We start from the raw sequence: 83783 nt of genomic DNA, 5'->3' as shown, positions 1-83783 counted from the left end.
CCTCGCGCTACCCATGCATTTCATTCGCCATTCGAGGTCTTCGAACGTATGCTTGCAACCGCGTCGATAACCTCAGCTTCCATTCATTAGCCCCCTGTTGCGCTTCACTCTTGAAACCGCCCAGTCAATCCTCACCCCGGCCATTGATCCCGGTGTTGCGCTTCGCTCTTGAAACCGCCGTGCCTAAACGTTGTTCTCCTGATTTGAAGATGCGCTGCTCAAGGACGTATCCAGCAATTGAGTGGCAGGGCCGTAAATTACACCGGCCGTCCCTGAGGCGACCAGGCACCTGCGCTGAGCCTTACCGCAAAAAATGTCCGGCGCCCGCATTTATCGCAGCAGCTTGGCAGCTGCACGGGCTCGGGACTTGCGCTTTGCTTCCAGCGCCTCAAGGGCGTGGTTTAAATCAGTCCTCTTTTGGAACAAGTGTGGGTTGGCGCTCAGCAATACCTCACTGGCAACGACATCGTTCAGTGCGCCGAATCGCTTCTGAATTTTCTTCAATTCCTTCGCCGATTGCAGTTGCTTTCCCGTAAGCAATGGCTCGAAAAAATCGAGCAGGTATCGGACTTTTTTCCCGGCCTTGCGGACCTCGTGATACGCCCCATAGTCGGACCGCTTGCTGCGCGATGCGCGGCGCATGCGTTTATGCAATGACCTTTCTGCGGACTTCAGACGCCGGCGCGCAAACTTCTTCAGCGCCGTGTTGCTGTGCGTCGCGCGCAAGGCCTCGCTTGCGCTCGTAAGCGCCTCCTGTAGCTCGGACCTGATATTGGCATTAGACAGCGTTTCACGGCTCATCTTCAGGGCCGCAGAGCGTGCGGTTCTAAGACTATCGGTGGGAGCCTGCGCAACGCCGAGCGCCTGGTCAAGCAACTCGATGAGAATGTCCCAGTCGCGGGTTTCGCCAGCGGCTCCCGCGAGCTGTTTGAAAAGGATTCGTTGCTTGTCGTCAAGGCTACTATCAAGCAAAGGTCGATACGCCCAGAGAAGCGACCTCAGTCGTCGCAACGCAACCCGGAGCTTGTGGAGGACTTCTGCGTCAGGGTCAGCGTTCAGTGCAGCGGCGTGCGAAATAGCTTCCTCGACCAAAGGCTCAGCGAACGAGGAAAAATGCGATTCGGCGGAATCTGGTTCGGATAGGTTCGCTTCGTTTTCGGTGCTCATGCGACCTCCTTGAAGTACTGCTCAATCGAGCAAGAGCAATTCCACCACGCAGGGAGCCTCCAGTGCATTCGGCCGCGGCCCCCGACACAAAGATGACATATTTGGTAACCAGCATCGTCGAACGCGCATAAGTATGGATGGCGGGCCGTAATCGTGGCCGGCCACTGCTGGGTCAAGTATAGGTGAGCGGAAACTTCTTCCTGGTCACCTTCTTGGCAAACTGGTTCACGCACAAAGACGTCAAGATGCGATGTGCGGAAAACAGTATCTATCGTTTCTCCACGCTGGCCTGGCCGCAATATTGGCGGCGCGGAGCTCGGTGTGAACGTCCCGGTCGCCGGAGCGACATTGCCGGCCGAGGAAGCACGTCGCTGCTTAGTAATTGTCCCCGTGCAAAACGCAAAGGCCGCCGACCTTAGGGTTGCACCATATGAGTGCACATCGTCACATAAATTTCACTGAAGTCTTCGGACGTATGGCCGTAATCAAGACGCATATGCGCTAATGGCTATCCACCTGGCAATGTCGGCACTGCTGCAGGCATGCTGGAGCCTCTCGTACTACGCAGTACCTCCGCAGTCGCAACCTTCATGAAAAATCTCACCGTAAAGCGCCGCCTTCTAATTGTGACGGGCTGTGTTGCAGCTGTCCTCGTCGCCATCGGAAGCGCAGGACTCTTTGGCATGTCGCAAGGCACAGCCGCTCTTAAGGACGTGTTCGAGGGCGGTACAAAGGCTCTTCAGACGATATCGACAATCGACGAACTGGTGGCCGAGACGCATTTTTCCGTAAGTGACGCCGTCTTGGACCCCTCCGCCGGCAAGACGCAGGCAGTGACCGAAGCGACAGCGCGACGCGTCGAGAGAATCGACCAGCTCATCAACAATTTTCTCAGTTATCCGTTGACGGGCGACCAGAAAACGCTGGCCACACAATTTGCCTCGAACTGGCGTACGCTCCGCGACAAGGGATTCAGGCCCGTCGCGCAGTTACTGCAGGCAAACAACCTGTCTGAGGCACAATGGGTCGTCACTCAGACCATCGAACCTACCGCTATGGCAGTCAAGTCAGAAGGGGCACAACTGCGTGAACTTCAACTTGCTGCGGCACAGGCAGAATACGACCGCGCATTGAGCACCAGCCGGATAGTGCAATGGGTCGTTGCCGGGTCCATCGCCATAGGCGTCGGCTTAGTAGCACTGCTCTGCGCGTCTATGGCACGGATGCTTTTCCATCAGCTCGGCGGCGAACCGGCGCTAGCGGCCAGCATTGCTCATCGGGTCTCCGAGGGAGATTTGTCGGTCGTCGTTCCCGTAAAAAATGGCGACACCCACAGCATGATGTACGCGATGAGTCTGATGCGTTCAAGACTGTCATCGATGATTGGAGGCATCCAGTCGTCTGCCGACACCATCGCCAATACAACCACCGACATCAACGCAGGCAACACTGCACTGGCGGGCCGAACGGAAGAGCAGGCTGCGAGCATCGAGCAGACGTCTGCAAGCATGGAGCAACTGGCATCAACCGTTAAGGCTAACGCTGACCACGCTGTACAGGCGCGCGAGCTTGCGAGCGTCGCGTCGGCCAAGGCACGCGAGGGGGACCGCGCAGCAGCAGATGCAGTGCTAAGAATGCAAAGCCTCGCGGAACGCTCGGCCCAGATTCGGGAAATCACATCGGTTATCGAAGGTATCTCGTTTCAGACCAATCTGCTCGCACTCAACGCGGCGGTGGAAGCGGCCCGCGCGGGAACCCAAGGTCGCGGATTCGCCGTTGTCGCGCAGGAAGTAAGAGGCCTTGCTGAGCGTAGTTCGACGGCGGCAAAAGAGATTGCAGCGTTGATTCGAGACGTCACGACGGAGGTGGATTCGAGCGGCACCGCCGTCAAGGTCGCAGGCGAAACCATCGTCGAGCTTCTCGGCTCAGTAACCGGCGTCACCGAGCTCGTCGACGCCATTGCAAGCGCCTCTCGCGAGCAAAGCGCAGGCATCGACCAAATCAGCGCTGCCGTTTCACTAATGGACCGCATGACCCAGCAAAACTCGGCTCTGGTTCAGGATAGCGTGAGCGCAGCAAATGCGCTGGAAACACAAGCTCAACAATTGAGAGAGTCTGTTCAGACATTCCGCGTGTGACGCACCGTTGATTCGGCGCTTTGGAGCGAACCCGGCTTCGCAGAAAAGCCCGTCTCTGCAGGCATACTGCCCCTGCGTGCGTGGACCAACATGAGCGCCCTGCGCTGTTGGTCGCGATGACCCTGTCATACAAATGTCACGCCAAAAAATCAATATCTTCATCTTCCGGCGTTAGGCGTCAGTGCTTTGCGCCTGCCTGATTCCGGGCGGCGGCTAAGCGTCACGAAGGCGAACGGCATGCAAGCAAGGCGAAGAAAGTTAGTCGCGTTGCGTAGAGACTATTTGCCCCGCTCAGTTCCGGTGCGGGACATGACAGGAACGAGGCTTCATGAAACAGCGCGCAACCGTAGTTTGCCAACAGGGAATCCGCGTTCTCCTCGTGGGAAGGGAGCGAGGCAGGTGGTCACTTCCCGGTGGCAAGCCGGAGAGTGACGAGACACTCGAGGAAGCGGCCGTGCGCGAGCTGTTCGAAGAAACGCTCCTTCGCACTGCGGCTATCAGGTACATGTTTGAATTTGCCGGTATGCGAACCCGCCACCACGTGTTCGTAGGGCAGCTTGAGCACGGCCAGTCGCCAGTGCCAAGCAATGAAATCGCGCGCTGCTGCTGGGCAAAGGTGTCGGACATTCCAGGCCTTGCAACCAGCGTATCTACTAAAGCAATCGTTGAGCTGCTGGCGAGCAATCGTGGCTTAGGGGCAAGCTCGCCAAGCCGCCGACAGCTTGCCCGGTCGTTCGTCCACAACATGACAGCGATGTTTCAGGACACTAGCCAAAGCGGCCACTCAGCACTGATAGTACCCAGACCCTGACGCATTGGGCTGTCAAAGCGTGCGCTGCAACTTGCGTCAACCAGATTTCGAGGTGGCGCACCGAAATACAGGGTGCTCTGACAGGCGCCCTATGACAAGGCCCTCTGTCCGCAAATTCCGAGAAGCGACGCGGCGCATGGCGTATAGCATCGCCTCCAGTTCAAACGGCAACAAAGCTTTAGTGCCCGGCGCACCGACCGGTATGGTGTCGCCTAGCCGCTTACTAACCCGATGCGTAATCCGGCAACACGGTCCGGCAATTACTCCTTTGCTGGCCGCCCAGTCTTCACTGCTTCTACCGCGGATACTGCGGCCAGAAGTCGTTTGGGTGCAGCAGCTTCAAGCATTAGTAACCCGGCACGCAGAAGCTCACTCTTCTTGACGGAAACTCCCGCGTCGAGACATTTCTTCTTTAGCGCATCAATCTTCTCGTAGTCCGATTTTGGCATCGTAAAGCTGTCGCGCACGACCTTCTCTTTTTTTGCGCGCTTGGCCTTCACTTCAACAGGAGCAGCGACTTTTTCTGCCTTCGGGACCGAAGCGCGCGGTGCTTTGGCGCTCTTCTTGACAGGGCTAGACTCTGCCGCAACCTGCGGTTCAGCAACCGGTAGCTCAACTGCCGCTTCCTTGCCTTTCGAGTTCTTCGGGAAGTGAAATGCTTTTTTCGTCGGCTTCTGCACGGTCGGCACACTCATCATTATCTCCACGGTTGTAACGGTATAAATAGTATATACGGTTTATTGTGTAGTAAACATTGAGCCAGGAACCTGCGGCGCAGCTTCGGAAGGCGCTCAGCGACCACCACGTTGCTGGAGCCAGCTGTTGATGCAGCGCAAACGCACGTTTCCAAATCGTGTCAACATCAATCGACGACGGTATGCCGCCTAGCGCTGTTACCAGCGAGGCAGTTTGCCCCCTAAGGGTCGGCGAGGTAAATGACGCCCGCGCACCAGAGCACCGAGCTCCTCGCGCGACAGGTCGCCCCGGCGATAGCCTGATTCAATTTGTCCAATGCTCTTCCGTGTCGTCTACTAAGCTCGCAAGGCGCGGTTCCCTTCACTAAATGTATGGAGAACACGATGACACAACCCAATTCTGAAGATATCGTAAGGTCGATTGCGACCGACACGAATACGCCTGCGGAGACGGTTTCGAGGATGTACGCAGACACGTGGGCTGAGTACAGTGATGGCGCGCGGATTCTCGATTATCTTGGCGTTCTGGTGGCACGCCGGGTACGCGAAAACATCAAGTCGATAGCGGACGCGAAACATTGAACGAACGCAACGCCTCATGTTCCGTCATAACGCCTCAAATTGCCGCAATGCTCGCAGGCTTAACGAGACCCGGTGCCGAAAACTTCAGTTCGGCATCACATTGACCCAATCAATCTGTCCCTGTAAGTTGCAATATTGCAATACGATGAGAACAGGTGTTGATGGACGCAAGTTACGAAACGACGAAAGAAATTGCCGTCGAAATGAACGAGACTCGTTACGTTGGCCGATATCGAGTCATGGACGGGACAGTAATTGTTTACTTCGAAAGTGAAATCAAGTTTGCTCAACACAATATGACGGGTCCGGAAGTCGTTGCAAGGTGGCTCTTGACAGACCTTGTACGCCGTATCGAGGCAAGGAAACGAAAGTCTCGGAAGTCCTGAAGCGTTACTCTCGCTTGATAGCGAGCATCCGGTCGACCGCGTGCAGCAGTTGATATGCACTTTGCATGCGATGGATTTTTTGCTCGCCGACGTAGCAAATTGCGGTCTTAGCTTGTCGGGGGTCCCGGAACTGTGCTTCATGCTTGAGGAGCAACGCTTCGCTGGCGGCGAGGTCGTTGACCCTGCCCAATTCGTCTTGCAAGCTGGAAAGAACTTTGATGTTAGCTGGGTCGAAATCGTCCAGCACAGGTAGAAAGAACTCCAGTAGATATCGAAGTTTCTTCCCTGCGATACGAAGCTCATGGAGCTCGGAATATTCGGGCGCTTGGTGTGCGACGGCACGCTGAAATTTCCTGTCCAACGACTTTCCTGCATCATCAATCCGCCGGCGGGCAAAAGCAGGAAGCAGTTCTTCGAACCTTTGCGCTCGGAGTTGCCCGACAGTGCTACCAATGCGTTTTCGAAGCAGCTGGGTAGCATCGGCACGCTCTAAAGATTCGCGGCTACGTATAAAAACATCCTTGCGACGCGAGTCAACATCTTCAAGCAGCGTTTTAAACGAATACTTCGTCGATTCGTCGCAAGCGACCACCTGCCTCAGGATATCCCAGTCGCGCGTCTGTCCAGCGGCATCGGCCAAAGCCTTGAACTCGCGGCGATGCGCGCGGGCTTCCTTTTTATTGAGATATGGCTGATATGCCCACCACAGCGAGCGCAGACGACGCAACGCGACTCGAATTTTGTGGAGGTTCTCGCCGTCGGGACCGGAACTCAACGCACGCACGCGTAGGTCGAACTGCTCGGCCGGGGGCGCCGCGAGTATCTCAAAGCCATCCGCAATCGAATGTGCAACGGCCAGAGCGCCATCCTGACGGTCGCCAGCTCCGGTCACGGGTTCATGCATAAGACCGGAGACCGTCATTTGGAGTGCGGTAGTCATCTGGGCGAACTCACAGGAAGTCGAAGTGAAGAACAGACTGGCATCGCAATCCATCGGAACCGCAGTGTAAAACTCGTTGCATCGTACAACGCACAACGCGGCAATCCAAGCTTGCGGCCGGGCCCATCTTGCTTCAGCTCAACGTTTAACAAAGGTCATTTTGTCTGACTTGAAAAAACTTACACTAAATAAGTCAGTTCGATTTTTGATTCGCTAAATTGAGAGACGTCCACCGCACCACCGACTCCATGCCCTCTCAACATCAACAGGCCGTCCAACGCAGCGCAGCGGAACTCCGGCTAGCGTTTAAAACTATGACGGCGCATCATCTGCCGCGCGTGGTTGCTCTCGAAAAATTCGACTCCCTTTGGGACGAAGTAAATCGCGCAGCAACATCCGCGTCGGCAACGGTGGGCATCGCAGAATACATAGCTTTGCTGAAAGAAATGCAGCACTGGTATTCCGAGGACTTGAAAGGCCCGCACTAACATCGGCGGAGCCACGACCGGAGAGCTCGCGGGATTGCAGGGCCGACAGCCAGGTTGTCACAAAACACTGGTAGCCTAGGGATGAGGACTTGAAAGCCGCGCTACGCTTGGCTTGCGATGCCGTGCAATTGACAAGCTGCACAGCAAATTCGAGGTAAATATGCAGAATCTTCTTAGTCCACACGAACTGGCGATGCTATATGTCGTCCAGAATGCGCCTCAGCAGGCAGCGCTCTCAGACCCCGAGACAATTCAACTGCAACGTAGAGAGCTGATAACGCTGATACCCACGGGCAGAGGGGGTGCGAGACTAACAACAACATTGAGAGGTAAGGAACTGTTGAGGCGATTCGCCCTATCCACAAAACGTAACATCTTGTTTGACGACGAGGCAGGCGTATCCTCCGAATCCTGCTGAAGGAGACTTGCGGATGCCCATCAGAACCGCATCACGCCCTTCAAGCGTCCCAGCTCAGCCGGTCTTGTGTATGCCCGATAAAGTTCGCCAACGGTACCGAAGGCTAGAGCTGGTTTGAGGGTCGCGCCAGGAAGTGCGCCTGCAATCCAGTCGAAGGCATTCATCTCGCGTTGAGCGGCATGTATCGCTGCGGTGAGTGCGGTGAGCGCACGCTCAGCAGAGTGCCCACCAAGATTAACGAAGCAACTCTCAAACGGATGCTTCGCTGCGGTTTCGACGCGCAACGCTGACTTTCGCATATTCAAAACATTCTCCAACCTAGATTACACCTCCTGTATATCAACTGAATGTGACAACGAAACGCGTCCCAGCGTCGAGGCTATGGCTCCGCTTGCACCCGAGACCGGCTTGCGACGTTTCCCTGGCATCAAGGTGCGACATAGCGATAAGCGCCGCTGCGAATCCAGGCGCGAGTAATCCCCGTATATGAGCTCAAGACCGCGCAATCACGCGTGGTAACTCAGGGGGAGCACATGATGAATTACAAGACTATGTTCGTAGCTGTCACATTGTCTGCAGCTGTATCCGGCGCCTTCGCCGCCGGCGACACAGTCATGGTCGGTGGCCAAGCCATGTATCCAAGCAAGGACATCGTGGACAACGCGGTCAACTCGGCGGACCACACAACGCTCGTCGCTGCGGTCAAAGCCGCAGGCCTCGTCGATACGTTGAAGAGCCCAGGGCCATTCACGGTGTTCGCACCAACAAACGAAGCGTTTGCTGCATTGCCGGCAGGCACAGTCGACACGCTCGTCAAGCCTGAAAACAAGGCGATGCTGACAAGCATCCTGACCTACCACGTCATTCCTGGGCGCTACGACTTCCGTAAGCTCGACGCGGCTATCAAGGCCGGCGGCGGCAAGGCGGAACTGAAAACGGTCAATGGGGAGCCGCTGACGTTCACCGAGAATGGTCCGCACAACATCGTAGTCATGGATGCCGGCGGCCATACCGCCGACATATCAACTTACGACGTGACGCAGAGCAACGGCGTCATCATGGTGGTCGATAAGGTTCTGATGCCGAAGTAAAAGGCAGGCGCGCACCGTCACGGGTTTGAATTCAGCGCGGCCCTGTCATTTTTGGTGTCGAGCCACGACTTACCCACACACCTCGCATCTGGACACAGGGCATGTTTGCCCCGTTCAGATGGGAGTGGCTGCTTGCGCTCGCCGCTACGCAAGCACTCAGTGTTTAGCGGTATTTGAGACTTCGGCGCGGCTAACGCATGAGCCGATATCACGGGAGAAACACCATGGAAAAGTTGACGATGAAAACTCTGGTCGCGCGTGTCATTATCGCGTCACTCTGCGTGTGTGCCGCTACGCTTGCGCAGGCTGGCGGAAACGGCAACGGTGGCAATGGCAGCGGCGGCGCTCACGGTGCAGCAACCGCCGGGATGACGTACCACAGCGAGCCGGTATCGAGCCCGTGGAACAGGGTTCCTGGCGACATGAGCAAAACGGGAGACAGCGCGCGTATGGATATGCCGACCATGCAGCCCAATGACAGCAACGTGCCGGCGAAGATGGTTCAGTAGCTGTCAGGTAGTTTCAACTTTTTCTGGCCCCGCGGAGCGCAATGCAAGCGTCTTCAATAGCCCAGAGAAACGGTTAGCGTTGAACACTCTTTAGTTGCAACAGGCAAATTGAAGGCACAGTCGTCCCGTGCCTTCGGCAACTTCCGAACGGTCTCGCCGGCTATGGAATGCCGGCGCGTTTGGGTACATGGACATCTTGTTCGCAGGTGCAAACTGCTACCACTGCCCACGCGCCATCATCGTCGGCCGCCTCCGCACCACCGGCCGCCCCCGCCGTATCGATAATGATGTCCCGAACGATTCATCGGTATGCCGGGTCCTTGCAATTGTTCGCAGCCGAAAACTCGCTCGTCGTCCGCTCCTTTCGCCAGATTGCTTTGCCCGCGCGTTTCGGATGTTCCTTGAAGTGCTGATTGCGCTCTGCGAAATAGCGGTCAATTGCCGCCTTCGCAGCATCCGCGGACGCGTAGTCACTATTGTGGATGATGGCTCGCGCCATGCCGCTGAAGACTGACTCGATGACATTCAGGAATTGCGCACTTGCAGGCAGGGGCGCCAGTTCCAGAATCGGCTGATGACGCGATTGCGCTGACTCATTATGGTCAGAAATGAACGCCGACAGTCTCCTCGAAAGATGCCAGGAGGCTGCGTCCCACGAGAGATACAGCTTCCGCATCAAACCGTACTCGTCGAGCAGGGCAGTTGCCATGCGAATCATCTCATCGGTGTTCTTGGCCGTGGAATAGAAATGCGTCACCTGGTTGGACGACAACTCCAGTGCGGCGGTGCAAATCAGACACCCCTTCGATTTCTGCCATTGTGGAACATTCGGCTGAACATCGGGGGCCGCCAGCACGCGGCCGGGTTTCATAGTGACGGAGAAGGGCCCAAACTCGTCGATAGAGAAGAACCGTTCGTCAGACTGAAGGTTGGCTAGAACCGACCGGATGTGGTCAAGTTTTTCCCGGTAATTGGGGTCGGTGCTTGTGAGGACAATTTTGGCCGATTTCCAGCGATAGCCGGCGTGCCGCATTATCGACCGGATAGTATCCGTGCCCGCATGATGCCCATGCACCGCCAGCACTCGCCGCAGGTCGACCATTTTCCATGTCGTCCTGTTAATGCCGGATGCAGACGGTGGCTCGTGCAACAGCGTGAAAACCGCGCTCTTCAGCGCTTCGTCGTCCTCCCTGCGGGAGCGGCTCGCTTTTGCGAACAGTGATTCCAATCCACCCGCCGTGTAGTCGCCGATGTACGTGCGAACGGATGCGCGGCTAATGGCGAGATGCGTCGCGATTTCCCGTAAGGAAAAACCTGCTTCATGTGCCAGCACGGTAAGCGACTTATGGCGCTGGTTCCTTGATACCGGCAACAGCATTCGCATCAGGCTGTCCTGTTGCCTGCCATCCTCACCTGCTGGCACAGAAATGAGTCCCTGTTCGACTTGATACATCCAGTTCTGCCATCGCTGTCGGCTCCGCTCAGCAGAGCCTGTCTTCGGAGATTCGAGAACACCCCACCTGCGCAATCGACGCCCGGCTGCCTCTTCGAGTTCCTCCGTGTCGTCCTCGCTAAACAAGCGGGCCAGGAACTGCGCTGCCCCGCGCTCCGGGAGTGCACGTACGATGCGTTGGACCGCTGACCATGGCACTGCCAGTTTTCGGCAGCGGGTGGCATCTCTCGTATTGTCGGTGACCCGGCAGTAGCCTGGGGGCAACTCGAAGTGGACCATTTTCCGGACAGTGTTCCGGCTCATGGCCTCGACTTTTGCGACATACCGGATGGATTCGCCCTTTTTGAGAACCCGCGCTCGGATACGCGTCCACTCTTTGATATCTGAGTACATGAGCAGCCTCCTCATCTGGGCCGCATCGAAATAGCATGACCCTATCGGTGGCCACAAGACGGCAAGGGCGACCGCAGAACTATTGAAACGCAGCCAGCGTCTTGATGAAATTTCGCTTGGCACGATAAGCCTTCCGGATTTCATCGAGTTCTATGGTGAACAGCGCGTGCTCGCTCAGTTCTGCTCTCAACCGGCCGATGGCCCGTACGATTCCAGCAGCCTCGTCATATCGCGCGTTCCGTGTGCCATTTTCCGCCGATATTGGCAGTAAGCGGTGGTACAGCGAAATGGCGTCGTGCGGATGGGTCTTCGCGCGAACCGCCGCCACCGTTGCCCACATGCTTACCGCTACTGGACCTCCGCAGAACGCCTCCCATGCGGCCTCACGTTCGTGCTCGGCGAGAAAAACCTTGACCAGTTCGGTACGGCTCGGCGTTTGCCAGTGGCTGCGCTTCGCTTTCGACGGAGCCTCTTCCGTGCGGACAAGCTCCCACATATGCTTGAGTGCGCGCTCGCGCGTTAAATCGTACCGACCGGTAGTCTTGGCGACATCCATCAGCGCTGTGAACGCTTCGGCGACGGGACGCGACTCGAAGCGCCGCCAGGCGAACGAATCGACCCTCTCAAAATCCTTCCGCCGCAAGTACTCGGCTATACAGAAATCAAGCAGACGCACATCAGTATTGTTTCCTGACTCCCTAAGCCCGCGCTCCGCCCAGGTCAGCCCTTCATCGAGACGCCCATGCTTCGCGCAAAGCTCTGCGACCAGCAAAAAACGGTACGGACTCGACAGGTCCTTCGAACGAATGCGAATCAGTGCGTCGACGTCACCATCGAGTTCCGCGAGCCTCTCCATCGCCCGCTCAAGTCGCATCCGTAGCGGCTCGAAAGACCTCCGAAATTCATTGCTCGGCGCGAGTGACGGTAGCGCGCCCCATCCATTTACAACAAGCTCGCGGTACCTGCGCAGTCCGGTGTCGCCCAACGGTTCGGTGTAAGCTGGCAACACATCGTAGAACGTGTCCCATACTCCTTCCGTCTGGTAGCGAAACAGGCGCTCGGCGAGTTTCACCGCATCCGGTCGTGTCTGCTGGCAGGCTGCTAGATGAACAGATGCAAGCTCCATTATTGCCGGCATGACGTCACCGCCAGAGTCATCAATCTGTTCGAGACTCTTTTCCGCACCGGCAATCGCCAGTTCCGCGAGCTCGACTACCTGCGCCGCATTCGGCCCTGCGAGATGTTGGCGCAGCATATCTGCGAGCGACATCAGGCCGTCCCCATACGCTCCGGATTCCCGCCAGTCAAGCGGTCGCGAAATTCGCGTTGCCTGACGCACCGCTGCCTTCATGCCCGGCAAGTCGTTAGCGGTTGCCGCACGCGCAGCGAAGAGCAGCTTGTCGCGAAGCGTCATGTCACGCGCCACGGCTTCGAGCAACAACTCCTGCAGACTTTCCTTGTTCAGTGCCGCCACGTATTCGCGGATTTGCTCTTCGTATGTCTTTCGCTTCTTGCGCGGCTTTGCCGGCTCGGTTTCGTCGACATGAAACACTTCCTCACCCGAATTTTCGAGCCATGAAAGCGCGACCGCAACAGTATGCTTGCAAAAAATGCCGTCGCCGCCCACTGGACAGTCGCACTCGTATGTCAGCTCTCCATCATCGCCAACGCCAAGTTCGACGCTGTATCGATGCGTGCCGCGCACACTGGCACGAAGCACACCGTCATGCTCCTCAAGGCGCGATACCACGCCGTCGTGGAAATAGGCTTTGCCCCGAGCGAACGTTTTCAGGTCAGCGAGCGATTGGACCTCGGCGAGGGTAATGATGTCTGTAAACGGCGACTGGCGAGACGCGGCACACATCGGTATTTTCTCTACGTGAGTCAACGCACAATTCTATCTCGCTGGCAGCGCGGCGCGTGGCTAGGCGGTGCCGTTTTCGCCACATCGGACCACTGCGTACACTGGCAATCGACGCCCCGGATTGGGGGGCGCCAGATTTCGCACCGGGCGCACGCGAACTACAACCTATCGATGTCGACCTTGACCGAAATTCCAACCGTCTTCAGCCGTTCCTCAAGATGCCGGCGTTCCGCGTCTTGGACTAGCCCGTCGACGCTCAGGTCCTCATATCTGGTCCCAATGCAAACTCGCGCCCGATGCGGAGATGCGGACCGCTCTTCGTTGCTCAGGCGTGGCCGCCAGCAGTTTCGGAAATCATCGCAAAGGAACGCGCAGCTTGCCGCCGCCCCTCCAAGCGGGCAAGGAAACTGTCTTCATGCACGGTTACTTGGATTACAACCGGTCGGATGCGATTTACCATCTCTTCGTCCTTCAAGCCGCTTCCCGGACGTTCGTCGCAGCAGCATCCAGTTACGGAACTCGTGCATCGGCGACGCAACTTGTATTGTTGAGACCCACGTCGTCTCGACCAGGTTTTTCTAGAGCCCAGGCGGTTCGTCGTCTTCCGTCTGAGAGTCGAGATATCGCCTAGCCCTTTCGTCCAGCTTTTTCCCGTACGTCCGGACGGACCCGTCATCGACGATGTACTCGCCGTTATCCCCCCGGGCGCCGAGCAAGACTCCGTTTTCGAGCAGTTGCCTAACGTGCGACCGGCTCACAAACAGAAATGTCGCGACTTCATTGATGGTCATGTTTGGCTCCGCTAGGGGTGGGCAACTGAACGAGCAGTCCCCAGTCACTTTTGTTTGTTGTAGATGTCGGCGCTTTCCGAGACGCGCGCAAGGTTTTCGAGCGCCCTGCGGCCGCGCCGTTTTGCTCTCAAGCGGTAAGCCTCCGCTTCTTTGCGTGCGAGCGTGTACCTGCCGTCCGGATTTCTCCTGGCGCGCAGTTTGCCGTCGGCGATTAGCTTGACGACATAAGCGGGTGTGACATTTAGCATCACCGCAACTTCTGCGACGGTCATGGTTTGGCTCATATTCATGCCCTTGGAACAAGGGGCTACCCGGCGCCGTCAACGGCCTTCAAATCTCACGCAATCCCCGCGTGAAATCGGTTTACATTCGAGCCTGCTTTTCGCCACCCGTTACCACCCAAGCAGGACCCGCAGCCGTTCCATAAGCCAATCCGTCTCAACAACGCTTGTCCATCGCTTGCCTTCAATGGCTCGTCGCATTCGTCGGAGTGTCGTATCGTGCAAGTGCTCGGGAAACTTTGCAGCGTCCTTGAGCGTTTTGGAAACCAGCTGCCGCGCTAGGTTCTCGCAAATTTCCCATCGCTGATATCTTTCTGGTGCCGTCAGGCCGACGACAATCCTCCCGGCAATCCTTCGCGCGGCGAGTTTTGGTTGCGACCCGGATAGTGACGCTGGCGTCGTGTCTGAGGGAAAGTCGTCAGGTATCTGCGAGCTCAACTTTTCCTCAATCAAGAGCTGCTCGACGTCGAGCATGAGCGCGCCAACGCAGATATCTTCGTCCAATTGATTCCAACGCAGCTGCGCGCCGGCCGCGCAAACGTGGACTTCATGTCGCTGCTCGGGCGTCGCCGCTAGCAATCGAGGGAACCATCGTAACGGGACTCGAAATTCTCGACCGTCTTTGAGCAGGAGGGTGATGTCACGTTCATTCACGTCTACCGAGATTGCTGTTGGTTCATCGGGGCTTGTCATTCGTTCTCCCTGCTCATTTGGCGACTAAATGCGCTTGCAAAGATGAGTGATGGTACGTTTAGCGATTTCGACGAAGCTCTCGTGCTTATCGCGGAGCACCGTCTCTGGATGCAGCGCAGTGCCCGGGGCAGCGACGACGCGGACACGGATGTATTCACCGTCCGCAATGATTTGCACGCAAGCTTCGGTCGTCGGCGTAGCATCTCCAGCAGTTTGTCGCTCGACAAAGAGGGTAAACTTCCGAACGTCCGGATACGGTCCCAGCGGCCATTCGTATCCGTGCGCATGGAGAGCCTCGGATGCACGTTCCCATAGTGCTCGGCGCGGGTCAATTTCTGTGCTCGCCGTATACAACGGCGTGACGCCGGCGGGTTCGGTTTCGTGCGTGCCTTCGTACATTTTGACGGCAGTGCGTGACCACTCTGCTGCCCACGCCGCAGCCGCTTGTTGCAACGATTTGAAATCACTGTTGTTGCTGAGCATTTGTAGAGGGCTGCGGTCACCGAGGCTTCCACGCCGCGACGTAAGAAAATCAAGCCGGGAGTCTGGCGGCGCCGGAACGATGATTCTGCAAACTGCCTGCAACCTGTTGTGGTCAATGCCCGGTTCTGCGAGCAGTGTTGGGTAGTACACGGTTTCGTCGACCTCCAGCGTGAACACGCTGCCTTCTGTCAGCATTTTGCTGAGACGCCGCGGGGTGACGCCGAGGCGATGGCGGAAATCGGCTTCTGAAATCAGCTCGCCAGTTGCAATCATGGCGTGGCGGGCATCGAGGGCTTGCTGCCAAAGATGCTCGCGTAGAGCGTTGCCGCCGACGTCTTCACCAGCCTCGATGTACGCGTCGCGGACAATCTTTTCTATGCGGACAATCACTTCGTCCGGCAAATTATGGAACTTGCTACGGTCCGTCGCTGGCAGCCGGAACTTGTTTGCAGCGATTTTGCAGACAAGCGATGACGCTACAAACTGAGGGAGGTCGTAGATGGCGTCGATTCGACACATGGCAATATCCCAACCGCTGTTAGCCACGTGCGACTCCATGCATAGATGACAATGTGACTACGCGCCCCGGCATTTACAACTGCTGCTAGCGACGGCGCTTGGTGGTTTTTGCCGGCGTCGCAATCGCGAGTCAACTCGCCGGGACCGCTACACTTCGACGACCAGCTCCGCACTGAATGTTGGATTCTCCCATTCCAGTTTGTCCGGCGATTCTGCATATTGTCGATTGCGCGCATACCCTCGCGGATTTGCGACCACGCGGCACTTACCGACCTTGTAATCGAAAGAGTCGTGGACGTGGCCGTGGACCCACAGGTCAGCTTGCTCGACAAGCGGCGTCAGGTTACTGACAAAGGCTGCATTTAGTAGGTCGCCGGTATAGCGAGGATGCACTGATTGTGGATGCGGCCCATGATGCGTCACAACGATGGTTTTCCCGTCGAAGGGCAATGCAAGCTGCTGCTGTAGCCAAGACCGTGATTTCATGTGTTCAGCACGAGCAATGGCTGGCGTGAAATATCCGCCGTCTCCAACGCGAACGGCGATATGGTCGCTAAGGCAACGCTCCGCCTCGCGCATCGCTGAGGGGGCGTTGCCATTGAGTTCATAGTCTGTCCACAGGCATGCGCCCAGAATCCGGAGACCACCCAAGGCAACCGCATTGCGCTCAAGGTAGTGGATGTTTGACCCGGCTGCTACCCTAGCGATTTCCGCCGTGACACCGTAGTAGTGTGCCGCATACCCTTCGTGGTTTCCATGTACGTAGTAGACGGGCACGGGCCAGTCCGCGAACGCTTTGATTGCGTGCGTGTGTGAGTGAATATCGCCGGCTAGAATCAATGCGTCGGCATTCGGCACTGGCTCGATGACGCGGTAACCCGCGAACCGATAGAGCATTTCGAGGTGAAGGTCGGAGGCAATCTGAAAGCGCATCATCGTTCTCCGGCCGGGTCGCCTGTAGCGCGTCGCTGCGCGAAAATTGCAAGCGTGTCAGCGTTGACGCGGGCGGCCAGACGACATGCTTCGTCTAGCGGTATCTGCGGCAGGAACGGTGATGAATCGGCTGCCCATTCCATCAATCGTTCCACTGTTAGGCGGTCGTGCGACGAGGTAATCAATGCAGACATACCCACGCCTAATATTTCGGCGTTAGGGTGCACCATGCCCTCGACGTCAATGCCGCGCGTCCCGGCGATTTCGCACAAACAGAAGTACATCGCGTCAAACGCGCATTTGAGGCGGGTATGCGGCGACAGCGATGAGTCATGCGCGTCACGCAGGTACGCCGCACTTGTGTCCAGCCGCCAGCGCCTACGCTCAACCGTCGATGGCTTGCCGCAGATAGCCTGCCCCAGCAGCAATCCGACCGCTGCGCATCCGGCTGGAATGCCGAGCAGCAGCAGGAGCCGAGAGATGTCGCCGCGACTCATTGCACTCGTCCGCAATCACGGCTCGCACGCGGTTTCGAGCCATTCTCCTAGCTGCCTGCGCGCTGTGGACGCCCCTAGCGCTGTGTCCGACTCCGTGTGCAAGAAATGCTGTTCGAACCCGGAAGGCACACCCCATGCATCGTCATCAATCGCCAGCCACCTGGTCAGAAAGTACTTTGCTGCGTGGCGTATAACGGACATGGTCTTAGCTGTCCCTTCTCTGAACTCGCATATGCGAGGCGGTGTGCCAAGCGTTGTTCCGACTACTCTATGACGCAGCTCGTCTGGTAGCAGCGCAATGGTCTTTCCGGCGCCAAGACTGTGCAGCCAAGAAGTCGTTAGGACAATTTGTACCTTCGGGTACGGTGTGAGGACGTCAACAAGATACGGCGCGTACTCGAGCAGCGGCCGGCACGTATCGAGGGTGATGTCGCCAATCTCGTCCAGTAGGCCGTGACCGCGGTTCAGTACGCCCCCGTAGTTGAGATAAATCGTAGGCGCAAAGGCGAGCGAGGTTAGAGGTCGCGCCGTGAGTTCCATCATCTTCCTCTCCGCTTACGTTGCCGATTGAGTGCGCTCGGAATGCCGCCGACTCGGAGGGCTCAAGGCAAATCTGCCGCAGCCAGCGCGAACATCAATGCCTTTCTCTGTCGCGCCGCGTCCGTCGCGTCACCGTCGCGCGGATTGAGCAGTGCCTTGGAAAATACGCGACAGAGAAGGCGAAAGACGTCGCGTTTGGGAATCCCCGTATCGCCTCGTCGAGTCAGCATGGGTCGTCGCCGTTCAAGATGCCGCTTTAGTAGTCGCGCCAGTTGCTTTGTAACCCCGCTTAACGCGTACCCCGCAACGCGCAATGTTTCGGGACCGACGAAACTTGGCCATTTCTGCCGCTTCGGCTTCACGTCGGCTCATCCGTGGTAGATGGACTTGATAGCGAGCATGAATCATGCGGACCAAATATGATTTCCAAACGACGTGCGAGCACTTGCTGCACATCTTTGTCGCCAAGGCCGACACCCACTTGGCAATGAACGAGGCGCACCTCGTAGCCATCGAATCCCGAGCGCCTGTCATCGATAGCAAGCCATCGCTGGAGCCCGTGACGCTGAACGAAACGAAGGACCTGAGTTCCTCGCGGCAAGGCGGCCCAACCTTCATCAACTGCGTCTTCTTTTTCGAAAGTGGCGCCGCGCACTCGTGCTCGCAATGAATCGCTCGGCAACTGCGCCACCGTAAGGTCGTATCCAAGAACTTCGACCCAGGAGCTGCTGAGGATGATTGCGAGAGCCGGGTAGGGCTCGAGTAGCTGCTCGAGAATAGGAGCGAATTCGAAAAGCTTGCTGGTGTGTGACTCTGGGATTACCTTGCCTTCAAAAAGGAAAGCGTTCGAAGCGTGCAGGGTGTTATCAATGTCCAGGAATACGACGCCTGCGCGTTCTTCCAGCTTCGCTGTTGGTGCCGCGCTCGCCGTGGCGGCGCGGCGTCTATCGGCGGACGCGGTCATAATTTGCTTATCCCAAGGTGGCCCCCAGACATCAGGCAAAGCCTGGCCAGAGCGACTAAGGTCCGCGTCCAGAGGGTAGTGGCGGAGCAATTGGCCGGCCATTGTTCGTACTAGGTCCCACAAGATTTCATCCTCGGCCCCGCGGACTGTCTCAAGGAACTGGCGAGTCTCCCTGACGGCCTTGGTCCTTTGTTCAGGTGTCGTCACGGCGACCTCCACACAGATACTCCCTCGTAACGGCGACGTCCCACGAGACACGACGAACTAGGCACCACTGCTGCGACGTCTCAGAAGTACACCGGTCGGACATCTTGACGGTCTGATTTTCAGCGAAGGGAGTTGCATTCCAGACTGGCATTGCTAGTCTCCCGTATCGACCTGGGAATCAGACCGCGAGCCCAACATTCCGAACGGCGGATAAAAATACTTGTATGTCACGTCGGAGCAAGTGCGCACATCGTTCTTCAGACACCATGCTATCCACAGAAACATGGTGTCGTGCGTCCATCCGGGCTCACTAACAAGCCGGTACCGGCGGCCAGAGCCGGTGATGGCGACCAACGAAAACGCGTCGAGCTCGCGTAGTGCGGAGGTCACGCGCGCCACACCCGTATCGGTTCGCATGCCGACAAGGTGGCGCTCATCGCGCTCTGTCTGCATGACGCGCCAGTGCTGCAGCGTGAGCTCGGGCTCGATGTCTACGGAAGGAGGGAACCAGACTGGCATGGTCTGTCTCCATGAGGAGGCATTCCGCGAAGTCAGCGAGGCATGCCTGAGGCATGAGTTGCATGCTGCTTCAACGGTGGGGGCGCTCGCGTAGTTCGACTTTATGCGCGTCAAGTGCGATTTTTTTCGCACTTATCCAGTGTAGGCCGGCATCCTGAAAACGCAAGGTCGTTTCGGCTTTAGCCAACGCTAGTGGCTCTCGTCTAGCGATGTAGCTTTGGCGGCTTCAAGAAGGTCCTCGTAGTCCACATACCGTTCGAGCGAGTCCGAACCGAGGACAAGAAGCAACTGTAGGAACACGGAGAGCGGCATGCCTCCGGAAGCGATGCTCGCTTCCAAGGTCTTCGCGGGCAGGGTTGCACCGAGACGGCCGAGGCGCCGCGAGAGTTCCGAAACGTCGTTGGCAGGCTGGCGTGCAAGCTCGCTAGCGATGACATCTCGGGCTTTTTGCTCCCAGTTGCCTTCACGGCAAAGCGCCTGAGTCCACCGTTCTGGCGGAGTCGCGGCAGTGATGGAGATAATCTGAAGCAGCAAGCTAAGCTTCAGCGTTCCCCTAGAGATACGGGAGACCAGTGCGCGTTCACCGTCCGCGCTTCCATCTGCGGCGAGCGCGTCCGCGAGCGCCGCGTAAGTTACGTCCTTCCGCGCCAGGACGACTCGTGCGACGCGGGATGCCAGTCGGGACCAAGGGGTATCGGCTTCGCTCATAAAATCCTTGCGTTCGCCAAGTTATGGACTACGCTTAAGTGCGAAAAACATCGCACTGAGTTGTCGGCTCGATAGAAGCAAAAGAGCATTTTTCAGCAACGAGTCCCCGTTTGCCGGCATCGCTGCGCGGCACTAGTTCGAGTATATCGTCAGCCTCCGGCATGGTCACATGTTCGCGCTGAAATGGTTGCGACGATGGCCTCTCATTCGATACTTTACCTTGCGGTCGAGGGCGTTCTTTTGCGTAGAACGTTTGCCCCTCCGCGATTAGGCCGCGGCGCAATCTATCTAGCAATTGATAGTGCACATGTGACCCAACTGAGCGCCTTGCTTGTGGAGGAGCAGCATGTCGATGTCGTTCTGACGTCGAGTTGGGTAAACACAGCGGGCTTTCACTGCGTGCTTGACCTATTACCCGAATCGCTAGGGGCTCATGTTGTGGGCGCGACCATACCTGGTAATAGGTTGTTGCGCCACAGGTTGAGCCAGAACACCAGCAAAAGCGAATGGCTTGCTGAAGATGTTCGGCGGCGACAGCCGCAGGTCGTGACTGTTCTCGAAAGCGATGCCCGCCATGTGCCGGTTCCGTTGCGCGATGAGGCAGTTATTGTTCCCAACGGGCTTTGGGCGGCGGACCATGACGACTGGCGGCGGCTGCGAGGGATGCTTGCCCGCAAGCGCTGTATGGCTTGAGCGCTTCCATCTAAAGCGTAGGCGACATTTTTTAGCTGAGCGGTTGCCCTTGCGTCCCGCATGAGCTCGTGCGTAACCAAACTCCGACAGGACCGCCCCTAAAGGGTTTCGGCGTCGCGACGGAAGTCGAAAGACTCTTATTTCTGAAATTTTGGCGTTAGCTTGCCGCCGCTTTAGACGTCAGCTTGCCGCCATTTTAGGAGTCAGCTTGCCCATGCATTTTAGAAGAGGCGCTCGGCGCGGGGTCGCTCCGCTGGCGGTTTGTGGAGCGCCAAATCGAATAAATGTTGAGGGCCGGCAAGAAAGTTTGAAGCGAGTGCCGCCCGCAAAGATAGGCGGAGCAAGGCTTGTACGGAATGCGTGAGGAAAATTGCGAAGAAACACTTGACGAACGCCAACCGCCGAGTATGATAACCGGCTAGTTTGCATCTAGTAATTACAGAGCTAATCGCAGATATTATCTCCTAAATTTTAGATTGTGACAAGGCAGAAGGGGCTTTTTTCTAAAATTTGCCCTCAGCAGGGGAGGCTGAGAGCGAGCGAAGCAAACGATGCCAATTGACGATTTGTGACTTGCGGCGCGCCGCTCAGTTGCGTTGGTGCATCACCCGAGAAGGCCGTTCCCGTCAGCGGCTAGGGCTTTCTCGGAGGGTGCTTCGAAAAATCTAAGTCGCACGTATCTTTAACGCATGCGGCGAAAGAGGTTTCTATGAGAACTTTCACTTTCACATCTCGCCGTAGTCTCTCCAGCGGCACCAGATATGGCTTCCTTCGGCGCGATATCCAGAGCAAGTCAATGTTGAGGGACCCATATGTAGATTGCCACGTGGTTCTCTCAACGAATACGAAAAAATGGTGGGCCGCGGAGAACGCAACATCCAGTTTGCTGCTGGACCAACTCAATAGCCTTTCAATCAAGGCGTTGACGACATTCACTGCTCGTCCGTCCACCGACTTGGGGGGTGCCAGCCGCCAGTTGAATCAATCATCAGGAAGAAGAAAATTCGAGTCCCCTTCCCAATTCGCCGCGCGAGCCAGCGAACTGATGCCTCTTGTACACCAACCAATGCAGCGCAGCGAAATTGGCCTACTGGCCGCTCGTCGTGTTGTGTTGAATAAGCAGGCGCCCCTTGGTCTGGCAATGACGTACTCGCGCACTCGGCGCATCGACGGTCTTTCACCAATACTTCTTACTGGCTGGGGCGAATTGGACACGGTATGGCTGCACCTGGAGGTCCGACAGCAGCATTCCGATGCAGGCAAAAGCACCTCTAAATCGAGTGCGAGGTAAGGATGACAATTCACATTGTTCTTGGTAACGCCATCGTCGAGCGAATCCATTGTCGTGTCCAAGGATTGCTTGGAAGCATTGAAAGCCCCATCGACGCTATGGACGAAAATCGTCGCGCTGTGACCCGCGAAACCGAAGTGGCCTCGACCCCATCCGAATACGCTCGCCCGAGGGAACGCAATGAATGAGCTTGCAGAGCGCGTATGCACGCAGGTCGTATCTTCGGGGACTCAGTACCAAACAATGGAACTCACAGATGAAGTCGAGTCGGAATCCCTTGAGGCGCGTCAGCGAAGGAGCCTTCGACTCCCTCCACGTTCATGCGTCACGCCGGCGAACGAAACGAATCCATTGACCTGTTTGTTGCCCGACGTCAAAACAATAGAGCATGCCACCGAAGCGCTACGGTGGCGCGGCGTAGGGCGACCCGCGGACCCGAACAGTATCGACATAGGATATTCAATCGAGGCCTACGCGGCGTTCCCAACAGCATATCTGGCGACTACTGAGGCAGCCGAACTGTACATGAAGATACTTTCCGCAGTTCGCTTCTCTCTTCGATTACGCAATCCCTGCGAAATCCGGTATGCGCGCTTCTACTGGGACCAAGGCGATGTAATGGAGGGAAGCCAGACTCCAGCCTTTCCAGATTTCCTCGAAAGTCTTGTCGGCTTGAGCATAAAGTTGATTGGAGTCTCCGGCGCTGGACGCACCGCATTCCTGCAGCGACTTCGAGTAGCCATGGGTCGCCCACGATACATGAAGAGAATAGCTGGCAAAGGTCCCGTCGAGATGCGTTTCGTTCCAATGCTCGTCGTGACTTGGCCCGATTGCTCCACGCTGAGCGGCTTCATTGAGAATTTCGGCGAAGCGCTAATGGGCGAGCTTTCTTCATCGAAGACGCGAAAGGACAACTTCGCCTATTTTCGTGGAAAGAACGGCCCCTCAGCAGTAATTGCCGCCTGCATCTTTCTGAACTTGGGTCTTCTTGTGATTGACGGCGGGAACAGGTATGCGCTCCGCAGCGAGGCCAACGAAATTCTGGACTTCATTTCGAATTTCCAGCGTCGCTCCGGAATTCCTGTGGTCGTATCGGGAACCTACATATTCGAGATGGCTGTCATGAAGCGTGGAAGCAAGGGGGCGAATTTTTCAACTGCCCATGCGGCATATTTTGACGCGATGCCGCGCCCGAGTCCCGACGACTGTAAGAGTAAGCGTCGTACCATTTGGGGGCGGGCAATCGAATGGCATTGGAAGCTCGGCCATCGGGAAATGAGCGTTCCGTGCCCACCCTTTCTTTCCCTAGTGGTATGGGATTACGCATTTGGGAGGGCCCAGCAATTATGTGAAGCGCTCAACCATCTGCATCACAAAATTTTGCTGTATCCCGAGTTGTTAGCCGATGGAAAGCTCAACGAAGAATATGTTCGTTGCGAAGTGGCCAACCGTCTCAGAGGTTTCTCCGAGACGGCGCGGGTCTTGACGACTTTTCGGGAAACGAAACATTTGGACAGAGACGACTTTATGGTACATGCAGACCATCTCCCGTATGAAGCGCTATATGTAGCTTCGACCAGTAAGTATCTGCGTGGTCTGACACAGACGTGACGGCGGCCGAATGAAACCTGAGGCGGTGGTAACCGCAGACTTCCCGCGGGAGGAAACGCTGAACAGTTTCCTCGAGAGAAGCGGCAAATATCACTTTGGACAGTCGTTCGAAAAGATGTGTCGGCAAATGCTCGACCGCGGGCCTTCTCTCGGTGGATTGCCTGGGTCCATCAAAGCGTTCTGCACGGCTACTGAAAACGTGTTCGGTGACGAAGACGCAATCCTCTCAGAACATGTACTGTATGACTTTTGCTGCTGCGGCTTGCGTAGTGAGCATAGGTTGCTGTTTCGCGAACGGCTCCTCGAAGGGCCGGCCGGAGGGCCATTATGGCCTGCACGACTTCCCGTCCTCTTTCCTCCAAGTCGTTATCAGTGTCTTCGGTGCGAGCAGTGCGATGAAGTGGCTCGCGACACCTACGGGTTCACCTTCGTAGACCGGCGGACCACGGCACCTTTCGTAACGATGTGCCCAATACATCATGAACGATTAAGACAACGGCGAACGCAGCATTTCGACGATGGATGCCGAGCCTTGGCGAGCGAGTCGCAGGTACGGCGCGCTCTGGAATTCGCCGACCGGGTATATGCATGCGTGGACACGTTATACCAAGATTCGGGCTACGACCGGTCGGTGGTTAAAGATTGCTTAACCGATTCCGGGTGGATAACCGGAACGGGTCGGTTGCGAGTGTCCTCGTTAGTTCAAACTTTCTCCGATTTTTTCGCTGGTGGTTTGGGAGATATTCGACTCGACCAGTTGTGTAGCACCCAATCTCTCGTTGAAGCGGCGGTAAGACGACTGATGGAAGGAGACCGGCCGCTCCATACCGTATGGTGTGTGCTCCTAAAATGGTTTGGCGAAAACTGTCAAAGGACGCATTTCGTCGGGTCTCGGTCAAAAGCCTCTCCAAAGCGGCCTAAACTGGACATTGAGGAGACTCGCCAAATCGTCGCTATGGAGCCTACGCTAACGTCGGCGGCTGAGCGGCTCCATGTGTCAACAACTTTCCTCTCGGTCGTCTGCAGCCGGGAAGCAATCCCGTTTCACTCGACGCCACGCAAGGTGACGGACGCCCGACGAGCTTCGGTTATTGCACTTCTCAAGCTTGGTCTGTCCGTTGCCGACATAGCGATAAGAACTCAACTATCGCAGATTTCAATCTACCGCATTCGCGCATCTATTGACGTACTAAAGGAGGCGCATAAATTGGCGTCGCTTAAAGTGCGAATAACTCGTATCAGGCAGGGTTGGCTGGAGATATGGAGGCAGCATCCAAACGTCAGCGCATCGGAGCTACGGCGCCTGGCTCCCCACATGTTCGCGCCGCTGTACCGCTACGATAGGGCTTGGCTGAAGGTGAATTCGCCACCACCGCAACAACCGTCATGGCGCCACAGTTCCGCTCGCCTTGACGAGGAGCTTAAGCGGCTTCTGCTTAAGTCTATCGACATGGTCACATGCGATAACGGTGGAGAACATTGCCGACCCAGACGGTCAGCCCGCTATCAAATTGCTAGAGAAATAGGGGCGTCAGAATACGCGGTACGCGAAGCAAGCAGAGTGGCCGCCAGCCCACATCGCGCACCGGGTGATTGAGCCGCGGTGTACTTTCCGCTTTCTAAACAGTAACAAGACAACATGAGGCGACTCGATTGAAACCCCTTGATTTCGGGCACACATTCCTTGCTACACCAGATATCTATGAAGACGAGTCTATTCGTTCCTATTTGCAAAGGGCGATGAAATCTAGTACCAGCTCTGGCCGGCAGCGGCTTCGGGAACTGGTCGAGACATCTTCTCGGCTACCGTGGATTTTTCCATCGCAGATTGAAAGAATCACCGAATTCTACAACGGTGTCTTTGAAGATACGGAGCACGCCCTTTACGGACACACATGCTTTCCGACTTGGAAACTTTTTTTGGGAGAAAACGACGAAGAAAAGCTTTATCGCGGCCTCATTTCAGTCGGCGAGCCTGGGCTGGCAGCGGTGACTGGTTATGCGTACCTCGGCCGCTCGCATCGTGCGATACCGACCGTTTGCCTTTCATGTGTAAAAGAGCAGATAGGGAGTCCCAGCAGGGAAACGTATTGGCGCCGGTTTGATTTTTTGCCCGGAATAACCGTCTGTGGGAAGCATGCTGAACCACTTCACACTTATTGTAAGTGGTGCGTCGCAAAGCGGGGAAAATCGACCGGACTCCCTGCTCCGGCAGTAGTCTGCGAGTGCGGCGACGAGTTGCGGCAGCTTCGACTGTTCAAAAGCGAAGCAGATGTGGAGGCTGAGGCGGACATATCACGAATTATGGTTGCGCTCACGCGGAGTGATGTTTCTCGCGAGCACAGCAACGGTGATTACCGCAAGCTCCTTTCAAGCGCGACGAGCCGGATGGGGCTAGAGGGGAAGGCAGGAAAGGCGGCCTTTGAAGCGTGGATTTGCGAACGGGTCGGGGTCGAACAGGTCGCTGCTTGGCGGGTAAGTTTTCGCACGCAAAGTGCATTCATTAGGGGGGCAAGAGGAAAAGAAAGTTGTCGTAACCCGGGTTATAACGCGATTCTGATAAAGGCTCTGTTCGGCGATTTCCACGGTTTTAAAATGGCATTGAGAGAAACCAGAATCGATACTCTGGAACGCAAATCTACGACTGGGCTAGCCCCGAGCGAGAGTTCCGCAAGGGCCGCATCTTCACAACAAATTGGCTCCAGTGCAACTAGGAAAAAACGCATCGCTTATTGGGGGACGCTCTCGCGCGCTGATTTCAGGGTGAAGAGGCAGGCGATGCGGAGAAGGGTTATCGAGTTGAAAGAACATGACCCCGAAGCTGGGAGAACGCGGCTTGAAAACTGGACGAGAGTATTCCTCGCTCATTTCGACGGGAAATGGTATGACCGAAATCTCCCGCCGAGAGATACGCAGCCACGGCTTGCACCCGAAAGACTTACGCAGCTTGGCGTAGTGCAGACTGCGGAAGATAAAGCGACTGAGATTCGGGAGACTAGGCGTCAACTCGACGACCTCTGTCCACCGCGTCGAATTAGTGTCACTATGCTTTTCGGCCCGATTTCGATGTACGGAAACCTAACTAAGCTGAAGAAGCATCCCGTCGTATTACGCGCACTGAACGAGTGTGAAGAAACCGGTGCGCAGTGGGCAGCACGGAGAGAGGCGATATGGTGCCGGAAGGCCGCGGAATCGTTCCCAGACTCGCCCTACGCTGACCTCGACGCATTCGCTGGCCTTTCTGCAAGGAAAGGGTCACCAGGCTTAGAAATTTGCAGGCGTGGCTATGGCGCAACGTAGAAAAATAGGCGATTGTTCCGAACTTCCGTTTTCGAGGGAGCGTGCGGGTGCGATTCGGGCTGGATTGCCTTCGGACAGGCTCGTAAAACAGCCTTTCGACCCGAGTAAGCCAGATGAGCTCCGGTTGCGTGAACTCGCCGGAGGAGCAATTCTCACATGGCCTATTAGCGTTCCGCCTCGAGATGCAAGAGGGGTTAAATCAGGAAGTGAATTTGAGTGCTGGAAGAAGCCACAGGATAGCAAAGTGGGCGTTGCCAGCTACCAGTTTAGTTTGAAACGACAGGGCGTTTTGAATTGCCACTCAGGACTTGAAGCAAGATTGCTTGCTTTCTTCGACTTCTGCCCATTTGTCCTGGAGGTCCGAACGCAGTACCCGTCTTGGTGCCGCGACGAGTACAGCCGATATAGAGCCGAAGGGCGACGTATCCCGAAGAATAAGGTCATGTCGATTGATTTTCTGCTGACGCTTCAGATACCGGGAGTAGCTTATCCGGTGTATCACGGAGTGTCTGCAAAGCCTTTTTCCATGCTTGACTTGAAGAACGTCAAGAAACGTCACGCAAAAGAGGCATCGCGGCTTTCCGGGTGGTCGGCGTCTCATGAGGTAATGCATGAAGCAACGGTTCCAGATGGTGAGTATAGAAACTACCTGTTCCTCAATTCATTGATGGTCCATGTGGACATTCAGGGATGCTGGTTGGACGCATATCGCCTTGCAACCGACATTATGAAAAGTTCTGCGGTCGGAAGTATGGAAAAAATTCTAGGAATGTTGGGCAAGCGTCGCGGATACAGCGTGGACGACTCCTACCGTTTGTTTGCCGTCGCGGTCTTTCTTGGGTATCTGGTGGTTGACCACACATCCCCCCTTGATGTTGACGAATCACTAAATCTGCTTGGGAGAGATGTAGCCCGTAAGGCGCTTCCTTCCTATCTGCTCGTAGACGAGTCATCCGCGTTCTAAATGAACGAGTCTCTGTTACAGGTGGGTCGCGGTGTCGGGGGGCTGGCACGCTACTCGAGGAGCCGACGAAGTTCATCTATAAACCGTATGATGCCGATTGAATAGGAATGCATATGTTTGTTGGGTTGAAAAAGTTTTTCGGTATATCACCTTTCCCAAGAATGTCCCTCTTGGTGCGGCGGGTGCGAGGCGGTCACGAGGAATTTTGGCGATTTCTTTGTGTGGATAAGGAGCTGGCCTATGTCTTTGAGATGAGCGATAAGCCTCCAAAAAATTCAAGGATGCCCGAAACTTGGCCCGTCGCCGAAGTTATGCGGATGAAGAAGGACGGTGTTCTGCGCCAAGTCGCTGAACGCTTTGTTCCAGCATGGATGACGGAACCCATGACGGATGCCAAGAGGCTCGATTTCGCTTACAAGAAGGACCTGTTGAACGAAATTATTGCGGAAGCGGGCGATGGGCTTATCACCGATAAAAGCGTTCGCAGCCGTGTACTGCGCGAAGCGTCTGCGGGCGGAACTCCGGTTTCGCAGATGATGACGTGGCTCACGCGTCTCTGGTACTACGGGGAGCATGAGAATGCACTGGCCACGAACAATGCGGGAAAGGGAGGAAAGGATGTCCCCAAGACGGTAACAGGTGCCAAGAAGGGGCGCCCGAATTCCAATGTTATCTTAAATCCCAATACTCCTTACAAAGGAGTGAACTTCAAGCGCAAGTGGAAGAAGATTTTTGCGGACATACTTTACAAGCAGTTCTGCGATAGAAACCTTGATATGCCACAGGCTATGGACATTCTGTTCCTTCGTGCCGTGGGCTTCTACAAGCTAGGCAATCAGACAGTCTCGCGCCCCATACATCCCCGGAAGCTGCCCGAACGTAGTTACCTGTTGCGTTGGGGGCATCGGGTTTTCAAGACGATTGCTGCGACGCAGGCAAAGCTCGGGGAGAAAGAGTGGGAGCAAAAGAAGCAGGCAAGGAGAGGTAACGCTGAGGACGTTACGCAACGCATTATCGACATCTATGACATCGACGGGATGGAGTTCAACGGGTTTATCCGCTTTGGAAAGCACAGGATTGATGTGGGCAAACCGGTGGTGATGCTGGCTGTCGACCGTCGAAGCCGTGCAGTGGTCGGATTTTATGTGTATCTCGGCAAGGAGAATGGCACTGCATACAGAAAATGCCTATTCAGCGCGTTTACTCCGAAGGAGGAAGTCCTTGTTAAATACGGTATGGGACATCTGAAGGGGTTCGTCTATGGCGTTGCTCAAGCCGTGTTTCTGGACCGTGGCCCCGGCATAGGCAACGGTCAGAAAGAAGCTATTTGCAAACGTCTTCGGCTTGCGATATTGATGGCGCAGCCGGGGCGAGGCGACGCAAAAGGGGTTGTTGAAAGTGTGAATGGCCGGTTTGAGCGTCGGCTTGCAGACATGCTTGGCTTCTACAAACGCGGTGGGTCCGAGAGAGACGAATGGAAGCGGCAATTGGCCTCATCGACCTCCACAATCGAATTCCAGCCGTTCATGCAGCTTTTGCTTGCTGCGATTAGCGAGCATAACCTTGGCGCCAATGTTTCACATTTGGTTACCGCCAAGCTGCTGAGCGAGAAGGTAAAGCCCAGTCCCTACGCGATTTTCATGGCTAACAAGGCGAGGAAGCGCGGTGATGGGGCTCGCGACTGGCCGCAGGAACTAATTTACACCCATCTTCTCGACAACTTCCACCGGTCAGCGCCTCGCGGAAGGGTCAAGGTTAAAAGCGCGTACTACACCTCGCAGGCCCTGAGGGAGTACGCCGACGAGTGGGAGGCGGCCCGGCGCCCGGGAGAGGAGTCGGCGCCAGTAGAGGTATTTGCGTTCTCTGAAACCAAGCGATATCTACTTTGGAAACATCCGGACGGAAATCTTCGATTGCTGGAAGCAACGCAGCAAACCGCCGCAAGCGTCGGCGATGCTACAGACTGGCTCCATTCGTTCATCAACCAACTTAAGCAAGCAGAACTCCGGGTTCAGCGAATCAGAAATACCGCAGCCGGTGTTTTGACAAGGCAAAAGGAATTAGTGATGGCGGACGCGGATAACGTGCCTCCCTCGACGAATTCCGCCGGTAGACGAGCGAACCGGAAGGCGGCTCATGAGGAGATGCAGAACGAGGAGTTTGCGGAGGGGGCTTTGAGAGCAGGGGTGCCCGCGAATGTCGTCGCTGCTGCTGTTGAAGGCATTCAACGACAGCAAGGGCCTTTGAATTCTAACCCCGTGCCCCCTAACGAGGGCGGCGTCGACCTAGTTCAGGTTTTGGATATCGACTTCGATTGATTTGATGACGAGAGGCGGGGTGGTGGGCAGCTCTTCTCGCCGCCCAGCAAGGAGTTCAGCTGTTGTTGTGGTAACACCTTCAAAAAACACGACTCTGGCCGTAAGGTGAGGTATCCGGCGAGTGCTAATTGGACCTTAAATGTCGTGTTCGATTCGCCTCTAACCATTACTGGGCAAGTATTTCTCGGGAATGGATATGCCGTCGTTCAGCTCGAAGTTCAGCCAATATATTTTCGTCTTACATCTATGCACTCCTTTCGCCGACACTCGACTGCACCCTGATCGGCGATCGCATGCGAATCGCGCAAGTCGTCAACAACCTGTTGAGCAACGCGTTCAAATTCACGTCCTCCGGCAAGATTACGCTGTACGCGGAAGTGAAGGACGACTCGCTGGGCCGCCCGACGCTACGCTACCGGGTTTCGGACACCGGCGCCGGCATGAGCGAGGCGCTTCTGGCGCGACTGTTCAAGCCATTCGTGCAAGGGGAGCTGGGTACGTCGCGCGGCACTGGCGGCACCGGTCTGGGGCTCGTGATCTGCGCGCGCCTGTGCGAATTGATGGGCGGTCGAATCTCCGCCGAAAGCGTGCCTGGCGCGGGCAGCGTATTTCACGTATCGATCCCGCTCGTGGCTGTGCCCGACGAGCAGCGCGCGTCGGCGGGTCTCCCGGCGCCACGCGGGACGGCGCTCGTGTTGTGCACCGAGCAGCAAGCCGGCGAGTTTCTGGACGGCTGGCTTCAGCGAGCGGGCTGGTCGAGCCACGCAGTGGCGTCGCTCGCCGACGCGCAGGCATGGTTGAAAGCGAATCGGCCGGTAGTGTTGATCGTGTCCGGTGAATACGATCTCGAAGCGATTACCACGTTGCGCGCGTTGCAGGCGGTCGGCGCGGTGTGGATGACGAGCGGCGGCCCGACCCGGCCGGAGGCGCGCGGTCAGGGTGTGCTCGAAGTGAGCGAGTTCAGCCGGACCGCGTGTTTGACCGCAGTCGAGCTGGCCGTCGAAGGCACGGCCGCCGCGCTGGACGAAGGGACCGCGCGCGTCTGCGCTGTGCCTGCTGCTGAGATCGATCCCGCGTTGTTGGGTCTTGCAGTCCTCGTCGCCGAAGACAATCCTCTGATTCAGAACCTGATCGCCGAGCAACTGGCGGCGCTCGGCTGCGTGCCCACGATCGCCGCGGATGGGCAGCAGGCGCTGACGTTATTCGAACAGGCGCCCTTCGAGGTGGTGCTGACCGACATCCATATGCCGGTCATGGATGGCCACCAGCTGCTGGCGGCATTGCGCGAGCGGCACGCGGAACTGCCGGTGCTGGCCTTCAGTGCCGTCGCCGAAGAGCAGCAGGCCCAAAGCTGGCATGAGAGCGGCTTTAGCGGGTATGTCTCCAAGCCGGCGTCGTTGAGCGAACTGCAAGCGGCTTTGCTGGCGGTGGTGCCCGCGCAGGCTGAGGTGGCTTCGGCTTCGGCATCGGCATCGGCATCGGCATCGGCTTCGGCTTCGGCTTCGGCTTCTGCTCCCGCGGACTCCACGCCTCCCGTCGCCAACGCAACGAGCACGCTCAGCGCGGACGACAAGGCGCGTTACACGGCCATGCTCAGGGACCACTTGCAGAAAGATCTGCCGAGGCTGCTCGCGATTGTCGAAGAAGAGGACGTGCAAGCGTTGGCCGGCTGGGCGCACAGCGCGAGCGGTGCATTCGTGGTCGTGCAGGAACCGCGGTTTTTCGAAGAATGCCGGCAGTTGCAAAGGCTATGCGCCGACTCCAGCCATTGGACAACCGAGATGGACGAACGGGCCATCTCGCTGCACGAAGCCTTATCAGATCACTACGGAGTCGACGAGCAACCCGCGCGTTGAGTTGCCGTTCAACCCTGCGAAATCAACCCGGCCGTTTGACGACGAAGTCGATTTCGACCAGCGCATCGCGCGCCAGCGCGGTCACGCCGATACAGGTTCGCGCGGGTAGCGCATCCGCCGGAAAGTAGGCGCGGTAGATTTCGTTCATCGGCGCGTAGTCGCGCTTGAACTCGGTCAGGAAGATACGTGTGGCAACCACGTTATGCAGGCCGAGGCCCAGCCCCTGAAGAACCAGCACGAGATTGTCCATCACGCGCTTGGTCTGGGCGACGACACCCTCGGGCAGCGGTGCAGCGTCGTCGGTGGGGGAGGTCGGCATCTGGCCGGTCAGGAAGACCCAGCCGTCGGCCTCGGCAGCATGCGAGAACGGGCCGACCGGCGTGGGTGCTGAGGGAATCATCCAGAAGGAGGGGTTTGAGCTCATGGGCGGGTGCGCTGGGTTGGATCGAATGTCGGGATGACAAGGTAACCGATCAAAACTCAGGATGCCGGCGCGGTGCGCGGCATCTGCTGGCAACGGCCTAGTTTAAGTTTGCACGCAACCAGAATTTGATTGTTTGCACAGGAAAAACCTGCCTACTCTGCGGGTTTACCTATCAATCTCAACGTGGAAGTTTGACTGGTTGTACCTTTCTCGGTGAAGTTTGATCGTTGTACAAGAGTCAAACTTCGCAAACCATTGCCCAGCAAGGCTCGGGTTGATACAAGACTCAGCAGCGTTACCGCCATAGCCACCCCTCAGGGCGCGCGACGCGATGAGATGACGGCGTCTGCTTCTTCCATCACCACGTGGAACGGTTGGTTCCAGTATCGAATGTCATAACGCTCCGGGTTAAGCAGCGGACGCTGTCGTTGCCTCAGGCACTGACAACGTGGGTTGTTGAGATTGCCGTTGCGGACGGAGCTGCGCATGCGCATGTGTACAGCACACTACCGAGACTCGACGTCGGTCCCATTTTCATTGGCCCGGGTGACGACGTTGTAGCCGTTGCAATCAAAGTGCTTGAGGCTGCTGATGCTCAAAATTGCGTTTTCCGATGGAGAGTATGACGGTAACCTGAGGACTAAGTTCTCAGTTGATGCTCGTCGCTACTTGCTCGGACCCGTGTCGGTCCGTCGTGCTGCGCTGGAATCAATCCCTTCCTGTCGGCAAGAACCAATCCTTTTATTGAAATTGCAAGGCGAGTCATCGGAATTTTCAAATGAGCACTCCCGTACCCGACGACTTTCCTCGAGACGTGACGCCCGCATCCCTCTCTGGCGCCCAACCAAAACTTGCGGCCAGGATAACTGACGGCAAGTTTGTCGCAGGTCTGACTGCAGAAGAGCGCCTTGAGCGATGGACGATGTGCGAAGACCTTGCGCATCAACTTGTTCCCAAAACCCTTAAAAATGCGGCCAAGAATCCGGACCATTCACGCGATGAGACGCTGCAGCGAGTGCGACGGGCAATTGACGCCAGGGAGTGGGTGAGCGTTATCGAAGCGGATTGGTTGATGGCAAGGCTGCGCGTTCTTCTTGGGTGGCGCGCGTAATCGAGTTAGCGCACCCGCCGCATGACATATCCTTAACCTCGAATTCCATCTTTGCCTCCAGTAGCCAATCAGAACCCTCAGCATGAACCTTCCCATGGCGGGAAGGTCAAGTGCCGCGATGCGCCTGCTCGCAAGTCGTCCTCGCCGTCGTCGCAGGTCAGAGGCGGTGCAGGAAAACAGAGAGTGAAATCGCCGGAGCGCAGTTACACACTGACACCGTCGCCGTCTTACAGCCTTCCTGACCTGCGTGCTAGACTTCTGGACCATGTCCTATTGGCGCAAACTCTTCGTCGTCGTGCTGCTGATACTGAGCCTTCCGGTTCAGTCGTTCGCGGCCGTCTCCATGAAATGCGGGTCGTCGCATTTCGGGAATGAAGTCGTGTCTGCGCACCATGAAGACGCTGATGAGTCGCTCCCGCACCATCACACGCATGAGGTGACAGTGGCTGGCAGCGACCATGACAGCCAACCCCATGGCGGCGATTTGCACCATGCTCATTCCTGCTCGACATGTGCATCCTGCTGTTTCGGCGGAGCTTTGCCGGGCGCCCCCACGATGGCGACATCCGTCGACGCTGTTCATTTTGCGCTTCCGATTCCCCGCTCCGACCGCATCGCGTCGTTCCTGACCGGCGGCATCGAACGTCCTCCCCGAATCTCCCTCGTCTAGTCCTTCTGTCGCGGCCGTAGCCGCGATGCGAAATTTCGACCTGATGGCCTGAGGGCTATCCAGGTGACTTACGACGAGAAAATCCATGCGAATGTTTATCGCGGCGCTGTCTGGCGCGGCGGCATTGTTGCCGGCGCTCGTGCACGCCACTACTGCACTGCCTGACCCGACGGATTCGGCCGCATCGGTTCCGACCGTCAGCGTGCCGTCCGTCTTTGCGGACTATCAGCCATACCGGGACCAGAAAGCGCCCAGCTGGCAGGAGCTCAACCGGGCAGTGACGACCTCGCCCGTAAAGCCGGCGATGAGCCACAGCCAGACGCCTTCCAGCGGCGCCGGTGCCAAGAGTAACGACCACACTTCTCACCAAGAGGAGTCGGCCAAATGATGCGGCACTTGTTTTCGTGCGGCCGCGTCGTTGCTGCCGCCACCGCACTAGCGGTTCTTGCCGGCTGTACCACCTTTTCAGAGGACGGCGGCTTTAACACCGTTTCGACGACCGCATCGGAGCGTCTTGGGAAGGACGCCGTGCTGGTGAAGACGGAAGAGGACCGCGAGGCGGTCGCAAAGCGGACGCAGGAACTGCTTTCAAAGCCGCTCGGCATGGACGACGCCGTGCAGATTGCATTGCTCAACAATCGGGGACTGCAGGCCTCATACGGGGAGCTCGGCATCTCCGAGGCCGACCTGGTACAGGCCGGACGCCTGCCTAATCCGGGATTCACGTTCAGTCGCGCGCATGGGAACGACTCCCTGAGCATCAATAGAACGTTCACGCTCAGCTTGCTGAATGTCCTGACGATGCCGCTCGCGACGCGCGTTGAGAGTCGCCGCTTTGAACAGACCAAGCTGCTGGCTGCAGACGCGATGCTCAAGGTCGCCGCCGACGCCCGCCGGGCCTACGTCAATGCCGTTGCAGCCCAGCAGTCGGCCGCGTACGCCGAGCAGGTAAAAGATTCCGCCGAGGCCGGTGCCGAACTGGCATTACGGATGCAGCAGGCGGGTAATTTCAGCAAGCTCGACTACGCGCGCGAGCAGGCTTTCTATGCGGATGCCGTGGCGCAACTGGCAAAGACACGCCAGCAGTCTGTCGCGGCCCGGGAGAAGCTGACCCGCACGATGGGCCTGTGGGGCGTGGGAACGCAATACAAGCTGCCCGACCGTCTGCCCGACCTACCCAAGGACCGTCCAGAGCTGAACGACCTTGAGACCTTCGCGATGCAGAACCGGCTGGACATCCAGGCGGCGAAGCTGCAGACGCAGAGTGTCGCATCGTCGTTGGGTCTCAGCAAAGCGACACGTTTCATCAACGCGCTGGATGTCGGCTACCAGAATAACTTCACGACGTCCGACGGCCACGAACAGGGCTACGAAATCAGCGTCGAGATTCCAATCTTTAACTGGGGCGGTTCGAAGGTTGCACGTGCCGAAGCGATTTACATGCAGTCGGTCAACCGCGTCGCCGAGACTGCGATTAACGCACGGTCCGAAGTTCGCGAATCGTACTCGGCCTACGTGACCGACTACGACGTCGCGAAGCACTACCGAGACGAGGTCGTACCAATCCGGAAAACCATTTCCGACGAACTGCTGCTTCGCTACAACGGCATGCTCGCGAGCGTGTTTGAACTGCTGTCGGATTCACGCGACCAGGTCGGCGCGGTGAACAGCTATATCGACGCGCTGAAGGACTACTGGCTCGCTGAGACCGACCTGCAGCAGGCAGTGGGTGGTCGTCTCCCACCGCTCGCGATGGCGGCCTCCGCGCCGTCAGCACCCGCGATGCCACCGGCATCCTCTACAGATTCAGAAGGTAAATGACATGGTGTCACGTCGAAAATTTCTCGGCAGCTCGGGGGCTGCGCTGCTCGGAGCAGCATTGGTGAGCAAGGCAGGTGCTGCGTCGCTGCCTGAGGCGCCCACGATGGCCAAGGCCACCATGCAACCGCCGCTCACGCCTCCTAATGGCCGTCCGTATACGCCTGTTGCCACGCTGAACGGCTGGTCGCTGCCGTGGCGCATGAAAAACGGCTGGAAGGAATTTCACCTGACTGCTGAGCCGGTTGTGCGCGAGATGGCACCGGGCATGAACGCAAATCTTTGGGGTTATAACGGACAGGCCCCAGGCCCAACCATCGAGGCGGTGGAAGGCGACAAGGTCCGCATCTTCGTGACCAACAAGCTGCCGGAGCACACCACCGTCCACTGGCACGGGATGCTGTTGCCTTCGGGCATGGATGGGGTCGGAGGGCTCACGCAACCGCATATCCCTCCGGGCAAAACGTTCGTCTACGAATTCCAGCTCGAGAAGCACGGGACGTTCATGTATCACCCGCATGCCGATGAGATGGTGCAGATGGCGATGGGGATGATGGGGACGTTCATCGTTCATCCAAAGGACCCTGGCGTCATGGAGGTCGACCGCGACTTCGTGTTCATTATGTCCGCGTACGACATCGACCCAGGTAGCTTCACGCCACGTGTGAACGAAATGACGAACTTCAACATGTGGACGTGGAATTCGCGGGTCTTTCCCGGTATTGACCCATTGCCGGTGCGCGCCGGCGACCGCGTGCGTATCCGGTTCGGCAATCTGACGATGACCAACCACCCCATCCACCTGCATGGCTATCACTTCGAGGTTGCGGGCACGGATGGCGGATGGATTCCGCCGGCCGCACGCTGGCCTGAGGTGACCGCCGATGTCGCGGTCGGCCAGATGCGTGCCATCGAATTCACGGCGAACCGGCCCGGGGACTGGGCGTTTCACTGCCACAAGTCTCACCACACGATGAATGCGATGGGACACTCCGTACCGAACCTGATTGGCGTGCCGCAGAAAGACCTCGCGAAGCGCATCAACAAGCTCGTGCCGGACTACATGGCGATGGGCAGCACAGGCGGTGCGATGGGCGAGATGGAGATGCCACTGCCCGACAACACACTGCCAATGATGACCGGTACTGGCCCGTTCGGCCCGCTCGAAATGGGCGGAATGTTCACCGTCGTGAAGGTGCGAGACGGATTGGGACGCAAAGACTATCGCGACCCAGGCTGGTTCAAGCATCCCAAGGGGACGGTTGCCTACGAATACACCGGCGAGTTGCCGGATAGCTGATTTTCTGTCTCGCCGGACTTTGCGGTCCGGCTCAACTTTTTATTTCAACGCAGGAGAAAGAGTGATGAAGAACGTATTTGCATCGATTGCAGTTAGCTGCGCGTTGGCAATTTCGGGCTCGGCCTATGCGGCTGGCGAAATGGGCAACATGGACATGGGCGGTAGCGGAGCAAAGCAGGCTGGCGAAGCAAAGGCTGGCATGTCGCATGGGGAAATCAAGAAAGTCGACGCTGCAGCCGGAAAGCTGACTATCAAGCACGGCCCGCTGGAAAATCTGGGCATGGATGCCATGACGATGGTGTTCAAGGTCAAAGACGCCGCCATGATTTCGCAGGTCAAGGTCGGCGACAAGATTGATTTTGTGGCCGAAGAGGTGGACGGAGCACTGACGGTAACGAAGCTGCAGAAGCAGTAATGAATTGCGGGTTGTTGCCATGAAATACCGGCAACAACCCGCCTGGACCATCGAGGATGCGCAAGCACATGAAGACTTTTACTCGCAAGCAACTCTCAGGACTTGCTACGGCTACCGCCATCGCTTTAGCACCGGCTGCAACGTTCGCACACGGGAGGCTCGAAGCTGCCGTCCCGGCCGCCGGCAGCACACTCGAAACCACGCCGGACTCGCTGCGATTGACCTTTAACGAAGACCTTGAGTCGACCTTTAGCATGGTTAAAGTGTCCGACTCAACCGGCCAGGCCGTAACAAAGGAAAAGGCAAAGGTCGACGCCGCCAACCCTCGCGTGCTGACCATTGCTCTTCCGAAGCTAGCGTCCGGCGCCTACTCAGTCCAGTGGGCCGTGATGACGCACGACGCCCACAAGACCAAGGGTACGTACGCCTTTCAGGTGAAGTGATGAACGACGGTCTCCTTGGCGTCTCGAGGCTTGCCTTCGTCGCCCTGCAAAACCTCGGCTTTGCAATTGTCGTCGGCGTGTTGATTAGCGACCGATGGCTCGCGCGCCAGACATCCTCGTGGCAGGTGAGTGTTAGACATAGGCTTGTCAGCGTCTTGCGTGTCGCATCTGTCAGCGCGCTGCTGTCGAGCACGTTCGCCTTCTGGATTCATTGTGCGTTGATGAGCGAGTCCGCACTTCCTGACGCGGGACCCGCTGTCCGCTCGATGCTAGTTGAGACCGGGTTTGGTCACGCCTGGCTGGTCGGAGCTGGACTGATGCTGTGCGTGGTCATTCTTTCATTTATCGGTACAGCGAAATCAATCCGGTTGTCTTCGGTCATCTGGTTGGCCCTGGCCGGTGTCGCGCTGGCGCGCAGCAATGGAGGACATCCAGTCGATGCTGGCCTATTCAGCCTGCCGGTATGGGTGGACTGGCTGCATTTGCTCGCAATCAGTGTCTGGGTAGGGCTCGTGCTGGTAACCACGTACGTTGTTACGCCGCACGTTTCCAATGCATTGAGTACCGAGCGTGTAAATAGCGCAGCATATATCCAGTCATTGTCGGACGCGGCGACGCTGGCGCTCGTAATTCTCTTCGTTACGGGCGCCTACAATGGCTGGCGTGGAGTCAGGTCGCCTGAAGACCTGCTGCAATCGGTCTATGGCCAGGTGCTGTTGATGAAACTCGCTCTGGTGTTCGTCGCTGCAGCGCTCGGTGGGCATAACCGCTTTTTCGAGATGCCCAGACTGCTTGAATCGCTGCGGAGCGCTTCGCCAGCGTCAGCGGTAGGACCTCTCAAACGTTTTGCCGTCGTCTTGCACATTGAATCGGTAGTACTGACGGGGGCACTCGTCACTGCTGCGGTGCTTGTTTCCAGCCCACTGCCGGGTACGACGTAGCTCGTGGCAGTGCACTGTTCCCTGCGTCCACGCAGATGGTCATCGCCTTAGCTCAAAAAAGGCTGCATAACGCCCCGATTGACTTCGGCTAACGGCCATCTTTTACAGGGCCCGGCAACGCGTCCGGGTCTTCCTTTTATGTTCTCGCGCTATCCGTTCCTCGTCCGATAACTCTTGCGCACCGCATGCGGCGCTTGCTCGAACGAAGTTGTTCAGACGAGAGTCCCGTCCCTACGCTTCGCGGCTGCATGCCTAGGCTATGTCCGGGCGCCCCGCAAACGGAGCGCATTTCCAATCACGGATACCGAGCTCAATGCCATCGCCGCGCTTGCGATAATGGGGCTTAGGAGGATGCCCAGCCACGGATACAGGACACCCGCTGCGACGGGAATTCCAATCACGTTATACGCGAACGCAAAGAAGAGGTTCTGCCGGATATTCTTCATGGTGGCGATGCTCAAGGTCCTGGCCCGCGCGATGCCCCGGAGGTCGCCCTTGACGAGTACCACGCGTGCGCTGTTCATTGCCACGTCGGTACCAGTGCCCATTGCAATTCCGACATTAGCCTGAGCGAGAGCGGGCGCATCATTCACACCGTCGCCCGCCATGGCGACAACATGACCCTGCTTCTGCAACTCCTGGACGTGCTTGTATTTGTCCTGAGGCAGTACGCCAGCCTTGACGCCGTCGAGCGCCAGGGATTTTGCCACCGCGTTGGCTGTGATGGGATTATCGCCGGTCAGCATGATGATTTTGATGCCGGACGCCCGCAGTAACTGAACTGCTTCCTGTGTTGTGGCCTTGACCGGGTCAGCCACGCCGATATAGCCCGCGAGCCTTCCGTCGATGGCGAGATACATGATTGTCTGGCCTGCTTGACGCAGCCGGTCCACGTCTGCTCCTACCGCAGTGCAATCGACTTGCGCATCGTCCATGAGCACTGTATTGCCCAACAATGCGACCCGACCGTCAATCCGGCCGCTCACGCCTTTGCCCACGACTGCTTCGAATGCATCAACGGGCTTTGTCGGCGCCTTGTTCTCCTGCGCCTGCGTGACAATCGCCTGCGCCAATGGATGCTCACTCGGCCCTTCAAGACTGGCCGCATAACTCAGTACGGACGCCTCTGACTGGTCCGCCAGCGCCACAACGGTTTGCACGCGCGGCTTTCCTTCAGTGAGGGTACCGGTCTTGTCGACCACCAACGTATCCACTTTCTCCATCAATTCGAGGGCCTCTGCGTCCTTGATAAGAACGCCCTCTTTAGCGCCGCGCCCAACCCCGACGATGATGGAGACAGGCGTTGCCAGGCCGAGGGCACACGGGCACGCGATGATGAGAACGCTGATAGCGACAACCAACGCATTTGCGAGCGCCGGCGCTGGCCCTATGACAGCCCAGACGACAAACGAGACCGCCGCGCAAGCCATGACCCCTAGCACGAACCATCCTGACACCTGGTCTGCCAGTTTCTGGATGGGCGCACGGGAGCGGCCAGCGTCGGCGACCATCTGCACGATTCTTGCGAGCAACGTGTCCGAGCCGACTTTTTCTGCTCGCATCAGAAAAGTTCCGGTCTGATTGACTGTCGCGCCGGTCACCTTACTTCCAGACGCCTTTTCTGATGGGATGGACTCCCCGGTAATCATGGATTCGTCGACGCTGGAACCGCCGGTTGTGACGACGCCATCTACCGGCACCTTCGAGCCAGGCTTTACGCGGAGTATGTCGCCGACAACGACCGCCTCGAGTGGGACGCCTTCTTCGGTTCCGTCAGGCCTTACCCGAATCGCGGTATGTGGCGCGAGGTTAAGCAAATCCTTGATGGCACTCGAGGTGCGTGACCGCGCGCGGAGTTCAAGCACTTGCCCGAGAAGAATGAGCGTGACGATAACGGAGGCGGCTTCGAAATACAGCGGCAACTCGTGCCCGCGTCGGAATGCATGCGGCAGCGTGTCGGGAAAGAACAGCGCGAACAGGCTGAAGCCGTACGCAGTGGCCACGCCGAGTCCAATCAGGCTGAACATATTCAGCTGCCACGTCCTGAACGAATTCCAGCCGCGCTCGAGGAAAGGCCACCCGGCCCACAGGACGACCGGCGTGGCGAGTACCGCCTGGACGCACTGTGCCCACGATGCGGGCATCCAGTGTGGCAGAGCCAGGCTGTCTCCAATATGGTTCACGAGTGCGCCAAGGTCGTAAGACGAAACCATCGGACCCATGGTCATTACCAGTAGCGGTACTGACAGCGCAAGCGCGACCCAGAAGCGGTGCGTCATCGAGTCGAGTTCGACGTTCCGCTCCTCTCCCGCGAGCGGAGTCACAGGCTCGAGTGTCATACCGCAAATCGGGCAATTGCCCGGTGCCGACGCTCGTATCTGAGGGTGCATCGGGCACGTGTAGACGACGCCCGTCTCGCCTTTGCGTTGGACTTCAGACACTTGATTGGAGCCGATGGGGACTGGGCCGACGGCGTGGGCGTGCGATTCAGACATTAAAAGGCCTCCGCGACGCGCTATTGGGCGTGTGCAGTATCGCTGCTGGATAGCTTTGGGACGTACCGAGGTGTATGTGCTGCGTAATCCCGCCATGCCTCACCGAAACGTAACTCCGAATCACGCTCTTCTTGCCGCGCAAGGTGCATGTACATCGCAACCAGAATCGGGAACATGACAAGCGTCACGAGTGTCGGCCACTGGAGCAAGAATCCGGTCATGACGATGACGAAAGCGACATACTGAGGGTGTCGGACTTTGGCGTACGGACCCGTTGTCGCCAATTGGCCTTTGCGCTGCGCTTCGTAGAGAACATGCCAGGACGTTGAAAGCAGGTAGAAGCCGCCGAAGATGAGGGCGAAACTGGCGAGATGCGGAAACGCAAGGTGTGGGTTGCCATGCTGACCGGTCATCGTCCACCAGAGATGTCCTGAGTCGTGGTTCAACAGGTTCACTTTCGGAAAGCGGTTCTGCAACCACCCGGACAAAAGGTAGATGGTGAGCGGAAAGCCGTACATCTCTGCGAACAGCGCAACCACGAAGGCCGAGAATCCGCCGAACGTCCGCCAGTCGCGTGCGGTACTGGGCTTGAAGAAGCTGAACGCGAAAATGATGAAGATGAGGGAGTTGATGGCGACCAGTCCCCACAATCCATATCCACTAGCTGGGTCGTTCATCATGACCTCCCTGCGGGTCTGAATGTTGCGCCTCGACCTGCGCCCCATGGTGATGTCCGTGATGCATAAAGAGGTGCATCAGTGGGCACGCGAGGAAGATGAGATATGGCAATACGCCAAGAAAATGCGCGCGGTGTTCGGAGAACATGAAAAAGGTGGCCACGGCCGCAAATCCCATCAATGCGATGGCGCCACGCGACTTCCAGAACGGCGGTGTTTCCTGAGCAGACATTTTCATATTGAATTCCTCGGCACCTGTACCGTCATTTGGCGGCTGGCGCGTTTTCGATCGACTGCCTGTCCATCATCATGGTCATCATCATTTGCATCATGTCCATGCGCTTCTCCATCATGTCGTGACGCATGCCGTTCGGGCCCATGCTGCCGTGAGGATTCTTCATGCCGTTCATCATGGCCATGCCCTGCTGCATGGCCTGCATTTGTTCATCCATCAGCTTTGCCCTTTCTTCAGGGGTCTTTGCCGCCATCATTCGCTCGTGTATCTCCTGCATCTTCTTCATTTGGGCGTCGGCGTCGCTAAGCGATTTTGGCTGCGCCTTCGATGCCTTTGCGCCTTGTGAAGCGCCCGCGCCGTGGCCGTGAGCGTCAACATCCGGTGATGCGCCTTGTGAGAGAGGCGAGCCGAATGCGAGTAACAGGGCAATGACTGCCCCAGCAATCGATGCGAGAGTCGATGTCTTTTGTTGGCTGTTCATGATTTTTCCCCGAACTATTGATTGCATACCATTTACTCTATCGACGCGCATGCAGACCCGATTGACCTAGCTCAAGGAACATACGTCGCGGCTGGGAGGCATGTTGGTCTGAAGGTTGATACAGGGTCGTTGCACCGCGCGACGGTGCTTGGCCTCTCTGCGGAGATCAGAATGCATGCGGCTTTCGTCCTGGCCCGGCCCATCACCTCGGCAACGCAGATTCTGGTAACCGGGGGGGATTCCCGGAACGAACTTGACCTGCGTCAATCGCGGTCGACCGGTCAGGCGTAGGTTGAAAGTGCCGTCGCTGACAGGTTGGAGGCCGTACGTCTGTGGGGACGGGCGGCTAGAAGAATTAAAGCGAACGCAGACTGACGACAGGAGCACTCCAATGCGCGCAATGTTGACGTGGTTGATGACGGTAGTCGTGCTGGGAATCTCCGGCTGCGGCTACAACGCTATCCAAACTCAGGACGAACAGGTGAAGGCCAGCTGGTCTGAGGTATTGAATCAGTATCAGCGTCGCGCCGACCTCATTCCCAACCTCGTGAATACAGTCAAAGGCTATGCGAGCCAGGAAAAGGAGGTGCTTATGCGTGTGACGGAAGCCCGTGCGAGGGTGGGTTCGGTGCAGGCAAGCCCGGAGCTTATCAACGACCCGCAAGCATTCGCGAAATTTGAAGCGGCGCAAGCCCAGTTGACGAGTTCGCTATCACGGCTGCTGGTCGTGTCCGAGAATTATCCGCAATTGAAGTCCGACGCAAATTTCCGCGACCTGCAGGCGCAACTCGAAGGTACCGAGAATCGCATTACAGTTGCCAAAAACCGGTACATCAAGGCTGTTCAGGACTACAACACTACGGTGCGGTCCTTTCCGTCCAACCTGACGGCGAGTGTCTTCGGCTATAAGGAGAAGCCCAACTTCTCAGTGTCAAATGAAGCCCAGATTGCTCGGCCTCCGCAGGTCAATTTCGATACAGTGCCGAAGCCGGCGAGTGGAGTGACCAATTGAACATCCTGAAGGCAGCGAGGGTTCTGCTACTCGCGCTCATCCCATTCTGCTCGTCTGTCGCCAGCGCGGACGTCGCGATTCCGGCGCTGACCGCGCGCGTCACCGACGAGACGGGGACGCTCACCAGCGAGCAACGGTCCGGGCTGGAGCAAACCTTGCAGGCGTTCGAGAACAAAAAGGGGAGCCAAATCTCGGTGCTCATCGTCCCCACCACTCAGCCGGAAACCATCGAGCAATATTCGATACGCGTCGTTGAACAATGGAAGCTTGGGCGCAAGCGTATCGACGACGGCGTGCTGCTTATCGTCGCAAAGAACGACCGGACGCTGCGTATCGAAGTGGGCTATGGCCTCGAGGGCGTGCTCACCGACGCCACCAGCAATCGCATCATCAACGAAGTGATTGTCCCAAGATTCAGGCAGGGCGATTTTTACGGCGGCATTGCGGCAGGTGTTGACAGCATCATGAATGTCATCAACGGCGAGCCTTTGCCGCCGCCAGATAAAAATGCGAGCGGTACCGCCGGGAAATTCGGAGGTTACTTGCCTATCCTCTTCGTGCTTACCATGGTAGTTGGTGGCGTACTTCGCTCCCTGCTGGGACGCCTGCCTGGCTCAGTCGTGACCGGCGGCGCCGTCGCGGGCATCGCATGGCTGTTGTCCGGAACGCTCTTTGTCGCTGTCGTCGCCGGCGCGATTGCACTCGCGTTTACCTTACTCGGTAGCGGGCTCGGTGCCTATGTCGGAGGGCGTGCTATCGGTGGACTTGGGGGCGGGTCGGGCCGGACCACCTTCCGGGGCGGTGGCGGCGGGTTTGGTGGTGGCGGCGCTTCGGGAAGATGGTAGCCATGGACATCAAGCGCGTCGTGAGACACCTGTTCATGAGCCGCTGGCACGTGAACCTTGCCTTTCCTCCCAAGACTCTGCGCGCAATCGAAAAAGCGGTTCGGGAAAGCCACAGAGCACATATAGGCCAGGTCCGATTTGCGGTCGAGGGTGCGCTTTACATCGGTGTGCTGCTGAAGGGGATGTCGGCAAGAGAGCGCGCGATTGATGTCTTCTCGGAGCTTCGGGTCTGGGACACCGAGCACAATGACGGCGTACTTATCTACCTGCTGCTCGCGGACCGCGATGTGGAGATAGTCGCGGACCGTGGTGTGCACAGCAAGGTGCACGCTGCAGAGTGGGAAGCCATCTGCCAGAGCATGGAGGCAAATTTCAGGCTCGGCAAGTATGAGGTTGGCGTACTTCAGGGCGTCGAGCAGGTGAGCGAACTGCTCAAAAAGCACTTCCCTGCCCAGCAGGAGCGGCGCAGTGAGCTGCCAAGTAAGCCAGCGGTGTTGTGAGGCATAAGGGGAACGGGACTGACGCAGGTTGCGCGGCCACGAGTGTCATTATGCCCGCGAAACTGACACGCTTGCATGATGTACGGTACAGTTAGCGGCATGCTTTCGTTCCCATCGAATATCTCCAAGGGAATAGCACCGATTTCCGCCGCCAGCATCTGGAGCGTCACGCACGGTTACCCAACCGCCGTGCTCGTGCGTCACCCGAACGTAAAAACTGCGAACTGCAATGGGCGGCTTCATGCTCGAACCGGCCAGTTTTCTGTAGCTGGTATCGGCGCTAAGTGTGGCACCAGCGGGTATCACCACCCCCTTCCCATCAGCGTTTAGCGATGCACCACCGCCGCAAGCCGAAAATGACATCGCGACAGAGCAGACAAGACCAGACAAGCTTCTCTTCATGTTCTTCCCACAAAAACGAGATTCCGGCGAAATGCTTTCAGTTTCGTTTACTTATTACCACTCTACTAATCAGTACTCTAACGTCACTTTTTTTCTAGAACTTAATACTGGGCGGCGTGCACGCGATGGAGCGAGCGTTCAGGTCGAACGGCAGAACTTACAGTTTGAAGGACTTCGCGTTGACTGAGCGACAGGACGAAGCCGGAGGGAGGACATGCATAAAGCGTAAACAACGGCGCGGATATCCCCCTCGTCAACGACCCGACCTCGTCGCAGCGCCTTCTGACGCAGTTGCAACCATTTGCACCCAAAGCGGTCCGGTGTTTTTCGTCTGCTGGCAAAGTGACCTTGCCGGCTTTGTGCCCTTCGCGCCGTGCCAGAGCACGTCGATGGCGTCATTAGGGCGGCGAGCTTGCCGGCGGAGGTGAGCCTTTTCGGGAGACGCGGCGTGCGCCGGAATTTAAACATGCGCACTAGGCGTCCGATGAAAACAAATTCGTCTCGTACGCCGGCTGCCGGCCACTTGCTGCGTATTCTGATATCAGACATTGAGAGAGACGTCGAGGTGGTCGCACGTGAACTCAATCTCTCGTCCCCGATGGTCGAGCGCTGCAGGCGGGTGTTGGACCGGTTGCAAGCTGCACAACAAGTTCTGGGCATGGCTGAGGCGGACGATGGCGGGCCTCAAGGAAGGGCAGTGGCGGGATTGCGCGAGGCGATGGAATTTCTCGCAAGGGAATGGCTGGCGGAGTATCCGGCTCATGCCGCCGAATGGATGCTGCTGGGGAGCCTGGCGAGTGACTGGAGCGGGCAGAAAAACAAGCCTGCTTCGAGCGTGCACTCGGTCCAAGCCCTTACGGCGGATTGCCAGCAGCGCAGCGACATCGACCTCTAACATGTGCACGATGTCCGCAACCGCAAGAAAGCTTCGTCAGTGCACCGTCGATTGCGCTCAAGTCTCTTCAAAAAAGTTTACATCGAGCAAAGCAGAGACTTTCTCGTCTAAAGCGTTTGCGACTCGTTCCACCATCTCAACTTTAAGGTCCGGGCTAGTGCGTTCAATGAGCGAAGCGTATCCAACGGGCAGCTCAGCGGCTTGCTCCAGTTGCCGCATAGTCATTGCACGCCGAGAGCGCGAATATGCGATGTTGCGCGCAACAGTTGCCTGCAAAGGGAGCCCGCGGGTGTATTTGTCGTCAAGGGAGGGCCACACCTCAAACAATTGTCTTGGAGCCACGTCCAGGCTGGTTGCGAGCCTGTCCACTGTGCTCAACTTTGCGTTCCCTTGCTTCCGCTCGATGAGAAAAAGGGTATTTCGGCTGATGCCGGCAGCGTTGGCAAGGTCTTGGGCAGAGATTTTCCCATGCGTCCGTAAGTAGCTAACCGCATGGGACAGCCGAACTAGCGCCGGGCTTCCCCTCGCTATTGTTTTCTGGATGAGCGCAGTGTACGGCGGCTTTTTGCGTGGGAACAGTCGGCGCTAGCCGCTCCGAGAGAAATTTTGCGCGCAGGGGTCTCTCAGAGCAAGATTTCAATCGAGTTGAGTCGCTTTTACCGCACACGGGTAGATTTTAGAGCAGTGAAGTTTGACATCAAACTCAAACTTCACCGCTGCCTGCAATCCTGCCCAACTCCCGCCCGATCAGACCAAACCGGTCGCGTAGTAGACCGCGATCACAAAGAAGACCGCCATGGTCTTGATCACGGTCACCGCGAAAATGTCGCGATACGACTGTCGATGCGTCAAGCCCGTGACCGCCAGCAGCGTAATCACCGCGCCGTTGTGCGGCAACGTGTCCATACCGCCGCTCGCCATCGCGACGACACGGTGCAGCACTTCCATCGGGATATGCGCGGCTTCCGCGCCTTTGATGAACGTGTCCGACATGGCCGCGAGCGCGATGCTCATGCCGCCCGACGCCGAACCCGTGATACCGGCCAGCGAGCTCACCGAAACGGCTGCATTGACGAGCGGATTGGGAATGCTCTTCAGCGCGTTGCTGACCACCACGAAGCCCGGCAACGCTGCGATCACACCACCAAAGCCGTATTCCGACGCCGTATTCAACGAAGCCAGCAGCGCGCCGGCCACGGCGGCCTTGGTGCCGATTGCGAAGCGTTCGCGCACGCGGTTGAACGCCGTGACGACGACCATGATGATGCCGAGAAGCAGCGCGCCTTCCACGGCCCAGATGGCGACCACGGCCTTGATCGTCGTGGTGACCGGTGCGTGGATGCCCGGCAGGATGTCCGGTGCAACCGTGTACGACGCGCCGTACCAGTTCGGGATCCAGCGGGTCAGGAGGAAGTTCGCGACACCGACCAGAACCAGCGGCGCGACTGCCAGCAACGGATGCGGCAGTTGCTTCGATTCGACGCGCTCCGGCTCGTTGACCAGATCCGTGCCGTAACCCTCGCCGGTTGCCATTGCTGCGCGGCGGCGCCATTCAAGATACGTGAGGCCGACCACGATGATGAACAGCGAGCCGATCACGCCCAATGCGGGCGCGGCCCACGAGGTGGTCTTGAAGAACGTGGTCGGGATGATGTTCTGGATCTGCGGCGTGCCGGGCAGCGAATCCATGGTGAACGAGAACGCACCTAGGGCGATCGCGCCGGGCATCAGGCGCTTCGGAATGTTGCTCTGGCGGTACAGCTCGGCGGCGAACGGATAGACCGCGAACACCACCACGAACAGCGAGACGCCGCCGTAGGTGAGCAGCGCGCACACCGCAACGATCACCGCATTGGCGCGCGAACGGCCAATATAGCGAATGGCAGCGGCCACGATCGATTCCGAGAAGCCCGACAATTCGATGACCTTGCCGAACACGGCGCCTAACAGGAACACTGGGAAGTAGAGCTTCACGAAGCCGACCATCTTCTCCATGAAGATGCCGGTGAAAACTGGCGCGACGGCGGCCGGATCGGTCAACAGAACGGCGCCTAGCGCGGCGATCGGCGCAAATAGAATGACGCTGTAGCCGCGGTAGGCGGCAAACATCAGGAACGCCAGCGCGGCGAGGACGATAACAAAGGACATTGAGTCTCCAAAGCTTGGTTGTTCTACATGGTCGCCGTCCCGAAGGTGCGACGGCACGGCGCCGGCAAACGCAGGTTTCGTGCCACGCGCACGCCAACGGCCAGCCGCCTGATAGCGCGGGCCGAAGTTCGAAACGTGGTGCGGCCGATTGTACCCAAACGTCTCCAAAACGGGACGTAAATCCGCTGAACATAGGTCAAACCAAGGTTAAACCCTTATGCCGCAGGCTTGCTGGCGATCTCTTTGATGAGATAAGCTTGTCTACGAAATGAGACAATCATAAAAAGATGTTAGCCGGAGACAGCGACAGCATGATGAACGACTGGGCAGGCCTGCCTGCCACTTACGGCGACGTATTGCGCCGGGCGATGGATTCGCTCTTTCGCACATTCGAAAATTTCAGCGAAGGCACCTTTATCGTCGACGCCGACGCGCGCGTGGTCTGGATCAACAAGCGCTATGCGGCGCGCTTCGGTTTTTCGGACCCCGAGCAGGCGATTGGCCGCGATTGCGAGGCGGTGATTCCCAATAGCCTGATGCGCGAGGTCGTCAACACCGGCAAACCGATTCTGCTCGATATTCTGGAAACGGACCGCGAACCGCTCGTCGTGACGCGTCTGCCGCTAAAGGACGACGCGGGCGTCACTGTCGGCGCCGTCGGCTTTGCGCTCTTCGATGAGCTAAAGGCACTGACGCCGCTCTTTTCCCACTACTCGCGCGTGCAGGAAGAGTTGATCGCAACGCGCCGGTCGCTCGCCCAGGCGCGTCGCGCGAAATATACGTTCGGCAGTTTCGTCGGCACGAGCGCGGCCAGTCTCGAAGTGAAGCGGCAGGCGCGCCGCGCGGCGCAACTCGAATCGCCCGTGCTGCTGCTCGGTGAAACCGGCACCGGCAAGGAGTTGCTGGCGCATGCCATCCACGGCGGCTCGGCGCGCGCGAATCAGCCGCTCGTGACGGTCAACGTCGCGGCGATTCCCGACACCTTGCTCGAGGTCGAATTCTTCGGCGCCGCGCCCGGCGCGTACACAGGCGCGGACCGCAAAGGCCGTGTCGGCAAGTTCGAGCTCGCGAACGGCGGGACACTGTTTCTCGACGAGATCGGCGATATGCCGCTGCCGTTGCAGGGCAAGCTGCTGCGCGTGTTGCAGGACAAGGAGTTCGAACCGCTGGGCTCGAACCGGATCGTGCGCGCGGATGTCCGGATCATCGCGGCGACTTCGGCCGATTTGCCGGCGCTGGTCGCGGCGGGGCGCTTTCGCGCCGACCTGTTCTATCGGCTGAATGTGCTGACCATCCACGCGGCGCCTTTGCGCGAGCGGGTCTCCGATATCGAAGCGCTTGCCTACGCCATGCTCGAAGACCTGTCGACGCAGGCAAGTGGCGGCAGTCACTTCGAATTGCAGGACGACGCGCTGCGGCTGCTGTGTTCCTACGACTGGCCGGGCAACGTGCGCGAATTGCGCAATACGTTGGAGCGCGCCGTAATGCTTTCCGACAGCGAGCGGATCGATGCGCGGGCGCTGGCACCGTTTATCGGCTCGGCGCAGGGCGGCGGGCATCGTCGTTTGGCGGCCACCGAGGCGCTGTCCGCGGCGCACGCTTCGGGCGCGCCAGCCGGCGCGCCCGAACCGGCGTCGTGGAGCGATGCGATGGCGGCCTTCGAGAAGCGTTTCCTGATCGACGCCTTGCGCGCCAACGGTGGCCGCGTGATCGAGACGGCCAATCAGATCGGCATGGGCCGCGCGACGCTCTATAAGAAAATCGCCGCTTACGGCATCGGCGTATGACCACGTTCGGCGACGTCGAGTGACGCAGCGTAATTGCCGCGTGGCACAATCGCGTGATCGAAAAACAAGATGTGATCGGGGTTTCAGATGAAACGCAGTCTCTCCTCCTTTGCGAGCCGGGCCAGCGCCACGCTGGCGGTCGGCGCCGTGGTCGCGCTGAGCGGTTGCAGCAGTAGCGCGCCGCTGTTTCTCTCGGATGGTCGCGCAACGACGCTGGTGCAGTGCCCGGCCGGTTCCGACTCGTGCTCGCAGCAGGCCAGCGCGGGATGCGGCGGCGCGTTCGACGTGGTGCGCCAGTCGACCGAGAATGGCACGCTCAATCTGATTTACGCCTGCCGGGCGAAATAACGGCGCGGGCGCGATAAGCGTCTCCGGCATTCTCTTCCTTCGGCCCGCCGCCCGATTGTGACGGCGGGCGCCTCTCTCGCAGCGCCGATTTCATCTGCACCCGGCAAATCGGTTCATTCGATTCCTCGAGATCGGGACGACAAGTGCATGGCGGTCGTAAAGCCCTGCGTCGAATGCAGCTTCGCCCTGCGGCACTTATGCGTAATGGTTTTTAATGCCGCGCTTCATATTATTTCCAACCGCCGGTCGAAATTAAATCCGCGAATTTTTTGCCGTTAAGCTAAGTCGGTGCGGAACCTAACGGAACGCGAAGTTTAGCGGCGCTATTCTTTTCTGACGGTCTTGGAAATCAGGCAGCAAGCAGGTTTTGCCGCTTCAGTCCTTGCGTGGAGGGTGCTCAGGAAGGATTTTCCGTTTCAGATAAAAAGAACCAAAACGGCACGCTTTATGCTTTTATTTACGCAGTGAAAATAGTTCAACGAGTAATCCGGGGAAAGCAATGAATCACCACCAACTCGAAAAAGATATTGAACATCTTGAACACGTAATCTCGCATATCTCCGCTGAGGACCGCATCCCGCTATCGTATTGGCGCAGCCGCATCGATTCCGTATCGGGCGCGGTTCGGGTGCCGGCGCAAGCGAGCCGCGTGAAACGGCTCAACGCCGCGCTTTCGGCGCTGGAAGAGCGGCAAAAAGGCTGAACTACCGCAACGGTGGGCGGCTTCGACGTTCCCTTTCATCGGGTAACATCGTCTGCAAAAATTAAGGAACGTAACGGCCGGGCAGGTTGCCGCGTACCGGACGGCTGTCTTGATGCAAGCCGCGCATTTGCTGCGTACGCGCCAGACGGACGGATGCGGGCATTAGACCAACGCGGACGGACGGCACCCCCAAGCCATAAAGAGCAGGCCGGCATTCCTACCCACTGACTCAGGACGAACATGCAACGAGCAGGGCTCTCTGCGTCTCGATTGACGGCGTTGACCAACGCCATGCAAGGCTATGTGGAACGCGGTGAAGTGGCGGGCGTGGTTTCAATGGTCTGGCGGCGCGGCGAGATCGGCTACTTCGAGCCGCTCGGCATGCGAGACGAAGCCGCGCAATTGCCCATGGAGCGCGATACGCTGTTCCGCATTGCCTCAATGACCAAGCCGGTCACCAGCGCCGCGATCCTGATGCTGATCGAAGAGGACCGGCTCGCCCTCGACACGCCTATCTCCCTCTGGTTGCCTGAACTGGCCGCACCGCGCGTGCTGCGCGACCCCACCGGTCCGCTCGACGAAACCGACCCGGCCAGAGCGTCGCTCACCGTGCTGGATCTGCTGACGCATCGCGCGGGCTTCGCCTATGCCTTCACCGCAACCGGGCCGCTGTCCAAGGCCTACGCGGCCGCATTCAACGGTTTCGAAGCGCGCATGGACGCCAACACGTGGCTCGCCCGCATCGCGGATTTGCCGCTGATGTTTCAGCCCGGCTCACGCTGGCACTACGGCATCGCGACCGACGTGCTCGGCGTGCTGATCGAACGCGTGAGCGGCATGCCGCTCGGCGAGTTTTTCCGGACGCGGATTTTCGAGCCGCTCGGCATGCGCGATACGGCGTTCTGGGTGCCCGATGCACAACTCGCACGGTTGGCCACCGCCTATGGCGTCGAAGCGGGCACGGGACGGCGGGTGGTCGAGGATCATCCTGCTTCGAGCCGATGGGCGAATCGGGACCGATTCCAGAGCGGCGGCGGTGGCCTGATTTCGACAGCGCAGGACTATCTGCAATTCGCGCAAATTCTGCTCGGACGTGGGCGGGTCGGTACGACGCGTTTGCTGTCGCATCGCTCAGTCGATCTGATGCGCTCGAACTTCCTGACGCGCGACCAACGCCGCGTGCCGGCCTTCGGACATGTGCTGTGGGCAGGCCAGGGGTTCGGCCTCGGCGTGTCGGTCGTCGATGATCCTGCGCAGCAGTTGCCGCTCGGCTATCGCTCGGCGGGGTCGTTCGGCTGGCCGGGTGCCTATGGCACGAGCTGGTTCGCCGATCCGGTCGAGGACCTGATTGGGCTGATGCTGATTCAACGGCGGTCGATCGAACCGTTTTCTATGGCAGTTGACTTCGAACGCCGCGTGTACGATGCGATTGACGATTGAGAGACCGGGCTGCGGCGGGCAGGCCGACGGCTGCTGGCCGCGTCAACGGCGCCTGGCTTTACGCCTCTCTATCCGGTAATTTATTCGTCTGATAGTGTCCGCACTTCAGTACTCGTCAAAACGATCGGAGCACCCGCCATGGCCTCGTACAAGCAGTTGACTGCCCAACTCGAAAAACTCCACAAGGAAGTCGCAGCGGCCCGCGAGAAGGAAATTGCGCAGGCGATCGCCGACATCAAGCAGAAGGTGGCCGAATACGATCTGACGGCCGAAGAGTTGGGTTTTACGAGCAAGCGCACTACGGCCCGCAAAACCGCTTCGGTTGCCAAGTATCGCAATCCGAAGACCGGCGAAACCTGGAGCGGCCGTGGGCGCTCGCCCGCGTGGCTCGCCGGCAAGAATCGCGAGCGCTTTCTGATCGAAGTCTGAAGCGCGTAGGCGCATGGCGTGTCCGCTCGTCATGCGCCGGATTGTCTGAAGTGATGTCGCGAGCGGAGTTTCTCGCACCGTCACGCAGGTCCCGAAAACGCTCACCTTTCGAGTGAACCTGGAGCCGGAGTCGTTGGCCAGGCTGTGCGGTTTGCGCCTCGGCCCTCTGCTTCGGTAAGCCAGGTTTTGGCGAGTGACGCACCTTGCGTCCAGCTTGACGCCGCGCCTCGCGGCGACTCATCCTGTTTCGCGGAAACCCGCGCCAGCCATAACTGGCGGGCGTTCCCAGGCTCTGCGAAGAATCGCTGCGGTTCCCGCCTCATTCCCTTTCCAGTTGTCGCGTTGCGCTCGACACGCCGCACATCGCGTTCGCGCAGGTGCGAGAACGAGCTTCGGCATGCTCACCTTTCATCGCCATTCGAGGGTGCGTCGGCGAGAGTCCCGAAAACCCTCACCTTTGCGCTCACCGATACGCGCATACCACTGCGCTCCGGACTAACCCGGAGTTGAGTTCCTCTCATACCCCGCATCAAAACTCATCGATACAGGGTCGCGGATGTCGAACGTCACAATCGGCCATCCACTCAACCTCGACGGAACGACCATGAGCGTATCGACGGACAAACAACTCTTTATCGGCGAAGGATTCGAAGGCCCCGGCGTCAACCTCGCGCACATCAACATACTGGTCGGCCCGCGTAACGGCCCGGCAGGGCAGGCCTTCGCCACCGCACTGGCGACGCCGTCCGCGGGCCACGCGCCTTTCGTCGTCATCGCGCGTCCGGGCGTGCCGACCAAGCCGCTGACGCTCTATGTGAACAAGGCGCAGATCGGCAGCGACTTCCACGGCAATGCGACGTGGGGCGCCTCGCAAGCCGGCATTGCGAAGGCGGTGGCGGAGTCGTTGGAGAACGGCACGCTGCCGCCCGAAGCAGAAAACGATTGGGTGGTGGTGTCCGCGAACTGGGTCAACCCGAGTACGGACGATCTCGATGCCGTCTTCGAAAACAACTATCGCGCGTGCAGGAACGCGATCCTCGCGGCGATGAAAGGCCTGCCGCATCGCGATGAAGTATTCGCCGCGGCACGCGACGTATCAAACCCGTTCTACACGCCGAAACAACGTTAATCGCATGCCGCGCCGTTCGGTGAGCGTGGATGCGCCACTCACCGTCCGCGCCGCTGGATGCGACCAGGAAGGAGACAAGCACAATGGAATACATTCGCCTCGGCCAATCCGGCCTGAAGGTTTCGCGTCTGTGCCTCGGCACGATGAATATGGGCACGCCGCAATGGAAGCCGTGGATTTTCGATGAAGCGCAAAGCGAGCCGATTGTCCGGCATGCGCTGGAAGCGGGCGTCAATTTCATCGACCTCGCCGACTTCTATTCGACCGGCGTGGGCGAAGAAGTGGTGGGGCGCATTCTGAAGCGTATTGCGCGCCGCGAGGAAATCGTCGTGACGACCAAGGTCGGTTACGACATGGGGGCGTATCAGAACGCCGGCGGCCATTCGCGCAAGCACATCATGGATGGCATCGACGCCTCGCTCACGCGTCTCGGCATGGATTACGTCGACATCTACATGCTGCATTTCTTCGACGTGAACACGCCGGTCGAGGAAACCATGGGTGCGCTCAACGATATCGTGCGCGCCGGCAAGGCCCGCTACATTGGCGTATCGACCATGTACACGTGGCAGTTCGCAAAGATCATGCAGGTCTGCGAGCGCAACGGCTGGCACAAGCCGATCAACATGCAGTTGCAGTTGAACCTGGCGTACCGAGAGGAAGAGCGCGAAATGATTCCGTATTGCCAGGATCAGGGCGTCGGCGTCTCGGTGTTCAGTCCGCTGGCGCGTGGGCTGCTGACGTGCGATCCGGGTTCGACGCGCAATCAGACCGACTTCTTCACCGCGCAAATGTATGGCGATGTGGCTTCGCGTGAGATTGCCGCTTCGGTGGCGCGCGTGGCCGCACGGCGCGGGGTGTCGGCCGCGCAAATCGCGCAGGCGTGGGTGCTGAACCATGGCGGCGTCGCAAGCATGCTGGTCGGCGCGGATACGCCGGCGCAGTTCGATAGCGCGCTCGCGGCGCTCGGCACGACGCTCTCGGCGGACGAACTGTTCGAACTCGAACGCAACTACACGCCGTGCGATCTGATCAACGATTACACCGCGGGCAAGCGTGTTGCCCGCGAACCGCGGCTCGCACAAGGTGTGTTCGTCGAAACGCTGGAGAAGGCGGCATGAACGAATTTCTCCGCACAGCGCATTACATCGGCGGCGAGTGGTACGAAAGCGCCGGCACATACGCCGTATTGAATCCCGCAACCGGCGAGGTGGTTGCGCAAGTGGCCAAAGGTGGCGCGGCGGAAACCGCGCAAGCTATCGCGGCTGCCGAGCGCGCGTTTCCCGCATGGCGTTCGCTGACCGCAAAAGAGCGCAGCGCGCGCGTCAAACGCTGGGGCGAGTTGATGCTCGAGAATCGCGACGCGCTTGCAGAACTGCTGACGCTCGAACAAGGCAAGCCGCTTGCCGAAGCCCGCGGCGAAGTCGGCTATGCGGCCAGCTTCTTCGAATGGTTCGCTGAGGAAGCGAAGCGCGCGTATGGCGACGTCATCCCGAGCCCCAATCCGAACGCGAAGATCATCGTGACGCGCGAACCGGTGGGCGTGGTGGCGGCGATTACGCCGTGGAATTTTCCGCTCGCCATGATTACGCGCAAGGCCGGTCCCGCGCTCGCGGCCGGCTGCACGATGGTGCTCAAGCCATCGGAGGAAACGCCGTTATCGGCGTTCGCTCTGGCGGTGCTCGCGGAGAAGGCGGGTATTCCGCCGGGCGTGTTCAACATCGTCTCCGGCGACGCCGTCGCGATCGGCAGCGTGCTCACCGAATCCGACGTGGTGCGCAAGCTGTCGTTCACCGGCTCGACGCGCGTCGGCAAGCTGCTGGCGAAGCAATCGGCGGACACGTTGAAAAAGCTCTCGCTCGAACTCGGCGGCAACGCACCCTTTATCGTATTCGACGACGCGGATCTCGACGCCGCCGTGCAGGGCGCGATGGCTTCGAAATTCCGCAACACCGGGCAGACGTGTGTGTGCGTGAATCGCTTCTACGTGCAGGACGGCATCTACGAAGCATTCACGTCTGCGCTGACGCAAGCCGTGTGCAAGATGCGCGTGGGCAACGCGTTGCAAGGCGAGGTCGAACAAGGTCCGCTGATCAATCAGGCGGCGCTGAAGAAGGTCGAAACGCACGTTGCCGACGCATTGCAAAAGGGCGCGAAGATTTTGACGGGCGGCAAACCGCATGCGCTCGGCGGCACGTTCTATGAACCGACCGTTCTTGCCGACGCCTCCAGTTCGATGCTGATCGCCGGGGAAGAAACCTTCGGCCCGGTGGCCGCATGCTTTCGTTTCAAGACCGAAGAGGAAGCCATTGCCGCGGCTAACGACACGCCGTTCGGCTTGTCGGCGTATTTCTATACACGCGACCTGGCTCGCGCCTGGCGCGTCGGCGAAGCGCTGGAGAGCGGCATGGTCGGCATCAACGAAGGGATTCTGTCCACGGAAGTCGCGCCGTTCGGCGGCGTCAAGCAGTCAGGGCTCGGTCGCGAAGGCTCGAAGTACGGGCTCGATGAATACACGGAACTGAAATACATGATGATGGGCGGCCTCGCACGCTGATCTTCAGACCGCGGGCCGCTGCGGCATGCACACGCGTGCCGCACTGGCGGACCACGCAATCGGGCAACCGGCAGCACGCCAGCCACGCCCGACGACTCATACCAACGAAGGAGACAGCGTGAGCAATCAGGACATGCAGGCGGCCACTCTCGGCCTCGCCCCCACTTTGCCGGCGGCGGCAGCACCCGCGCACGGCCCCATTCCTCTCGACGATGTTCCGCTCAATGCCTTTCACGTCAAGATCGCCGGCTTGACGTTCGGCGCGCACTTTACCGAAGGCTTCGCGCTCGGCACGATCGGTTACGCGCTCGCATCGATGAATCGGCAGATGCCGCTCGACGCTTTCTGGATGGGCATAATCGGCAGTTCCGCATTGATGGGCATTTTCTTCGGCAGTCTGGTTTTCGGCTGGTTGTCCGATCGCCTGGGACGACAAAAGATTTTTCTGCTGAGCTTTCTGATCATTACCGCAGCCGCGTTTGCGCAGTTCTATGTGCGCTCACCGCTCGAATTGTGTCTGCTGCGGGTGGTGATCGGTTTCGGCATGGGCGGCGATTTCGCGGTGGGGCACGCCATTCTCGCGGAATTCTCGCCGCGCAAGCACCGTGGCACGTTGCTCGGGTCGTTCAGCGTGGTGTGGACGATCGGTTACTTGGTGGCGAACGTGCTGGGCATGCATTACGCCGATGCTTCGCCGGATGCATGGCGCTGGTTGCTTGCGTCGGCGGGCGTGCCGGCGTTGATCGTGCTCGTGTTGCGCGTAGGCACGCCGGAGTCGCCGCGCTGGTTGCATGGCAAAGGCCGGGTCGCGGAGGCCAAATCGGTCATGCTCAAGCATTTTGGCGCGAACGTGACCCTCGACGGCGCTCATGATGAGCACGCGCAAACGGCGGGCGGCTTTATGCGGTTGTTCAAACCGGATCTGATTCGACGCACGATTTTCAATTGCGCGTTCTTTGTGTGTCTCGTCATTCCGTATTTCGCGGTCTATACATTTCTGCCGACCATTCTGAAAGCGATTCATTTGAACAACGATTCCAGCGCGGATTTTCTGCTCAATGGGTTTCTCGTGCTCGGCGCGCTGATTGGTATCTGGCTGACGATCAAGCTGCCGCGTCGTGTCTTCCTGATCGGTTCGTTCGCGGTGACGTGTGTTTCGTTGATCGCGTTGAGTGTGCTGCCGGAGTCGGCGGCATTGGGGATGATTGTCGCATTCGCGATTTTCACGCTGACCATGTCGGCGTTTTCCAATCTGGTCGGCGTGTTTCCGCCGGAGTGCTTTCCCACCGAGGTGCGTGCTTGCGGCGTTGGTCTCGCGATTGCGTGCAGTCGTCTTGGCTCGGCGGTCGGCACGTTTTTGCTGCCGCTCGGCATCGTGCATCTGGGTTTCCATATCACGATGATGGTGCTTGCCGCAGTATTGCTGATCGGGATGGTGGTGTCGATTGCGTGGGCGCCCGAGACGAAGCATTTGACGTTGAACGAGGCGAGCGGCGCGTAGCGCTTTTCTCTGTTCGAAAATAACCCGCCGCATTGGCAACGATGCGGCGGGTTTTTCTTTTGGACAGGCTGATCAGCTTGCTGCCCGCCACCAATTTTGCGCGGCGGATTGCCGCGTCCAGCCTATTCACGAAGAGCCAGTTCGACCGATTCTTCGTGCATTGATGCATCACTCTGCCGGACACACAGCCAGCCACTTGGTGCCTGATATCCCCGTCGAAATCTCAGGAAAGGCAATTTGCCTCATGTATTTCTTATCCAGTAAAACTTACGATTGACTTTTTTGCGCGACATCAAGTTATTCGGCATTTTATTTTGCCTGTTTACCTTGCGAAATCAGCGTGATCGAGGTGTGCAACGGTACGACGTATCTCCGCGACTGCCGTTGAGTTTTCTAATCTTTAGGAATACAGCAATGAAATCGATGATCTCCGCATTCGTGATCGCTACTGGCGGTGTGTTGAGTCTCGCGCCGGCTGGCGCCAATGCGGCGGACGGTACGATCACCATCAGTGGCACGGTGACAGACACCACTTGCTCGATCAACGGCTCGGCGAGTGGCACGCCCGCCGACCTGTTAGTCACGCTGCCATCGGTTCCGGCCAGTGCGCTTACAACATCAGGTGCCGTGGCTGGTACGTCGAACGCGGCAGATCTGAGATTCGTTTTGACGGGTTGCACTGGCGCGGCTACCAAAGCGATTGCCAACTTCGAAAACGGCCAGACAATCGACCAGTCAACGGGCCTTCTGGCGAACCAGGGCGGCACCGCGAAAAACGTGGAAGTTCAATTGCTCAACGCGCAAATGCAGCCGATCAATGTGCTGACGGGCAGGAACAACGATATCAGTACGAGCGGGGTGGCTATCACCGGCGGCGCGGCAACGCTGCAGTATTTCGCACAGTATTACGCGCTCGATGCAGCCCAGGCGGGTACGGTCTACACGTCGGTTCAATACACGATGCAATATCAGTAAACCCCAGATAGAGACACTCCTTACCGGCGTGCATTGATTCAATCAATCCATTGACTGAAATCACGGAAAGAGGCGATTTGTCTCATGTAATTTTAATGTGGGACAACTTAACATCGCATTCTCCTATCTCGGAAGGACAGGTCAGGCGTTTAGAGCAGGAACTATCGTATTCCTGAACTGAATGATTGGCATGCTTGACGCATGGGGCGATCCTTGAGCAATACAAGGATTGCGTTTTGATTTGATCGGTTTTTCTTGGTTTATTGGACTGAACGTTATGAAGTTATCCCTCCCCGCAATCGCGATCGCCGCCGGCACTCTGTTCGGTCTCGTACCCCTTGGCGCCCATGCGGCGGATGGCACGATCTCCATCTCCGGCACCGTGACCGATAGCACGTGTTCGATCAACGGCAGCGCAAGCGGTACCCCTGCCGACAAGGCAGTCACGCTGGCGCCGGTCCCGACTGGTTCGCTTTCGTCGTCAGGCGAAGTGGCCGGTACGTCGAACCCTGCAGATCTGCAACTGAAACTGAGCGGCTGCAGCGGCACGGCCACCAAAGCAGTTGCGCGTTTCGAGAACGGCCCGACGGTCGACCAGACGAATGGCTATCTGTCGAACAGCGGCACCGCGCAAAACGTGGAGGTTCGTCTCCTCAACGCGCAGATGCAACCGATCAACGTCACGACGGGCGCGAACAACGATGTCTCCACGGACGGGGCAACCATCACGGGCGGCGCGGCAACCCTGCAGTATTTCGCGCAGTACTACGCAACAGGCGTTGCGGCTCCCGGTACGGTCACCTCGTCGGTTCAATATTCGATGGAATACCAGTAAGCGAAGATCCGAAGCGTTCGCCAGGCCGGCGCTTTTTGCGACCTTCCTCTGGATTATTGAAAGACAGACTGTAATGAAGCTGCTCAACAAGATGCCGATAGTAATCGGCTTTGCCTGTGCGCTATTGGCCGGCAGCACACAGGCAAGCGTGACTATTGGCGGTACGCGTGTGGTGTATCCACTCGAGCAGCGTGAAGTCTCGGTCAAACTGGATAACGACAGCCACAAACCCTCCCTCGTGCAGGTCTGGATCGACGACGGCAATGCCGATGCCAAACCCGGCGAAATCAAAGTGCCGTTCGTGATTACGCCGCCGATTTTCCGCATGGACGCGAAAAAGGCGCAGACGTTACGCGTGATGTACACGGGCGAATCATTACCTCAGGACCGCGAGTCGGTCTATTGGCTCAATGTGCTGGACATCCCACCAAAGGCAAGTGCTGCTTCGGACGCCAATACTTTGAGCCTCGCTTATCGCACCCGCATCAAGGTTTTCGCGCGGCCGGACAAGCTACCCGGCAAACCCGAAGATGCGGCCGCGCAACTGCGTTGGAGCATCGCGGCGTCGGCGGATGGCAAAGGGCAGGCGCTCAACGTCTCGAATCCGACGCCTTACTACGTCTCGTTCAGTGAGATCGACGTCGAGAGCAATGGCCACACCTTCAGGAACGAGCAAGGGGGCATGGTTGCACCGCGCACATCAGCGGTCCTGCCGATCGCGAAGATGAATGGTGTCGCCGCGGGCGCGAAGGTGCACTACATCGCAATCAGCGACTACGGCGGCCCGATCACCGGCGACGCGGCGCTCGGCGACTAGACCGCCACAGCCCGGCCGGGGGCGGCAGCGTGCCGCCTTTGGCCAACCCTTTCTCTGCACGGCGCGCGTTGCGCCGGCAACGCATGGATGACGCACGCCTGCGGCGGGACATTCAATTCCGATCACATCATGAAGGACCTACGCTGTCGCAGGTCGGCCGCTCGTGGCACTGAACGCGCTGGTGTGTTCAATCTCAACCCGGTCGCCGCCGTTGTCACGTTGGCATTCGCGGTGCTGGGCGGCGTTCAGCCGACAGGCGCACAGGCGTCCGAACCCGCTCAAGCGGGCGCAGCCGTGGAGTTCGATACGACATTTCTGCGCGTCGATCCGAATGCGACGGTGGACGTCTCGCGCTTCGCGCGTGGCAACCCGGTATCTGAAGGCATTTATTCCGTCGATGTGTACCTCAACGGCATTCGTGTCGCGCGTCATGACGTGCGGTTTGTCGCCGCGAGCGGAACGACTGCGGCGCGTCCTTGCCTTAGCCGCCAAATGCTGGAGAAGCTTGGCGTCGATTTCGCCAAGATCGCGGCGAGCAGCGAGGCTAAGGTGAAGGCGGAACCGGCGGCCGACACCGGCGTTACCGGCGAATGCGTCGACCTCGCGGCGGCCGTGCCCGACGCGACCGTTGACTTCGATTTCGCGGAACAGAAGATCAGCCTCAGCGTGCCGCAAAAGTACATGCGAAACACCGCGCGCGGTTACGTGCCGCCCGAGATGTGGCAGAACGGAGTCAACGCAGCTTTCTTGAGCTACAACGCGAACGCGTACCACAGCGCTGGATCGGGTGTTGAATCGACTCAAAGCCATGTCGGTTTGAATGCCGGCGTGAACATCGGCGCGTGGCACTTCCGCCATCAGTCCTCGATGACCCGGCAAGCCGGTGCCGCCACGCAGTTCGACAACATTGCGACCTACCTTCAGCGTGATATCACCGCGATGAAGTCGCAGTTGACGGTCGGCGACGGCTACACGACCGGCGATGTGTTCGACAGCGTGCCATTTCGCGGCGCGCAGATCGCCACCGACGACCGCATGCTGCCAGAATCCCTGCGCGGCTATGCGCCGGTCGTGCGTGGCACGGCTGAATCGAACGCGCGCGTGACGGTTCGGCAGAACGGGCAGGTGATTGATGAAACCACCGTGTCGCCGGGCCCGTTCGAAATCAATGACCTGTACGCGACCGGCTATGGCGGCAACCTGGATGTCACCGTCACCGAGGCCAATGGCCGCACGAAAAGCTTTACCGTGCCTTACGCCTCGGTCGCCCAGTCGTTGCGGCCCGGCACCACACGGTTTTCGGTCACTGCCGGTGAGCTTCGTTATGCCACGCTCGAAACCAAACCGACTTTCGCGCAGTTCACATTGCAGCGCGGGCTGACCAATCTGATCACGCTCTATGGCGGCGGTGTCGCTGCGGACGGCTATCTGGCCGCCGACCTGGGCGCCGCACTGAACACGCAGCTGGGTGCTTTCTCCGTGGACGTGACGGCCGCCGAGACGCAGATTCCGAATCAGGCCACCTCGCGTGGCACCAGCTTGCGCGTTGGTTATAGCAAGTTCATCAATCCGACCAACACCAACATTGCGATCGCGGCGTATCGCTATTCGACGGCCGGGTACATGAACTTGTGGGACGCCGCGTCCGCGCGTGACCTCGCAATGCACGGCGGCGATCCGAATTCGGTGTATCGCCAGCGCAATCGTTTTCAGGCCACGCTCAATCAGAATTTCAAGGAATACGGCACGGTCTACCTGAACGCTTCCGCACAGCAATACTGGAATCGCAGCGGCAGCGATGTGTTCTATCAGGCAGGCTACACCCATCGTTTCAGGTACGGTACGTACAGCATCAGCGCAGGGCGCACGCGCAGTTCGAACGGATCGATGTCGGACCAGATCATGCTGGGCACGACGTTGCCGCTCGGCCATGACCCGCATTCGCCGCTCATGTCGACGAACCTCAGCAGTTCCGGCGGCAAGACCAGTCTGCTGGCCAACGTGAGCGGTTCGTTGGGTGATCGCAACCAGTACTCATACAGCGCGTATGGGACGTACGGCGGCGGCTCCGGCGCCAGCACGGCGAGCGCGGGTGCGAGCGGTACCTATCGCGCACCGTACGCGCAGTTGACGGGATCGGCGAGCGGGGGAACCGGATCGAGCCAGGTGTCGGCAGGGGTGAGCGGGTCGATCGTCGCGCATCCGGGCGGCGTCACCTTCTCGCAGACGGTGGGCGACACGTTCGGCATTATTGAAGCGCCGGGCGCCGCAGGCGCGAGCGTCACCAGTTCACCCGGCGTGAAGCTCAACGGAGGCGGCTTTGCGGTGGTTCCGTATTTGACGCCGTATGGCATGAACACGGTGGATATCGATCCGAAGGGCACCTCGACCGATGTCGAGTTTGAATCGACGTCGGAGCAGGCGGTGCCGCGGCTGGGCTCAGTGGTGATGATCAGGTACAAGACGGTGACCGGACGCGCCGTGCTGATTCGCGCGCCGCAACTCGGCGGCAAGGCGTTGCCGTTCGGCGCGGATGTCGTCGATGCAAGTGGACGCACGGTAGGCGTCGTTGCGCAGGACAGCCGGATTTTCGCGCGCGGGATCGAAGACAAAGGCTCGCTGTTCGTGAAATGGGGTGCGACGGCCTCCGAGCAATGCCACATTGACTATGTGCTGCCGGCGCAGACGCGTAACGCGGGGGCGGTCTACATGTCTGTGGAAGGGCACTGCGTGGATGGGACGCCAACCGGAAAAGGCGAACCTTGATTGACGTAGTACTCAGCAACTGAATTCGAAGGGTGATTGAATCTCAGCGTTCAAATCTTGTCTGCAACTTTGCAGTCGAAAAGCGACAGTCTATGAGGCATTGTCCTGTGCGACCGTTGCGCGGCGCGACCGCCGTTCGCGCATTCGGATAGTCGGGTGCCTCATGTTGTTGCTGGTTTTCAATTTGTTCGCGGCCAGGGCTGCTCACGCAGCGCTTATCTGTAATGCAAGCGGAGCAGACAACATAATCAGCGCGGGATCGATCTCCGTGCCCGCCAATCCAACGGTTGGTGCGACGATTGCCACGCTCGCGCCAACACAGTTTCAGATGCCCTGCAGATTTGACGATTCAGCACCGGTAGAGATGACTGCTACGCTTTGGCCGAACGGGAGATATGGAGGCAGGCTCGATCAGAGCGCTGGCCACTTTCACGATGTCCTATCAGTAGGCCTCCTGGGGCAGACCCGCCTGCCGCTTCTCCGCCGCACCTGCCCCTTTTCGATACGCCGTTCCCCATGACGTGTATCATTCGTTCCCTGCGCTGTTCTGCGCTGGCGATTCCCGTATTGTCGAACGCTCGTTCGTGACCTGTTTCCGACGCGGCTGAGTTGCCATTGTGACGCGGGCCGCCGGCCCAACTCCCGCAGCTCGACGCCGCCGCGCAAGGCGTGGCACACCGGCAGCCACAAGCCGCCGGGAACCGCCCGAACCCCTATCCGTGACCGCCAGACCCGATGTCAGTCTCCGAACTCAAACGCCGCCGCACGTTCGCGGTCATTTCCCACCCGGATGCGGGTAAGACCACGCTCACGGAAAAGCTGCTGCTGTTCTCGGGCGCGATTCAGATCGCCGGTACTGTGAAGGGCCGCAAGAGCAACCGTTACGCGACGTCCGACTGGATGGAGATCGAAAAGCAGCGGGGCATTTCGGTGGCGAGCTCGGTGATGCAGTTCGAGTACGGCGACGCCGTCATCAATCTGCTCGACACGCCGGGCCACGAAGACTTCTCTGAAGACACCTACCGCGTGCTGACCGCGGTCGACGCCGCCGTGATGGTGATCGACGGCGCGAACGGCGTCGAAGCGCAAACGCTCAAGCTGCTCGAAGTCTGCCGCAGCCGTAAGACGCCGATCGTCACCTTCATCAACAAGCTCGACCGCGAAGTGCGCGAACCGCTCGAACTGCTCGACGAAATCGAGCAGCATCTGGGCGTCGCCGCCGTGCCGTTCACGTGGCCGATCGGCATGGGCAAGGACTTCCAGGGTGTCTACGACATCCAGCGCGATCAGGTGCGCATTTTCCGCGCGGGGCAGGACAAGGCCGGCGGCGAAGTGGAAACGCTGCAAGCGCCGAGCGACGAAGAAGGCGAACGCCGTTTCGGCCATGCCTGGATCAAGGCGAAGGAAGAGATCGATCTGATCACCGGCGCTTCGCCGGATTTCGATCGCGAGCAGTTCCTCGCCGGTCAGCAATCGCCCGTGCTGTTCGGCTCGGCGATCAACAACTTCGGCGTGAAGGAAATTCTCGACGCGCTGGTCGATCTGGCGCCGCCGCCCTCCATGCGCATGACCGTGCAGCGTCCGGTCATGCCGGACGAGCCCAAGTTCACCGGCGTCGTGTTCAAGGTGCAGGCGAACATGGACCTGGCGCACCGTGACCGTGTGGCATTTATCCGCGTGTGCTCGGGGCATTTCGAACGCGGCATGGCCGTGAAGGTGACGCGCACGAACAAGACGTTCCGTGCGAACAACGTGGTGACGTTCCTGTCGCAGCGTCGTGAGACGGTGAGCGAGGCGTATCCGGGCGACATCATCGGTATTCCGAATCACGGCACGCTGAGTCTCGGCGACACGCTGACCGAAGGCGAGCAGTTGCAGTTCGTCGGCCTGCCGTTCTTCGCGCCGGAAATTTTCCAGACGGTGGAAGTGGTCGACCCGATGCGCGCCAAGCAGCTCGGCGAGGCGCTCAAGCAACTCGGCGAGGAAGGCGCGATTCAGGTGTTCCGTCCGGAAGTGGGCGGCTTGATGATTCTCGGTGCGGTGGGCCAACTGCAGTTTGAAGTGGTGTCGCACCGTTTGTCGACCGAATACAAGGTCGACGTGCGTATGGCGCCGGCGCGTTACCGCATGTCGCGCTGGGTGACCTGCGACGATCCGGCCGAACTGCGCCGCTTCACCGATTCGTACGCGGCGCGCATTGCGCTCGACGCGTCGGATGCGCCGACTTATCTTGCTTCGCACGTGTCCGAGATCGAAGTCGCGCAGAAGGCGTGGCCGAAGATCGTGTTCAACGAATTGCGCGAGCATTCGGGCGCGCCGTTCAAGAAGGCGATGTAAGTCTGTGGCGGTGTGGGGTTGCAAAAAAGTCTTCAGCCTCACAATAAAGTCCTCGGTGTTACAAGAGAGTCTTCAGGCCTTGCGTGGTATATCAAGGTCGAAGACTTTCGCCAGCCAACGGCGCGCCCGCTGCAGTCGCAGCAGGCGGCCAATCGAGGGCTCGGATGATTAAGAACTGAAGCTTTCGAAGATGTTACGGGTCTGCCGAGCGCTAGCGTTGTTGGATGAGCCGGCTCGCCAAGTTCGCCACGCGTTTGCATTCGTTAGGATGTTTTGCATGCTTCCATCGTCGATGGTCGCCGCTCCGTTGGTCGCCATATGAGCTGCGCGTGAAGAATATCTCAAACGTGCAAGGAAGCCGAAGTACCCGCATTTAATGTCGTGAGCTATACGGTGCATGACATCGACCGACTGCACATCAACCGACACCTACCTCAACGCACACGAACTCGGCGAGGCTTTGGCTCTTTCAGTCGCAACCATCCGGTTGCGAGCAAAACATCGGCCTTGGTTGCTCCCACCGCGTGCCCTTCTTCGTGACCACGAACTCTTGCGTTGGAGGCGGGACGTTTTCAATGCGTGGCTTCTGAACCGGGAGTGAGTAAGCGGGAGTCGCGCGGACGAGCATTGATGCAGCAGGATAGTCTGTTTCGGCCTTCGTCAAACCGAAGCGAGCGCTTCACATCGCGCGCCTCACGACCGTCCGCTAAGCGGTGGTGAAATAGCCGCCGAATGGGCCGCGACAAAGAGATGGCTACCGTGTTCGAGATTGCGAACGGAAAGCAATGTGAGGTGGGCCGCCGGGAATCGGTTCCGCAAGGCGTGGCAACGTCCATCTGAGACCGCCATCTACCCCTTCAGCAGGATTTGTGGGTCCGCGCCCAATCCCTCCGCGAGCTTTTGAAGATTGTCTAGCGTTATGTTCGTTACCGCCCGTTCCACCTGGCTGACGTACGTGCGATGAAACCCGCAATCCACACTTAGCTTCTCCTGCGAAAGGCCCTTTGCGTCACGTAGCCGGCGCACGTTCGCGGCTAGTATTCGGCGCAACCACGGGTCGACTTCCTTCTTATCAAATTCGTCCATGCTTGGAGATTCGCCGAACGACGCCTGTTCGTCTACTCATCAAACATCTACTGTGTTTACACATACCGTGTAAACATCTACACTGCCGGATATACCAACCCTGTTCTCGGACTGCAAACGCGCACTTCGTGTTGAGCTGGGTGCGTTGACAACTCTGGCGGTAGCCGGCGGCCGCGTGGTCGCGCCGTGCACTGGCAGGCACAAAAAGGGGCAGAAGTGGTCTACGTATTTTTCTGCGTGAGCGGCGCTCTCGGCCCATTAAACCTAAATTTCAGGGTGCCGCCGTGCCACGGTGAGGTGGCAAAAATGCGCAGGCTCGAGTCCGATGTTTCGCTTTTGACAGAGACGTTGTGCGACTACCCTGGTGTGGCCATAGTCGTCGGGAACGCGTGGCCGTTTCATTACAGCCTCGACTCGCTGCGACAGGCATTCTCTACACTCGGGCGGCGTGTCACAAATTTCGTCAGCACGATGGCTGACCGCCAAGAAGAAGCGATTCTTGATTTCATGAATGGCCGCACCGAGCCGTACGTGGTCGTTGCCTCCACGGAGTCTGAGTTTTCAAAACTCACGGACGCTCGGCGCGTCGACGTTGATATGCATCTGGGATTCAACGAATCAGCTCAGTCCGCTCTGGTGGGGCAACTGCGGGCAATCGGGGAGCCTGCAATTCGGGAACTCGCGTTCGACGACATGCTCCGTGCAACCGTCTCAGGTCATGCCCTTCGCCGGGCCAGCAGGATGCTTTCGCTCGTGCACGCAAGGGACGACGTAGAATTTCAGCGGAGGCTTCGCTCGATACTCGGCGAGGGGTAAGCAAGCGGACAGAAAGACACGACGATGCACACTGCAAAAGTTAGGTTAACGAAGCATAGATGGGAGGGCGTACTCTGTGACATGCTTATCTTCATCTCAACATCCGGTTCGCCGACGGATTCGAGTCCTGCCGTCACCGATTCGCAAGTTGTCAAACAGAGTTCGGCGTAGGCGGCCCTGCTGTCATCGAACTGTTTCTCCAGCAATTGCGACTGTCCTTCTAAGAGGGACCCATACATGACGCAGGCGAATAAACCGGGCGAGGTCGAAGAACTCTCGCTTGACGCCGCCGCGCGACTACTGGGCGTTCCGCGCATAGTCGTCAGGAAGCTCGTCGAGGACAACGTGCTCCCGAGTCGCATCGTCAAAACAGGTTGCCGTCAGATACGACGGATACCGACGGCGGCCGTACAGGCGCTTCGCGAGAAAATGCGTGCAATACACAATGCGGCGCTGCGCCGACTCATGGACATCGGGGCGTGTGGGCCTCTACGACGCAGAGAATGATGACCTCCCGAAGCGAAGGCTGAGGACCAGAAAGAATCAAGAGTGGTCACTTATTTTCGCGCACTAGAAAGGCCGCACGTGCTGGTGGAAAAGTGCGGTGCCGCCCGACGAGCCGGGTCCCACCTGGAATGGGAGTTCTGTAGTTTCAGATAGAGAGTCCGGCGCTACGGCGACCAGCGTTTGCTGGTCGCCGGTCTCATCCGCATTTTTACGCACCGCAACACTAACGCGCGGTCTGACTGGAGGCGGCACTATGGCTAGCCTCAACAATGCAGGAGTTAAATGATGGAAGACGGTGTCATGACCGAACAGCGCACGACCAAAACACAGCGCAGTCTCTTGCCACTCAGAGTGTCAGATGACGCCTTTTTCCACGTGCGCTACGGTAGGAAGACCGGCGATGCCTCGGAGAGCGCTTTTATTGCACACACCTTCGCTAGCGTTCGAGATTTACTCGCGAAAGCAGATTCGGCTAGGCCGGCTGTGTATTTGTGTTCAAAGGCAGTTAGCGGAGACATGGTGGTTCGGCGTGTCGCATGCGTTAGAGAGGTGCCGGGTACAAACATGTGCATCATCGATTTCGAGGATGGACGCGGTGTGATTTGGGACGAAAACACGTATCTCAGTTCCGACAGCTTCTACGTGGAGGTAGGCGTGCCGCTGAGCGTGACGCAATTCGCCAGCATCGCCGCGCGTGTGGCAAGCACCGGCAATGCCGAACGCGAACCGAAGGATACGGTTCAAGGCGAAGGCTGACATTCAGCGGCTGCTATGAATGGCAAAGTCGACAGCATCACGAAAACGGAGCGGAATCGGCAAGTCTTATTTCTGGATTTCGACGGAGTGCTTCACCGCTTTGGGGTCGTTCGCACCCGGAGAGGCATCACCAGTATCTCTCCTTCCGTGCGGCTTTTCGAATTTGCGCCGATTCTCGTCGAATGCCTTGCCCCGCACGACAGTGTAGAAATAGTTCTTTCGACGTCGTGGGTACATCATTTGGGCTACCTGCGAGCGAAAAAGGCGTTGCCGCGAGCATTAAGTGAGCGCGTGGTCGGTGCGACATATCACTCGAGGTATTTCGACGCCGACACGTGGGCGTCGAAGGCACGCGGGACTCAAATTTTGCGCTACGTCCTGACCCATCGTCTGACGAGTTGGCTCGCAATTGACGATGAAATCATTGGTTTCGGTGAGCATCTGTCTCACGTCGTAAGGTGCGACGAGAATTCTGGCTTAGGTGACGTCAGGACTCAGACGTTACTCCGCACTCGACTTTCAGAGCAATTCGGATAACGAAATTTCAGCAGGTACACAATGCAACACGTCCTATTTTTAGACATCGATGGGGTCCTTCATCGAGGCATCGCACGTCGCTCTGGAAACCGTGTGATGAGCAGCGCGCCTAACATCAAGCTGTTTGAATACGCCATTGTGCTTGATGACTTGCTAACTCCCTATCCTGATGTAGAGATTGTCCTATCGAGCGACTGGTCGTTCGTCTTCGGGACCGAATTGACGCGCAACGCAATCCCGTCTCAAAGTCTACAGAACCGCATCGTCGGTGCGACCTTTGATGGATGCACTTTGAATCCTGTCGTTTGGCCGCTTCTTCCACGGGGAGCACAGGTTTTAGACTACGTCTCGCGGAACGCACCGCTGAGGTGGCTCGCCGTAGATGACCGTGCTGACGGATTCGAAGCGCACCGGCAGAGGCTGGTCCATTGTCAAACCGATGTCGGACTGGGCGACAGTGCAGTCGTCGAGCAATTCCGCGAGCGCCTCCAGCGCTTCTTCACAAAAGCTCCTAATGATGACGCCTAGAACTGACGCGCATAGGAAAGCTACCAATCCTGACCAAGGCCCCGCCTCAATATCCAAGAGCCGACCGAGCAGGCGATTGAAAAGGCAGCTATCGATAGCAATCGACCTTGGTCTTGCTCATGTCGTAGCGGAGCTAACGCCACGTCGCTACGTTGAGTTGATGACAACGGGGAGTGCCGAGATTGGTCGGGCGCTCAAGGAGGCGATTCTAGACGAACAATTTGAGCGGCGACGTAGGGCGAGAGGAAAGGCTAGTTGGTAGTTGAGACTCGATTTTAATTGGGAACAACGTTGAGGAGAGAAAGAATGTCCATCTACATCGAGCTAGCTGGAGAGGATGCCGAAATCGTCTGGCTTGCGCATTGGTCGATACGCGAGACCGCTGTCTATTGTTGCTAACAACAGATGCATGGAAGGCATACCTCACTACAGGCCGTCACTATCGGGCAGTTACAATCGCAGGAAAGGTAAGGAGCGAGCGATGGCCGAATCGACCATGACATCCAAGGGGCAGACCACCGTTCCTGCAGAAGTCAGAGCCGCACTTCACGCTGAACCAGGCACCCGTCTCGAGTGGCAGGTGACACCAGACGGAGACGTCATCGTCCGCGTGAAGACTCGGTCGATTCAGGACCTAGCTGGTGGGTCGGTGAAGACGGACAAGCAGTGGATGTCGAAGATATGAATTCATGGAGTAGCTAAATGGCCTCTTTGGATACGATGTGCTTGTTGGGTATCTTGTTCGTAATGACGAACGGCCAAGCTCCTTTTCATACTTTCGACCGCAAAGCCACCCGTATCGCCGGCACCGTAGCGCTCTGACACCCGTCCGGCTTTCCCCTCGCAACATCCACCCGGACAACCGGACCGGCCGAACAGGCAGGCAGGCGTCCGACTTCGCTCAGCGCAAGCAGTTATACGAGGACGAGGCTATCCTCGTTCATTGAGCTGTCGAGGGCCTTGAGGTCCAGTCGTGCGCGTTCCCGACCGGCATCGGTCAACCGGAACGCTCGCGGGTCAACCGGATGTTGGGTCACGAAGCCGGACTGTGCGAGCAGAAAGAGCGCGTGAACCAGGATGTCGCGCATTTCCTCAGCGGTCGTCAAAAGTTGACCAACGGCCTGATTGCGCTCAAGTCCTTCATCGCCCAGCAGCACTCGATAACGGTCCTTGACAGCTCGGCCGTTATCAAAGTCCTCTATGCAGCGCTCGCACACGACAGCGAAGTGCAGGTTCAATACATGGGTGTTGACGACCTCGGCGACAAACTCACCGGGCGACGCGTCTTTGAAGCGCTCAACCAATTCCTGCAAGGTAGATAGCGCCAGGCGGTCCCCGTCTTCGACAAGACTTTCGGCAGGAAGGTGTTTCGCCTCTATCGCACACCAAAGCAGCGCACCGAGCGCACTCGCCACCGCATCGCCTTCCGTACTGTCTGCGCCATGGCTCAACTGGAATCGCGCGTCGAGTTCCATCAGCTTCATGTGCCGTTTGAGGTCGAGTTGAGGCTGGTCAAGTCCTGCGAAGTATAGGGAGGGTGAAGTCCCTTGCGCGCGCTCGAACGCCTTGAGCAGGGCCGCCAGCGTCGGTGCGGGTGCCTTCAGATTCTCCTGCGCCAGCTTACCTACTTGCTGTGCAATGGCTTCCAGAGTTCTGGGAACGACCACTGGTTTTCCGTTTGCATCCCGGCTGAAAGACTTCACCATCGCGTGATGGATGCGCACTTCGCAGGACCTGAAGAGGGTCTCGAGCGCGACCTTCAGGAACTTGCGCAGTTGCAGGCTTTGCCAGACGCGCTGGGTGCGCTCCAGGTCCATCAAATCAAGCGGGGTCCCGTTGGTGGCAAACCCTCGGGCCATCGTGTGGCGAATCCGTTCGACGTCGACGTAGCCCGGCACTTCATTGGCGAGCTCTTCTGCCGCGAGCGCACGTAGCGCAAGCGTCAAGCCGTCCCGTCGCTGACGAAAGTCTTCGGTAAGCTGAACAGCGGGAAGCTCGGGATAGAACTGAGCCGCGAAGGCCTGTTGTTCCGCTGTCGTTGGCTTATCCAGGCGCAGCACTTCCCAGAACGCGTCCAGCTCGTCGGAGTTAATGTCAGCGCTGTAGGGGTCCCGGAACCACTCCACCGCTTTCGGGTATTTGCGGGTCACCAGTTTTTCAAAGGCCTCCGCCAGCGCTTCGCCACCGTCTGTCAGCTCCAGGACATTGTGGTAGCCGGGCCAGCGCTCGACGAACTGGAGTCCGTTGGTGATGCTCGGACCGTACTCGTCGGGGCCCAGGAAAGTTGTTCCGTCGGCCCCGCCTGTGTCCTCGTCCAGGTCGTCGGATTCCTCGTCACTCGCCGAATAGCCCCCGGGTGTATGCATATCACGGTAGTTCAGGTTTCCCGACACGCCATCTTCCGGCCAGCTGCGGGTAAGGCCCGGCAGGGCGCGAACCCGCGCGCGAGCGTTGGCCCATACGAGCATGAGCTGGATTTTGGGCAGCCCCGCATCAAAGGCGTTCTGGATGTCATCTTCAGACGGCTCGTCACCGAGATAGTCCCAGATTTGCTGCACCATCCAGCTGATGGCGGAATAGACCCGGATGTACCGGGCCCGGTTGTTCAGGCCGGGATACACCTGACGGTACAGGGCCATGACCGTCGACTGAACACCAAGCGGGTCTCGACCACGTGAGGTTTCAGGCCGCGACACATATTGGGGATGGGAAAACATGCGTTGCTCCTTGCGTGGTCAAACGTCGGTGTAGCCGAAAGCCCAGCGGGGAACGTTGCCTGCGGCAAGGCGCTCCTTGGACAACCCGATAAAGATGGGCTTTTTGCAACGGGTGTGGTGAACGGCAACTCCGTCACGCGTGAGTTCGGTCACGACGTCCCGGTCATCGAGCGTGTGGTTGCAAGCCGGGCAGCGGGTGTCCCGTTCAAGGGGGTGGATGTCCGCACTGATGATGCCGAAAACCGGGTCTTTCTTCTGGTACTGGAGGCGATGCTGGCGTGCGCGACTCATCATCTCGTAGATGGGCTTGTACCGTGCGAGCTGCGGGACGTCTCCCTTGCCATCATTGAAAACGGAAATCACAACCGCTTCCAGTTCTTCGCGCGTCGCAAGAGACTCCGCAAGCGTGAGTGCGCCCTGAAGCACCTCTGCCCGAAGTGCTTCGTCAAGGTCCTCGAAAGGGTGTGTTCCGAGCGCGTTGTCCGCGAAATCGAGCCACTCGTCAGCAGTCAACGTACGCTGCATGAAGACTTCTAGATTCTGCTTAACCTTGGGTGGGTTGACTGATTCGCCGCCAAAAAACACAGTACAGGCCGCGACGCCACAGAAGAGTTCGAGAAGACGCATCCGGTTGGCGTCACCGTAGTCGTATTTCGAGTATTTCGAGAACCATTGCTTCAGGGGCTGCCCCAGCGCGCTGTGGTCAATCGCATTGTCCCCGGCAATGTCTCGAAGGAGCTTCAGATTGCTCGACAGGTGCTGGGCGAAAGAGACGGCCACCAAAGCCGGAATCCAGACTCCCATGGCATTGACGTTCAAGACCAGCGGCAGGGTTTTGAGCATTTCTTCAAACGGGTTATCAGGAAGCTTGCGACGAGGGCGTTTTCTCGGCGGCGAACGACGAACCGGAGCGGGTTTGTCTTCAGCATCTTCCTTTTCGTTGTCTGTTTCAGGGTCTTCGTGTTTGTCATCACGAAAACGAACAACCTCAGCTACCGGTTTGCGCAGGCTTGCAAACGCAGCGGCGAGGATTTGTCGTGCGGTCTTGGGCGAAACCCCCAACGCTTTCTGCTCTTCAGGCGTCCACTGGTCGAAACCGGTCTTGGGAGCCGGGGGCTGAGGGACGGTAACCGTGGCGCGGGATGCAGTTTGAACGGGTGCGTTGGCAATGCGTTGCTCCCGCGTCAGCACCCGCCGGAAATGTTCCAGGATGGCGCGAAGGTCCCGCTCAGAGGGCTTTCCAGCTGCGATGTTCGAAGCGGCTTGCGCCAGGTCCCGGTCAACCGGCGGAAAGGCCAGCACCGTCTCGACATTGAGCCAGCCAACGGCCAGCACTGGGTCATCTTCGTTTTCAACCAGCACCTTGAGGCGCAGGGAAAAGTCCGTGTTGAGTTCCTCGGTGGAAACCTCAACGGAAAAGACACCGTTCGAGGCGACGCGAACTTCCGGAATAGCCAGCTCACAACGGTTGCGGGACCAGATTTCCAGCCGGACAACCTGTTCGCTCGTGCAGGGAGCAAGCGTTCCAGACAACCCCTTATCCGTCAGGGTGGCTTCAACACAGACCCGGGAACCCCAATCCTCGTCCCCCGCCTCTGCACCGTACTCACACGGCACAAACTCGTCGGGTTTGGCGACGACTTCCCACTTGAAGGGCGAGGCAGCCATCTTGCGGACGAGGCCCACTTCGACATTGCGCGTTTCGCACAGGCTTTGTCGCGTGGCGTTGATGGACCCGGTCAGCACCAGACAGGCTTCAGTGCTCCGGATTTCAATGCACTTTGCATGAACCGTGCGGGGAGACATCCCGGTATCGGCTTTCACAAAGGAGTGCTTTTTGGGTAGGTGAGTCGCGTTCTTGTCGAACGGTGCCACGTACACGTAGCTGGCCTCGTTCTCGGACCACTTCGGCAACAGCGCGATGCGCGTGCGCAACACGCTGCAACGCTCTGCCAGGCGACCGACTGCCTCGGCGGTCCGGGAGTGAAAGGGAGAAAAAACCGTCAGCTCAACAGGATTGTCCAGGTCATTCTCGGCCAGCAAGCCCAGTTGCTCAAAGGCAGGGGTGTCCAGCGTATGGATAAGCCACGCCGTGCGCGGCGCATCCCTGACCGAGGCAGGCGCAGCGGCTGCGACCTCCCGGGCCCGGGTTGCATAGCTTTTCAGGGTGGAGGTGACATGGGCCGAAAGTCCGGGCCGGGTCAGAAACCGGTCGACGAACTCCGCAAACTCTTCAAAAACGTGAGGGTGCTGGCTGGCGCTGACCGCGTCAATGACCTCCAGATTGCCGCCTTGCCCCGGCTGCGTCAGGTTGCCGCTTCCAATGACCAGTGTGTCGTCGGTGCCGCCATGGAGGTACGCGATTTTGGGGTGGAAGATGCCTGCCTTCTGCATGGCCACCGGTGTGACCCAGAAGGCGTTGCCGGCATAGGCACTGGCACTTTCCGCGCCGACCTTGCAGGCTTCCTTCGAATCGACAAGCAGGTCAATCTGCTCGCACCCGTCTGCCCTCAGGATGGGCAAACAAAACGATTCAAACCAGCTCAGACTTAGGGTAAAAGTGGTAAAGAGTGCCCGCTCGGGTCTTACAACCTTCAAAAGGTCAGTCAGTCTCGGTTTCATGCGCCCCCGCTACGCCGTTTTTATTGCCATTGATTTTAAACGTCGGGGGGCTGATGTGTGCGCAGAATTCAGTAAATTGCTTCAATAAACGCAAAACTTAAGCGGGGCTTGTCGCTCGTGAACAGCAAAAAGGAGCCCCATGAGGGGCTCCTGTAAGTCAGATTACTGCTCTGCGGATATCTCGTCACGACGACCCAGCTAAGCAAAGGCCGCCTGGCTTGTGACTCGATAGCCTTCGTGGTTACTGCGGGTTTTTCTTCGCCTGCGACTCGAGGTCGTCGTTGCGCTCAAAATACATAGTAATGCTTAGTAACGCTTAGCGGACCGAGTGCGCATTGTACGCGTGTGACCTTCTCGCTTATGAGCACGACCGTGGCTCGTCGTCGCAAAGCTTCCTGACGTCATAGCCCACCATGAAGAGCGCCTTCTCAGCCAAGATAAATTCAGATTTCCCGACAACCTGTTCAATGCAACGCGCCCCCAATCTCGCAAATTGCGCGCGTTGGGAGTTGCTTATTAAGCGCAAGTTTGGGAACGTGAGATGGCCGCAAGACGGGTCGCGCCGTCGCTTCTCCTCCCGTTCGGAAGGGAAGCGAAACGGCTCCGGGAGAGCATGAGAAACGCGGCGCGCGACAAGTCCGAGAGCTGCGGTAACTCGCCCGTCAAAAATCAACACATCTTGCGTTGGCGCGTTCCAGCCCGCTGAAAAGTCCAATGCTGCGGCAGCGAAGATTTTAGTGGTCCCGGAAGTCATCGGGATGGCCTCATCCGAGAATAGTTCGCTGAGCGGGGAAGTCGATGAAGCGCGAAGCGCGCGTGTTGCCATCTGGATGCTCGAAATCAAACTTCCGCACCGCATTTGTTCATCCAGCCAGTCAAGACGCGCCGCGTACCTCCGCCCGCGCACACCGCCCCAATCGAGAATCTTACGACAGACAACGTTCGTCAGGAGTTCATCGCTGTTGTTCATGGCGCATTGAAGGGCAGCCCCCAACTGCTCGAAACTTCCCGCTGCGTGCTGGGTCCACGAGTACCGAAGGCCCGCTTGCCGCAAACTGGAGCACCACCAGACTGCCGACCCTCCGCTCTGTTTGCGCCAGTCGGCGAAGACCGCCGCGCCCCGTCCACGAAGTCTCGTCCGATAGCAATGAAAGTGACCTGCGTGGCAGGCCTCGGCAGATGTCGGATTGGGCGCTGCCGCGCTACATGGGCCGAGCCACAAACTGCGGATAGATTCGATGGTCGCCGAAGACAGTCTATGGCCTTTTTCTGCTCGTGCTTTGTCTGGACCCTCGACTGCCGCAAGCCAACTGCTTTGGTACGGACGCAGGCCTGCGATAGGCTCCCAGTCATGAACAACGCCGTCTGACTGACCCGGTCCCTTCCATTCTCTCTCGAGTGTTTCTAACTCCACAGTAACCCCGGTAGCTCGTCGCACCACTCGTTCGTGGTGACTCGAATTCGTAATCTCAGCGGTACGTCACGTTTCGACCGACAACACTTTATTCAAAAGTCGTCGGGAAGAGTCTCGCTTGCCGGCATCGCGTCGAATCCGAACAACATGCGGAGCAGGCGAACCTTGTGGGTGGCCCCTTCGAGCTTCGGCCGAATACGGGCCTTCAAGTCATCGAAGTGCTGTTCCTTGAGGCGCAATTTGCGTGTGTGAAGTGCAAACGCAAACTCGCAAGCGGCCTCGCCTTGTCGGCGGTTGTGCTGCTCGAAGATGTTGGCCAGCAGGTCCAGCATGAACTGGCTGGCGCTGGCCTCCCGCGAGTAGTCCAGCTCGCTGGGTCGCGCGCAGCGCAATAGTGCTGCCTGAATTGCCCCATCGTTGTACCGTGTAAAGTTCTCCGGATTGAGGATGACCTGCTGGAACGCGTCTGTGGCGAGCCGGTCGTCTTCATCCGTGAAATCCTCGCGCTCTCGTGCGTTTTGGAGCAGCGCGCCGGCTGTCACCAGAACAGCAGCGTTTGTGTCGTTCGCTTCCGTGTAGAAAGGGTCCCAGTACGCGAAATCAGGACGAAGTCGCATATCGTCAACGAGGTCGTCGTCACGCGCCATGAAGACCGCATTCCCCAAACCGTTCGCCGAGCCAGCAAGGAGCTCGAAGCGCGCAGCGAAAGCGTCGCCCAACTTTCGTTGGATGTTCCGAAACGCCTGGGACTCTTCCTCGAAGGATTCGTCGATGCCTTCCCCGACAGCGACTCCCGCGAATCGCTCGATTCTTATTTCAGCCTTCGTAGCCGAATGCCTGAGATTCTTCGGAAGTGCGTCGAGCTGGGCCGCAGTCTCCGCAATCTGGGCTCCGATAAAGTAGGTACGCGCGCCCGAATGAACGTCGCGTAAGTCACGGCTTATCGAAAGCAGGCGCGTACCACGGCCAACCACAGCTGCAACAACCAAAATCCCAGCCGTACCGTCCAGCTCGGCTTTACCAGATTCGATTTCGCTATCGCTCACCAGAGTGAGCGGGGTCGCTCGATGCATTACCTCCTGCAGCTTCTCAGCGCAGTATTCTGCAATCCGTCGCGATGCTTCATCGTCTTGGTAGACGATGGCGCTTACCGATGCGGGGGTCTGCTGACTCACCAGCTTGTCGGCGAAGTTCCTGAAGCCGAGGTTATCCCTCAGCTTACGTCCATCGAGATAAATGGGGCGGACTTTGGCGGTCGGAATCGGACCGCGAGCTTGAACAGCGAGCGCGCCGTTCAAACCGTAGGCCTTGCAGAAGTCAGAGACCTTTGGCAGCCGATGTTGCATCTTTCGGAGCAGGACCGACTTCGGCAACAAGTCCTCCGGAGCGAACCGCTCGCCAACGATTGGCAGGTCCTTCAGGTGTTTGTGGTGCGGGCTGTCATCGCGGCTCTCCGGCGCAGGAAGTGCAAAAAGTGCGTCCTCGGCGTCCTTCGCGTTCACCAGCGTCAGGAGCGTGACGACCTCGGTGGCGTCGCATTTCACTTTCTGCTTCCAGTCGCGCTCCAGATTCATCGACGATGATGCGGAGATGAGTGTGAAGGACGTGCCATGAAGCGGCGCATCGATTTTGTCTATCCCTTCGTGCGAATGGAATGTAACCACGCGAGGCTTGGCAACGCCGAACAATGTGCAGTACATGTCACGCAGCGCGTAAGCCACCGCAGCGATACCCATGGTGTCGACAAAAATCACGTCGAGCTTCGCCCCGACCTTCATGGCGCGATTGCAGAGCTTCTCGAGCAGGGCGAAGGCAAGGAACTGAACTCCTTCAACTTCGGTCAAGGCTTCTTCGGCGCGCAAGAAGTGCGTCGAGCGCTTTTGAGACGGTTTAACGAAGGTGAAACCCGGGGGCGCAACGATGGAAACGTGCTTGGCCGAGAAGAGCTCTTTGAGCCCCGCTGTCCGGATGGCTGTAGTCTGCTCGCGGAACAACCGCTCGAGGTTAGCAACCGGGTTGGTGAGGGCATCTACCTGGTTGATGGTGCCGTCGTGGCCAAACGAGCAGATGCAAAGACAGACTTTGTTCGACGTACGGTTCAAAGCCTGAACGAGCAGCGATTGCTCGAACGCTTTCTTGACCTCGGCAGCTTCCTCTGACTCGCAGATGATAGCTACCACGTCAGGCGGATTGATGCCTTGTAAGCCAGCCTCGATTGCATCGGCGAGGTTCGCTACGATGAAAGTGCCAGGCGGCTTGAACAGGAAATGAAAGTTTCGGACCGGCGAACTGCTTTCGAGTACGCAATCAAACGCAAAAAAGCCCTTCATCGTGGCACCGCCGTCGTCATGGGAATCACAATCGAATACGACGCGCCTACGGTGTGGCTGAGTTCTCTTCTTTCCTCAAGCCAATGCATTGGTTCGAATACGCCGGCTGGTGTGTTCGAAAAATCCTGGACGAGGCAAATTCGTCCCGTGCGAAGGCGAAGATATGCGTTCAACTCGCTCAGTGTTTTGAGTACGTAGGTAAGGCCACCTCCGCTGGCATTCGTGTCTTTCGTTGTCTGGTGCAGAGCGAAGCAACGCTTGACGATGGCGACCTCTTCGTCAATGGAAAGAGCACCTGCCGACGGCGCGCCGTATCGTGACATCCAACGGCGCACGAGGCCGGGGCCAGTGTCGAGCACCGTCAACTCCAAAAACGACGTACGCTGAAGCGGGGAATCGCCACCAGGGGCGGCCGCCGCATGAGCGGCAGAATGCTCTGCGAGGTATTCGTTGAATACCGCGTCGTCGGAGACGACCTGCTCGTGCAGAGCTTCGCGGTCATAGGAAATGAACTTCGCCATGAGGGCCCGAACGTTTCTAACATACGGTCTACCGTCTTCGTCGACAGTCGCGTGCTCATCAGTGTTCTTGAAGAGCTCGTATATCAACGTCCCAATCGAGGTATTCGCTTGCTCGGAAACCTTCCACTCCGCTGCGGGCGCGATTGCAGTGATTATCTTTGAGGTGAGCGAGACGAAATCCGCTCGCGAGCGCAGCGCGCCGGGCTGCGGCCGGTTGTAGAACGGAAGAAGATATTCGTTCTTCGCCCGTGCAAAGCAACAGAGGAAAACGCCTCTGCCGCGCATCGTGTCGCGGAACTGACTCTCCTGCATCGCTTGGATTCTGGCGACACCAAACGAAAGTGCCTCCCGAGTCGATAACGGGTCTTCACGTCCCGGCACTTCGACCGAGCCTGCGAAATATGTGGATACTAGCCCGTGAGGCTCTTGCGCCAAGGCTTCCATCGGGTTGCTGTCCACGTGTCCGTATAGTCGGAGGGCGGAATTCGCCTGGAGGCGCGACCACGTCGCGACGTACTGTATCAGCGCTGAGGGAACGCCGACTGCACCGCCATATCGGAGGGCGAGTGGAACGCGCAAAATCGGGTTGCTGCCAGCCGCATCGTATTCGGCTTCAATCTCGCGAAGGCTGACAGCCTGCTGGAATGAAATCATAGGGAGAAAGTAGAACGCTCAGTGTTCAGGGCACCGACAGCCGCCTGCGATTTCCAGTTCCAGGTCATCGAACGCGGCCTTCACGTCCGTTCGATGCCACGAGCATAGTCAACTGACAAAGCGTGGCACGACGGACACGGCCGCTGGGAGCTTGTCGTTCGGCTCCCTCGGGTCGGTCAGCGAAACGCCATTCTAGCCTTCGCTACATCTGGCTGCCTACCGAGGGCCGGCGAGCCGATGCGGGTGCTTTTTCAAGCAGGTTGCGGGCGGCCGGTAGTTCGCCGCCCCCCCAAATGCTCGCCAGCCGGCATGGTGCAATTGAAGCCCTGCCAGGGAACGGGCGGCCGAGTCGGAAGCGCTCCGCCGTGGATTCTACGAGGTCGGTCTCAACTGCATCAATCCGGAGCGCCTTGGCTCACCGGTTCGACGAGGCGAGTTCGGTTAGCCTCACGGCATCTGCTCAGCAGAAATTGCGACTGACTGCCGTAAGCCCACCGAGCAGGTGCGATAGGTCGACCAGCCGTTGCGCGACCAGGTGGCGGACCTCGCCCTCGCACTGCCACGTTCCGTATCCCGCAAGCAGCGACGCGCCCAGCGCTTCCTGCCGGAACTTCTCCTGCAGGGACGGCCAGATAATGACGTTCACGTTGCCCGTCTCGTCCTCGATGGTCACGAACATCACGCCGTTCGCAGTCCTTGGCCGGTGACGTACCGTGACCAGCCCGAAACCACGAGCGAGTCTGCCATTGCGGTAAGTCATGTCGTGGGCACGCGCGTGGGTCGACTCGCACGGATAAATGCCCGCTCAACCACGTCATCAATCTGGATGGTTGCGAGCCACGGCGAAGCCCGATTGAAGCTCTACAAGGATTATCCGGCACCAAAGGCGCTTGGCCGACGGGAACCATATGCAATGCAAGACTACCCCGCACCGACGCGGTATATCGCGAACACCCAACTGGACGCCGAGATGGCGATGGAGGACCGGCGTCTGCGATTGATGGGTTGCGGAGCCGGTAGTTCAGAAAATTCACGCGCTTGGCGTTGCCCACTTAGCCAGCTGAATTGCAGTGCGGGCCGGAAGGTCGGTACGAGCGTCAGGCGGGCGGCTACCCATGGGTGTCTCGAGAACTGATGTTGCAATGCAAATCTACTCGGAATTCGCATGCGTATTGGATATCTCCTTGTGCCAATTTGCCGGGAGAGCCCTGAACGTGAGCGAGTCAGCTCCGCCAGACAAGGTTATTCGAACCTTCGGGTGTGCCGGATTAAGTATCGGGAGGCGGCGCATGAGCTTTTTCCGCACGGCAGAGCCTGAGGAGGACGATTTCGAGACAGTCGCGGGTATCATTCTGATTTTGCCCCCTTACCCGGCATCACATGAATCAAGACCTGAAAAAGACGCTATGGGCCGCAGCTGACAAGCTGCGCGCTTCCATGGACGCAGCCGAGTACAAGCATATTGTGCTCGGCTTGATTTTCCTCAAGTACATTTCGGACGCGTTTGATGAGCGGCGTGCGCAGCTTGGTGCGTAGGCGAGGACCATGGGGAAGTGGAAACACAAGGAATTCGGACTGAAACGCCACCTGCGGAAAAATCGACGGCCACATCATGACGAGGCTCTCTACGACGGAAGATTCTGATGTCGTCGAGGCGAAAATACCATGCATATGCTCTGGCCAGAACCGATAGATGCACATGCAAGTAGTCCTCTGCGCGTAGCTGTGAAGCTGCTATCGCCGCATGACATGCTCGTAAAGAATCGCAATGTTGAGAAGTCAGTCGCTACGTATTCCAATGCGGAAATCATAGGTACGCGATATGACTGACGCGAGTAGGGTTCGGTCGCTCAGCTTGGCTTGCCTTATTTCGCTAACCAGTCTCGGGGAACATCTGTGGTCGAATTTGGGAAGGTTTATGTCGCATCTAGCTCTGCAGCAAAGAGCTCATTGGCGGATGGCGATATCCTGATTTATCCGTCGTCTGATACGTGGAACGATTTTGGTTATCAGACATTCTGCGAATATGCAGTCGGTGGTTACGATTTCGGAAATAAGATTCGGCTCGCGTTCTTGAATGACGCGGAGTCTGTCCGGGCCACAATTTCAGAGGGGCTCAAGGGAGCACCTGGGCCAGTCGAGATAACACAATTCCCGGCTTTCTATTCAATGCACCTCGACATGGACGCTTATCGAGATGTGATGAGTTCATGGGACAGGGACCAAGCGAGAAGTTTTCTGCTCGCGCTTCATGATGTGCCTGTTACTCGGGCATTGGAACCATCGGCATCTTGGCTTTCTGATGCAATCCATAGTGCGCAGTTTCAGATGTCGTTTATTCGGTCTTCGGAAACTAACTTCGCCTACCACAACGCGGCGAGCTTGCTGAGCGGCGTTGAATTCGAAGACATCAACGTTGCAGCGCCGACGGTTGCCGTAGACTTCCAACTTGACGGATTTGCGTCTCCACACCGCTTCGAATTTACCTTTTCGGGCAAGTCACTGCCGCCGCGTCGCATCGCTGTAGTAATCGGGAAGAACGGCGTAGGAAAGAGTCAGACGCTCAACAAACTCATCCTATCCGCGATGGGTGTGCACCCTGGAGGCAACTTCCACGATGGGGAAGGGGTTATGCCTAGAGCGTGTTAGGCACTTTGAAGTACTGGCACTGCGTGAACGAGCATGAGCATTGCGAAGACCACGAAATGAAGTCCTGCAAGGGTTTCGGGCAGCCGTTCATAATCACGTGCGAGACG

The 83783-nt window shown here is 58.3% G+C and carries 76 protein-coding genes and 5 pseudogenes; 46 read left to right on the top strand and 35 right to left on the bottom strand.

All coding sequences use genetic code 11. From position 1 onward, the window contains the following. Positions 1–330: 330 nt before the first annotated feature. The gene (locus AC57B1_RS20235; RefSeq protein WP_496418443.1) at positions 331–1167 is read right to left on the bottom strand and encodes a CHAD domain-containing protein; all 837 of its coding nucleotides are present in this window, start codon (positions 1165–1167) and stop codon (positions 331–333) included. Positions 1168–1757: 590 nt separating this feature from the next. Between AC57B1_RS20235 and AC57B1_RS20230 the strand changes: the two genes are divergently transcribed. Then, positions 1758–3305: a methyl-accepting chemotaxis protein gene (locus tag AC57B1_RS20230; RefSeq protein WP_496418442.1), complete on the top strand. Its 1548-nt coding sequence runs from the start codon at positions 1758–1760 to the stop codon at positions 3303–3305. A gap of 328 nt (positions 3306–3633) precedes the next feature. Then, on the top strand, positions 3634–4116 hold the full coding sequence (locus AC57B1_RS20225) for an NUDIX hydrolase (protein ID WP_496418441.1): 483 nt from the start codon (positions 3634–3636) through the stop codon (positions 4114–4116). A 260-nt stretch (positions 4117–4376) separates the two neighbouring features. On the opposite strand, the gene AC57B1_RS20220 is transcribed toward AC57B1_RS20225, so the two are convergent. Next, positions 4377–4811: a hypothetical protein gene (locus AC57B1_RS20220; RefSeq protein WP_496418440.1), complete on the bottom strand. Its 435-nt coding sequence runs from the start codon at positions 4809–4811 to the stop codon at positions 4377–4379. 384 nt (positions 4812–5195) lie between these two features. Here AC57B1_RS20220 and AC57B1_RS20215 point away from each other — a divergent pair, with 384 nt between their 5' ends. Next, positions 5196–5393, top strand: coding sequence for a DUF3562 domain-containing protein (locus AC57B1_RS20215; protein ID WP_496418439.1), 198 nt, complete (start codon positions 5196–5198; stop codon positions 5391–5393). 390 nt (positions 5394–5783) lie between these two features. Here AC57B1_RS20215 and AC57B1_RS20210 read toward each other — a convergent pair whose 3' ends face one another. Next, a complete protein-coding gene (locus tag AC57B1_RS20210) occupies positions 5784–6719 on the bottom strand; it encodes a CHAD domain-containing protein (protein WP_496418438.1) in 936 nt (311 codons plus the stop codon). 248 nt (positions 6720–6967) lie between these two features. Here AC57B1_RS20210 and AC57B1_RS20205 point away from each other — a divergent pair, with 248 nt between their 5' ends. Then, positions 6968–7207 carry a hypothetical protein gene (locus tag AC57B1_RS20205; RefSeq protein WP_496418437.1) on the top strand — a complete coding sequence of 80 codons (240 nt, stop codon included), beginning with the start codon at positions 6968–6970 and terminating at the stop codon, positions 7205–7207. A gap of 438 nt (positions 7208–7645) precedes the next feature. Here the strand turns inward: AC57B1_RS20205 and AC57B1_RS20200 are convergent, their stop codons facing one another. Beyond that, entirely contained in the window at positions 7646–7924 is a 279-nt protein-coding gene (locus AC57B1_RS20200) for a hypothetical protein (protein WP_496418451.1), read from the bottom strand. Positions 7925–8161: 237 nt separating this feature from the next. Between AC57B1_RS20200 and AC57B1_RS20195 the strand changes: the two genes are divergently transcribed. After that, complete coding sequence (locus AC57B1_RS20195; protein WP_496418450.1) at positions 8162–8716, top strand: fasciclin domain-containing protein; 555 nt, start codon at positions 8162–8164, stop codon at positions 8714–8716. A 224-nt stretch (positions 8717–8940) separates the two neighbouring features. Continuing rightward, on the top strand, positions 8941–9225 hold the full coding sequence (locus tag AC57B1_RS20190; protein ID WP_496418436.1) for a hypothetical protein: 285 nt from the start codon (positions 8941–8943) through the stop codon (positions 9223–9225). Positions 9226–9526: 301 nt separating this feature from the next. Here the strand turns inward: AC57B1_RS20190 and AC57B1_RS20185 are convergent, their stop codons facing one another. The 15 genes and pseudogenes from AC57B1_RS20185 to AC57B1_RS20115 all read right to left on the bottom strand — a co-directional run bounded on the left by AC57B1_RS20185 (position 9527) and on the right by AC57B1_RS20115 (position 20070). After that, positions 9527–11071: an IS630 family transposase gene (locus tag AC57B1_RS20185; protein ID WP_496418435.1), complete on the bottom strand. Its 1545-nt coding sequence runs from the start codon at positions 11069–11071 to the stop codon at positions 9527–9529. A gap of 79 nt (positions 11072–11150) precedes the next feature. Then, positions 11151–12935: an SWIM zinc finger family protein gene (locus AC57B1_RS20180; RefSeq protein WP_496418449.1), complete on the bottom strand. Its 1785-nt coding sequence runs from the start codon at positions 12933–12935 to the stop codon at positions 11151–11153. Positions 12936–13199: 264 nt separating this feature from the next. Next, the gene (locus tag AC57B1_RS20175) at positions 13200–13277 is read right to left on the bottom strand and encodes a hypothetical protein (RefSeq protein WP_496418448.1); all 78 of its coding nucleotides are present in this window, start codon (positions 13275–13277) and stop codon (positions 13200–13202) included. Positions 13278–13513: 236 nt separating this feature from the next. Then, positions 13514–13726 carry a helix-turn-helix domain-containing protein gene (locus tag AC57B1_RS20170; RefSeq protein WP_496418434.1) on the bottom strand — a complete coding sequence of 71 codons (213 nt, stop codon included), beginning with the start codon at positions 13724–13726 and terminating at the stop codon, positions 13514–13516. A 44-nt stretch (positions 13727–13770) separates the two neighbouring features. After that, positions 13771–13998 carry a helix-turn-helix domain-containing protein gene (locus AC57B1_RS20165; RefSeq protein WP_496418433.1) on the bottom strand — a complete coding sequence of 76 codons (228 nt, stop codon included), beginning with the start codon at positions 13996–13998 and terminating at the stop codon, positions 13771–13773. A 120-nt stretch (positions 13999–14118) separates the two neighbouring features. After that, positions 14119–14700 carry a DUF2442 domain-containing protein gene (locus tag AC57B1_RS20160; protein ID WP_496418432.1) on the bottom strand — a complete coding sequence of 194 codons (582 nt, stop codon included), beginning with the start codon at positions 14698–14700 and terminating at the stop codon, positions 14119–14121. A gap of 24 nt (positions 14701–14724) precedes the next feature. Next, positions 14725–15729 carry a hypothetical protein gene (locus AC57B1_RS20155; RefSeq protein ID WP_496418431.1) on the bottom strand — a complete coding sequence of 335 codons (1005 nt, stop codon included), beginning with the start codon at positions 15727–15729 and terminating at the stop codon, positions 14725–14727. Positions 15730–15849: 120 nt separating this feature from the next. Further along, positions 15850–16638 carry a metallophosphoesterase gene (locus AC57B1_RS20150; protein ID WP_496418430.1) on the bottom strand — a complete coding sequence of 263 codons (789 nt, stop codon included), beginning with the start codon at positions 16636–16638 and terminating at the stop codon, positions 15850–15852. After that, positions 16635–17132, bottom strand: a complete 498-nt coding sequence (locus AC57B1_RS20145) for a hypothetical protein (RefSeq protein ID WP_496418429.1) — start codon at positions 17130–17132, stop codon at positions 16635–16637. The genes AC57B1_RS20150 and AC57B1_RS20145 overlap by 4 nt, the downstream gene beginning before the upstream one ends. Positions 17133–17147: 15 nt before the next feature. Beyond that, complete coding sequence (locus AC57B1_RS20140) at positions 17148–17672, bottom strand: HAD domain-containing protein (protein WP_496418447.1); 525 nt, start codon at positions 17670–17672, stop codon at positions 17148–17150. A 62-nt stretch (positions 17673–17734) separates the two neighbouring features. Next, positions 17735–18034, bottom strand: a complete 300-nt coding sequence (locus AC57B1_RS20135; RefSeq protein WP_496418428.1) for a hypothetical protein — start codon at positions 18032–18034, stop codon at positions 17735–17737. Continuing rightward, on the bottom strand, positions 18031–18636 hold the full coding sequence (locus AC57B1_RS20130; RefSeq protein WP_496418446.1) for an HAD domain-containing protein: 606 nt from the start codon (positions 18634–18636) through the stop codon (positions 18031–18033). The genes AC57B1_RS20135 and AC57B1_RS20130 overlap by 4 nt, the downstream gene beginning before the upstream one ends. A gap of 51 nt (positions 18637–18687) precedes the next feature. Next, positions 18688–18843: pseudogene (locus AC57B1_RS20125) on the bottom strand (BPSL0761 family protein); the annotation flags it as partial. Positions 18844–18996: 153 nt separating this feature from the next. Next, positions 18997–19362 carry a hypothetical protein gene (locus AC57B1_RS20120; RefSeq protein ID WP_496418427.1) on the bottom strand — a complete coding sequence of 122 codons (366 nt, stop codon included), beginning with the start codon at positions 19360–19362 and terminating at the stop codon, positions 18997–18999. Between the two features lie 189 nt (positions 19363–19551). Beyond that, positions 19552–20070: a DUF6471 domain-containing protein gene (locus AC57B1_RS20115; RefSeq protein ID WP_408467995.1), complete on the bottom strand. Its 519-nt coding sequence runs from the start codon at positions 20068–20070 to the stop codon at positions 19552–19554. A 183-nt stretch (positions 20071–20253) separates the two neighbouring features. Between AC57B1_RS20115 and AC57B1_RS20110 the strand changes: the two genes are divergently transcribed. The 8 genes and pseudogenes from AC57B1_RS20110 to AC57B1_RS20075 all read left to right on the top strand — a co-directional run. Further along, the gene (locus tag AC57B1_RS20110) at positions 20254–20763 is read left to right on the top strand and encodes an HAD domain-containing protein (RefSeq protein WP_496418426.1); all 510 of its coding nucleotides are present in this window, start codon (positions 20254–20256) and stop codon (positions 20761–20763) included. A 709-nt stretch (positions 20764–21472) separates the two neighbouring features. Next, on the top strand, positions 21473–22054 hold the full coding sequence (locus AC57B1_RS20105) for a hypothetical protein (protein WP_496418425.1): 582 nt from the start codon (positions 21473–21475) through the stop codon (positions 22052–22054). Positions 22055–22579: 525 nt separating this feature from the next. Further along, positions 22580–23665 (top strand): hypothetical protein, encoded by a 1086-nt coding sequence (locus tag AC57B1_RS20100; protein WP_496418424.1) that lies wholly within the window; start codon positions 22580–22582, stop codon positions 23663–23665. Positions 23666–23675: 10 nt separating this feature from the next. Continuing rightward, complete coding sequence (locus AC57B1_RS20095) at positions 23676–25262, top strand: TnsD family Tn7-like transposition protein (RefSeq protein ID WP_496418423.1); 1587 nt, start codon at positions 23676–23678, stop codon at positions 25260–25262. 56 nt (positions 25263–25318) lie between these two features. After that, positions 25319–26965, top strand: coding sequence for a TniQ family protein (locus AC57B1_RS20090; RefSeq protein WP_496418422.1), 1647 nt, complete (start codon positions 25319–25321; stop codon positions 26963–26965). A 124-nt stretch (positions 26966–27089) separates the two neighbouring features. Further along, complete coding sequence (locus AC57B1_RS20085) at positions 27090–27929, top strand: PDDEXK family nuclease (protein ID WP_496418421.1); 840 nt, start codon at positions 27090–27092, stop codon at positions 27927–27929. Positions 27930–28042: 113 nt separating this feature from the next. Then, positions 28043–30247 (top strand): TnsB C-terminal domain-containing protein, encoded by a 2205-nt coding sequence (locus AC57B1_RS20080; RefSeq protein WP_496418420.1) that lies wholly within the window; start codon positions 28043–28045, stop codon positions 30245–30247. A gap of 245 nt (positions 30248–30492) precedes the next feature. Continuing rightward, positions 30493–32103, top strand: a pseudogene (locus AC57B1_RS20075) (ATP-binding protein); the annotation flags it as partial. Positions 32104–32125: 22 nt separating this feature from the next. On the opposite strand, the gene AC57B1_RS20070 reads toward AC57B1_RS20075, so the two are convergent. After that, complete coding sequence (locus AC57B1_RS20070; RefSeq protein WP_408352351.1) at positions 32126–32527, bottom strand: RidA family protein; 402 nt, start codon at positions 32525–32527, stop codon at positions 32126–32128. Between the two features lie 778 nt (positions 32528–33305). Between AC57B1_RS20070 and AC57B1_RS20065 the strand changes: the two genes are divergently transcribed. Then, positions 33306–33638: a hypothetical protein gene (locus tag AC57B1_RS20065; RefSeq protein WP_496418419.1), complete on the top strand. Its 333-nt coding sequence runs from the start codon at positions 33306–33308 to the stop codon at positions 33636–33638. 250 nt (positions 33639–33888) lie between these two features. On the opposite strand, the gene AC57B1_RS20060 is transcribed toward AC57B1_RS20065, so the two are convergent. Continuing rightward, positions 33889–34131 carry a hypothetical protein gene (locus AC57B1_RS20060; protein ID WP_496418418.1) on the bottom strand — a complete coding sequence of 81 codons (243 nt, stop codon included), beginning with the start codon at positions 34129–34131 and terminating at the stop codon, positions 33889–33891. Between the two features lie 262 nt (positions 34132–34393). On the opposite strand from AC57B1_RS20060, the gene AC57B1_RS20055 reads away from it, so the two are divergent. The 6 genes from AC57B1_RS20055 (at position 34394) to AC57B1_RS20030 (ending at position 39225) form a co-directional block, all read left to right on the top strand. After that, complete coding sequence (locus tag AC57B1_RS20055; RefSeq protein WP_496418417.1) at positions 34394–34696, top strand: hypothetical protein; 303 nt, start codon at positions 34394–34396, stop codon at positions 34694–34696. Beyond that, complete coding sequence (locus tag AC57B1_RS20050) at positions 34693–36129, top strand: TolC family protein (protein WP_496418416.1); 1437 nt, start codon at positions 34693–34695, stop codon at positions 36127–36129. The genes AC57B1_RS20055 and AC57B1_RS20050 overlap by 4 nt, the downstream gene beginning before the upstream one ends. A 1-nt stretch (position 36130) precedes the next feature. Further along, positions 36131–37426 (top strand): multicopper oxidase family protein, encoded by a 1296-nt coding sequence (locus tag AC57B1_RS20045; RefSeq protein ID WP_496418415.1) that lies wholly within the window; start codon positions 36131–36133, stop codon positions 37424–37426. A 64-nt stretch (positions 37427–37490) separates the two neighbouring features. Beyond that, entirely contained in the window at positions 37491–37841 is a 351-nt protein-coding gene (locus tag AC57B1_RS20040) for a copper-binding protein (protein ID WP_496418414.1), read from the top strand. 68 nt (positions 37842–37909) lie between these two features. Next, positions 37910–38284 carry a copper resistance CopC family protein gene (locus tag AC57B1_RS20035; protein WP_496418413.1) on the top strand — a complete coding sequence of 125 codons (375 nt, stop codon included), beginning with the start codon at positions 37910–37912 and terminating at the stop codon, positions 38282–38284. Beyond that, entirely contained in the window at positions 38284–39225 is a 942-nt protein-coding gene (locus tag AC57B1_RS20030) for a CopD family protein (protein ID WP_496418412.1), read from the top strand. The genes AC57B1_RS20035 and AC57B1_RS20030 overlap by 1 nt, the downstream gene beginning before the upstream one ends. A 257-nt stretch (positions 39226–39482) precedes the next feature. Here the strand turns inward: AC57B1_RS20030 and AC57B1_RS20025 are convergent, their stop codons facing one another. Genes AC57B1_RS20025 through AC57B1_RS20010 form a run of 4 tightly spaced genes read right to left on the bottom strand, consistent with a single transcriptional unit; the run spans position 39483 to position 43113 of the window. Beyond that, positions 39483–41720, bottom strand: coding sequence for a copper-transporting P-type ATPase (locus tag AC57B1_RS20025; RefSeq protein ID WP_496418411.1), 2238 nt, complete (start codon positions 41718–41720; stop codon positions 39483–39485). Positions 41721–41740: 20 nt separating this feature from the next. Then, the gene (locus AC57B1_RS20020; RefSeq protein ID WP_496418445.1) at positions 41741–42397 is read right to left on the bottom strand and encodes a methyltransferase family protein; all 657 of its coding nucleotides are present in this window, start codon (positions 42395–42397) and stop codon (positions 41741–41743) included. Beyond that, complete coding sequence (locus AC57B1_RS20015; protein WP_496418410.1) at positions 42381–42635, bottom strand: DUF2933 domain-containing protein; 255 nt, start codon at positions 42633–42635, stop codon at positions 42381–42383. Before AC57B1_RS20015 ends, AC57B1_RS20020 begins: the two co-directional genes overlap by 17 nt. Positions 42636–42660: 25 nt before the next feature. Beyond that, positions 42661–43113 (bottom strand): hypothetical protein, encoded by a 453-nt coding sequence (locus AC57B1_RS20010; RefSeq protein WP_496418409.1) that lies wholly within the window; start codon positions 43111–43113, stop codon positions 42661–42663. A 391-nt stretch (positions 43114–43504) separates the two neighbouring features. On the opposite strand from AC57B1_RS20010, the gene AC57B1_RS20005 reads away from it, so the two are divergent. The 4 genes from AC57B1_RS20005 (at position 43505) to AC57B1_RS19990 (ending at position 46767) form a co-directional block, all read left to right on the top strand. Beyond that, positions 43505–44125 carry a LemA family protein gene (locus AC57B1_RS20005; protein ID WP_496418408.1) on the top strand — a complete coding sequence of 207 codons (621 nt, stop codon included), beginning with the start codon at positions 43505–43507 and terminating at the stop codon, positions 44123–44125. Beyond that, positions 44122–44970 (top strand): TPM domain-containing protein, encoded by an 849-nt coding sequence (locus AC57B1_RS20000; protein ID WP_496418407.1) that lies wholly within the window; start codon positions 44122–44124, stop codon positions 44968–44970. The genes AC57B1_RS20005 and AC57B1_RS20000 overlap by 4 nt, the downstream gene beginning before the upstream one ends. A 2-nt stretch (positions 44971–44972) precedes the next feature. Beyond that, entirely contained in the window at positions 44973–45470 is a 498-nt protein-coding gene (locus AC57B1_RS19995) for a TPM domain-containing protein (protein WP_496418406.1), read from the top strand. Between the two features lie 886 nt (positions 45471–46356). Beyond that, positions 46357–46767 carry a hypothetical protein gene (locus AC57B1_RS19990; protein WP_496418405.1) on the top strand — a complete coding sequence of 137 codons (411 nt, stop codon included), beginning with the start codon at positions 46357–46359 and terminating at the stop codon, positions 46765–46767. 57 nt (positions 46768–46824) lie between these two features. Here AC57B1_RS19990 and AC57B1_RS19985 read toward each other — a convergent pair whose 3' ends face one another. Together AC57B1_RS19985 and AC57B1_RS19980 are read right to left on the bottom strand one after the other, a co-directional pair. Next, positions 46825–47268 (bottom strand): helix-turn-helix domain-containing protein, encoded by a 444-nt coding sequence (locus AC57B1_RS19985; protein ID WP_496418444.1) that lies wholly within the window; start codon positions 47266–47268, stop codon positions 46825–46827. A 246-nt stretch (positions 47269–47514) separates the two neighbouring features. Further along, complete coding sequence (locus tag AC57B1_RS19980; protein ID WP_496418404.1) at positions 47515–48915, bottom strand: GntP family permease; 1401 nt, start codon at positions 48913–48915, stop codon at positions 47515–47517. A 311-nt stretch (positions 48916–49226) separates the two neighbouring features. Between AC57B1_RS19980 and AC57B1_RS19975 the strand changes: the two genes are divergently transcribed. From AC57B1_RS19975 to AC57B1_RS19910, 14 genes are all read left to right on the top strand, one after another. Further along, entirely contained in the window at positions 49227–50702 is a 1476-nt protein-coding gene (locus tag AC57B1_RS19975; RefSeq protein ID WP_496418403.1) for a sigma-54 interaction domain-containing protein, read from the top strand. 87 nt (positions 50703–50789) lie between these two features. Continuing rightward, positions 50790–51050 carry a YgdI/YgdR family lipoprotein gene (locus AC57B1_RS19970; protein ID WP_408185047.1) on the top strand — a complete coding sequence of 87 codons (261 nt, stop codon included), beginning with the start codon at positions 50790–50792 and terminating at the stop codon, positions 51048–51050. A gap of 499 nt (positions 51051–51549) precedes the next feature. Then, a complete protein-coding gene (locus AC57B1_RS19965; RefSeq protein WP_007178697.1) occupies positions 51550–51753 on the top strand; it encodes a hypothetical protein in 204 nt (67 codons plus the stop codon). A gap of 240 nt (positions 51754–51993) precedes the next feature. Beyond that, positions 51994–53193, top strand: coding sequence for a serine hydrolase domain-containing protein (locus tag AC57B1_RS19960; protein WP_496418402.1), 1200 nt, complete (start codon positions 51994–51996; stop codon positions 53191–53193). A gap of 138 nt (positions 53194–53331) precedes the next feature. Then, positions 53332–53622 (top strand): H-NS histone family protein, encoded by a 291-nt coding sequence (locus AC57B1_RS19955; RefSeq protein ID WP_091805180.1) that lies wholly within the window; start codon positions 53332–53334, stop codon positions 53620–53622. 604 nt (positions 53623–54226) lie between these two features. Then, entirely contained in the window at positions 54227–54751 is a 525-nt protein-coding gene (gene fae, locus AC57B1_RS19950) for a formaldehyde-activating enzyme (RefSeq protein WP_496418401.1), read from the top strand. A gap of 83 nt (positions 54752–54834) precedes the next feature. After that, the gene (locus tag AC57B1_RS19945; protein WP_408294583.1) at positions 54835–55872 is read left to right on the top strand and encodes an aldo/keto reductase; all 1038 of its coding nucleotides are present in this window, start codon (positions 54835–54837) and stop codon (positions 55870–55872) included. Beyond that, on the top strand, positions 55869–57308 hold the full coding sequence (locus AC57B1_RS19940; RefSeq protein WP_496418400.1) for an NAD-dependent succinate-semialdehyde dehydrogenase: 1440 nt from the start codon (positions 55869–55871) through the stop codon (positions 57306–57308). Before AC57B1_RS19945 ends, AC57B1_RS19940 begins: the two co-directional genes overlap by 4 nt. A gap of 118 nt (positions 57309–57426) precedes the next feature. Then, positions 57427–58809 carry an MFS transporter gene (locus AC57B1_RS19935; protein WP_496418399.1) on the top strand — a complete coding sequence of 461 codons (1383 nt, stop codon included), beginning with the start codon at positions 57427–57429 and terminating at the stop codon, positions 58807–58809. A 414-nt stretch (positions 58810–59223) separates the two neighbouring features. Beyond that, on the top strand, positions 59224–59784 hold the full coding sequence (locus AC57B1_RS19930; protein ID WP_408352365.1) for a fimbrial protein: 561 nt from the start codon (positions 59224–59226) through the stop codon (positions 59782–59784). A gap of 277 nt (positions 59785–60061) precedes the next feature. Then, a complete protein-coding gene (locus tag AC57B1_RS19925) occupies positions 60062–60619 on the top strand; it encodes a fimbrial protein (RefSeq protein ID WP_091805162.1) in 558 nt (185 codons plus the stop codon). A 73-nt stretch (positions 60620–60692) separates the two neighbouring features. Continuing rightward, positions 60693–61436, top strand: a complete 744-nt coding sequence (locus AC57B1_RS19920; RefSeq protein ID WP_496418398.1) for a fimbria/pilus periplasmic chaperone — start codon at positions 60693–60695, stop codon at positions 61434–61436. Between the two features lie 183 nt (positions 61437–61619). Next, entirely contained in the window at positions 61620–64202 is a 2583-nt protein-coding gene (locus AC57B1_RS19915; RefSeq protein WP_496418397.1) for a fimbria/pilus outer membrane usher protein, read from the top strand. A gap of 735 nt (positions 64203–64937) precedes the next feature. After that, positions 64938–66539 carry a peptide chain release factor 3 gene (locus AC57B1_RS19910; RefSeq protein ID WP_091805156.1) on the top strand — a complete coding sequence of 534 codons (1602 nt, stop codon included), beginning with the start codon at positions 64938–64940 and terminating at the stop codon, positions 66537–66539. Positions 66540–67388: 849 nt separating this feature from the next. On the opposite strand, the gene AC57B1_RS19905 is transcribed toward AC57B1_RS19910, so the two are convergent. Beyond that, complete coding sequence (locus tag AC57B1_RS19905) at positions 67389–67625, bottom strand: helix-turn-helix domain-containing protein (protein ID WP_496418396.1); 237 nt, start codon at positions 67623–67625, stop codon at positions 67389–67391. A 306-nt stretch (positions 67626–67931) separates the two neighbouring features. Between AC57B1_RS19905 and AC57B1_RS19900 the strand changes: the two genes are divergently transcribed. The 5 genes from AC57B1_RS19900 (at position 67932) to AC57B1_RS19880 (ending at position 71454) form a co-directional block, all read left to right on the top strand. Then, on the top strand, positions 67932–68441 hold the full coding sequence (locus AC57B1_RS19900) for a hypothetical protein (RefSeq protein ID WP_496418395.1): 510 nt from the start codon (positions 67932–67934) through the stop codon (positions 68439–68441). A 789-nt stretch (positions 68442–69230) separates the two neighbouring features. Further along, positions 69231–69704 (top strand): hypothetical protein, encoded by a 474-nt coding sequence (locus AC57B1_RS19895; protein ID WP_496418394.1) that lies wholly within the window; start codon positions 69231–69233, stop codon positions 69702–69704. A 15-nt stretch (positions 69705–69719) separates the two neighbouring features. Beyond that, positions 69720–70241 (top strand): HAD domain-containing protein, encoded by a 522-nt coding sequence (locus AC57B1_RS19890; RefSeq protein ID WP_496418393.1) that lies wholly within the window; start codon positions 69720–69722, stop codon positions 70239–70241. Positions 70242–70262: 21 nt separating this feature from the next. Then, positions 70263–70769, top strand: coding sequence for an HAD domain-containing protein (locus tag AC57B1_RS19885; RefSeq protein WP_496418392.1), 507 nt, complete (start codon positions 70263–70265; stop codon positions 70767–70769). A gap of 481 nt (positions 70770–71250) precedes the next feature. Further along, positions 71251–71454, top strand: coding sequence for an AbrB/MazE/SpoVT family DNA-binding domain-containing protein (locus tag AC57B1_RS19880; RefSeq protein WP_496418391.1), 204 nt, complete (start codon positions 71251–71253; stop codon positions 71452–71454). Positions 71455–71683: 229 nt separating this feature from the next. Here AC57B1_RS19880 and AC57B1_RS19875 read toward each other — a convergent pair whose 3' ends face one another. The 6 genes and pseudogenes from AC57B1_RS19875 to AC57B1_RS19850 all read right to left on the bottom strand — a co-directional run. After that, entirely contained in the window at positions 71684–73486 is a 1803-nt protein-coding gene (locus AC57B1_RS19875; RefSeq protein ID WP_496418390.1) for a hypothetical protein, read from the bottom strand. A gap of 18 nt (positions 73487–73504) precedes the next feature. Then, positions 73505–76108, bottom strand: a complete 2604-nt coding sequence (locus tag AC57B1_RS19870; protein WP_496418389.1) for a phospholipase D-like domain-containing protein — start codon at positions 76106–76108, stop codon at positions 73505–73507. 358 nt (positions 76109–76466) lie between these two features. Continuing rightward, entirely contained in the window at positions 76467–77078 is a 612-nt protein-coding gene (locus tag AC57B1_RS19865) for a hypothetical protein (RefSeq protein WP_496418388.1), read from the bottom strand. Positions 77079–77614: 536 nt separating this feature from the next. Beyond that, a complete protein-coding gene (locus tag AC57B1_RS19860; protein WP_496418387.1) occupies positions 77615–79852 on the bottom strand; it encodes a hypothetical protein in 2238 nt (745 codons plus the stop codon). Next, the gene (locus AC57B1_RS19855) at positions 79849–80832 is read right to left on the bottom strand and encodes a hypothetical protein (RefSeq protein ID WP_496418386.1); all 984 of its coding nucleotides are present in this window, start codon (positions 80830–80832) and stop codon (positions 79849–79851) included. Before AC57B1_RS19855 ends, AC57B1_RS19860 begins: the two co-directional genes overlap by 4 nt. A gap of 655 nt (positions 80833–81487) precedes the next feature. Beyond that, a pseudogene (locus AC57B1_RS19850) lies at positions 81488–81784 on the bottom strand (OB-fold nucleic acid binding domain-containing protein); the annotation flags it as partial. Positions 81785–82407: 623 nt separating this feature from the next. Here AC57B1_RS19850 and AC57B1_RS19845 point away from each other — a divergent pair. Then, positions 82408–82560, top strand: a pseudogene (locus AC57B1_RS19845) (type I restriction-modification system subunit M N-terminal domain-containing protein); the annotation flags it as partial. A gap of 363 nt (positions 82561–82923) precedes the next feature. Further along, complete coding sequence (locus AC57B1_RS19840) at positions 82924–83676, top strand: hypothetical protein (protein WP_496418385.1); 753 nt, start codon at positions 82924–82926, stop codon at positions 83674–83676. Here AC57B1_RS19840 and AC57B1_RS19835 read toward each other — a convergent pair. Further along, positions 83673–83783, bottom strand: a pseudogene (locus AC57B1_RS19835) (IS5/IS1182 family transposase); the annotation flags it as partial. The gene AC57B1_RS19840 and the pseudogene AC57B1_RS19835 overlap by 4 nt on opposite strands.

It is taken from the genome of Paraburkholderia sp. BGA-UO-ETr-F21, from assembly GCF_059567925.1.
The sequence above is the reverse complement of the archived record's forward strand: the minus strand, read 5'-3'. Positions and strand labels throughout refer to the sequence as shown.

Bases quoted from the DNA above. Each gene is read 5' to 3' on its own strand.
- AC57B1_RS20180 (WP_496418449.1), bottom strand. From the start codon at position 12,935: ATGTGTGCCGCGTCTCGCCAGTCGCCGTTTACAGACATCATTACCCTC.
- AC57B1_RS20095 (WP_496418423.1), top strand. From the start codon at position 23,676: ATGAAACCTGAGGCGGTGGTAACCGCAGACTTCCCGCGGGAGGAAACG.
- AC57B1_RS20040 (WP_496418414.1), top strand. From the start codon at position 37,491: ATGAAGAACGTATTTGCATCGATTGCAGTTAGCTGCGCGTTGGCAATT.
- AC57B1_RS19885 (WP_496418392.1), top strand. From the start codon at position 70,263: ATGCAACACGTCCTATTTTTAGACATCGATGGGGTCCTTCATCGAGGC.
- AC57B1_RS20115 (WP_408467995.1), bottom strand. From the start codon at position 20,070: ATGAGCGAAGCCGATACCCCTTGGTCCCGACTGGCATCCCGCGTCGCA.
- AC57B1_RS19955 (WP_091805180.1), top strand. From the start codon at position 53,332: ATGGCCTCGTACAAGCAGTTGACTGCCCAACTCGAAAAACTCCACAAG.
- AC57B1_RS20205 (WP_496418437.1), top strand. From the start codon at position 6,968: ATGCCCTCTCAACATCAACAGGCCGTCCAACGCAGCGCAGCGGAACTC.
- AC57B1_RS20220 (WP_496418440.1), bottom strand. From the start codon at position 4,811: ATGAGTGTGCCGACCGTGCAGAAGCCGACGAAAAAAGCATTTCACTTC.
- fae (WP_496418401.1), top strand. From the start codon at position 54,227: ATGAGCGTATCGACGGACAAACAACTCTTTATCGGCGAAGGATTCGAA.
- AC57B1_RS19965 (WP_007178697.1), top strand. From the start codon at position 51,550: ATGAATCACCACCAACTCGAAAAAGATATTGAACATCTTGAACACGTA.
- AC57B1_RS20215 (WP_496418439.1), top strand. From the start codon at position 5,196: ATGACACAACCCAATTCTGAAGATATCGTAAGGTCGATTGCGACCGAC.
- AC57B1_RS20055 (WP_496418417.1), top strand. From the start codon at position 34,394: ATGCGAATGTTTATCGCGGCGCTGTCTGGCGCGGCGGCATTGTTGCCG.
- AC57B1_RS20165 (WP_496418433.1), bottom strand. From the start codon at position 13,998: ATGACCGTCGCAGAAGTTGCGGTGATGCTAAATGTCACACCCGCTTAT.
- AC57B1_RS20235 (WP_496418443.1), bottom strand. From the start codon at position 1,167: ATGAGCACCGAAAACGAAGCGAACCTATCCGAACCAGATTCCGCCGAA.
- AC57B1_RS19995 (WP_496418406.1), top strand. From the start codon at position 44,973: ATGGACATCAAGCGCGTCGTGAGACACCTGTTCATGAGCCGCTGGCAC.
- AC57B1_RS20035 (WP_496418413.1), top strand. From the start codon at position 37,910: ATGAAGACTTTTACTCGCAAGCAACTCTCAGGACTTGCTACGGCTACC.
- AC57B1_RS19990 (WP_496418405.1), top strand. From the start codon at position 46,357: ATGAAAACAAATTCGTCTCGTACGCCGGCTGCCGGCCACTTGCTGCGT.
- AC57B1_RS20110 (WP_496418426.1), top strand. From the start codon at position 20,254: ATGGTTGCGACGATGGCCTCTCATTCGATACTTTACCTTGCGGTCGAG.
- AC57B1_RS19875 (WP_496418390.1), bottom strand. From the start codon at position 73,486: ATGTTTTCCCATCCCCAATATGTGTCGCGGCCTGAAACCTCACGTGGT.
- AC57B1_RS20100 (WP_496418424.1), top strand. From the start codon at position 22,580: ATGAAGATACTTTCCGCAGTTCGCTTCTCTCTTCGATTACGCAATCCC.
- AC57B1_RS20185 (WP_496418435.1), bottom strand. From the start codon at position 11,071: ATGTACTCAGATATCAAAGAGTGGACGCGTATCCGAGCGCGGGTTCTC.
- AC57B1_RS20015 (WP_496418410.1), bottom strand. From the start codon at position 42,635: ATGAAAATGTCTGCTCAGGAAACACCGCCGTTCTGGAAGTCGCGTGGC.
- AC57B1_RS20070 (WP_408352351.1), bottom strand. From the start codon at position 32,527: ATGAGCTCAAACCCCTCCTTCTGGATGATTCCCTCAGCACCCACGCCG.
- AC57B1_RS19925 (WP_091805162.1), top strand. From the start codon at position 60,062: ATGAAGTTATCCCTCCCCGCAATCGCGATCGCCGCCGGCACTCTGTTC.
- AC57B1_RS19900 (WP_496418395.1), top strand. From the start codon at position 67,932: ATGCGCAGGCTCGAGTCCGATGTTTCGCTTTTGACAGAGACGTTGTGC.
- AC57B1_RS19920 (WP_496418398.1), top strand. From the start codon at position 60,693: ATGAAGCTGCTCAACAAGATGCCGATAGTAATCGGCTTTGCCTGTGCG.
- AC57B1_RS19890 (WP_496418393.1), top strand. From the start codon at position 69,720: ATGAATGGCAAAGTCGACAGCATCACGAAAACGGAGCGGAATCGGCAA.
- AC57B1_RS19960 (WP_496418402.1), top strand. From the start codon at position 51,994: ATGCAACGAGCAGGGCTCTCTGCGTCTCGATTGACGGCGTTGACCAAC.
- AC57B1_RS20120 (WP_496418427.1), bottom strand. From the start codon at position 19,362: ATGCCAGTCTGGTTCCCTCCTTCCGTAGACATCGAGCCCGAGCTCACG.
- AC57B1_RS19865 (WP_496418388.1), bottom strand. From the start codon at position 77,078: ATGAACAACAGCGATGAACTCCTGACGAACGTTGTCTGTCGTAAGATT.
- AC57B1_RS19975 (WP_496418403.1), top strand. From the start codon at position 49,227: ATGATGAACGACTGGGCAGGCCTGCCTGCCACTTACGGCGACGTATTG.
- AC57B1_RS20145 (WP_496418429.1), bottom strand. From the start codon at position 17,132: ATGAGTCGCGGCGACATCTCTCGGCTCCTGCTGCTGCTCGGCATTCCA.
- AC57B1_RS20195 (WP_496418450.1), top strand. From the start codon at position 8,162: ATGAATTACAAGACTATGTTCGTAGCTGTCACATTGTCTGCAGCTGTA.
- AC57B1_RS19910 (WP_091805156.1), top strand. From the start codon at position 64,938: ATGTCAGTCTCCGAACTCAAACGCCGCCGCACGTTCGCGGTCATTTCC.
- AC57B1_RS19940 (WP_496418400.1), top strand. From the start codon at position 55,869: ATGAACGAATTTCTCCGCACAGCGCATTACATCGGCGGCGAGTGGTAC.
- AC57B1_RS19870 (WP_496418389.1), bottom strand. From the start codon at position 76,108: ATGAAACCGAGACTGACTGACCTTTTGAAGGTTGTAAGACCCGAGCGG.
- AC57B1_RS20150 (WP_496418430.1), bottom strand. From the start codon at position 16,638: ATGATGCGCTTTCAGATTGCCTCCGACCTTCACCTCGAAATGCTCTAT.
- AC57B1_RS20200 (WP_496418451.1), bottom strand. From the start codon at position 7,924: ATGCGAAAGTCAGCGTTGCGCGTCGAAACCGCAGCGAAGCATCCGTTT.
- AC57B1_RS20080 (WP_496418420.1), top strand. From the start codon at position 28,043: ATGTTTGTTGGGTTGAAAAAGTTTTTCGGTATATCACCTTTCCCAAGA.
- AC57B1_RS19895 (WP_496418394.1), top strand. From the start codon at position 69,231: ATGATGGAAGACGGTGTCATGACCGAACAGCGCACGACCAAAACACAG.
- AC57B1_RS20170 (WP_496418434.1), bottom strand. From the start codon at position 13,726: ATGACCATCAATGAAGTCGCGACATTTCTGTTTGTGAGCCGGTCGCAC.
- AC57B1_RS20130 (WP_496418446.1), bottom strand. From the start codon at position 18,636: ATGACCGCGTCCGCCGATAGACGCCGCGCCGCCACGGCGAGCGCGGCA.
- AC57B1_RS20050 (WP_496418416.1), top strand. From the start codon at position 34,693: ATGATGCGGCACTTGTTTTCGTGCGGCCGCGTCGTTGCTGCCGCCACC.
- AC57B1_RS20225 (WP_496418441.1), top strand. From the start codon at position 3,634: ATGAAACAGCGCGCAACCGTAGTTTGCCAACAGGGAATCCGCGTTCTC.
- AC57B1_RS20140 (WP_496418447.1), bottom strand. From the start codon at position 17,672: ATGGAACTCACGGCGCGACCTCTAACCTCGCTCGCCTTTGCGCCTACG.
- AC57B1_RS19860 (WP_496418387.1), bottom strand. From the start codon at position 79,852: ATGAAGGGCTTTTTTGCGTTTGATTGCGTACTCGAAAGCAGTTCGCCG.
- AC57B1_RS20005 (WP_496418408.1), top strand. From the start codon at position 43,505: ATGCGCGCAATGTTGACGTGGTTGATGACGGTAGTCGTGCTGGGAATC.
- AC57B1_RS20045 (WP_496418415.1), top strand. From the start codon at position 36,131: ATGGTGTCACGTCGAAAATTTCTCGGCAGCTCGGGGGCTGCGCTGCTC.
- AC57B1_RS20105 (WP_496418425.1), top strand. From the start codon at position 21,473: ATGAGAACTTTCACTTTCACATCTCGCCGTAGTCTCTCCAGCGGCACC.
- AC57B1_RS20230 (WP_496418442.1), top strand. From the start codon at position 1,758: ATGAAAAATCTCACCGTAAAGCGCCGCCTTCTAATTGTGACGGGCTGT.
- AC57B1_RS19945 (WP_408294583.1), top strand. From the start codon at position 54,835: ATGGAATACATTCGCCTCGGCCAATCCGGCCTGAAGGTTTCGCGTCTG.
- AC57B1_RS20010 (WP_496418409.1), bottom strand. From the start codon at position 43,113: ATGAACAGCCAACAAAAGACATCGACTCTCGCATCGATTGCTGGGGCA.
- AC57B1_RS19970 (WP_408185047.1), top strand. From the start codon at position 50,790: ATGAAACGCAGTCTCTCCTCCTTTGCGAGCCGGGCCAGCGCCACGCTG.
- AC57B1_RS20025 (WP_496418411.1), bottom strand. From the start codon at position 41,720: ATGTCTGAATCGCACGCCCACGCCGTCGGCCCAGTCCCCATCGGCTCC.
- AC57B1_RS19930 (WP_408352365.1), top strand. From the start codon at position 59,224: ATGAAATCGATGATCTCCGCATTCGTGATCGCTACTGGCGGTGTGTTG.
- AC57B1_RS20065 (WP_496418419.1), top strand. From the start codon at position 33,306: ATGAGCACTCCCGTACCCGACGACTTTCCTCGAGACGTGACGCCCGCA.
- AC57B1_RS19880 (WP_496418391.1), top strand. From the start codon at position 71,251: ATGGCCGAATCGACCATGACATCCAAGGGGCAGACCACCGTTCCTGCA.
- AC57B1_RS20210 (WP_496418438.1), bottom strand. From the start codon at position 6,719: ATGACTACCGCACTCCAAATGACGGTCTCCGGTCTTATGCATGAACCC.
- AC57B1_RS20160 (WP_496418432.1), bottom strand. From the start codon at position 14,700: ATGACAAGCCCCGATGAACCAACAGCAATCTCGGTAGACGTGAATGAA.
- AC57B1_RS20190 (WP_496418436.1), top strand. From the start codon at position 8,941: ATGGAAAAGTTGACGATGAAAACTCTGGTCGCGCGTGTCATTATCGCG.
- AC57B1_RS20030 (WP_496418412.1), top strand. From the start codon at position 38,284: ATGAACGACGGTCTCCTTGGCGTCTCGAGGCTTGCCTTCGTCGCCCTG.
- AC57B1_RS19980 (WP_496418404.1), bottom strand. From the start codon at position 48,915: ATGTCCTTTGTTATCGTCCTCGCCGCGCTGGCGTTCCTGATGTTTGCC.
- AC57B1_RS20020 (WP_496418445.1), bottom strand. From the start codon at position 42,397: ATGAACGACCCAGCTAGTGGATATGGATTGTGGGGACTGGTCGCCATC.
- AC57B1_RS19905 (WP_496418396.1), bottom strand. From the start codon at position 67,625: ATGGACGAATTTGATAAGAAGGAAGTCGACCCGTGGTTGCGCCGAATA.
- AC57B1_RS20060 (WP_496418418.1), bottom strand. From the start codon at position 34,131: ATGGTGCAAATCGCCGCCATGGGGTTGGCTGTCATGGTCGCTGCCAGC.